Source organism: Streptomyces sp. NPDC005898, assembly GCF_040629635.1.
GTDB lineage: Bacteria > Actinomycetota > Actinomycetes > Streptomycetales > Streptomycetaceae > Streptomyces.
This window is the reverse complement of the sequence record NZ_JBEXWC010000009.1, coordinates 57,375-172,717: the sequence shown is the minus strand read 5'-3', so window position 1 is coordinate 172,717 and position 115,343 is coordinate 57,375. Positions and strand designations below refer to the sequence as shown.

Annotated in this window: 95 protein-coding genes, 2 pseudogenes and 1 riboswitch (2 of these 98 cut by a window edge); of the genes and pseudogenes, 51 read left to right on the top strand and 46 right to left on the bottom strand. The window is 72.6% G+C overall.

What is annotated here, in order from left to right; genetic code table 11:
- On the top strand, nt 1-51 hold the 3' end of the coding sequence (locus ABZ385_RS15390) for an alpha/beta fold hydrolase (RefSeq protein WP_358911681.1). 711 nt of this gene lie to the left of the window's left edge; the window shows 51 of its 762 coding nt (coding positions 712-762); the start codon falls outside the window, past its left edge; its stop codon occupies nt 49-51.
- 18 nt (nt 52-69) lie between these two features.
- Here the strand turns inward: ABZ385_RS15390 and ABZ385_RS15385 are convergent, their stop codons facing one another.
- From ABZ385_RS15385 to ABZ385_RS15345, 9 genes are all read right to left on the bottom strand, one after another.
- A complete protein-coding gene (locus ABZ385_RS15385; protein WP_358911679.1) occupies nt 70-2,346 on the bottom strand; it encodes a beta-ketoacyl synthase N-terminal-like domain-containing protein in 2,277 nt (758 codons plus the stop codon).
- Entirely contained in the window at nt 2,343-6,035 is a 3,693-nt protein-coding gene (locus ABZ385_RS15380) for an amino acid adenylation domain-containing protein (protein ID WP_358911678.1), read from the bottom strand. Before ABZ385_RS15380 ends, ABZ385_RS15385 begins: the two co-directional genes overlap by 4 nt.
- A 5-nt stretch (nt 6,036-6,040) precedes the next feature.
- Nucleotides 6,041-10,495: an AMP-binding protein gene (locus ABZ385_RS15375; protein ID WP_358911676.1), complete on the bottom strand. Its 4,455-nt coding sequence runs from the start codon at nt 10,493-10,495 to the stop codon at nt 6,041-6,043.
- Nucleotides 10,492-15,264 carry an amino acid adenylation domain-containing protein gene (locus ABZ385_RS15370; protein ID WP_358911675.1) on the bottom strand — a complete coding sequence of 1,591 codons (4,773 nt, stop codon included), beginning with the start codon at nt 15,262-15,264 and terminating at the stop codon, nt 10,492-10,494. The genes ABZ385_RS15375 and ABZ385_RS15370 overlap by 4 nt, the downstream gene beginning before the upstream one ends.
- Nucleotides 15,265-15,281: 17 nt before the next feature.
- Nucleotides 15,282-16,427, bottom strand: coding sequence for a MupA/Atu3671 family FMN-dependent luciferase-like monooxygenase (locus tag ABZ385_RS15365; protein WP_358911673.1), 1,146 nt, complete (start codon nt 16,425-16,427; stop codon nt 15,282-15,284).
- Nucleotides 16,412-20,440 carry an AMP-binding protein gene (locus ABZ385_RS15360; protein WP_358911671.1) on the bottom strand — a complete coding sequence of 1,343 codons (4,029 nt, stop codon included), beginning with the start codon at nt 20,438-20,440 and terminating at the stop codon, nt 16,412-16,414. Before ABZ385_RS15360 ends, ABZ385_RS15365 begins: the two co-directional genes overlap by 16 nt.
- Nucleotides 20,433-21,827 carry an MFS transporter gene (locus ABZ385_RS15355; RefSeq protein ID WP_358911669.1) on the bottom strand — a complete coding sequence of 465 codons (1,395 nt, stop codon included), beginning with the start codon at nt 21,825-21,827 and terminating at the stop codon, nt 20,433-20,435. The genes ABZ385_RS15360 and ABZ385_RS15355 overlap by 8 nt, the downstream gene beginning before the upstream one ends.
- 31 nt (nt 21,828-21,858) lie before the next feature.
- Nucleotides 21,859-22,065, bottom strand: coding sequence for an MbtH family NRPS accessory protein (locus ABZ385_RS15350; RefSeq protein ID WP_358590007.1), 207 nt, complete (start codon nt 22,063-22,065; stop codon nt 21,859-21,861).
- Nucleotides 22,066-22,429: 364 nt separating this feature from the next.
- Complete coding sequence (locus ABZ385_RS15345) at nt 22,430-23,611, bottom strand: Ku protein (RefSeq protein WP_358911667.1); 1,182 nt, start codon at nt 23,609-23,611, stop codon at nt 22,430-22,432.
- Nucleotides 23,612-23,716: 105 nt separating this feature from the next.
- Between ABZ385_RS15345 and ligD the strand changes: the two genes are divergently transcribed.
- From ligD to ABZ385_RS15330, 3 genes are all read left to right on the top strand, one after another.
- The gene (ligD, locus tag ABZ385_RS15340) at nt 23,717-24,613 is read left to right on the top strand and encodes a non-homologous end-joining DNA ligase (RefSeq protein ID WP_358590003.1); all 897 of its coding nucleotides are present in this window, start codon (nt 23,717-23,719) and stop codon (nt 24,611-24,613) included.
- Nucleotides 24,610-25,497, top strand: a complete 888-nt coding sequence (locus ABZ385_RS15335; RefSeq protein ID WP_358911665.1) for an ATP-dependent DNA ligase — start codon at nt 24,610-24,612, stop codon at nt 25,495-25,497. The genes ligD and ABZ385_RS15335 overlap by 4 nt, the downstream gene beginning before the upstream one ends.
- 123 nt (nt 25,498-25,620) lie before the next feature.
- Nucleotides 25,621-26,049, top strand: a complete 429-nt coding sequence (locus ABZ385_RS15330; protein ID WP_358911663.1) for a nuclear transport factor 2 family protein — start codon at nt 25,621-25,623, stop codon at nt 26,047-26,049.
- 33 nt (nt 26,050-26,082) lie between these two features.
- On the opposite strand, the gene ABZ385_RS15325 is transcribed toward ABZ385_RS15330, so the two are convergent.
- Nucleotides 26,083-26,889 carry a nuclease-related domain-containing protein gene (locus ABZ385_RS15325; protein ID WP_358911661.1) on the bottom strand — a complete coding sequence of 269 codons (807 nt, stop codon included), beginning with the start codon at nt 26,887-26,889 and terminating at the stop codon, nt 26,083-26,085.
- 247 nt (nt 26,890-27,136) lie between these two features.
- Between ABZ385_RS15325 and ABZ385_RS15320 the strand changes: the two genes are divergently transcribed.
- The 7 genes from ABZ385_RS15320 to ABZ385_RS15290 all read left to right on the top strand — a co-directional run bounded on the left by ABZ385_RS15320 (nt 27,137) and on the right by ABZ385_RS15290 (nt 33,983).
- Complete coding sequence (locus tag ABZ385_RS15320) at nt 27,137-27,619, top strand: hypothetical protein (protein ID WP_358911659.1); 483 nt, start codon at nt 27,137-27,139, stop codon at nt 27,617-27,619.
- 35 nt (nt 27,620-27,654) lie between these two features.
- The gene (locus ABZ385_RS15315; RefSeq protein WP_358911657.1) at nt 27,655-28,290 is read left to right on the top strand and encodes a class F sortase; all 636 of its coding nucleotides are present in this window, start codon (nt 27,655-27,657) and stop codon (nt 28,288-28,290) included.
- 53 nt (nt 28,291-28,343) lie between these two features.
- Nucleotides 28,344-29,087 (top strand): hypothetical protein, encoded by a 744-nt coding sequence (locus ABZ385_RS15310; protein ID WP_358588300.1) that lies wholly within the window; start codon nt 28,344-28,346, stop codon nt 29,085-29,087.
- Nucleotides 29,084-30,388 (top strand): HAMP domain-containing sensor histidine kinase, encoded by a 1,305-nt coding sequence (locus ABZ385_RS15305; protein WP_358588298.1) that lies wholly within the window; start codon nt 29,084-29,086, stop codon nt 30,386-30,388. The genes ABZ385_RS15310 and ABZ385_RS15305 overlap by 4 nt, the downstream gene beginning before the upstream one ends.
- A 329-nt stretch (nt 30,389-30,717) precedes the next feature.
- Nucleotides 30,718-31,068, top strand: a complete 351-nt coding sequence (locus tag ABZ385_RS15300; RefSeq protein ID WP_358588296.1) for an SH3 domain-containing protein — start codon at nt 30,718-30,720, stop codon at nt 31,066-31,068.
- 75 nt (nt 31,069-31,143) lie between these two features.
- The gene (locus tag ABZ385_RS15295; RefSeq protein WP_358588294.1) at nt 31,144-32,508 is read left to right on the top strand and encodes an FtsW/RodA/SpoVE family cell cycle protein; all 1,365 of its coding nucleotides are present in this window, start codon (nt 31,144-31,146) and stop codon (nt 32,506-32,508) included.
- Nucleotides 32,505-33,983: a penicillin-binding transpeptidase domain-containing protein gene (locus ABZ385_RS15290; protein ID WP_358588292.1), complete on the top strand. Its 1,479-nt coding sequence runs from the start codon at nt 32,505-32,507 to the stop codon at nt 33,981-33,983. Before ABZ385_RS15295 ends, ABZ385_RS15290 begins: the two co-directional genes overlap by 4 nt.
- Nucleotides 33,984-34,028: 45 nt before the next feature.
- On the opposite strand, the gene ABZ385_RS15285 is transcribed toward ABZ385_RS15290, so the two are convergent.
- Complete coding sequence (locus tag ABZ385_RS15285) at nt 34,029-35,135, bottom strand: ferritin-like domain-containing protein (RefSeq protein WP_358911655.1); 1,107 nt, start codon at nt 35,133-35,135, stop codon at nt 34,029-34,031.
- Between the two features lie 123 nt (nt 35,136-35,258).
- Here ABZ385_RS15285 and ABZ385_RS15280 point away from each other — a divergent pair, with 123 nt between their 5' ends.
- The 4 genes from ABZ385_RS15280 (at nt 35,259) to ABZ385_RS15265 (ending at nt 38,665) form a co-directional block, all read left to right on the top strand.
- A complete protein-coding gene (locus ABZ385_RS15280) occupies nt 35,259-36,197 on the top strand; it encodes a diiron oxygenase (RefSeq protein WP_358588287.1) in 939 nt (312 codons plus the stop codon).
- Nucleotides 36,198-36,259: 62 nt separating this feature from the next.
- Nucleotides 36,260-36,982, top strand: coding sequence for a TetR/AcrR family transcriptional regulator (locus tag ABZ385_RS15275; RefSeq protein WP_358588285.1), 723 nt, complete (start codon nt 36,260-36,262; stop codon nt 36,980-36,982).
- 69 nt (nt 36,983-37,051) lie between these two features.
- A complete protein-coding gene (locus ABZ385_RS15270) occupies nt 37,052-37,324 on the top strand; it encodes a hypothetical protein (RefSeq protein WP_358698008.1) in 273 nt (90 codons plus the stop codon).
- Between the two features lie 231 nt (nt 37,325-37,555).
- On the top strand, nt 37,556-38,665 hold the full coding sequence (locus ABZ385_RS15265) for a C40 family peptidase (RefSeq protein WP_358911742.1): 1,110 nt from the start codon (nt 37,556-37,558) through the stop codon (nt 38,663-38,665).
- On the opposite strand, the gene ABZ385_RS15260 is transcribed toward ABZ385_RS15265, so the two are convergent.
- From ABZ385_RS15260 to ABZ385_RS15240, 5 genes are read right to left on the bottom strand one after another with little or no spacing between them, the layout of a single operon-like run.
- Entirely contained in the window at nt 38,635-39,873 is a 1,239-nt protein-coding gene (locus ABZ385_RS15260) for a styrene monooxygenase/indole monooxygenase family protein (RefSeq protein WP_358911653.1), read from the bottom strand. The two genes, ABZ385_RS15265 and ABZ385_RS15260, sit on opposite strands and share 31 nt — an antisense overlap.
- A 30-nt stretch (nt 39,874-39,903) precedes the next feature.
- Nucleotides 39,904-40,521, bottom strand: a complete 618-nt coding sequence (locus tag ABZ385_RS15255; protein WP_358911651.1) for an ATP/GTP-binding protein — start codon at nt 40,519-40,521, stop codon at nt 39,904-39,906.
- Nucleotides 40,502-40,930: a DUF742 domain-containing protein gene (locus ABZ385_RS15250; RefSeq protein ID WP_358698005.1), complete on the bottom strand. Its 429-nt coding sequence runs from the start codon at nt 40,928-40,930 to the stop codon at nt 40,502-40,504. Before ABZ385_RS15250 ends, ABZ385_RS15255 begins: the two co-directional genes overlap by 20 nt.
- Complete coding sequence (locus ABZ385_RS15245) at nt 40,927-41,469, bottom strand: roadblock/LC7 domain-containing protein (protein ID WP_358698003.1); 543 nt, start codon at nt 41,467-41,469, stop codon at nt 40,927-40,929. Before ABZ385_RS15245 ends, ABZ385_RS15250 begins: the two co-directional genes overlap by 4 nt.
- A gap of 8 nt (nt 41,470-41,477) precedes the next feature.
- Nucleotides 41,478-44,369, bottom strand: a complete 2,892-nt coding sequence (locus tag ABZ385_RS15240; protein WP_358911649.1) for a nitrate- and nitrite sensing domain-containing protein — start codon at nt 44,367-44,369, stop codon at nt 41,478-41,480.
- 575 nt (nt 44,370-44,944) lie between these two features.
- On the opposite strand from ABZ385_RS15240, the gene ABZ385_RS15235 reads away from it, so the two are divergent.
- Nucleotides 44,945-45,790, top strand: coding sequence for a hypothetical protein (locus tag ABZ385_RS15235; protein ID WP_358911647.1), 846 nt, complete (start codon nt 44,945-44,947; stop codon nt 45,788-45,790).
- A 9-nt stretch (nt 45,791-45,799) separates the two neighbouring features.
- On the opposite strand, the gene ABZ385_RS15230 is transcribed toward ABZ385_RS15235, so the two are convergent.
- Complete coding sequence (locus tag ABZ385_RS15230) at nt 45,800-46,285, bottom strand: MarR family transcriptional regulator (RefSeq protein WP_358589377.1); 486 nt, start codon at nt 46,283-46,285, stop codon at nt 45,800-45,802.
- Between the two features lie 257 nt (nt 46,286-46,542).
- On the opposite strand from ABZ385_RS15230, the gene ABZ385_RS15225 reads away from it, so the two are divergent.
- Nucleotides 46,543-47,376 carry a lysozyme gene (locus tag ABZ385_RS15225; RefSeq protein WP_358699192.1) on the top strand — a complete coding sequence of 278 codons (834 nt, stop codon included), beginning with the start codon at nt 46,543-46,545 and terminating at the stop codon, nt 47,374-47,376.
- 63 nt (nt 47,377-47,439) lie between these two features.
- Here ABZ385_RS15225 and lon read toward each other — a convergent pair whose 3' ends face one another.
- Both lon and ABZ385_RS15215 read right to left on the bottom strand, forming a co-directional pair.
- Nucleotides 47,440-49,860, bottom strand: coding sequence for an endopeptidase La (lon, locus tag ABZ385_RS15220; protein WP_358911645.1), 2,421 nt, complete (start codon nt 49,858-49,860; stop codon nt 47,440-47,442).
- A 114-nt stretch (nt 49,861-49,974) separates the two neighbouring features.
- Nucleotides 49,975-50,907: a rhomboid-like protein gene (locus ABZ385_RS15215; RefSeq protein WP_358911643.1), complete on the bottom strand. Its 933-nt coding sequence runs from the start codon at nt 50,905-50,907 to the stop codon at nt 49,975-49,977.
- Between the two features lie 271 nt (nt 50,908-51,178).
- Here ABZ385_RS15215 and ABZ385_RS15210 point away from each other — a divergent pair, with 271 nt between their 5' ends.
- The 5 genes from ABZ385_RS15210 (at nt 51,179) to ABZ385_RS15190 (ending at nt 58,207) form a co-directional block, all read left to right on the top strand.
- On the top strand, nt 51,179-51,877 hold the full coding sequence (locus ABZ385_RS15210; protein WP_358911641.1) for a spermidine synthase: 699 nt from the start codon (nt 51,179-51,181) through the stop codon (nt 51,875-51,877).
- A 65-nt stretch (nt 51,878-51,942) separates the two neighbouring features.
- Entirely contained in the window at nt 51,943-52,683 is a 741-nt protein-coding gene (locus ABZ385_RS15205; protein WP_358698283.1) for a response regulator transcription factor, read from the top strand.
- A gap of 13 nt (nt 52,684-52,696) precedes the next feature.
- Nucleotides 52,697-53,794, top strand: a complete 1,098-nt coding sequence (locus tag ABZ385_RS15200) for an ATP-binding protein (protein ID WP_358589389.1) — start codon at nt 52,697-52,699, stop codon at nt 53,792-53,794.
- Between the two features lie 275 nt (nt 53,795-54,069).
- Nucleotides 54,070-57,894, top strand: a complete 3,825-nt coding sequence (locus ABZ385_RS15195; RefSeq protein ID WP_358911639.1) for a multifunctional oxoglutarate decarboxylase/oxoglutarate dehydrogenase thiamine pyrophosphate-binding subunit/dihydrolipoyllysine-residue succinyltransferase subunit — start codon at nt 54,070-54,072, stop codon at nt 57,892-57,894.
- Nucleotides 57,895-58,024: 130 nt separating this feature from the next.
- The gene (locus tag ABZ385_RS15190; protein WP_358911637.1) at nt 58,025-58,207 is read left to right on the top strand and encodes a DUF6104 family protein; all 183 of its coding nucleotides are present in this window, start codon (nt 58,025-58,027) and stop codon (nt 58,205-58,207) included.
- Between the two features lie 128 nt (nt 58,208-58,335).
- Here the strand turns inward: ABZ385_RS15190 and ABZ385_RS15185 are convergent, their stop codons facing one another.
- The gene (locus tag ABZ385_RS15185) at nt 58,336-59,160 is read right to left on the bottom strand and encodes a hypothetical protein (protein WP_358587776.1); all 825 of its coding nucleotides are present in this window, start codon (nt 59,158-59,160) and stop codon (nt 58,336-58,338) included.
- Nucleotides 59,161-59,342: 182 nt separating this feature from the next.
- Here ABZ385_RS15185 and ABZ385_RS15180 point away from each other — a divergent pair, with 182 nt between their 5' ends.
- The 3 genes and pseudogenes from ABZ385_RS15180 to ABZ385_RS15170 all read left to right on the top strand — a co-directional run.
- Nucleotides 59,343-60,314, top strand: coding sequence for a DUF4097 family beta strand repeat-containing protein (locus tag ABZ385_RS15180; protein ID WP_358700748.1), 972 nt, complete (start codon nt 59,343-59,345; stop codon nt 60,312-60,314).
- A 1-nt stretch (nt 60,315) separates the two neighbouring features.
- Nucleotides 60,316-61,080: pseudogene (locus ABZ385_RS15175) on the top strand (helix-turn-helix transcriptional regulator); the annotation flags it as partial.
- A 642-nt stretch (nt 61,081-61,722) separates the two neighbouring features.
- A pseudogene (locus ABZ385_RS15170) lies at nt 61,723-61,917 on the top strand (PadR family transcriptional regulator); the annotation flags it as partial.
- Between the two features lie 24 nt (nt 61,918-61,941).
- Here ABZ385_RS15170 and ABZ385_RS15165 read toward each other — a convergent pair.
- From ABZ385_RS15165 to ABZ385_RS15150, 4 genes are all read right to left on the bottom strand, one after another.
- A complete protein-coding gene (locus ABZ385_RS15165; RefSeq protein WP_358911636.1) occupies nt 61,942-62,562 on the bottom strand; it encodes a Clp protease N-terminal domain-containing protein in 621 nt (206 codons plus the stop codon).
- Nucleotides 62,562-62,771, bottom strand: a complete 210-nt coding sequence (locus ABZ385_RS15160; protein WP_358587786.1) for a helix-turn-helix domain-containing protein — start codon at nt 62,769-62,771, stop codon at nt 62,562-62,564. The genes ABZ385_RS15165 and ABZ385_RS15160 overlap by 1 nt, the downstream gene beginning before the upstream one ends.
- Nucleotides 62,772-62,832: 61 nt before the next feature.
- Nucleotides 62,833-63,795, bottom strand: a complete 963-nt coding sequence (locus ABZ385_RS15155; protein WP_358587788.1) for a zinc-binding dehydrogenase — start codon at nt 63,793-63,795, stop codon at nt 62,833-62,835.
- A gap of 156 nt (nt 63,796-63,951) precedes the next feature.
- Nucleotides 63,952-65,166, bottom strand: a complete 1,215-nt coding sequence (locus ABZ385_RS15150; protein ID WP_358698292.1) for an NADP-dependent malic enzyme — start codon at nt 65,164-65,166, stop codon at nt 63,952-63,954.
- 466 nt (nt 65,167-65,632) lie between these two features.
- On the opposite strand from ABZ385_RS15150, the gene ABZ385_RS15145 reads away from it, so the two are divergent.
- Genes ABZ385_RS15145 through ABZ385_RS15135 form a run of 3 tightly spaced genes read left to right on the top strand, consistent with a single transcriptional unit; the run spans nt 65,633 to nt 68,335 of the window.
- A complete protein-coding gene (locus ABZ385_RS15145; RefSeq protein ID WP_358587793.1) occupies nt 65,633-66,589 on the top strand; it encodes an ABC transporter substrate-binding protein in 957 nt (318 codons plus the stop codon).
- A gap of 40 nt (nt 66,590-66,629) precedes the next feature.
- The gene (locus ABZ385_RS15140; RefSeq protein ID WP_358587795.1) at nt 66,630-67,574 is read left to right on the top strand and encodes an amino acid ABC transporter permease; all 945 of its coding nucleotides are present in this window, start codon (nt 66,630-66,632) and stop codon (nt 67,572-67,574) included.
- A complete protein-coding gene (locus ABZ385_RS15135) occupies nt 67,574-68,335 on the top strand; it encodes an amino acid ABC transporter ATP-binding protein (protein WP_358587797.1) in 762 nt (253 codons plus the stop codon). Before ABZ385_RS15140 ends, ABZ385_RS15135 begins: the two co-directional genes overlap by 1 nt.
- Before the next feature lie 84 nt (nt 68,336-68,419).
- Here the strand turns inward: ABZ385_RS15135 and ABZ385_RS15130 are convergent, their stop codons facing one another.
- Nucleotides 68,420-69,205 carry a methyltransferase domain-containing protein gene (locus ABZ385_RS15130; RefSeq protein WP_358587798.1) on the bottom strand — a complete coding sequence of 262 codons (786 nt, stop codon included), beginning with the start codon at nt 69,203-69,205 and terminating at the stop codon, nt 68,420-68,422.
- Between the two features lie 91 nt (nt 69,206-69,296).
- Between ABZ385_RS15130 and ABZ385_RS15125 the strand changes: the two genes are divergently transcribed.
- Nucleotides 69,297-69,947, top strand: a complete 651-nt coding sequence (locus ABZ385_RS15125) for a CGNR zinc finger domain-containing protein (RefSeq protein ID WP_358587801.1) — start codon at nt 69,297-69,299, stop codon at nt 69,945-69,947.
- On the opposite strand, the gene sodX is transcribed toward ABZ385_RS15125, so the two are convergent.
- Nucleotides 69,830-70,264, bottom strand: a complete 435-nt coding sequence (sodX, locus tag ABZ385_RS15120; RefSeq protein ID WP_358911634.1) for a nickel-type superoxide dismutase maturation protease — start codon at nt 70,262-70,264, stop codon at nt 69,830-69,832. The two genes, ABZ385_RS15125 and sodX, sit on opposite strands and share 118 nt — an antisense overlap.
- Nucleotides 70,265-70,407: 143 nt before the next feature.
- Between sodX and sodN the strand changes: the two genes are divergently transcribed.
- Nucleotides 70,408-70,803: a superoxide dismutase, Ni gene (gene sodN / locus ABZ385_RS15115; protein ID WP_230902718.1), complete on the top strand. Its 396-nt coding sequence runs from the start codon at nt 70,408-70,410 to the stop codon at nt 70,801-70,803.
- Between the two features lie 65 nt (nt 70,804-70,868).
- Here the strand turns inward: sodN and ABZ385_RS15110 are convergent, their stop codons facing one another.
- Together ABZ385_RS15110 and ABZ385_RS15105 are read right to left on the bottom strand one after the other, a co-directional pair.
- The gene (locus ABZ385_RS15110; protein ID WP_358911740.1) at nt 70,869-71,675 is read right to left on the bottom strand and encodes a response regulator transcription factor; all 807 of its coding nucleotides are present in this window, start codon (nt 71,673-71,675) and stop codon (nt 70,869-70,871) included.
- Nucleotides 71,676-71,725: 50 nt separating this feature from the next.
- The gene (locus ABZ385_RS15105) at nt 71,726-73,837 is read right to left on the bottom strand and encodes a histidine kinase (RefSeq protein ID WP_358911632.1); all 2,112 of its coding nucleotides are present in this window, start codon (nt 73,835-73,837) and stop codon (nt 71,726-71,728) included.
- A 184-nt stretch (nt 73,838-74,021) separates the two neighbouring features.
- On the opposite strand from ABZ385_RS15105, the gene ABZ385_RS15100 reads away from it, so the two are divergent.
- On the top strand, nt 74,022-75,263 hold the full coding sequence (locus tag ABZ385_RS15100; RefSeq protein WP_358911630.1) for a CPBP family intramembrane glutamic endopeptidase: 1,242 nt from the start codon (nt 74,022-74,024) through the stop codon (nt 75,261-75,263).
- Between the two features lie 152 nt (nt 75,264-75,415).
- On the opposite strand, the gene ABZ385_RS15095 is transcribed toward ABZ385_RS15100, so the two are convergent.
- Nucleotides 75,416-75,703, bottom strand: coding sequence for a hypothetical protein (locus ABZ385_RS15095; RefSeq protein ID WP_358911628.1), 288 nt, complete (start codon nt 75,701-75,703; stop codon nt 75,416-75,418).
- Between the two features lie 325 nt (nt 75,704-76,028).
- Here ABZ385_RS15095 and ABZ385_RS15090 point away from each other — a divergent pair, with 325 nt between their 5' ends.
- On the top strand, nt 76,029-78,140 hold the full coding sequence (locus tag ABZ385_RS15090; protein ID WP_358911626.1) for a translation factor GTPase family protein: 2,112 nt from the start codon (nt 76,029-76,031) through the stop codon (nt 78,138-78,140).
- 39 nt (nt 78,141-78,179) lie between these two features.
- Here the strand turns inward: ABZ385_RS15090 and ABZ385_RS15085 are convergent, their stop codons facing one another.
- The 4 genes from ABZ385_RS15085 to ABZ385_RS15070 form a co-directional block, all read right to left on the bottom strand.
- The gene (locus ABZ385_RS15085; protein WP_358911624.1) at nt 78,180-79,283 is read right to left on the bottom strand and encodes a sigma factor; all 1,104 of its coding nucleotides are present in this window, start codon (nt 79,281-79,283) and stop codon (nt 78,180-78,182) included.
- A gap of 123 nt (nt 79,284-79,406) precedes the next feature.
- The gene (locus ABZ385_RS15080) at nt 79,407-80,036 is read right to left on the bottom strand and encodes an HAD family phosphatase (protein WP_358911622.1); all 630 of its coding nucleotides are present in this window, start codon (nt 80,034-80,036) and stop codon (nt 79,407-79,409) included.
- A 117-nt stretch (nt 80,037-80,153) separates the two neighbouring features.
- Nucleotides 80,154-81,149 (bottom strand): hypothetical protein, encoded by a 996-nt coding sequence (locus ABZ385_RS15075; protein ID WP_358911620.1) that lies wholly within the window; start codon nt 81,147-81,149, stop codon nt 80,154-80,156.
- A gap of 123 nt (nt 81,150-81,272) precedes the next feature.
- Nucleotides 81,273-81,902 carry a class I SAM-dependent methyltransferase gene (locus ABZ385_RS15070; RefSeq protein WP_358911618.1) on the bottom strand — a complete coding sequence of 210 codons (630 nt, stop codon included), beginning with the start codon at nt 81,900-81,902 and terminating at the stop codon, nt 81,273-81,275.
- Nucleotides 81,903-81,938: 36 nt separating this feature from the next.
- Between ABZ385_RS15070 and ABZ385_RS15065 the strand changes: the two genes are divergently transcribed.
- Nucleotides 81,939-82,821, top strand: a protein-coding gene (locus tag ABZ385_RS15065) for an IS5 family transposase (RefSeq protein ID WP_358697546.1) whose coding sequence is annotated in 2 segments (ribosomal slippage) — nt 81,939-82,282 and nt 82,281-82,821 — 885 coding nt in all. Because the reading frame shifts where the segments join, the coding sequence is not laid out codon by codon here.
- 341 nt (nt 82,822-83,162) lie between these two features.
- Here the strand turns inward: ABZ385_RS15065 and ABZ385_RS15060 are convergent.
- From ABZ385_RS15060 to ABZ385_RS15050, 3 genes are all read right to left on the bottom strand, one after another.
- Entirely contained in the window at nt 83,163-83,801 is a 639-nt protein-coding gene (locus ABZ385_RS15060) for a GNAT family N-acetyltransferase (protein ID WP_358911616.1), read from the bottom strand.
- Nucleotides 83,802-84,105: 304 nt separating this feature from the next.
- Nucleotides 84,106-85,182 carry a family 2 encapsulin nanocompartment cargo protein polyprenyl transferase gene (locus ABZ385_RS15055; protein WP_358911738.1) on the bottom strand — a complete coding sequence of 359 codons (1,077 nt, stop codon included), beginning with the start codon at nt 85,180-85,182 and terminating at the stop codon, nt 84,106-84,108.
- Nucleotides 85,183-85,293: 111 nt separating this feature from the next.
- Complete coding sequence (locus ABZ385_RS15050) at nt 85,294-86,700, bottom strand: family 2B encapsulin nanocompartment shell protein (protein WP_358911614.1); 1,407 nt, start codon at nt 86,698-86,700, stop codon at nt 85,294-85,296.
- Nucleotides 86,701-86,949: 249 nt separating this feature from the next.
- Here ABZ385_RS15050 and ABZ385_RS15045 point away from each other — a divergent pair, with 249 nt between their 5' ends.
- The 3 genes from ABZ385_RS15045 (at nt 86,950) to ABZ385_RS15035 (ending at nt 88,942) form a co-directional block, all read left to right on the top strand.
- Nucleotides 86,950-87,186: a hypothetical protein gene (locus tag ABZ385_RS15045; protein ID WP_358582550.1), complete on the top strand. Its 237-nt coding sequence runs from the start codon at nt 86,950-86,952 to the stop codon at nt 87,184-87,186.
- Between the two features lie 140 nt (nt 87,187-87,326).
- Nucleotides 87,327-87,917 carry an N-acetylmuramoyl-L-alanine amidase gene (locus ABZ385_RS15040; protein WP_358696980.1) on the top strand — a complete coding sequence of 197 codons (591 nt, stop codon included), beginning with the start codon at nt 87,327-87,329 and terminating at the stop codon, nt 87,915-87,917.
- 80 nt (nt 87,918-87,997) lie between these two features.
- Nucleotides 87,998-88,942, top strand: a complete 945-nt coding sequence (locus ABZ385_RS15035) for a pyridoxal-phosphate dependent enzyme (protein WP_358911613.1) — start codon at nt 87,998-88,000, stop codon at nt 88,940-88,942.
- On the opposite strand, the gene ABZ385_RS15030 is transcribed toward ABZ385_RS15035, so the two are convergent.
- Complete coding sequence (locus ABZ385_RS15030; protein ID WP_358582559.1) at nt 88,921-90,519, bottom strand: Na+/H+ antiporter; 1,599 nt, start codon at nt 90,517-90,519, stop codon at nt 88,921-88,923. The genes ABZ385_RS15035 and ABZ385_RS15030 overlap by 22 nt on opposite strands.
- A gap of 46 nt (nt 90,520-90,565) precedes the next feature.
- Here ABZ385_RS15030 and ABZ385_RS15025 point away from each other — a divergent pair, with 46 nt between their 5' ends.
- From ABZ385_RS15025 to ABZ385_RS15015, 3 genes are all read left to right on the top strand, one after another.
- Nucleotides 90,566-90,826: a UBP-type zinc finger domain-containing protein gene (locus ABZ385_RS15025; RefSeq protein ID WP_358582562.1), complete on the top strand. Its 261-nt coding sequence runs from the start codon at nt 90,566-90,568 to the stop codon at nt 90,824-90,826.
- A gap of 247 nt (nt 90,827-91,073) precedes the next feature.
- Entirely contained in the window at nt 91,074-91,487 is a 414-nt protein-coding gene (locus ABZ385_RS15020) for an anti-sigma regulatory factor (RefSeq protein WP_030780840.1), read from the top strand.
- Complete coding sequence (locus ABZ385_RS15015; RefSeq protein WP_358582565.1) at nt 91,484-92,512, top strand: RNA polymerase sigma factor SigF; 1,029 nt, start codon at nt 91,484-91,486, stop codon at nt 92,510-92,512. The genes ABZ385_RS15020 and ABZ385_RS15015 overlap by 4 nt, the downstream gene beginning before the upstream one ends.
- 3 nt (nt 92,513-92,515) lie before the next feature.
- Here the strand turns inward: ABZ385_RS15015 and ABZ385_RS15010 are convergent, their stop codons facing one another.
- On the bottom strand, nt 92,516-92,974 hold the full coding sequence (locus tag ABZ385_RS15010; RefSeq protein WP_358911611.1) for a hypothetical protein: 459 nt from the start codon (nt 92,972-92,974) through the stop codon (nt 92,516-92,518).
- Between the two features lie 80 nt (nt 92,975-93,054).
- Here ABZ385_RS15010 and ABZ385_RS15005 point away from each other — a divergent pair, with 80 nt between their 5' ends.
- On the top strand, nt 93,055-94,023 hold the full coding sequence (locus ABZ385_RS15005; protein ID WP_358696983.1) for a diacylglycerol kinase family protein: 969 nt from the start codon (nt 93,055-93,057) through the stop codon (nt 94,021-94,023).
- A gap of 315 nt (nt 94,024-94,338) precedes the next feature.
- Complete coding sequence (locus ABZ385_RS15000; protein ID WP_016639615.1) at nt 94,339-94,596, top strand: WhiB family transcriptional regulator; 258 nt, start codon at nt 94,339-94,341, stop codon at nt 94,594-94,596.
- Nucleotides 94,597-94,821: 225 nt separating this feature from the next.
- Here the strand turns inward: ABZ385_RS15000 and ABZ385_RS14995 are convergent, their stop codons facing one another.
- Both ABZ385_RS14995 and ABZ385_RS14990 read right to left on the bottom strand, forming a co-directional pair.
- Entirely contained in the window at nt 94,822-96,288 is a 1,467-nt protein-coding gene (locus ABZ385_RS14995) for a PAS domain-containing sensor histidine kinase (RefSeq protein WP_358696987.1), read from the bottom strand.
- Between the two features lie 331 nt (nt 96,289-96,619).
- On the bottom strand, nt 96,620-97,237 hold the full coding sequence (locus tag ABZ385_RS14990; RefSeq protein ID WP_358911609.1) for a TetR/AcrR family transcriptional regulator: 618 nt from the start codon (nt 97,235-97,237) through the stop codon (nt 96,620-96,622).
- A 94-nt stretch (nt 97,238-97,331) separates the two neighbouring features.
- Here ABZ385_RS14990 and ABZ385_RS14985 point away from each other — a divergent pair, with 94 nt between their 5' ends.
- On the top strand, nt 97,332-98,090 hold the full coding sequence (locus ABZ385_RS14985; protein ID WP_358911607.1) for an SDR family oxidoreductase: 759 nt from the start codon (nt 97,332-97,334) through the stop codon (nt 98,088-98,090).
- A 191-nt stretch (nt 98,091-98,281) separates the two neighbouring features.
- The gene (gene nagB / locus ABZ385_RS14980) at nt 98,282-99,067 is read left to right on the top strand and encodes a glucosamine-6-phosphate deaminase (RefSeq protein WP_358582580.1); all 786 of its coding nucleotides are present in this window, start codon (nt 98,282-98,284) and stop codon (nt 99,065-99,067) included.
- 149 nt (nt 99,068-99,216) lie between these two features.
- Here the strand turns inward: nagB and ABZ385_RS14975 are convergent, their stop codons facing one another.
- From ABZ385_RS14975 to ABZ385_RS14960, 4 genes are all read right to left on the bottom strand, one after another.
- Entirely contained in the window at nt 99,217-100,710 is a 1,494-nt protein-coding gene (locus ABZ385_RS14975) for a glycoside hydrolase family 3 protein (protein ID WP_358911605.1), read from the bottom strand.
- Nucleotides 100,711-100,716: 6 nt separating this feature from the next.
- On the bottom strand, nt 100,717-101,547 hold the full coding sequence (locus tag ABZ385_RS14970; RefSeq protein WP_358582586.1) for a carbohydrate ABC transporter permease: 831 nt from the start codon (nt 101,545-101,547) through the stop codon (nt 100,717-100,719).
- A complete protein-coding gene (locus ABZ385_RS14965) occupies nt 101,544-102,533 on the bottom strand; it encodes a sugar ABC transporter permease (protein WP_358582589.1) in 990 nt (329 codons plus the stop codon). The genes ABZ385_RS14970 and ABZ385_RS14965 overlap by 4 nt, the downstream gene beginning before the upstream one ends.
- Nucleotides 102,534-102,625: 92 nt before the next feature.
- The gene (locus ABZ385_RS14960) at nt 102,626-103,900 is read right to left on the bottom strand and encodes an extracellular solute-binding protein (RefSeq protein WP_358911603.1); all 1,275 of its coding nucleotides are present in this window, start codon (nt 103,898-103,900) and stop codon (nt 102,626-102,628) included.
- 326 nt (nt 103,901-104,226) lie between these two features.
- Between ABZ385_RS14960 and ABZ385_RS14955 the strand changes: the two genes are divergently transcribed.
- The 8 genes from ABZ385_RS14955 to ABZ385_RS14920 all read left to right on the top strand — a co-directional run bounded on the left by ABZ385_RS14955 (nt 104,227) and on the right by ABZ385_RS14920 (nt 113,875).
- Nucleotides 104,227-105,009, top strand: a complete 783-nt coding sequence (locus ABZ385_RS14955; RefSeq protein ID WP_358582630.1) for a GntR family transcriptional regulator — start codon at nt 104,227-104,229, stop codon at nt 105,007-105,009.
- Nucleotides 105,010-105,205: 196 nt separating this feature from the next.
- Nucleotides 105,206-107,272 carry a carbon starvation CstA family protein gene (locus tag ABZ385_RS14950; RefSeq protein ID WP_358582595.1) on the top strand — a complete coding sequence of 689 codons (2,067 nt, stop codon included), beginning with the start codon at nt 105,206-105,208 and terminating at the stop codon, nt 107,270-107,272.
- Nucleotides 107,273-107,319: 47 nt separating this feature from the next.
- Entirely contained in the window at nt 107,320-107,517 is a 198-nt protein-coding gene (locus tag ABZ385_RS14945) for a YbdD/YjiX family protein (RefSeq protein ID WP_358697738.1), read from the top strand.
- A gap of 110 nt (nt 107,518-107,627) precedes the next feature.
- Complete coding sequence (locus ABZ385_RS14940) at nt 107,628-107,882, top strand: DUF3311 domain-containing protein (protein ID WP_358582598.1); 255 nt, start codon at nt 107,628-107,630, stop codon at nt 107,880-107,882.
- Nucleotides 107,879-109,504: a monocarboxylate uptake permease MctP gene (gene mctP / locus ABZ385_RS14935; RefSeq protein ID WP_358582601.1), complete on the top strand. Its 1,626-nt coding sequence runs from the start codon at nt 107,879-107,881 to the stop codon at nt 109,502-109,504. Before ABZ385_RS14940 ends, mctP begins: the two co-directional genes overlap by 4 nt.
- A 103-nt stretch (nt 109,505-109,607) precedes the next feature.
- On the top strand, nt 109,608-110,111 hold the full coding sequence (locus ABZ385_RS14930; RefSeq protein ID WP_358911602.1) for a GNAT family N-acetyltransferase: 504 nt from the start codon (nt 109,608-109,610) through the stop codon (nt 110,109-110,111).
- A 49-nt stretch (nt 110,112-110,160) separates the two neighbouring features.
- Nucleotides 110,161-110,297: riboswitch (cobalamin riboswitch) on the top strand.
- A gap of 132 nt (nt 110,298-110,429) precedes the next feature.
- On the top strand, nt 110,430-112,853 hold the full coding sequence (locus tag ABZ385_RS14925) for a ribonucleoside-diphosphate reductase subunit alpha (protein ID WP_358911600.1): 2,424 nt from the start codon (nt 110,430-110,432) through the stop codon (nt 112,851-112,853).
- The gene (locus ABZ385_RS14920) at nt 112,853-113,875 is read left to right on the top strand and encodes a ribonucleotide-diphosphate reductase subunit beta (RefSeq protein ID WP_358582609.1); all 1,023 of its coding nucleotides are present in this window, start codon (nt 112,853-112,855) and stop codon (nt 113,873-113,875) included. The genes ABZ385_RS14925 and ABZ385_RS14920 overlap by 1 nt, the downstream gene beginning before the upstream one ends.
- A gap of 65 nt (nt 113,876-113,940) precedes the next feature.
- Here ABZ385_RS14920 and ABZ385_RS14915 read toward each other — a convergent pair whose 3' ends face one another.
- Nucleotides 113,941-115,317: a cytochrome P450 gene (locus tag ABZ385_RS14915; RefSeq protein ID WP_358911598.1), complete on the bottom strand. Its 1,377-nt coding sequence runs from the start codon at nt 115,315-115,317 to the stop codon at nt 113,941-113,943.
- Nucleotides 115,314-115,343, bottom strand: partial view of an epi-isozizaene synthase gene (cyc1, locus tag ABZ385_RS14910; protein WP_358582615.1) — the final stretch only. 1,083 nt of this gene lie beyond the right edge of the window; 30 of the gene's 1,113 nt are visible here — the last part of the coding sequence; the start codon falls outside the window, past its right edge; the stop codon is at nt 115,314-115,316. Before cyc1 ends, ABZ385_RS14915 begins: the two co-directional genes overlap by 4 nt.

Here is a 115,343-nt window from a genome sequence, read left to right as displayed (position 1 = left end):
AGCGTCATCGCCTCCTCGCTGCCCGATCGGAAGGCGATGACGACCCCGTAGGTGCGGGCGGGTGTGCGGCTACTTGGGGGGTTCCTCCGCCTCGAACTCCGCGAGGAGCGCGTCCAGCGAGTCGTCCGCCCCGTCCGGCTCCTTCGCCTCGACGATGCGTACCGCCAGTTCCTGGAGGGTCAGTTCCTCCAGGAACAGGGTGATCGGTACGTCGATGCCGAGCTCGTCCCGGAGCCGGCCGACCAGGTGGACGGCGGTCAGCGAGTCGCCGCCCGCCGCGAAGTAGGTCGTCCCCGGGGCGAAGCCCGCCGCCCCCTCAGCGGTGGCGCCGGGCATGTCCAGGCCCAGGGCCTCCGCCAGGATGGCGTGGACCGCCCGCAGCAACTCCGCACCCGGGGCGGGGGCCGCGGCGGACACGGCGGATTCGGGTTCCGGGGTCCTGGGCGCCGTCTTCAGCGTCAGCGCGCCGTACCTCTCCCCCGCGAAGGGGTACGTCGGCAGGCTCACCCTGCGGGCACCCTCCGCCGCCTCCGGCCACGCGACCGTCCCGCCCTTGAGCCACAGCTCCCCGAGTTCGCGCAGGCCGGCCGCGTCCGGGCCGTCCTCCTGCTCCGGCCACGGGCGGCCCTCCGCCAGCGCCAGCAGCCGCTGGGCCGCCTCCGCCGCGTCCGCCGCCAGGACGTACGCGCGTACGTCCATGGGGGTACGGGCCGTGCGCAGCGTGTGCGCCGCGTCGGCGAGGGAAGGGGCGTCGGGGGAGCGCAGGGCCGCGGCGAGCCGGGCCGCGAGCGCGGTGAGGGCGGTCTCCGTGCGGGCCGACAGGGGGAGGATCTCGGTCGTGCGGTGCCGGGGGCGCGGGGCCGGGCGGGGGCGCTCCGGGGCCTGTTCCAGGACGACGTGGACGTTCGTACCGCCGATTCCCAGTGAGCTGACTCCCGCGCGGCGCGGGCCGTCGGCGGGGCGGGGCCACGGGGTGGCGCGGTCCACGACGTGGAACGGCGCCTCGGGCAGGTTCAGTTCGGGGTGCGGGCGGGTCAGATTGACCGTGGGGGCCAGCGTCGCGTGCTCCAGCATGAGCGTCGCCTTGATGAGCGAGGCCACGCCCGCGGCCGCGTCCAGGTGGCCTATGTTCGACTTCACCGAGCCGATGCCGATGCCGGTGCCGGTGGCTACTTCTCCGGCTGTGCCGGTGCCTGTGTCTGTTCCCGTCTCCGGTACGGGGGCGAACGCCGCCTTTGCCGCCGCCAGTTCCACGCGGTCGCCCAGTTCCGTCGCCGTGCCGTGTGTCTCCACGTACTGGGCCGCCGACGGGGTGAGGCCCGCCGCCGCCCAGGCCTCGACGATCGCCGCCGTCTGCTGTTCCACGCCGGGGGCGGTGAAGCCGAGCTTCGTGGCGCCGTCGTTGGTCAGGGCGCTGCCGCGCAGGACCGCGCGGATCGGGTCGCCGTCGGCGAGCGCGTCGGACAGGCGGCGCAGGACGACGACGCCCACGCCGCTGCCCGGCACCGTGCCGGCCGCCCGTTCGTCGAAGGGGCGGCAGCGGCCGTCGGGCGAGAAGATGCCGCCCTCGTAGTGGACGTACCCCTGTCTGCGGACGGTGTCGACGCTGACGCCGCCCGCGAGCGCGGTGTCGCACTCGCCGAGGAGCAGCGCCTGGGCGGCGAGGTGCACGGCGCTCAGGGAGGTCGAGCAGGCCGTCTGCACGGTCAGGCTCGGGCCTTCGAGGCCGAGGCGGTAGGAGATCCAGGGGGCGAGGAACTCGCGGTCGGTCAGGATGCGGATCTGCATCGCGCCGATGGACGCGGCCAGTTCGCGGTCGGTATGGGCGGCCAGCATGTGCTCGGTCGGGCTGCCGCCGACGTACACCCCCGTGCGGTCCGGGGCGGCGAGCGGGTCGCGCCCGGCGTCCTCCAGGGCGGCCCAGGCGGTCTCCAGGAGGAGCCGGTGCTGGGGGTCCAGGGCGGTGGCCTCGGTGCGGTTGAAGCCGAACAGCTCGGCCTCGAAGCGGTCGGCGTCGGCCAAGTACCCCTTGGTGGGCACGTGTTCGGGGCGGCGCAGTTCGGCCGGGTCCGCGCCGTCGGCCAGCAGCTCCGCCTCCGTGAAGTCGGTGAGGGAGCAGACGCCGTCGCGCAGGTTCGCCCAGTACGTGTCCAGGTCGGGGGCGCCGGGGAAGCGGCCGCTCATGCCGACGATCGCGATCGCCGAGTCGGAGACGTCGGTGACGTCGGGGGCGTCAGTGGAGTCAGTGGCGTCGGGGGCGGAATCCGTGCCGGTGGTGGTCTCGGGTGCTGCCGTGCGGTCGGCTTCGGGCACCCGGGTGGAGGCCTGGGGTGTTGGCTCGGTCATCGTGGCGTGCCCTTTCTGGAGCGGAGCCGTTGTGCGGCGGCGTTCTGGCGTGCGCGGCGGTCGCCGCCCCTGCGTTCCGCCGCCGTGACGGTGGGGGCCTCGGTCGCCCTGGTGGGTGCTTCGTCCGGGGCGCCTCGGTGGCGCCGGTCGAGGTGTGCGGCGAGCGCGGCGACGGTGGGGTGGCGGAACAGGTCGACCAGGGTGAGGTCGGCGGTGCCGTCCGATTCCCCGGCCGACGACAGCGCGCGCAGGGCGTCCAGCACGCTCAGGAGCCGCACGGAGTTGCCGCCGAGGTCGAAGAAGTTGTCGTGGACGCCGACCCGTTCGAGGGTCAGCACGCGGGACCACACCTGTGCCACGCGCCGCTCGGTGTCCGTGCGGGCGGCGACGTACGTACGGCTGGACTCGGGCCCCCGCGGCGTCGGATCGGGCAGCTGGGCCCGGTCGATCTTGCCGGAGCGGTTGAGCGGCAGTTCGTCGAGGTGGACGTAGACCTCGGGGAGCATGAAGCCGGGGAGGCGTTCGGCGAGGTGGGCGCGGAGGTCGTCGTCGGCGGGGGTGGCGCCCTCGCGGTGCACGACGTAGGCCACCAGCCGCTGGTAGGGGGCGGGCCCCGGGGTGGCGGGAGCGGGTTCCGGGGTGGGGGTGGGGGTGGCGGTGGCGCGTACGGCGGCCGCCGCTACCGCGACGTCCGGGTGGCCCGCCAACAGGGCCTCGATCTCGCCGAGTTCGATGCGGATGCCGCGGAGTTTGACCTGGGAGTCGGAGCGGCCGAGGTAGTGGAGCCGGCCGTGCGCGTCCACGCGGGCGAGGTCCCCGGTGCGGTACATGCGGGAGCCCGGGGGGCCGTACGGGTCGGCGACGAAGCGTTCGGCGGTCGGGCCGGGGCGGCCGATGTAGCCGCGGGCCAGCGAGGCGCCCGCGATGTAGACCTCGCCGCTCACGCCGGTGGGCACCGTGCGCAGGTGGGCGTCCAGGACGTGGACGCGGGCGCCCGGGACGGGGTGGCCGATCACCACGGGCTCGCCCGGTTCGAGGTCGGCGGTGGTCGCGTAGACGGTGGCCTCGCTCGGGCCGTACGCGTTGACGATCCGGCGGCCGGGTTCACTGAGCCGCTCGACCAGCTCGGCGGGGCAGGCCTCGCCGCCGACGGCGAGCGTCCGCAGGTGCGGCAGGCGCCCCTTGATGTCGGGCAGCAGCATCGCGGCGGACGGCGGCAGGAAGACGTACGTGATGCGGGAGTCCCGCAGTCTGGCGAAGAGCGCGTCGCCGAGGCGTTCGTCGTCGCGCGCGATGTGCAGCTCGGCGCCGGCGACCCAGGGGAAGAACAGGTCGGACACGGCGACGTCGAACCCGAACGACACGAACTGCAGCACGCGGTCATCGGCGGTGACGGGGAACGCGGGGCGCACGGCTCGGGTGAGGTTGAGCAGCGCCCGGTGCTCGACGGCGACACCCTTCGGAACCCCCGTGGAGCCGGAGGTGAACAGGACGTAGGCCAGATCGTCGGCGGTGGGAGCGGGCGCCGGCGGGAGCGCGGGGGCGGGCCCGTTGGCGGCGGGTCGGGGTGCGGGGGCGGGCCCGTTGGCGGCGGGTCGGGGCGCGGGGGCGGCCTCGTCGGCGGGCGGCAGCGACGCGGGGGCGGGCTCGTCAGCGGGAGGCGGGGGCGCGAGTGCGGGCTCGTCGGCAGTCGGCGACAGCGCGGGGGCGGGCTCGTCGGCAGTCGGCGGGGTGTCCGTGCGCAGGCACGGGACCCCGAGCCGCTGCGCGGCGGCCTCCGTCGGGGCCGCCGTCAGGAGCAGGCCCGTGCCGGACGCCGCGACCATGTGCGCGAGGCGGGCGTGCGGGTGCGCCTGGTCAAGGGGGACGTACGCGCCGCCCGCGCGCAGCACCGCGAGCGCCGCGACGCCCATCTCGGGCGAGCGGGGCAGCAGCAGGCCGACCCGGAAGCCGGGGCGCACGCCGGCCGCGCGCAGCCGGGCGGCCAACGCGTCGGCTTCGGCGAGCAGTTCACGGTAGGTCAGCCTGGTGTCGCCGCAGACGAGGGCGGTGGCGTCGGGCCTCGCGGCCGCGACGTCCGCGATCAGGTCGGGCACCAGGCGGTCGGTGGGTGCCGCCTCGGCGGTCCGGTCGGCGGCCGCGAGGGCCGCGCGGCGCTCGTCGGCCGGGACGGCGTCGAGTGCGGGGAGGGGCAGGTCGGGGCGGGCGAGGGCGGCGTCGAGCAGCGTACGGAAGTTGCGCGCCCAGGCGCGGACGGTGGCGGCCTCGAAGAGGTCGCGGCGGTAGATGAAGTGGGCGGCGAGGGCGGGAGCGGCAGCGGCGGGGGTGGCTGTCGGGTCCTCGGGGGGTTCCGCCGCATGGTCGCCCCCCGGGGTCTCCGCAGGCTCCTGCCAGCGTTCGACGTGCAGGTGGAAGTCGAACTTGGCCGTGCGCAGGGCCAGGGGGAGGCGTCCGACCCGGGCGCCCGTCAGCGCGAGGGACAGGTCGGTGTCGTCGTCGTAGGCGAAGACCAGTTGCACGACCGGGTCGTGGCTCGTGTCGCGGGTCGGGGCGAGGGTGTCCACGACGGCCTCGAAGGGCGCGTCCTGATAGGGGCCGCCCGCCAGGAGTTCCGCGCGGATCCGGCCGATCAGCTCGCCGTACGTGGGGTCGCCGGACAGGTCGACGCGCAGCGCCAGGGTGTTGGTCAGCATGCCGACCATCTCCTGGAGTTCGGGCCGGTCGCGCCCCGACACGGGGAAGCCGATGACCAGGTCGTCGCGGCCCGTCAGCCGCCCCAGGAGCGCGGCGTACGCGGCGAACAGCGCCATGAAGGGCGTGGCGCCCCGGGCCCGGGCCACCTCCGCCAGGCGCTCGCGCACCCCGGCGCCGAGCAGGAACCGCTCGCTGCCGCCCGCCGCGGAGCGCACCGCCGGGCGGGGCCGGTCCAGGGGCGGCGAGACCACCTCGGGGGCGCCGCGCAGCCGCCCGGCCCAGTGCGCGACGGCCTCGGCGTAGGCGCCCTCGGCCTGGCGGTCGCGCTGCCAGGCGGCGAAGTCCGGGTACTGGAGCGGGAGTTCGGGGAGGGCGGGACGTACGGGGTGGGCCGGGTGCGCGCCGCGCTCGTTCTCGTACGCCGTCGACAGGTCCCGCAGGATGACGCCCAGGGACCAGCCGTCGCAGACCAGGTGATGGGCCACGAGCAGCACGCGGTGGCTGCCGTCGTCGACGGCGTACACCGTGCAGCGCAGCAGCGGTCCGGTCGCCGGGTCGAAGGGGCGGGCGGCCTCCGCCCGCATCCGGTCGTCCGCCTCGGCCGCCGGTACGTCCCGCACGAGCGTGACGTGCGCGCGGCCCGCGGCGGAGACGATCTGCGCCTGCGTGCCGTCGGCGGCCGTGCGGAAGACGGTGCGCAGGGCCTCGTGCCGGGCCACGACGGCGTCCAGCGCGCGGGCGAGCGCGTCGGCGTCGAAGTCGCCGTGCACGGCGAAGGCGGCGGGGACGTTGTACTGGGGGGTGCCGGGGTCCAGCCGGTCCAGGACCAGGAGGCGGGCCTGGGCGTCGGAGACGGGGAACTCGTACTCCTCCGGGGCGGCCGCCGGGGGTGTCTGGGTCGGGGGGTGCGGCTTATTCGGGGGGTGCGGCTGGGTCGCCGGGTGCGGGGCGTCCTCCTGGTCGTGCGGGGTGTCCGCCGGGTGCGGTGCGTCCACTGGGTTCACTCTCCCTGGAAGGGGGTCTGGAGGCCGGCGAGGATCTCTTCGAGCGCCGCGGCGATCCGCGCGGCCGGTTCCGCGTCGAGCACCTCGACGTGGGAGCAGGCCAGTTCGCGCACGTCGACCGAGGCGGCGGCACGGCGCCAGGCCGCGGCCTTCTCCTCGGTGGGGATGGCCTCGGGGTCGCGGGTGGCGGCGAAGAGGGTGACGGGGCCGTCGTACCGGGACGGGACCCAACTCCTGCCGAGCGTCACGTGGTGGGCGATGGCCTCGGTCAGCGCGGCCAGGCGGTGCTCGCCGATGCCGCCCAGCACGGCCTTGCGCTCCCGGACGATGCGCCGGGCCTCCTCGGCCACGACCGCCGGCGCGAGGGGGGTGCGGGCGATCTCGGGGGGCTTGGGCATGGCGTCCACCACGGCGAGCAGCGCGACCTCCTCGCCGTCCGCGCGCAGCCGTACGGCCATCTCGTGGGCGACGGGTCCGCCGAAGGACCTGCCGATCAGGAGGTAGGGGCCGTGCGGCCGGACGGCCCGGACGCGGTCGACGTACTCTCCCGCCAACTCGCGCACACTGGGGGGCATTTGATAGTCCGCGCCCTGGGACAGCGCCGGTGTCTGGAGCGCGTACACCGGGCGGTCCGGGGCGAGGTGGGGCAGCAGGGCCGCGTAGGCCCAGGCCACGCCGAGACCGGGATGCACGCAGAAGAGTGGGAGCCGGTCGCCGCCGCCCGCGCGGAGGGTGAGGAGCGGGTCCAGGCTCCCGGGATCGGCGGGGCCGGGATCGAGGTCGGTGCGGCCGGGGGCGGTGCGGCCGGGGGCGGGGGCCCCGCCTTCGGAGCCGGCGGACGTACGGTCACCGGGTGCGCGCCCGTCGGACGTACGGTCACCGGACACGCGCCCGTCGGACGTACGGTCACCGAACCCACGCCCGTCCGACTCACGGTCACCGGACGACGTACGGTCACCGGAGGCCCACCCGTCGGACGTACCGTCGCCGGACGTACCGTCGCCGGACGCAAGGCCACCCGACACACTCCCGCCGGCCGCACCCCCGTCCAACGCGCCTCCGTCCGACGCACCCCCGCCCAACCCGGCACCGTCCAACCCGGCACCGTCCAGGCGGGCCAGGAGCCGGGCGGGTGTCGGCGCCGCGAAGAGGGTCGCCACGGGGACCCGTGCCCCCCAGGCCTCCTCGATCCGTCCGGCGAGCCGCAGCGCGCTCAGCGAGTGGCCGCCGGACGCGAAGAAGTCGGTGTCCGGGCCGGCCTCGCCGCCCAGCACCTCGCCGAACAGCGCGCACAGCTCCTTCTCGCGGGGCGTACGAGGCACACGAGGCGTACGAGGCACACCTGCCGCCGCTCCCTCCGGAGCCCCGGGCTCGGGCAGCGCGGCACGGTCGGTCTTGCCGTGCGGGGTGAGCGGCACCGCGTCCACGCGGGCCCAGGCGGTGGGCAGCAGGTGCGCGGGGAGCACGCGGGCGGCGTGGGCCCGTACCCGCGTCAGGAGGTCGGCGCCGCCGTCGGGCGCCGGGCCGGGACGGCCGTCCTGGTCCGGCACCACCCACGCCACGAGCCGCTTGCCGCCGCCCGGCGCGGGCCGCGCGGCGACCACCGCGCGGGTCACGCCGGGGCACGTCGCCAGCGCCGCCTCCACCTCCGCCGGTTCGACGCGGAAGCCGCGGATCTTGAGCTGGTCGTCGGCGCGGCCGGCGAACATGAGGGTGCCGTCGGAGTGTCGGCGGGCCAGGTCGCCGGTGCGGTACATGCGGGTGCCCGGGTCACCGTGCGGGTCGGGGACGAAGCGTTCGGCGGTGGCGGCGGGGCGGCCCAGGTATCCGTGGGCGAGACCGGCCCCGGCGATGTACACCTCCCCCACGCAGCCGGTCGGCACGGGGCGCAGAGCGGCGTCGAGGACGTGGACGCGGGTGCCGTCGAGCGGCCGGCCGATCGGCAGCGGGGCGCCCGGGGGGCGGTGGGCCGCGACGGCGGGGCCCGCCACGGGGTGGGCCGTCGCGAAGACCGTCGTCTCCGTGGGGCCGTAGGCGTTGACGACGGTCACCTCGGGGCAGTGTTCCGCGACGCGGCGCACCGCTTCGGGGTCCACGACGTCGCCGCCGGTCCACACCTCGCGCAGCCCGCGCAGCGCGCCCGGCGCGAGCTCCGCGACCGCGCGGAAGAGTTCGGCCGTCAGGAACAGCGCGCTCACGCGCCGCTCGGGCAGCACCCTGGCCAGCAGGGCGGGCGTGGCGGGCTCGTCGGGGCAGACCACGACGGTGCCGCCGTTCAGGAGGGGGACCCACACCTCGTAGGTGGCGGCGTCGAAGGTGTGCGGGCTGTGCAGCAGCACGCGGCGGTGCGGGGCCGCCGGGCCGAACGAACCGACGCCCTCGCCCTCCCCTTCGACGCCGTCCCCGGCCCCATGCCTGTTCCCGTCCCCATGCCTGTGCCCGTCCCCATGCCTGTTCCCGTCCCCGGGCCCGGACCCGTTCCGGAAGGACCCGTCGGCGGCCAGTTCGGTGAGGGCCCGCTGGGGGATCACGACACCCTTGGGCTCGCCGCTCGACCCGGACGTGTACATCACGCACGCGGCCGCGTCGGGGCGCGCCGCCGGGAGGCTCCCTTCGGACTCCGGTGTCTGCCCGTGTACGTCCATCCGGCGCACCTGCGCGGGCAGCTCGACGGACGGCTCCCCCGCCGTCAGCACCAGCCCGGCCGACGCCGCGGCCAGCAGCCGCGCGAGCCTCTCGGCGGGCTGCGCCGGGTCCAGGGGCAGCCAGCACGCCCCCGCCTTGAGCACGGCGAGCTGCGCCACGATCAGGGCCGGCGAGCGGCGCAGGAGCAGGGCCACCGTGGCGCCGGGCGTCACGCCCGCCGCGACGAGGCGGCGGGCCAGGCGGTCCGATTCCGTGGCGAGGCGCCCGTAGGTGAGGACGTCGTCGCCGCTCTCCACGGCGGGCGCGTCCGGCGTACGGGCCGCTTGCGCGGCGAACCGGTCCGGCACGGTCGCGGGCCCGGCCGCCACTGCCGCCCGCGCTCCGGCGGACGCGGCGAGCAGCCGGGCGCGCTCCTCGTCGGGGAGTACGTCGATCCGGTCCACCGGCGTGGCGGGGTCGCCCGCGAGCTGCTCGAAGGCGCGTGCGAGGCGGGCCGCGACGGCCGCCGCGGAGATGCCGTGCCGGCAGGTCACGGCGAGGAGCATCCGCTCCCCCGCGACGACGGCGAGGGTCACGGGGTAGTGCGTGGCGTCCCGTACGTCCGTCACGCGGACCGTGTCCGGGCCCTCGTCGTCTTCGGCCCGATCGGCCCCGCGCGGGAAGTTCTCGAAGGCGAGGACGGAGTCGAACAGCTCCCCCGGCCGGGCCTCATGCCCGCCACTCCCGCCCCCGCCCCCGTTCTCAGCCTGGGTCTGTGCTTGGGCCTGTGCCTGGGCCTCGGTCGCCAGCCGTTGTACGTCCATGAGCCGCACGTGGTGGTACGGGGCGAGGCGCCACTGCTCGTCCTGGACGCGGGTGAGCAGCTGTCCGACGGTCTCGCCGTCGCACAGCCGCACCCTGACGGGGAGCGTGTTGATGAACAGGCCCACCATCTCCCCGGCCCCGGGAAGGTCGTGCGGGCGGCCCGAGACGACGCCGCCGAAGACCAGGTCGCGGCCGCCGGTCATCCGGGCGAGCACCAGGGCCCAGGCGGCCTGGGTCAGGGTGTTGAGGGTGACGCCCGTCTCGGCGGCGCGCCGGGTGAGGGCGGCGGTCAGCTCCGCGGTGAGGTGCAGGCGCACCGCGTCGGGCTCGGCCGGTTCGCCGCCGGGGGTGACGGCGCACGTCTCCCCCTCCGGGTCCGGGGGCAGGAGCGGCGCGGGCCGTTCCAGGCCGGCCAGCGCCTCGCGCCAGGCTGCCTCGGCGCGGCCCTTGTCCTGGCGGCTGAGCCACAGCGCGTACTGCCGGTAGGGCACGGGGGGCGGCAGGGCCCGGCCGGTGACCAGGGCCGCGAGGTCGCGTTCGAGGACCGGGACCGACCAGCCGTCGAGCAGGATGTGGTGGAAGGAGAGGACGAGTTCGCTTCCGGTGTCGTGCCGCACGAGCAGGGCGCGCAGGGCGGGCGGGCGCGCCAGGTCGAAGCGGCGGGCGCGGTCCCGCGCCAGCAACTCGGCTGTCTCCGCTGCCACTTCGGCTTCTGCCCGGCCCGTCAGGTCGATCTCCCGCCACGGGACCGCGACCGCGTGCGGGATCACCTGCACGGGGCGTTCGAGGCGTTCGTGGCGGAAGCAGGCGCGCAGGTTGGGGTGGCGTTCCAGGAGGGCGGTGAGCGCGTTCCGTACGGTGTCCGGGGCGATCGCGGGACCGATGCGGAAGCGGGCCTGCACCACGTAGGGGTCGGGGCCCTCGGTGTCCCGTACGGCGTGGAACAGCAGCCCTTCCTGGACCGGGGTGAGCGGCAGTACGTCCGCGATGCGCCCGCTCATCGCCGGTCCTCCGGGTCCGTCGCGGGGCCGGGGCCGGGGCCGGGGAGGTCCGTCGCCCCCGGCAGCTCGCCCGGCACGCCCGAATCACTCGGATCACCCGGATCGCCGAAGTCCTCCGAGTCGCCGAGGTCCCCTAGATCCCCCAGGTCCCCCAGATCCCCTAGATCCCCCAGATCCCCCAGATCCCCCTCCAGCATGGCCAGTTGGTCCATGGAGAGGTCCACCAGCGGGAAGTCCGACGGAGTGGCGCCGATGGGGGCGCCCTCCGCCGTCTCCCTCGTGAACGCGGCGATGCCCTCGCGCCACAGGCGGGCCAGCTCCCGTACGTCCGCCTCCGCGAGGACCTCTTCCGCGTACGAGAACGTCGCTTCGAGGCGCAGTCCGTCGGCGCCCTCCACGGCGAGGGCGTCGATCTCGACCGCGTGGCCGAGCGGCACGGCGTCGGGGGCGCCGTCGAGGAGTGCGCCGCCGGCCGCGTCCCCGGCGGTGAGCCGCCCGAGGTAGTTGAACCGCACGTCGGGGACGGGGAGTTCAGCGAGGACGGGGGCCGTGTCGGGGTTGAGGTGGCGCAGGAGGCCCCAGCCGATGCCGCCGTTCGGCACGGACCGCAGCCGCTCCTTGACGGCCTTGAGCGCCTCGACCGCCGTGCGCGGCCCGGCGTCCGTCCCGACGTCGAGCAGCACCGGGTACTGGGTGGTGAACCAGCCGACCGTCCGGGACACGTCGGCGGGCGCGGACAGGACCTCCCTGCCGTGCCCCTCCAGGTGGACGAGCAGGCCGCTCCCCTCGCCCCGGTGGCGTACGGCGGCCATGGCGAGGGCGGTGAGGAGCACGGCGTCGGGGCCGCAGTTGAAGGCGGCGGGCAAGGTGGTGAGTGCGGCTTCGGTGAGGTCGGCGGGCAGCTCGACGGTGAGGGTCGCGCGGCGGTTCCCGCGTCCGCGCCCCGCGCAGAGGAGGGAGTCCTCCGCCGCCGTCAACTGCTCGACCCACCAGGCCTGTTCGTCGGCGGATCCGGCGCTCACCGCTTCCTCGGCGAGCAGTCCGGCCCACCGGGTGAAGGAGGTGCCGGGGGCCGGCGTCCGGGCGGGGTCCCCGGCGAGCGCGGCGGCCAGTTCGGGGCCAATGATCCGCCACGAGACGCCGTCGACCGCCAGGTGGTGCACGGTCAGGAGCAGGACGCCCCGGTGCTCCGGCCCGGCGTCGAGCCAGACGGCGCGGAGCATCTCGCCGTCCTCGGGGGCGAGGCGGATCTTGCGGGCCAGCTCCCGGGCCTTCGCGAGGGCCTGCGCCGTGTCGGCGACGGCGACGCGTTCGGGGCGGGCCCCCGGCGGGGCCTGTTCGGCGACCTCGATCTCCCGTTCCGGCGCCAGCAGCCGCATCCGCAGCGCCGCGTGCCGCCGGGTGAGGGAGCGCACCGTGGCCTCGACGCGCGCCTGGTCCGTGCCGGGCGGCACGGGGAACGCCATCGACTGGGTGAACGCCCAGGTGTCGCCGCCCTGTTCGAGCCACCAACGCATGACGGGCGTGAGGGGGAAGCGGCCCGTGCCGGTGTCGCCGTCGTCCGGTCCTCCGGCGGCCGAGGCCCGTACGTGGACGGCCAGTTGGGCGGGCGTACGCAGGGTGAAGACGTCGCGGGGGGCGAGGGCGAGGCCGGCCGCCGACGCCTGTCCGGCGAGCTGGATGGCCATGATGCTGTCGCCGCCGAGCCGGAAGAAGTCGTCGTCGGCGCCGATGTCCGCGACGCCGAGGACGCCCGCGAAGAGGTCGCACAGCTCCTTCTCGCGGGCGGAGGCGGGTGCGCGCGTGGCGGTGGTGGCCCGGGGGGCGGGCAGGGCGGCCCGGTCGAGCTTGCCGCTGCGGGTCAGGGGCAGTTCGGGCAGCTGGACGACGTCGGCGGGCACCATGTGCGCGGGCAGCAGGCCGGCGGCGTGCGCGAGGAGTGCGTTCGGGTCCAGGGTGTGGCCGGGGGCGGGGACCGCGTAGCCGACGAGCTGCGGTCCGCCGCGGCCGTCCTCGCGTACGACCGCGACCGCGCGCGCCACCGAGGGGTGCCCGGTGAGGGCGGCGGCGACCTCGCCCGGCTCGATGCGCAGACCGCGCAGCTTGACCTGTTCGTCGGTGCGGCCGAGGTAGTGCAGGGTGCCGTCGTCGGCGCGGAACGCGAGGTCGCCGGTGCGGTACATGCGGGACCCGGGGGCGCCGTAGGGGTCGGCGACGAAGCGCTCGGCGGTGGCCGCGGGCCGGTTCAGGTAGCCGCGGGCCAGTCCCGCCGAGGAGAGGTACAGCTCCCCCGCGACGCCGACGGGCACCGGCCGCAGCCGGTCGTCCAGGACGTACGCGGCGGTGCCCGCGACCGGGGTGCCGATGGGCGGGGCGGTGCCGTCGCCCGCCAGGGGGCCGGTCAGGGTGGCGGCGACGGTGGCCTCGGTGGGGCCGTACGCGTTGTGGAAGCGGCTCCCGGCGACGGCCCAGCGGGCCACGAGCGAGGGCGGGCAGGCCTCGGCGCCGACGGCGAGGGAGCGCAGCGCCGGGTAGGGGCCCTCGGGGACGGTCGCGAGGACGGACGGCGGGATCATCGCGCAGGAGATCCGCCGCTCGGCGAGGACCCGGCCGAGGCGGTCCCCGGCGAGGGGTCCCGGCGGCGGCACGACGAGGGTGGCGCCGGGCCCGAAGGCCATGCACATCTCGGCGACGGAGATGTCGAACGCCGGTGAGCCGAGCTGGAGGACGCGGGCGCCGGCGTCCAGCGCGAAGCGGTCCACGAGGCTGTGGGCGAGCGCGGCGAGGCCGGCGTGCGGGACGACGACGCCCTTGGGGGTGCCGGTGGAGCCGGAGGTGTGGATGACGTAGGCGGCGTGGGCCGGGTCCAGGGGCGCGGGCGGCAGGGGCGCGCCCGTGTACGCGTCGTCGTCCAGGACGATCCGGGGCAGGCCGGTGTCCGGCAGGACCCCGGCGGCGGCGGTGCGCGCGTCGGTGACCAGGAGCGCGGGCGCGGCGTCGGCGAGGGCGGCCCGGACGCGCTCGGGCGGGTAGTCGGGGTCGACCGGCAGATGGGCGGCGCCGGCCCGCTGCACGGCGAGTGCGGCGACCGGGAAGTCCGCGCCGCGGCCCAGAGCGAGCGCGACGACGCGTCCCGGGCCCGCTCCGTGCCGGGCGATCAGGCCCGCCAACCGGTCGACGCGGTCGGCCAGTTCGGCGTAGGTCAGGCGCAGTCCGTCGGCTTCGAGGGCGGGCGCGTCGGGGGTGCGGGCGGCGTGCCGGGCGACGGTGTCCGGCAGCGGTTCGGGGGCGGGCGCGGCCGGGCCCCGCGCCAGGGCGAGCAGGCGGTCGCGCTCGGCGCCGGGGACCACGTCGAGGTCGCGCAGGAGCGCGGTCGGGTCGGCGGTGACCTGCTTCAGGAGGGTGAGGTAGCTGTCCGCCCAGCGGGTGACGGCCGCGGGCGAGAACAGGTCGGTGCGGACCTCGAAGCTGCCGTCCATGCCGTCGCCGTTGTCCCGCACGACGCCCACGAGGTCGTGTTCGCCGCCGGTGTGGATGCGCTCGGGCTCGGCGAACTCCCGTACGGCGGAGACGCTCGGCTGCTCCGTCAGGTGCATGAACACCCACTGGAACAGCGGGGAGCGGCCCGCGCTGCGCTCGGGGGCGGCGGCCGAGACGATGCGGCCCACCGGCAGGTCGGCGCCCGCCATGAGGGCCGGGAAGTCGGTGCCGAAGCGGGCGAGGACGTCGGTGAAGGAGTCGTCGTCGCCGATGCGCCAGCGGGTCGGCACGGCGTTCATCACGTATCCGATGACCTGCTCCAGGCCCTTGGCCGAGCGGTTGGCGACCGGGGTGCCGATGACCAGGTCGCCGGCGCCGGACACGCGGTGCGCGAGGACCGCGAAGGCCGTCATGAGGACGACGTACACGGACGCGCCGCGCTCGCGGGCCAGCGCGCGGACGGCACGGGTGGTGGGCGCGTCCACGCGGAAGCGGATCTGAACGATGCCGTCCTCGCCGGCGTCCGGTTCCCCGTGGCCCGGCACGGTCAGCGGGCCCGGCGGGTCGGCCAGGTAGCGGCGCCAGAAGTCCAGGCGCGCGTCGAAGACCCCGGCGGCCTCCAGCTCGCCCTGCCAGGAGGCGAAGTCGGCGTACTGGACGGCGGGGCGGGTCAGCTTCGGTTCGGTGCCCTCGCGCACGGCGCGGTACGCCTCGGCGAACTCGCTCTGGAGCACGTCGAAGGACCACCAGTCGGTGATGATGTGGTGCAGGCTCAGCATCAGCGTCGTACGCGTGTCGTCGACGCGCACGAAGCGGCCCCGTATGAGGCGCTCCGCCGTGAGGTCGAAGGGGCGGCGGCGGAAGGCGCGGAAGGCCTCCTCGATGGTGGTGCCCGTGCCACGCAGGTCCTCGCGCTCCAGGACGAAGGGACCCTCGTCGGGGAAGTCGACGCGCGGGGCGTCCGCCGTGCCGAAGATCCGGGTGCGCAGGATGTCGTGGTGGGCCTGGACGAGGGTGAGCGCGGCCTCCAGGTGGGCCGGGTCGACGGGCTCGGCGCCGTCGGCCGGGTCGGTGAAGTGGTAGGCGCAGCAGAGGTTGAGGGCGGGGGTGCCGGGATACAGCGACTCGTACACCCACAGGTCCCGCTGGGCGGGGCTGAGCGGGACGGTCCCGTCGGCGTCGCGGGGCGGCACGACCGAGGGGATCTCCCGGGCGCGGCCGGCCTCGACGAGGCGGCGCATCAGCCGCACGCGCTGCTCGCCGCTGAGCGCGCTGAAGCGGTCGGCCATGGAAGGCTGGTGGGGGGTCACAGTGCGGCCTCTCTCAGCTCGGCGAGGCGGTGCAGCCCCGCGAGTACCTCGTCGTGTCCGATGCCGAAGTCGATGAAGCAGGCCACCTCGTCGCAGCCCAGGTCGCGCAGGTCGGCGAGCATCTTGGCGCAGTGGCCGGGCGAGCCGAGGAGGCTGCCCCAGGTCAGATAGCGCCGGAAGGCGAACTCCGCGAGCATGGCCCTCTGTTCGGCGGTCAGCTCGGCGTCGCCGCGCGCTTCGGCGGCGCGGTTGGCGGCGGTCTGGCGCAGGTACGAGGCGAGGTAGGCCTTGAGGGGCGCGGCGGCCAGGCGCCGCACCTCGGCGTCGTCGGCGCCGACGTAGGTGTGCGCCATCAGCGTCACCCGGCCGTGCGCGTCGGTGCCCGCCTGGTCGGGGGCGGCGGCGCAGGCCGCGCGGTAGCGGGCGACCTTCTCGGCCAGCTCCTCCCGGCTCTGCCCGACGGTCGCGCCGAGCACCCCGGCGCGCAGCCGGCCCGCGCTCTCCCACGTCTCGGGGTTGCCGGAGGTGGTGAGCCACAACGGCAGCCGCTCCTGGACGGGCCGGGGCTGCGGGACGACGCTCACCGGCGTGCCGGTGCCGTCGGGGTAGGCGGCCGCCTCGCCCGCCCACAGCCGCCGCAGTTCCGGGATGGTGCGCAGGGCGCGCTCCCTGCGGTCGGCGTAGTGGTCCGGGGCGAGGGTGAAGTCGGTGGAGTGCCAGCCGGTGGCGACGGAGATCCCGGCGCGGCCGTGCGAGAGGTTGTCGACGACCGCCCAGTCCTCGGCGACCTTCAGCGGGTGGTGCAGGGGCAGTACGACGCTGCCCGCGCGGATGTTGATGCGCTCGGTGGCGACGGCGAGGGCCGCGCTGAGCACGGGCGGGCTGGGAAAGACCTGGCCCACCTGCTGGAAGTGGCGCTCGGGGGTCCAGATGGCGTGGAAGCCGAGGCGGTCGGCGGTGCGGGCGACGGTGAGGATGTCGTCGTACGTCCGCGAATGCGAGGTGGCGGTGGCGGCGCCACCGGCCCGGGCCTCGGTGGCGCGGCCGGACGGGGCCTCGGTGGCGCGGCCGGCGTCGGCGGCACCACCCGCTTCGGCGGCCGTGCCGCTGTCCGCGCCGAAGAACATCACGCTGAGGTCCACGGCCTCTTCTCCTGTTCCCTGCTGAGGTGGCTCTGCTGGTCCTGCTGGCGGGGCACGCGCGGGCGCCGCGGGATGGGGGCGGCGGCGGGACCCGGGGACAGGGGCGCCCGCGCCAGTTCGGCGGCGAGGGCGGCGACGGTGGGCGCGGCGAAGAGCTGCGCGGCCGTCACGGTCCGCGTGTCGGTGGTGAGGCGGGCCGCGACCCGCACGGCGCGCAGCGAGTTGCCGCCGAGGGCGAAGAAGTCGGCGTCCCGCCCGACGTCCGGCACGCCGAGGACGTCGCTCCAGACGGCGGCGACGTCCCGCTCCAACGGAGTACGGGGGCCCGTGTCGCAGGTGCCGGGGCCGGCCGTCGGGGCCGGGGTCACCGCCGTCCTGTCGCTGTCGTCGGCCCGGCGCGGCGGCGCGGCGGCGACGAGTGCCGACAGGCGGGTGTCCGGCGCGGCGGCGGCCGCCTCCAGGGCCTGGGGCAGCGCGTCCGCGAGCCAGGCCACGAAGGGCTCCTCCAGGCAGTCCGCGCGGTACTCGAAGGTGAGGGTCAGCCCCTCGGGCGCCCCGTCGGGCCCGGTGGCGTCGGTGACGTCGACGAGCAGCTCGAAGCGGGCCGCACCGGTGCCCACCACCTCGACGCCCGCGTCGGCGCCGGGCAGGGCCACCTCGGCGCGCGCGTTGTTCTGCAGGGCGAGGACGACGTCGGTGAAGGGCTGGCGGCCCGGCGGGCGCGGCGGGTTGAGCGCTCCCACGACGTGTTCGAACGGCACGTCCTGGTGGGCGAAGGCGGCCAGGTCGGCGTCCCGGACGCGGGCGAGGAACTGCCGTGCGGTGGGGTCGCCGGACACGTCGGTGCGCAGCACGAGCATGTTCACGAAGAACCCGACGGCGTCCTCGACGCCGCCGTCCCCGGCGCGGCCCGCCACGGGCGCCCCGATCGCGAGGTCCTCGCCCGCGCCGGCCCGGGTGAGGACGGCGGCGAGCGCGGCGTGCAGCGCCATGAAGAGGGTGGCGCCCTCGGCGCGGGCGGCGGCGACGAGGCGGGCGTGGGCGGCGGCGTCGAGGCGGCGCACCACGGTCGCGGCGGCGGGCCCCGGCACGGCGGGCCGGTCCGCGCGCCGGGGAAGCAGCGGCCCCTCGACGCCGATACCGCGCAACGCCTGCCGCCAGTAGGCCAGTTGGCGGGCCGAGACGGACGCCGGGTCGGTGGTCCGGCCGAGGCGTTCGGTCCGGCGGCGGGCGTGTTCGGCGTAGGGGACGGGCAGGGGCGGCAGCGTGGTGTCGACGGCTCCCGCGGTTCTCGCGGCGTACGCGCGGGAGAGGTCGCGGAAGAGGGGCGCGAGGGACCAGCCGTCCCCGGCGATGTGGTGGACCAGGACGAGCAGGGCGTGCTCGCCGGGCCGCTCCCGGACGCCGAACAGCGTGGCGCGCACCGGCAGTTCGGCACTGAGGTCGAAGCGGTGGCGGGCGGCCGTCTCGATCGCCCGCGTCAGCTCCGCCTCGGGGACGGTGGCGTGGCGGAACGGCGGCCGGGCCGCGACGCCGTCCAACACGCGCCGCACGGGAGCGCCGTCCACCTCGTCGAAGAGGGTGCGGAGCACGTCGTGCCGGGTGACGACGTCCCCGAGGGCAGCCGCCAGGGCGTCCGGGTCGACCGGGCCGCGCAGCCGCACCAGCATCGGCAGGTTGTACGCGACGCCCGCGCCGAGCCGGTCGAGGAACCACAGCCGGTGCTGGGCGTCGGAGACGGGCAGCGGTGCGCCGCCACCGGTCGGCGAAGGGGCTTGCGGTGGGCGGGACTTGGCGGCGGCGTCGACGTGCGGTGCCAGGGCCGCCGGGGTGGGCGAGCGGAAGAGCGTACGCAGGTCGAGTTCGGCGCCGAGCCGCGCGTGGACGCGGCCGAGCAGCCGCGCGGCCAGCAGGGAGTGGCCGCCCCGGCCGAAGAAGTCCTCGTCCGGCCCGATGGCGGCGACGCCGAGGACGCCGGCGAAGAGGCCGCACAGCGTACGTACGGTCTCGCTCGGGGCGTCACCGGCGCCGCGGCCCACCCCGGGCTCCCGACCACCCGGGCCGCCGGCACCTGTCCCGATCCCGGCGTCACCGACGCCCGGTCCGCTTCCAGTGCCCTCGGGCGCCTCCCCGCCAGCGCCCGCCTTCTGCGGCGCGGGGGCCGGGGTGCGGGGCGGCTGGGGCAGCGCCGCGCGGTCCAGTTTGCCGTTGGGCGTCAGCGGCAGCGCGGCCAGCGGGACGAAGAGCGCGGGCACCAGGAAGTCGGCCAGCTCGCGCTCGGCGTACGCGCGCAACTCGGCCTCGGTGGGCGCCTCTTCGGTCCGGCCGCTCGCCACGACGTACGCGACGAGCTGCCGCTCGCCGTCCGCCGGCGCGGGGGCGGCGACCACGGCGGCACGGTCGACCCCGGGGTGGCGGGCCAGGGCGGCCTCGACCTCGCCGGGCTCCACCCGGAAGCCGCGGATCTTCACCTGGCCGTCGGCCCGGCCCCGGTACTCGAAGGTTCCGTCGGGCCGCCGGCACGCCAGGTCGCCGGTGCGGTACATCCGCTCGCCCCCGGCGCCGGCCGCGGGCGGCGCGGCGACGAACCGCTCCGCCGTCGGCGCCGGGTCGCAGTAGCCGCGCGCGAGCCCCGCCCCGGCGGCGTACAGCTCGCCGGTGACGCCGTCGGCGACCGGCCGCAGCCGCTCGTCGAGGACGTACAGGCGCTTGCCGGCCAGCGGTGCGCCGATCGGCACCGGGCGGCCCTCGCGCACGTCGTGCGGGGCGATGCGGTGGACGGTGAGGAAGACCATGCACTCGACGGGGCCGTAGCCGTTGCTGATCCGCAGACCGGGCGCGCGCTCCAGGGCGCGGGCGACGTGCGGGGGCGACAACGCCTCGCCGCCGACGATCAGTTCGCGCAGCCCGGCGAGCGCGCGGGGGTACTCGTCGACGATCACGTTGAACAGCGACGCGGACAGATACAGCGAGGTGACGCCGTGCTCGGCGGCGAGCCGGGCGATCACCACCGGGTCGGGGCGGCGCCCCGGGTGCAGTACGCACGTCCCGCCGCCCAGCAGCGGCCCCCACAGCTCCAGCACACACGCGTCCCACGACACGGGCGCGCTCTGCAGCCAGACCGCGCCGGGGCCGAAGGACGCGAAGTCCTGGCCGGTCAGCGTGGCGGTGACGGCACGGTGCGGGGCGACGATGCCCTTGGGCCGGCCGGTCGATCCGGAGGTGAACATCACGCAGGCCACGTCGTCGGGCGCCACCCGCACCGCCCCGCGCGCCAGGGGCGTGGCGTGCGCGGCATCCTCCAGACACAGCACGGGCACGTCCGTGAAGCCCGACACGGGCACGCCCTCGGCGCCCGGCATCGGCAGCGTGTCGGAGACCTCCGGCACCGGCACTCCCCCGGCGCCCACCCCGGGCAACACGCCCTCTACGCCCGACACGGGCACGTCACCGGCGCCCGGCACCGGCAGCACGTCGGATACCTCCGGCACCGGCACGCCCCCGGCGCCCACCCCGGGCAACACGCCCTCCACGCCCGACACGGGCACGTCACCGGTGCCCGGCACCGGCAGCACGTCGGATACCTCCGGCACCGGCACGCCCTCGGCGCCCATGTCCGCCGCGGGCACCGGCACTCCCCCGGCGCCCGGCACGGGCGGCGCATCGGAGATGTCCGGCGCAGGCGTGGCCCACGTCGACCCGCGGCGCGCCAGTACCGCCGTGACGGCCGCGTCCGTCGCCATGGCGCGCAGCCGCGCGGCCGGGAAGCCGGGGTCGAGCATCACGTATCCCGCGCCGGCCTTCAGCGTGCCGAGGACCGCCACGGCCATCTCGGTGGAGCGCTCCAGGTACACCCCGACGGTGTCGCCGCGCACCACTCCGCGCGCCGCGAGCAGGCCCGCCAACCGGTCGGCGCGGGCGTCGAGTTCGGCGTACGTCAGCCGCTCGTCCCCGTGCACGAGCGCGGTCGCGCCCGGCGTCCGCGCCGCCCGCTCCTCGAAGATCTCATGCACGCACCGCGTCATCCTTCTCACCGCCCTGGGCCTCGGTGCCGTCGTCGATGTCCGGCAGCAGTACGTCGATGTCCCTGATCGAGCGGCTCGCCAGCCCCCAGAGCGCGACCGCGAGCCCCGCGACGCCGGCGAGGAAGAGCATCCCGGCCATGCCGCTGCCGGGTGCGTCGCCGAACAGCGGGCCGAGGAGGACGAAGACGCCGCTCCCGTCACCGGCCTGCGGTTCGAAGAGGTGGTCGGCGAGCGGCCCGGAGACCGCCGTGGCGAGCGGGACGGAGATCTGCGACAGGAACATCACGGCGCCGAAGACCCGGCCCTGCCACTCGCGGGGCACCTTGGTCTGCACGATGGCCTGCATGGAGGCGTTGACCAGTGTCATGAGCAGCGCGCCGAGCAGGATGGCCGCGCACCAGCCGGCGACCCCGCCGGCCAGCGCCATGGCGATCTGGGCGGTCAGGCACATGCCGACGATGCCGAGCATCATGCCCCGGCCGCGGTTCTTCGGGCCGCCCCAGGCCGCCATCAGCAGTCCGCCGACGACTCCGCCGACGCCGATCGCGCTGTTCACGGCGGCCAGCGCGCCGTTGCCCGACTTGAGCAGGACCATGGGCTGGATGACGGCGAAGCCGAAGACCATGACGAGGTTGACCGTGCAGAAGTTCACGGTCATGTCGCGCAGGCTCGGCTGCCGGAAGAGGTAGCGCAGGCCCTCCACGGCCTCCGCGACGATCTTCGAGCGGGGCGCTCCGGCGCCCTCGGGGACCTTGTCGTCCCTCATCCGAACGATGCGTACGCCGATGAGGGCGAAGGCGTAGCTCGCGAGGTCGATGACGAGGACGGCGCCGATCCCGGAGACGGCCACCATGATCCCGCCGAGGGCAGGGCCGCAGATCCCGGCGGCACTCTTGGCCCCGGCCAACAGGCCGTTGGCGCGCCCCAATTGGTCCTTGCGCACCAGGAGGGGGACGGCGGCGGTGAGCGCGGGCAGCTGGAAGGCGGAGCTGATGCCGAGAAACACGGTGGCGGGGTAGACCTGCCAGGCCTCCAGGCCGCCGCCGAAGAAGTGCACGAGGGAGAGCAGGCCGACGGTGAGGAATCCGCCCACGTCCGCGATCTGGAGGGCGGAGCGTTTGCGGATGCGGTCGATTATCGCGCCCGCGAACGGGCTGAACAGGGCCTGGGGAAGCAGGGCGCACAGGGACAGCGCGGTGACGGCGGTGGCCTGCTCGCCGGTGGACCAGACCTCGATGATGAAGGCGAATCTGAGAACGGCGCTTCCGACCAGTGAGACGGCCTGTCCCGACCAGACGAGCATCAAGGGGCCGATGCCGCTGAAGCGGCCCGGCCGCCGTATTTCCCCGGCCCCCGCGGCGGGCTTTACCGTCACCTTTTCCGCTGCTTTTTCGCGGCCGGACACGTCAGGAGCCGGATATCAGGCTCGCCGGACGCATGTCCGTCCAGTTCGCCTCCACGTAGGCCAGGCAATCGGCCCGTGAACTCGCCTCTTTCACGAGGGTCCAGCCGGCCGGGATTTCCGTGCCGACGGGCCAAAGAGTGTGCTGGTTCTCGTGGTTCACGAGCACCAGATATTCCGCACCCTCATCCTCAAATGGATTGGTGGCCATATACCTTAAACCCCCCGGAAATCCCAAAGAATCCCATTGTGTCCGCAGGGATCATTGCGCGGAGGATCTAATTCCATCAAGCCATTGTGACATGGATCACAGGTCACAAAAGGCCGGGAGGGTGCGGTTTGCCCGTATTCCGTTGGTGACGTGACGCGGTTCGCACGCGAGGGCGGCGCGCGCGGGCCGCACCGACCGGCGGCCCAGCTTTGCAATTTGCCCTTTCGCGTCAAGTGCGCGGGCGGGCACGCGGCGGGGCCGAATCGACAACCGGAATGCCGGCCGGCCCCCTTTCGCGCCGATTTCGCGCCGCTTCGGCACCGGGTTCAGGCCGAGACTCCGGGTTCAGGCCGAGGCTCCGGGTTCAGGCCGAGGCGCGGCGCTTCGCCGTGGTCTTCTTGGCCGCGGCGGTCTTCTTCTGCGTGGTCTTCTGGGCCGTCTTGCGGGCCGTCGTCTTCTGGGCCGAGGTCTTGGCCGCCGCCCCGCTTCCGGCCGCCTTGCCCTGCGCCTTGCCGTCCGCCTTGCCGGCCGCCGTCTTGGCCGCGGTCGTTTTGCCCGCCGCCGACTTGCCCGCCGTCGACGTGGACTTCGTCGCCCTCTTCTTGGCGGGCGCCTCCTTCTTCTTCGCCGAGGCCGACGTCGACTTCTTGCCGCCGACCTCCTTGGGGGACGCGGCGGACGCGGCGGACGCCGACGACGAGGCCCGCGCCGCGCGGGTGGGCAGCCGGGTGACCTCCGCCTCCGTGTCCTGCTCGGCGGATTCGCCCCGCGCCGTGCGGGCCGCCCGGACGCTGTTCTCCAGGGCCGCCATCAGGTCGATGACCTTGCCGCCGCCCCCGTCGGCGGGGGACGCCTGCTCGGCGGGCACGCCACCCTCGACCTTCGCGGCGATCAGCTCCTCCACCGCCGAGCGGTAGTCGTCGTGGAGGGTGGACATGTCGACCTCGCCGAGCGTGTCCATCAGGGCGTCCGCCAGGTCCAGTTCGGCGTCGCGGACGGTGACCTCGGCCTCGGGCGCCACTCCCTCGGGCTCGCGGATCTCGTCCGGCCACAGCAGCCCGTGCATGGCGATGACGTCGTCGACCACGCGCAGCATGCCGAGCCGCTCCCGCCCCCGCAGCGCGTACTTCGCGATGGCCACCTTCTGGCTCCGCTTGAGCGCCTCGCGCAGCAGCGTGTAGGGCTTGGCGGCGGGGACGCCGTTGGCCGAGAGGTAGTACGCCGCGTCGATCTGGAGCGGGTCGATGCGGTCCTCGGGGACGAACGCGACGATCTCGATCGTCTTCGCCGTCGGAATGGGCAGCGCGGCCAGGTCCTGGTCGGTGATCGGGATGATCGAGCCGTCCGCGTCCTCGTAGCCCTTGCCGATCTCCGCCGAGGTCACCTCGCGGTCCTCCAGCTCGCACACCTTGCGGTAGCGGATGCGCCCGCCGTCCTCCGTGTGGATCTGGCGGAAGGAGATGGAGTGGTTCTCGGTGGCGTTCACGAGCTTGATCGGGATGCTGACCAGGCCGAAGGAGATCGCACCGTTCCAGATGGATCGCACGTCCGGGGCCTCCTCGTTGCCTGCGACCGGCTACCACCGGCGACGACGTCACCTGCGCAATGCCTGCCTCACGGCATTTCAGATGATTTATGGGACTCTCATCGTATGACGCCGATCACAGAGGTGGAGGGGCGAAGGATCTCGCTCAGCAACCTGGACAAGGTCATCTATCCGGCGAGCGGCTTCACCAAGGGCGAGGTGCTGCACTACTACGCGGGCACCGCCGACGTCCTCCTCCCGCACCTCGCGGACCGGCCGCTGTCCTTCCTGCGCTATCCGGACGGGCCGGACGGCCAGCGCTTCTTCACCAAGAACGTGCTGCCGGGCACCCCCGAATGGGTGCGCACCGCCGAGGTGCCCCGCTCCGAGGGGCCCACCCGCCAGATCCTCGTGCAGGACCTGGCCTCGCTGATGTGGGCGGCGAACCTGGTCACGGAGTTCCACACCCCGCAGTGGCGGGCCGACGCCCCGGCCTGCGCCGACCGGCTGGTGCTCGACCTGGACCCCGGTCCGCCCGCCACCGTCGTCGAGTGCTGCCGGGCCGCGCTGTGGCTGCGCGAGCGGCTGACGGCCGACGGTTTCCACGTGTACGCGAAGACGTCCGGGAGCAAGGGGCTGCATCTGCTCGTCCCGCTGGAGCCGACCCCCTCCGAACGGGTGAGCGCGTACGCGAGATCGCTGGCCGTCCGGGCCGAACAGGAGCTGCCCGGCCTGATCGTGCACCGCATGACGCGCAGCCTGCGGCCGGGCAAGGTCTTCGTCGACTTCAGCCAGAACGCGGCCGCGAAGACCACCGCCGCCCCCTACACCCTGCGGGCCCGCGCCGAACCGACCGTCTCCGCCCCCGTGACCTGGGAGGAGATCGAGGAGTGCGAGGAGCCGGGCCAGTTGGTCTTCCTGGCCGGCGACATCGCGCCCCGGCTGCGCGCGCACGGTGATCTGCTCGGGCCGCTCATGGACCCCGGCCGGGCCGCGCCCCTGCCCGGCCGGGCCGCGCGATGAACCTGCCGCAGCCCGTCCGCGTGGCCCTCGCCGAGGCCGTGACCGCTCTGCCGGAGGGCGGCGGCTGGGCGTACGAGCCGAAGTTCGACGGCCACCGCATGGTCGTCCTGCGGGAGGCCGGGGGCCGGGTGATCCTCCAGGCCCGCTCGGGCCGGAACGTCACCGGCGCCTTCCCCGACCTCGCCGAGGCGGCGCTCCGGCTGCCCGAGGGCACCGCGCTCGACGGCGAGGTCGTGGTGTGGACCGGCGGGCGCATCGACTTCGCCGCCGTGCAGCGGCGGGCGGCGGCCACCCGCGCGCGTGCCGCCGTCCTCGCGCGCACGCTGCCCGCCTCGTACGCGGCCTTCGACGTGCTCGCGCAGGGCGGCGCGGACTGCCGCCTCCTGCCGTACGAGGAGCGGCGCGCCCGTCTCGTACGCCTGCTCGCGCCATGGGGCCCGCCGCTCCAGGCGGTGCCGTCGACGACCGACCGCGACCTCGCCCTGACCTGGTACGAGACCCTGCCCGCCACCGGTGTCGAGGGCCTGGTGGTCAAGCGGCTCGACGGGGCGTACCGGGGCGGGTCGCGCGCGTGGCTGAAGCTGCGGCACAGCGACACGCGGGACGCGGTGGTGGTCGGCTGCACCGGGAACCCGGCCCGGCCCCAGGCCCTGGTCCTCGCGCTGCCGGGGGACGGCACGCCGGTCGTGTCCTCGCCGCTGTCCCCGGCGGTGCGCTCGGCGGCGGCGCGGTCGCTGCCGGCCCCCGTGGGCGAGGGGGTGGCGACCGCGATCGGCATCGGCGACGTCACGTACGCGGCGCTGCCTGCGGAGCCGGTGGTGCTCGTCGAGGTGCGGCAGAACACCACGCGGCACGCGACGGCGGTCGTGGTCCGCTTCCGCTGAGCAGAGAGAGACATAGCTAATCAAGTTTGACCAGTGCCCTCGGGTGGCATACCTTCCGTGTAGTCAAAATTGATTAATGGCGCGGGTGGCGGCCCGCCGCCCTGTTCCCGACGAGGAGACCGTGTGACCTTCCTGCCCGAGACCGGATACGCCCCGACCGACGAGGACCGCGCGAGCCTGGACGCCTGGTTCGCCGCGTACGACGCGCACAGCGCGCGGCGCGACGTGGAGCGCATGGCCGACCTGGCCGTCTTCCCGCTCAACCTGGTCAGCGACGACGCCGCGGGTGAGGGGCGGGCCGCCCAGTGGGACCGGGAGCGGTTCGTCGCGACGATGACGCGGGTGATGGGCGACGGCGGCGAGGACATCGCCTTCGAGTCCACGCGCACGCCCGTCTTCCTCTCCCCCGCGATGGCCGTGGTCTTCACCGACTCGGTGATGACGGCGGGCGGCCACACGCAGCGGCTGCGCTACGCCGACGTCCTGATCAGGCGCGGCGGCTCCTGGGCCTTCCAGACCATGATCCAGGGCGGCTGGGGGGACAATCTGTGACCGCCGCCCGCCCCTGAGGCGCACGCCCCCGGCTCAGACCCGCAGCCAGGTCCGGCGGTCCCTGGCCAGGGCGTGCAGGGACTCCACGTCGGCCGGTTTCAGTACCCCGCCCGGGCGGGCCAGCGCCGGCAGGTCCGCCTCGCCCAGCACCCGCACGTCGCGCGCCGGCGCGGGGGCCGGGCCGGCCGTCCCCGACCCGGCCAGCACCAGGACGGGGCGGACCTCGGCCGCCAGCGCGAAGGAGGCCCGCCCCGCGTCGGAGCGCAGCGTCCGCAGCACGGGGACGGGCCCGGCCCTGCCGACCGTGACCATCGGGTCCGAGATCCGCACCCGCTGTCTGCGGACCGCGAGCGTGCCCACGCAGAACAGGCCGCCGGGGCCGATCAGCAGATGGTGGATGCGGGCGCCGCCGGGCAGCGGGAGCGAGTGCAGCACCCGCCAGCCCGCCCCTTCGAAACCGTCCAGGACGGTGCCGACCGCCTGCTCGGCGGCGAGCGCGCGCCGCCGGGGGTCGGCGCGCAGCCCGCGCCCGGCCGGCCGCTCGCGCTCCAGGGCGATGTGGAGGGCCTCGCCGGGCCGGTTCGGGGCGAGGTCGTCGTCGGGGTGCAGGGCGAGGCGGGCCAGCTCGGCGCGGGTGGGGACCGGCGGCGGGCCCACCGTGACGTCGCCGGTCAGGAAGGGCGCGAGGACGCGCAGCACGTCCTCCTCGCGGTCCTCGCTGAGCAGGTTGACCCGGGACGCGTCCCGGTCGTACCAGGCCACGCTCCCCCCGTCGGCGAGGCAGACGTACAGCCGCTCCTGTCCGTGCCGCCAGGCCGGTACGACGCGCAGTGCGCTCATGCCGCATCACCCCCCGACCATGGGAACAGCCCGCCCGCCGCCGGGGCAAGGAGCCGGACGCCGACGCGGTCCTGTAACAGCACCGCCCGGACAGCTACGGCACGCTGTTACACGGCCGCCGGGGCGCCGCAATGCCGGCCGTCTACCGTCGGAGCCGTTCAACCGCCCCGCCGTCCGTCGCGGCCGCGCCCGAAGGGGCCGGCCGGGCCGGCCGGGCGCCCCGGCCGACCACCGTGAGGAACGTCCCGTGAGCACCCGCCGCCCCGCCGTCCTGCGCACCGCCGCCGCCTCCGCGCTCCTCGGCGGGGCGCTGCTCGTGCCGGCCGCCGGGGCCTTCGCGGACACGCCGGAGCCGGGGCCGGCGGCCGAGGTCCACCACGTCGCCCTCGGCAACGGCACGACGGCCGAGGTGCGCGGCCGCGGCGGCGCGTACACCGCGACGGTCTCGGTCGGGGACCGGCAGCTCGCCACGCTCTCGGCCCGGCACCCCACCGTCACCCAGAGCGGCGTGCGGTACGAGCTGTACGCCTCGAACGGGCACATCGGCGTCACGCGCCTGAAGGGCGGGGACGGCGCGGCCGCCGTGCCGAAGGGCGGGGTCGCGGCGGGCGCCGAGGGGGTGCGGGCCACGGGCGACCCGGCGCTCCTCGCCGCCGGCGGCGGCATGGCGGCGGCCGGCGCGGCGGGCCTCGGCTACGCGATGCTGCGCCGCGGCCGCACCACCGCATGATCCCCTCATCCCACCGCCCCGTCCGAGGAGCCCCCATGAGCACTCCCCCCGCGCGGGCACGGGAGCGGTGGCGGACCGGACGTGTCGCCGTGCTCGCGGGACTGGCCGCCGCGTCCGGTGCCGGGCTGATCGCCTGCGGGTGGGGCGGCGGTGCCCCGGCCCCCGATGTGCGGGTGCACGCCGCCGCCGCGCCGTGGGCGGGGCGGGCCCCCGCCCCGCTGACGGCGTCCCGGCCGACCGGCCTGCGGATCCCGGCGGCGGGCGTCGACGCGCGGTCGATGCTCGGCCTCGGTGTCGGCGCGGACCGCGAGCTGGACGTGCCGCCGGTGGACAAGGCGGACGAGCCCGGCTGGTGGACCGGCGGGGTCACCCCGGGCGAGCGGGGTCCCGCCGTGCTCGTCGCGCACTACGACACCGTGCGCGGGCCCGCGCTGATGAGGAACGTCGGGCGGGTACGCGTCGGCGACGCGATCCAGGTGCCGCGCGCGGACGGCCGGACGGCGCGATTCCGGGTGCGGGAGATCCAGCAGGTCGACAAGAGGGACTTCCCCACCCATAAGGTGTACGGGGCGACCGGGCGCCCCGAGCTGCGCCTGCTGACCTGCGGCGGGCCCCTCGTCGGCGGCCACCGGTCTGACAACATCATCCTCTACGCCGACCTGGTGCCCTGAAACGGCAGGCCGGACCCCACGACAGGCCGCGCCAGGCGGCAGGCAGGAGCGCAGTGAACCGCAGCCGGCTCGCCCTCACCGCCGTGTTCGCCGCTCTCGCCGGGGCGCTGGCCGGCGGCTGCGGCGACCCCGGCGGGCTGCGCGGCGCCGGCGCGACACCCACCGCCCAGGGCCCCACCCGCCTCTGGCCGGACCTGCCGTCCCCGTCCGCGCCCGCCGAGGACTACGGTGCCATAGAGAGCGTGCGCGTCACCGGCGTGAAGGTGCCCGGCGGCGATCTGCGCAAGGTGAATCCGGCCGACGTGGTCCGCGCGGACTTCGAACAGAACCCGGGGACGTACGACACCTCGGACGCCGTGTACGAGGAGACCGTCGCGCGCCTCGACGACTGCGCGGCCGAGGACTCCGGCGCCCAGGAGCGGTGCCCGGTGCTCAAGGCGTACTACCGCGATCTGACCCGCGACGGCAAGGACGACCTGATCGTCGGCGTCTCCACGCCCGACGAGAACCTCGACATCCGCGTCTACGCCGAGGAACGCGGCAGGCTGACGCAGATCATGGAGATGAGCGACGCCGTGCTCGGCGTGGAGCTGGCCGGACGCGACCTGATCATCCGGGCCGTCTCCAGCCTGCCGGGATACGAGTACCACACCGTCTGGTCCTGGGACTCCCACCAGAAGACGATGCTGCCGAAGCGGGACGAGATCGTGCGCTCCGCGAACGCGCCCCGGCCCAAGTCGCCCCGCACCGCGCACGCCCGGCCCTCGCAGAGCTCCTCCCCGGGCGGCGGCCGATGAGCCCCCGGCGCCCGCGCGTGCCGCGGCTGCCCGCGTGGACGGCGACGCTCACCTGGAAGGCCGCCGTCTTCATCACCGTCATGTGCTGCGCGCTCGCCGCGCTGCTCGGCGCGCTCGTGCACGTCTCGGTGACCGACCAGACCGTCGGCCAGGCGCGGGAGCGGGCCCTGGCCCGCCTGACGGAGGCCACCGAGCACTACGAGGCCGGCGACCGCCTCGGGACCGGCGCGGCCGTCGACCCGCCCGGCCTGCCGGACCGGCTGCGCGACCTCGCGCTGGACGGGGAGCGCGGCACGATGGTCGCCGACCACGGGTCCCGGCCGACGATGTGGGCGGCGGGGCCCGCCGACGGGCGCCGCGCCATCGCCGTCCAGGTCGACTACTCCCAGGGCGCCCGCACCATCGACGGCGTCGACCGGGCGATCCTCGGCTCCTCCGTCCTCGCGATCGGCGCGACGCTGCTGGTCGGCGCGTTCGCGGTGACCCGCGTGACCCGGCGGCTCCAGCTGACGGCGCAGGTCGCCCGGAAGATCAGCGCGGGCGACCTGGACGCGCGCGTCAACGACCCACGCACCAAGGGCCCCACCGGCCGCCGGGACGAGGTCGCCGCCGTCGCCGGGGCGCTGGACACCATGGCCTCCACGCTCCAGGGCAAGCTGCTGAGCGAGCAGCGGTTCACCGCCGACGTGGCGCACGAGCTGCGCACCCCGCTGACCGGGCTGCACGCGGCGGCCGAACTGCTCGAGCCGGGGCGCCCCACGGAGCTGGTGCGGGACCGGGTGGCCGCGCTGCGCACCCTGACCGAGGACCTGCTGGAGATCTCCCGGCTGGACGCGAAGCGCGAGCGGGTCGACCTGGACGCCCATCACCTCGCCCCGTTGGCGGAGCGCGTGGTGCGGGCCTCGGGCGGGGGCACGGAGCTGGTCGTGGTCCGCGACGTCTGCGTCGAGACCGACCGGCGGCGCCTGGAGCGGGTGCTCGGCAACCTCGTCGCCAACGCCCTCAAGCACGGCCGGGCGCCGGTGGTGGTGAGCGTCGACGGGCCGGTCGTCACCGTGCGGGACCACGGCGACGGCTACCCCGACTACCTGGTGGAGCACGGCCCGCAGCGCTTCCGCACCGAGGGCACCAGCAAGGGGCACGGCCTCGGCCTGACGATCGCGCTGGGCCAGGCGGCGGTGCTCGGGGCCCGGCTCGTCTTCGCCAACGCCCCGGACGGCGGGGCCGTGGCGACCCTGCGGCTCCCCTTCGACGAGTGCTCCCCCGAGGGACGGACGGACGCCCCCTCCGAGGGCCGGTGACCTCTGACGCCCGGTGAATGCTGACGCCCGGCGAGCCCCGACGGCCGGTGAACTCTGACGCCCGGTGAGCCCTGAGGCCCCGGTGAATTCTGACGCCCGGCGCCCCCTGGCACCGGGTGAACTCCGGCGCCCGGTGAGCCCAGGGACACCGGCGACCCCTGACGGCCGGTGAACTCCGGCCCCCGGCCAGCCCTGGCACCGGGTGAACTCCGGCGTCCGGTGAGCCCAGGGGCGCCGGTGAGCGTTTGCGCACGCGGTATGCCGTTTTTACGGTGAGTCGCGGCCTTCGCGCACCGTCGGGGCCGCCCGCCCTTCCCCCAGGAGGCCCCATGTCCCCGCGGACCACCGCCGTCCGGCTCGGAGTGATCGCCGCCGGCGGCGCCCTCGCCGCGCTCGCCGCCACCGGCCCCGCCGCCGCGCTGGACGGCACCGACCACCACCCGCCCGTCTACAAGGGCCGGGTGACCGCCAAGTCCGGGCTGCTCGTGCGGGACGCCCCGAACCGGGGCGGCCGGGTGGTCCGCAGCGAGCCGTACGGCAAGGTCGTCACCATCTTCTGCAAGACGAAGGGCAGCCAAGTGGGCCGCACCGCCCTTTGGTACCAGCTCACCGACGGCACCTGGGCCTGGGGCTCCGCCCACTACATCGCCACCCTCGGCAAGACCCCGCGCTGGTGCTGACGCCCCCGCGCCCAGCCGGGCCGACATAGACGACATAAGCGGACTTGAAGGCATGTTGCTTGCTACGTTCCGGGCATGACCGGAACGAGAGCGGGCTCCGCACCCCCCGCGGTGCCCGCCGTCCGTGTCCCCCGGCGCCGCGGCACCGAACTGGTCCTGCTCGTCGTCGCCGTACTGCTGTCCGTCCACGGCTACTGCGCCGTCGGCCTCGCCAAGAACGGCACCGTCCCGCCCGGCGCCGCCGGCTACGGCGCCGGGCTCGGCGTGCTCGCCCTCCTCGCGCACCTCGCGGTCCGCTTCCGCGCGCCGTACGCCGATCCGCTGCTGCTGCCGATCGCGGTCCTGCTCAACGGTCTCGGCCTGGTGCTCATCTACCGCCTCGACCTGGAGACGCCGCACGACGAGGCCGCGCCCGCCCAGCTGATCTGGTCGACCGTCGGTGTCGGGCTCTTCACCGCCGCCGTGCTCCTCCTGCGCGACCACCGCGTGCTCCAGCGCTACGCCTATCTCTCCGTGGTCGCCGCGCTGATCCTGATGATCGTGCCGATCTTCTTCCCCGCCGTGAACGGCGCCCGGATCTGGATCAGGATCGGCGGGTTCTCCATCCAGCCCGGCGAGTTCGCCAAGATCCTGCTCGCCGTCTTCTTCGCCAGCCATCTCGCCGCCAACCGCAACGCGCTGGCCTACACCGGCCGCACCCTGTGGCGCTTCAAGCGCCTCCAACTGCCCACCGGACGCGTCCTCGGCCCGATCGTCGCGATCTGGCTGCTCAGCGTCGGCGTCCTGGTCCTGGAGCGCGACCTCGGCACCTCACTGCTCTTCTTCGGACTCTTCGTGATCCTGCTGTACGTCGCCACGGGCCGCACCGGCTGGATCGCGGTCGGCCTGCTGCTGGCCGCGCTCGGCGCGTTCGCCGTCGGCTCCCTCGAACCGCACGTGCACAGCCGCGTCGAGGACTGGCTGCGCCCCTTCGCCTCCATCGAAGCGGGCCAGGGACCCAACCAACTCGCCCAGTCCCTCTTCGCGTTCGCGGCCGGCGGGACGCTCGGCACCGGGCTCGGGCTCGGCCACTCCATCCTCATCGGCTTCGCCGCGAAGTCCGACTTCATCCTGGCGACGGCGGGCGAGGAGCTCGGCCTGGCCGGCCTCTGCGCCATCTTCCTGCTCTACGCCCTGCTCGTGGAGCGCGGCTACCGCGCCGGACTCGCGCTGCGCGACCCCTTCGGGCGGCTGCTCGCGGTCGGCCTCTCCTCGATCATCGCGCTCCAGGTCTTCGTGATCGCCGGGGGCGTGATGGGGCTCATCCCGCTGACCGGCATGGCGATGCCCTTCCTCGCCCAGGGCGGTTCGTCGGTCGTCACCAACTGGATCATCGTGGCCCTGCTCATCCGGCTCAGCCATTCGGCGCGCAGCCAGCCCGTCGGCGAGGTGACGCCGTGACCCGGTACATCAGGCACGCCGCCGCCTTCTGCGCGCTGCTGCTCGTCGCCCTGCTCGTCAACGCCACCCGCGTCCAGGTCGTCGACTCCGACTCCCTCGACCACAACCCCGCCAACCGGCGCCGGGCCATCGTCCGCTTCGAGCAGCCGCGCGGCGACATCCTGGTCGACGGGCGGCCCGTCACCGGCTCCAAGGACACCGGCGAGCAGCTGCGCCACGAACGCACGTACAAGAACGGGCCGTTGTACGCGCCGGTGACCGGCTTCGCCTCGCAGGTGTACGGCACGACGTTCCTGGAGAACGCACAGGACGACCTCCTCTCCGGCACCGATCCGATGCTCGCCCCGCTGCCGCTGTGGAACGACCTCACGCGGGCGCACAGCCCCGGCGGCCGGGTCGAGACGACGATCCGGGCGGCGGTGCAGCAGGCCGCGTACGCCGGGCTCGGCGGCAAGAGGGGCGCCGTCGCGGCGGTCGAGCCGGCCACCGGCCGGATCCTCGCGCTGGTCAGCACGCCGTCGTACGACCCCGAGCGGCTCTCCGGGACGGGGCGGGCGGTGACGGACGCCTGGGCCGAGCTGAACGGCAGTCGCGCCAAGCCGATGCTGAACCGGGCGATCCGCCGGACCTATCCGCCCGGTTCGACGTTCAAGGTGGTCACGGCCGCCGCCGCGCTGGAGGCGGGCGCCGTGCGGGACGTGGACGCGCCGACCAGGTCCCCGAGCCCGTACACCCTGCCGGGCACCAGCACACGGCTGACCAACGAGGTGGACGGCTGCGCCAACGCCTCCCTGCGGTACGCCTTCCAGTGGTCCTGCAACACGGTGTTCGCCAAGCTCGGGGTCGACACCGGCCTGAGCGCGATGCGGGAGACCGCGGAGAACTTCGGGTTCAACGACCCGGGGCTGCGGATCCCCTTCTCCGTCTCGCCGGGCAACTTCGACACCTCCCCGGACCGGGCCCAGCTCGCGCTCTCCTCCATCGGCCAGTACGACACCCGGGCGACGCCGCTGCAGATGGCGATGGTCTCGGCGGCCGTCGCGGGCGGCGGCTCCGTCAAGGCGCCCTACCTCGTGGAGCGGACGACCACGGAGGACGGCGACGTCATCAGCACCGCGGGCACCAGGACGCTGCGCCAGGCGATGAACCCGGCGACGGCCGCGCTGCTGCGGGAGATGATGACGGAGGTCGTGGAGAAGGGCACCGGCGCGAACGCCGCGATCCCGGGGGCGACGGTGGGCGGCAAGACGGGCACCGCCCAGCACGGCCTCGACAACGCCGGCACGCCCTACGCCTGGTTCGTCTCCTGGGCGCAGGGCGCGCAGGACCCGGAGCCCTCGGTGGCGGTCGCCGTGGTCGTGGAGGACGCGGCGGCGGACCGCGACGACATCAGCGGCGGGGGCAGCGCGGCGCCGATCGCGAGGGCGGTGATGGAGGCGGCCCTGGACACCGGCCGCGGGGCGCACGGCCCCTGAGCCGAACGCCCCCTGCCACGGCCGCGCCCCCGAGGACCACCGGGGTCAGTCGTCCGCCCCCGAGGCGATGACGGACCGTACCTCCTGCGCCCGCTCGCGCTCCTCGGCGGCGAAGCGTTCGGCGTCCAGTTGCTCGGCGATCTCCTCGTCCTGCGCCATGAGCTGGTCGAGATTGGCGTCGCCCAACTCGAAGACGCCCATGTCCACATAGGCCTGCTGAAGGCGCTTGCCCCACAGGCCGATGTCCTTGACGCACGGGACGATGCGGCTGAACAGCAGCCGGCGGAACAGGGCGAGGAACTCGGACTGCTCGCTGTACTCCTCGGCCTGCGCGGTCGGGATGCCGAAGTTCTCCAGGACCTCGACCCCGCGCAGCCGGTCGCGCATCAGGTGACAGCCCTCGATGACGAATTCCTCGCGCTCGCGCAGCTCGGCGTCGGTCAGCTGCTTGTAGTAGTCGCGCAGCGCCATCCGTCCGAACGCCACGTGCCGGGCCTCGTCCTGCATGACGTACGCGAGGATCTGCCGGGGCAGCGGCCTGTCCGTGGTGTCGCGGATCATGCCGAACGCGGCGAGGGCGAGGCCCTCGACGAGGACCTGCATGCCGAGGTAGGGCATGTCCCAGCGGGAGTCGCGCAGGGTGTCGCCGAGGAGCGACTGGAGGTTGTCGTTGATCGGGTAGAGCATCCCGATCTTCTCGTGCAGGAAGCGGCCGTAGATCTCGGCGTGCCGCGCCTCGTCCATGGTCTGGGTCGCGGAGTAGAACTTGGCGTCCAGGTCGGGTGCGGACTCCACGATGCGCGCCGCGCACACCATCGCGCCCTGCTCGCCGTGCAGGAACTGGCTGAACTGCCAGGACGCGTAGCTCCGGCGCAGCTCGCCCTTGTCCTTCTCGGTCAGCTTGGCCCAGTGGGGCGTGCCGTACAGCGACATCGACTCGTCGGGGGTGCCGAGGGGGTCGAGCGGGTCGACCTCCAGGTCCCAGTCGATGCGCGTGGCGCCGTCCCACTGCTTGTCCTTGCCCTTTTGGTACAGGGCGAGGAGGCGGTCCCGTCCTTCGTCGTACTCCCAGCTGAACCGGGCCGAACCGGCCGACGGCACCTGCCAGCCGGGCTCACCAGGGGGCCTGGTGTAAAGCTCATGCGTCGACATAGGGGCAGGCTCACAGCTCCTGGACGCAGCGTCAACAAGTCGTGCGCGAGGGATTGACGCCCTTGCTGACAGGCAGTCTCATAAGAGGTGACCGCCGGTAACCACGACAAGTCAGGGACAGTCATGACGACCGTGACGGAAGACGTTTCGCCGGCCGGGCCGCGGGACGCGCTCGGCCTGCTCAAGGACCGCGAGCAGGTGGCCGTCCGGCTCCTCGAATCCTCCGCCAGGCACTCCTTCGACCCCGACCGGGAACTCGACTGGGACGCCCCCGTCGAGGAGGGCAAGTGGTTCTGGCCGCCGGAGCTGGTCTCGCTCTACGGCACACCGCTGTGGAAGCGGATGTCCGAGGAGCAGCGGATGGACCTGGCCCGGCACGAGGCCGCCTCGCTCGCCTCGCTCGGCATCTGGTTCGAGATCATCCTCATGCAGCTGCTCGTACGGCACATCTACGACAAGTCGGTGACCAGCGCGCACGTGCGGTACGCGCTGACCGAGATAGCCGACGAGTGCCGGCACTCCATGATGTTCGCGCGCATGATCGAGAAGGGCGGCGCGCCGACGTACCCCGTCACGCGCCTCAACCACAATCTCGCGCGCGTCCTGAAGACCGTCTCCACCACCCCCGGCTCCTTCGCCTGCACGCTGCTCGGCGAGGAGATCCTCGACTGGATGCAGCGGCTCACCTTCCCCGACGAGCGCGTCCAGACGATCGTGCGCGGGGTGACCCGCATCCACGTGGTGGAGGAGGCGCGCCATGTCCGGTACGCCCGCGAGGAGCTGCGGCGCCAGATGGTGACCGCGCCGCGCTGGGAGCAGGAGCTGACCCGCCTCAGCTGCGGGGAGGCCGCGCGGGTCTTCTCCCTCGCGTTCGTGAACCCGAAGGTCTACGCGGACGTCGGGCTCGACCGCGCGGAGGCGGTCGCGCAGGTGCGGGCGAGCGGGCACCGCAGGGAGGTCATGCAGTCCGGGGCGAAGCGGCTCACGGACTTCCTGGACGACATAGGCGTCCTGCGGGGGGTGGGCCGACGCCTGTGGCGCAGCTCGGGGCTGCTCGCCTGAGCGCCGGGCACGTACGGCCGCCCGCATCCCCGAGCGGGGCACCGCCGGTTACGCTGCGGGGCATGACGTCGCCGGCCACACCCGCCTACCGCCGCCTCAGCGTCGAAGCGAGGCGGCGCCAGCTCCTGGAGTCCGCGCTCACCCTCTTCGCGCACCGCGCGCCCGAGGAGGTCAACCTCGACGACGTCGCGGAGGCGGCCGGCGTCTCGCGCCCGCTCGTCTACCGCTACTTCCCGGGCGGCAAGCAGCAGTTGTACGAGGCCGCGCTGCGCTCGGCGGCCCAGGAGCTGGAGCAGTGCTTCGCCGAGCCGCCCGAGGGGCCGCTGACCCGGCGGCTGTCCCGGGCACTCGACCGGTATCTGGCCTTCGTGGACGGGCACGACACCGGGTTCAGCGCGCTGCTCCAGGGCGGCAGCGTGGTGGAGACCTCCCGGACCACCTCGATAGTGGACGGTGTGCGCCGGGCCGCCGCCGAGCACATCCTCGCCCACCTGGACGTGGCCGAGCCGGGCCCCCGGCTCCGGATGACCGTACGCATGTGGATCACCGCCGTGGAGGCGGCCTCCCTGATCTGGCTCGACGAGGGGAAGCAGCCGCCGCTCGACGACCTGCGGGACATGCTCGTCGAGCAGTTCATGGCGGTCCTCGTGGCGACGGCGGGCCGCGACCCGCAGACGGCCCGGGTCGTGCGGTGGGCGCTGGCCCTGGAGAGGACCGAGGGCCCGGTCGGCTCCCTCGCCCGTCGCGTGCTGCCCGTGCTCACCGACGCGGCCCACCTGCTGTGACGGCCCGTGGCGTGCGCCCCCGTGGCGTGCGCCCCGTGGTGTGACGGCCCGTGGTGTGACACTGGTGGCGTGAAGAGCGAAGAGACACCGTTCGTGGGTGGCCCCCTGGACGGCCGCGTCCTGCCCGTCCTGCTCGGCCCGACCGGCCACCCGCCGAAGGTCTACCGCGTCCCGGTGCCGGACGACGCGGGCGGCCCCCCGACGGTCCTGGTCTACCGCCGGGTGCCCGCCGGGACCGGTGGCCGGCTCCCGCTCACCGCGAAGTGGCGCTACGAGTACGACGCCGGGGGCGACACGGACAGCGGCCCGAAGTGGCCGTGGTCGAAGCCGCCCAAGCCCTGACCGCCGCCCCGCGCGGGCGCGAGCGGACACGGAGCACCCGCGGCCGTGCGACGCAACGTCCCACGCCGTCCGCCCCTGGACGAGCGGCCCGGTTCCCCCGACCGCCCCCGCCGGGAGGCGGCCTCGGCGGGCGGGCCGGATGCTCGGGGTGCGCGAAGGAAATCCCTTCCGCACACCGGAGGTGATGACGTGTCAGCACGCCTGCCGCGCTGGGTCTGCACCGGGGCCGCCCTGGGCGCCCTGTGCACCACCGCTCTGCCCGCCCACGCGGCCCCGGAGCCGCAGGATCGTTCCGTCGCGGCCCTGCTGACGGACCTTCAGCGGCTGTACCGCTCCACCGAAGAGGCGACGGAGACCTACAACGCCACCGAGGAGAAGCTGCGGAAGCAGCGCGCCAAGGCCGAGGAGCTCGGCAGGCGGCTGGCGAAGGCGCGCGCCTCGGTGCACGACGGCAGGGGCGACGCGGGCCGCTTCGCCCGGCAGCAGTACCAGGGCGCCACCGGCCTCTCCCCCTACGTACGCCTGCTCCTGGCCCGCGACCCGCAGCACGCCCTCGACCAGGGCCACGTCATCGGACGGCTGGCCGCCGAACGGGCCGCCGCCGTCGAACGCCTGGTCGGCGGCGAGAAGAAGGCCCACGAGCTGGCGGGCGCGGCGAGGAAGGCACTGGCCGCCCAGAGCGCCCTGGCCGCACGGCAGAAGAAGCAGCGGGACGAGATCGGCGGGCGGCTCAAGAAGGTCGAGGAACTGCTCGCGGCCCTCACCCCGGACCAGCTCGACGCGCTGCGGGCCGCCGAGGACGCCGGGACGGCCAGGGCCCAGCGGGCGTTCATGGCGTCCGGCGCGCTCAGTGGCGGCCCGGCCACGCGGGCGCCCTCACGGCAGGGCGGGAAGGCCCTCGACTTCGCGGTGCGCCAGATCGGCAGACCCTACGCGTGGGGGGCCAGGGGCCCGAAGGCGTACGACTGCTCGGGCCTGACCTCGCGGGCCTGGGCGCACGCGGGCCGCGAGATCCCCCGGACCAGCCAGGCGCAGTGGGCCGAGCTGCCGCGTGTCCCCGTGTCGAAGCTGCGCCCGGGCGACCTCGTCGTGTACTACCCGAAGGCCACGCATGTGGCGCTGTACCTGGGCGACGGGAAGGTCGTCCAGGCGCCGCGCCCCGGCGCCCGGGTCAAGGTGTCGCCGATCGCGGCGAACCCCGTCCTCGGCGCGGTACGGCCCGACCCGGGGCGCCGGCCCGTGCGCGGCTACACCCCGCCCGAGCTGCCCGAGGGGGCGACCTCGGGCAGCGACCTGGGCCACGGCGGCGATCAGGCGCCGGCGGCGACCGACTCCAGGTAGGCGGCGGCCTTGGCCGGGTCGTAGAAGTAGTTCTCGAAGTCGGCCGGGTCGTTGAAGCCGTTCGCGAACCGGTCGGCGACCGGCTGGAGCTGCCCCGCCGCGCCGAGGATGTTCAGGACATGCTCCGGCGGGGCGCCCAGCATGGCGTTGGTCCACTTGGTGACCCACTGCGCGGTGTCCCAGTAGCGGTCGAAGGCCGACTGCATCCACTCCTCGTCGAACGGCCTGTCGCCGTGCTCGACGATGGAGGAGAGGTAGGAGGCGGCGCACTTGGACGCCGAGTTGGAGCCCTGCCCGGTGATCGGGTCGTTGGCGACGACCACGTCCGCGACGCCGAGGACCGCGCCGCCGCCGGGCAGCCGCCCGATCGGCTTGCGCACGGTCGGGGCGTAGCGCCCGGCCAGCGTGCCGCCCGCGTCGGTCAGCTCGACCTTGGTGGCGCGCGCGTACTCCCAGGGCAGGTACTTCTCCAGGAGTTCCAGGGTGAGCGCCAGGTGCTGGCTGGGGTCCTTGACGCCCTGGAAGACGTCGAGGGGGCCGCCCGGGACGCCCTCCCAGAACAGGATGTCCGCGCGGCCGGACGTGGTGAGGGTCGGCATCACGAACAGCTCGCCCACACCGGGCACGAGGTTGCAGCGCACCGCGTCGAACTCGGGGTGCTCGGGGCGCGGGCCGAGACCGTGGACGTAGGCGACCGCAAGGGCGCGCTGCGGCTCGGTGAAGGGGGAACGGGAGGCGTCGCGCTCGAACATCGACACCAGCTCGCCCTTGCCCGCCGAGACGAGCACCAGGTCGTAGGCGCGGGAGAAGTAGTCGAGGTCGGAGACCGCCGCGCCGTGGATGACCAGCTGGCCGCCGCGCTGCGCGAACGTCTCCATCCAGCCCGCCATCTTCACGCGCTGGTCGACGGACTGGGCGTACCCGTCCAGCTTGCCGACCCAGTCGATGACGCGGGAGCCGTCGGGGCCGGCGACCGAGACGCCGACGCCCTCTATCCTCGGCGCCTGCGACTCCCAGAAGTTCGCCTGGATGTCGCGCTCGTGCTGGAGCGCCGTGTCGAACATGCACTGGGTGGACATGACCCGCCCGGAGCGGATCTCGTCCGCCGTGCGGTTGGACATCAGGGTGACCTCGTACCCCCGCGCCTGGAGCCCGAGGGCGATCTGGAGCCCGGACTGACCGGCTCCCACGACAAGTATCTTCCGCATGTGGGTCCTTCTCTTGAACTCAGGGTGACGCTACTCGGGGGTGACGTCCAGCGCGTGGCCGACCAGGGCGAGCAGTGACTCGATCACCGAGATCCGCTGCCGGGCGTCCATGATCAGCACGGGTATGTGCGGCGGCACCGTCAGCGCCTCGCGCACATCGGCCGGCTCGAACCGCTCGCTGCCGTCGAAGTGGTTGACGGCCACGATGTACGGCAGGCCGCAGCTCTCGAAGTAGTCGAGCGCCGGGAAGCAGTCCGACAGGCGGCGGGTGTCGGCGAGCACGACGGCGCCGATCGCGCCGCGCACCAGGTCGTCCCACATGAACCAGAAGCGCTGCTGACCGGGCGTGCCGAAGAGGTAGAGCACCAGGTCGTCGTCGAGCGTGATGCGGCCGAAGTCCATGGCGACCGTGGTGGTCGTCTTGTCGGGGGTGCCGCTCAGGTCGTCGGTGTCGGCGCTCGCCTGGGTCATCAGCGCCTCCGTCTGGAGGGGCGTGATCTCGGAGACGGCGGTCACGAGCGTCGTCTTGCCGACGCCGAAGCCGCCCGCCACCACGATCTTCGTGGCGATCGGGGCGCGCGACCGGTCGGTCTGCCAGGCCTGCAACTGACCCTCTTCGGCGAGGAGTTCAGAGACGGCGGAGTCCACTCAGCACCCTTTCCAGCAGTGCGCGGTCGGGCTGTCCTGGGCCGTGGCCCGTTCCGTACACGCGGATCTTTCCTTGGTCGGCGAGGTCGCTGATCAGTACGCGGACCACGCCGAGCGGCATCTTCAGCAGGGCGGCGATCTCCGCCACGGTGCGCATGCGGCGGCAGATCTCGACGATCGCCCGCATCTCGGGCATCACCCTGGCGAGCGTGCCCTTGGGCAGTTCGCGGCGCTCCTCGGCGGCCTCCAGCTCCGGGTGGCTCGCCACGAACGTCTCGACGAGCAGGACGTGACCGAACCTGGTCCGTCCGCCGGTCAGCGAGTAGGGGCGGACGCGGGCGGGCTTGCGGTCGCCGCCGCGCTGGGGGAGCTTCGGCGCCCTGCGGCCGGTGCCGCCGCCGGCGCTCATCGGGCGCTCTCCATCGACTGGCGCAGCTCGCTGCGGACCTCGGGGGTCAGGACGTGGCCGGCGCGGCCGACGAAGAGCGCCATGTGGTACGCGACGACGCTCATGTCGCAGTCCGGGGTGGCGTGCACGCCGAGCAGCGAGCCGTCGCTGATCGACATGACGAAGAGGCTGCCCTCCTCCATCGCGACCACGGTCTGCTTGACTCCCCCGCCGTCCATCAGCTTGGCGGCGCCGATGGTCAGCGAGCAGAGCCCGGAGACGATGGTGGCGAGGTCGGCGCTGGAGCCCTTGGGGCCCTTGGGGTGCGCGGCGGGCCGCTCGGCGCCCTGCCCGGGGTCGGAGGAGAGCAGCAGCAGCCCGTCGGAGGAGACCACCGCGACGGACAGGATGCCGGGCACCTCCTCCACGAGGTTCGTCAGCAGCCAGTGCAGGTTGCGGGCCTCACTGCTCAGAGCCGTTGCCGCGGCTCCGGTCGCGGTGGGTCCGGCTGTGGTGGCTCCGGCTGTGGTGGGTCCGGCGGAAGAACTGGGCGTGCGCATGGGCGCAGTCAACTGCTTGCCTCCTCGACTGAGTCCCCCATTACGTCTGCGGCTTTCGCGTTCTTGTCGTTACGTTCCGACCGGGCCGGCGGCTCCGGTGCCTGCGCGGGGTCCTCCCCGGCGGCCAGTTCGGCCTCCACGTCCCGCCGGCCGCTCTGCGCGCCCTGGTGGAACCCCCCGAGGCGGCGGCGGAGCGCTTCGGCGTCCACGGAGCCGCCGCGCTGCCTGGGCGCGGCGGGCGTGGGCGAGGTGATCTTCGGGGTGCGCTTGGGCAGCCCCTTGTCGGTGACGCGCTCCCACTTGGGCGACGCGGCCCCGGGCCCCGTCTCGGGCGAGGTACGGGTCTCGGGCTCGGGCTCCGCCTCCGGGGCCGGTGGCGCGAACAGCTCCATGGTGGTCTCGGCGGAGGGCGAGGCAGCGGCGGCCGACGCGCTCGACTCCTCGGCGTCCGACGAGGGCGCGGGGTCGGTCCCGGACTCGGGGTGGCTCCCGGACTCGGGGTCGGGCGCGGGGTCGGGGTCCTGCGTCCGCTTCGGGAGGGCCGTCTCCAGCGTCCGTTCGGCCGCCGCGATCAGCGGGTCCTCGCCGGGGGTCCCGGTGGCCCGCCCCGGCAGGACGTTGGAATTGGCCTCCGCCTCCGAGCCCGGCAGGTGCGTGACGGGCTCGCCGCCCCGCGGCGGGGTGACCACCGCGGCCGAGGAGGGCGCCTCGGCCAGGATCGGCTTGGGCAGCACCACGACCGCCGCGACGCCGCCCTGCTTCTGTTCCCGCAGCCGCACCCGCGCGCCGTGCCGGGCGGCGAGGCGCGCCACGACGTAGAGCCCGAGGCCGAGGCCCTCACCGCTCTCCTGGTCGTACGCGTCGTCGGGGTCGAAGTCGCTCAGGCGCGCGTTGAGTTCGCGCATGCGGTCCTGGGGGACGCCGATGCCCTCGTCCTGCACGGAGAGCATGACCTCGCCGCTCTCCAGGAGCCAGCCGGACACCTCGACGGCCGCGTCCGGCGGCGAGAACGAGGTGGCGTTCTCCAGGAGTTCGGCGGTCAGGTGGCTGATGTCGTCCGCGGCGAACCCCGCGATGTGCGCGTGCGGCGGCAGCGTGGCGATGCGCACCCGCTCGTACCGCTCGATCTCGGAGACGGCGGCGCGCATGACGTCGACCAGCGGGACCGGGCCGGGGTGCTGGTGGCCGTGCTCGGCGCCCGCGAGGACCAGGAGGTTCTCGCTGTGCCGGCGCATGACCGTGGCGAAGTGGTCGAGCTTGAAGAGCGTGGCGAGCCGGTCGGGGTCCTGCTCGCGGTCCTCCAGGTTCTCGATGACGGCCAGCTGCCGCTCGACCAGGCCGAGGGTGCGCAGGGCGAGGTTGACGAAGGTGCCGTGGATGGAGCGGCGTACGCGCTCCAGGTGGGCGGAGGCCTCGGCCAGCTCGGCGCGCAGGGCCTCGCGCTCGTCGGCCATGGCCTGGCGCTTGCCGATGAGGTGCTTGCGGTCGGTCTCCAGGGTGCCCAGGCGCTCGGTGAGGGCCGCCGCGTGGGCGTGCAGGGCGTTGACGGAGCGGACGACCTGGGCGAACTCGTCGTCGCGGCCCGTGAAGCGGATCGGCTCCTGCGGCTCGGGCTCGGCGGCCAGCCGGGCGGAGCCGAGCCGCAGGACGGCCAGGGGCCGGGTCAGCGAGCGGGCCATCGCCATGGAGACGCCGACGGCGACGAGCAGGAGGACGCCGACGAGCGCGACGCGGATCTCCAGGGCCGTCACGTCGTCGTCGCGCAGCTGGGCGAGACGCTTGGTGCGCTCCACGCCGAGCGCGGACTCGGCGCCGCGCATCGTCTCGATGCGGGCGGAGAGCGCGGCGTCCAGCTTCTTGCGGTCGTAGCGCTGTTCGGCGGCGGAGAGCGTGGGCCGGTCGGTGAGCTCGGCGAGGTACTTCTCGGCGGCGCCGACCTCGGGTCCCGTGACCGTCGAGTCGTACGCGGACCGCGCGGGGTCGTCGGCGGCGTCGCGGAAGTCGGCGAGCGCGGCCAGCTCGCGGACGTGGGCGCGCTGGGCGGCGGCGCTGAGGCCGTCGCGGCGCTCGGCGTCCGCCGAGGAGTCCTCGCCGTCGGTGACGGGCAGGCCCGTGACCGGGTCCAGCTCGGGGGCGCCGGTGCCGCCGGGGACGGCCAGGGCCGCCAGGAGGAGCCCCCGGGCGGCGGCGGCCTGCTCGACCGCGTGGTCGAGGTCGGCGAGGGCGAAGCCACCCTTGTTGACCTCGGCGGGCAGCTGCTCGGCCAGGTCGCGGGTGAGGCCGTGGAGTTCGGCGATGACCTTGGAGTACGCCTCGTGCGCTTCGAGGGCGGTGCTCTTGCCGGTGAGGGCGGCCCGGCGGACGGCGGCGACGTCGGCCAGCTCGGCGCGGAGCCCGGCGGGCGCGTCGGCGGCGCGCAGCTCGTCGATCTGCCGGTCCACGCGGGCGCTGCGGCTCTCGGAGAGGCCCTTGCCCTCGGGGCGTCCCGCGGCGACGAAGGAGGTGACCTCGTCGCGCTCGTCGGCCAGCGAGTGGCCGAGGGAGACCGCCTGCTGGGTGTGCTCGGCGAGGGTCACCAGGTTCTGGGTGTCGTTGAGCCGTTCGGAGGCGGCGATGACGGCGGGCGCGCCCGCGCCGACGATCGCGGCGGCCACCACGGCCACGGCGATGACCAGCCGGTTGCGGACCCGGGCGGTGGGCTTCTTGCCGACGCCGGCGGCGGCCGCCGCGGCCGCCTTGGCGGCGGGCGAGGCCGGGCCGGCGTCCCCGGCGGAGGCCGGCGCGGCGGAACCGGCGGGCGCGCCCGCCGAGGCTCCCTCGGGTGTTGCCGCGGGCGTTCCGGCCGCTGCCCCGGGGGGTGTCCCTGTCGCTGCCCCGGCCGATACCCCTGACGGTGTCATGTCAGGTCCGGTGGGACGGGCTCCGGTGGCGGGAGGGGGCGGGGCAGCCGCTCCCGAGGGCCGGGCCGCGTCCACTCCTGCCGCTGCCGTCACGGGGTCCGCGGCCGTGCGCTCCGGCGCACGCTCCGTCGGTGTGGTCGCGCCCGGCGTGGCCCCTTCGGGGGCCGTCTGCTTGCCTTTGCGCCGAGGCCGCATCTTCTGCACCGGTGCTCGCATTCCTGTTTTTCGTCTGCCCTTGGGCCCGGGTGACGATTCGTCAACACGAGCGCGCCCCCGGTTACGGCACCTGACCCTTCCAGTGCCGGTGGGTGGCGGTCGCGCATCGCCTGCCTGGCCACCCGAAGGAGTGAACATCGGCGGGGAGTTGGCGGGCAAGTCCCGGGGTGAGGAACAGCGGGCATATGCGGGGCGCCGGTTGGACGTGCTCGGCGGGCTTTGGCAGGATGCGCCGCCACACCCCGGCGGAGTCGATCATTCCGGTCCAATTCCGGCGCGGAGCCCGCCGGTACGGGCCGGCGCGGGGCCCTTCGCCCGCTTCCGGCGACCCCCGCGCGGGCCTCGGGCAGACTGGCCGAATGCGCATCGAACTCGCCACCGAGCCCGGAGACCCCGCACGCCCCAACGAGGACTACGCCTCGGTCGCGCTTCCCGCGTCCGGACACGGCGGATCCCTCGTCCTGCTGGACGGTGTGACGCCGCCCGAGGGAGCGGTGGGGTGTCTGCATTCCGTTCCCTGGTTCACCGCGCGCCTCGGCGGCGCACTGGGGGAACTGTCCGTTTCGCGACGGGATATGACGCTCCCTGAGATCTTGGCGGCCGGTATCTCGCGTACCGCCGACGCACATGGTTCAACCTGTGACCTTTCTCACCCTCGCACGCCTCAGGCAACCGTCGTGCTGGTGCGGTGGGACGCCGAGCGCGTCGAACATCTGGTCCTGTCCGACTCGGCGCTCCTGCTCGCGGGCCCCGGCGGCGAGGTGACCGCCGTGCTCGACCGGCGCCTCGCCGAGATGTCGCCCCCCGTGCAAGCCCTGCGCGACCAGGTGCGCGCCCTGCCGCGCGGCTCCGCCGAGCGGGAGGTGGCGGGCCGCGCGTACGGAGCGGCGGTCGAGGCCCTGCGCAACGCGGAGGACGGCTTCTTCACGGCCGCGGCGGACCCCTCGGCCGCCCTGCGCGCGGTCACCGGTGAGATGGCGCGGGCGGACGTGACGGCGGTGGCGGCGCTCACCGACGGGGTGACGCGGTGGGTGGAGACGTTCCGCGAGGGCGACTGGCGCGAGTGCTTCGCGCTGCTGCACAAGGAGGGCCCGCAGCACCTCATCGACCGGGTCCGCGAACTGGAACACGCCGACCCCGACCGCCTCGCCTTCCCCCGCGGCAAGCGACACGACGACGCGGCGGCGGTCTACGTGGAACTGTGACGCCCGAGGTTAATCCGCGCTCGCGTTCAGGCGGCCGAGCAGCCGGGCCAGTTCGGCGACCTCCGCCCGGTCCCAGCCCTGGAGCCGGCGCACGTACTGGGCGCGGCGGGCGGCGCGCACCGTGCGGAAGCGGGTGCGGCCCTCGGGGGTGAGCCGGATGAGCCAGGCGCGCCCGTCGGCCGGGTCGGGCTCGCGGGCGAGAAGGCCCAGCTCCTCCATGGCCCGCAGCTGACGGCTCATCGTCGCCTTGCCTACCCCGATGTACGCGGCGAGGTCGGTGGCCCGCTGCGGCCCCGAGTCGTCCAGGCACACGAGCAGGCCGTACGCGGCGGGCTCCAGATCGGGGTGGACCTGGCGCGCCATCTCACCCGACGAGGCCCGCGCGCGGCGCATCAGCAGGGACAACTCGCGCTCCAGGGAGAGGAACTCGCGGTCCGCCCCCGGCTCGGCGTCCTCGTGCGCCCCGCCCCGCACGCCCTCTTCTGCAGCACCCATGTCCCGCTTTCCCGATTCTGAAAGTCATCGCCCGAGGCCTCGCGCGCCACGGCTCCGCCGCCGGCGGCCTGACCAGTATTTCGCAAGGTCGCGGCGGCGGAGTGCCCAAGGCACCGCCACAGGAGTGGACCAACGGCGGGACGGTGCGCCTCTTCCCACCCCCGGTCTACGTGCGTAGCTTTTCAAGTGACATGTTCACACCATTCGACATGTCACAAGGTCCCCCCAGAGCACCACCGAGGCCTTCGGAGGCACGCATGCCCGTGCACAGACCCGGATCGGCCCGCCGCCCGCGCTTGTCGCCGGCGGGGGTTCTCCTCGCAGCACTGACCGCCCTCTCCCTCCTCCTGTCGCTCCCCACGGCGGCCGGGGCGGACGACATCCCCCCGCGCGGCTCCGCCCGGCTCGGGCAGGGCGTCATCGCACACGACGGCCAGGGCGGTCTGCCCAGCGGCGGCGGCGCCACCCAGACCGAGGGCGTCGACGTCAGCAGCCACCAGGGCAACGTCGCCTGGTCGACGCTGTGGAACAGCGGAGTGAAGTGGGCCTACACCAAGGCCACCGAGGGCACCTACTACGTGAACCCCTACTTCGCCCAGCAGTACAACGGCTCGTACAACGTCGGCATGATCCGCGGCTCCTACCACTTCGCGACGCCCGACACCTCCAGCGGCGCCACCCAGGCCAACTACTTCGCGAGCAACGGCGGCGGCTGGTCGCGCGACGGCAGGACGCTGCCGGGCGCGCTGGACATCGAGTGGAACCCCTACGGGGCGGCCTGCTTCGGCAAGTCGCAGTCCGAGATGGTCGGCTGGATCCGCGACTTCCTGAACACCTACAAGGCGCGCACCGGCCGCGACGCCGTGATCTACACCGCCACCAGCTGGTGGAAGCAGTGCACCGGCAACTACAGCGGCTTCGGCGCCAGCAACCCGCTGTGGATCGCCCGTTACGACACCGGCCCGGGCGAGCTGCCGGCCGGCTGGGGCTTCCACACCATGTGGCAGTACACCTCGTCCGGGCCCACGGTCGGGGACCACGACAAGTTCAACGGCGCCTACGACCGCGTCCAGGCGCTCGCCTACGGCTGACCCGCGCACAGGGCGGTGGCCGGCCCCTCGCAGGACCGGCCACCGCTCACGGACACCGCTCGCTCACGCGGCGACCGCGACCCGCACCTGCGCCTCCGTGAGGGCCAGTTCGAGCACCTGGCGCACATCGGAGACCGGGTGCACCTCCAGCTTGTCCAGGACCTCGGCCGGGACGTCGTCGAGGTCCGCCTCGTTCCGCTTGGGGATGATCACCGTGGTGATCCCGGCGCGGTGCGCGGCCAGCAGCTTCTGCTTGACGCCGCCGATCGGCAGCACCCGGCCGGTCAGCGAGATCTCCCCGGTCATCGCCACGTCCGTACGGACCTGGCGCCCGCTGAGCAGCGAGGCGAGGGCGGTGGTCAGCGTGACACCCGCGCTCGGCCCGTCCTTGGGGACGGCGCCGGCCGGGAAGTGGACGTGCACGCCCCGCTCCTTCAGGTCGCCGACGGGCAGTTCCAGCTCGGCCCCGTGCGAGCGCAGGAACGACAGGGCGATCTGCGCCGACTCCTTCATCACGTCACCCAGCTGCCCGGTGAGCGTGAGCCCGGAGGCCCCCGTCTCCGGGTCGGCGAGCGACGCCTCCACGAACAGGACGTCGCCGCCCGCCCCGGTCACCGCGAGCCCGGTGGCCACACCCGGCACGGCGGTGCGCCGCTCGGCCGGGTCCTGGGCGGCCTCGGGGACGTGGTGCGGCCGCCCGATGAGGTCCCGCAGGTCCTCGTCGGTGACGGTGAACGGCAGCTCCCGCTCTCCCAGTTCGTGCTGCGCCGCCACCTTGCGCAGCAGCCGCGCGACGGACCGCTCCAGGTTCCGTACGCCCGCCTCCCGCGTGTACTCGCCGGCGAGCTTGCGCAGGGCGCTCTCGTCCAGGGTGACCTCGTCCTTCTCCAGGCCCGCCCGGTCCAGCTGGCGCGGGAGCAGGTGGTCGCGGGCGATGACGACCTTCTCGTCCTCGGTGTAGCCGTCGAGCCGGACCAGCTCCATGCGGTCGCGCAGCGCCTCCGGGATCGCTTCGAGGACGTTCGCCGTCGCCAGGAAGACGACGTCGCTGAGGTCCAGCTCCACCTCCAGGTAGTGGTCCCGGAAGGTGTGGTTCTGCGCCGGGTCGAGGACTTCGAGCAGGGCGGCGGCCGGGTCGCCCCGGAAGTCCGAGCCCACCTTGTCGATCTCGTCCAGGAGCACGACCGGGTTCATCGACCCGGCCTCCTTGACGGCGCGCACGATCCGCCCGGGCAGCGCCCCGACGTACGTACGCCGGTGTCCGCGGATCTCCGCCTCGTCCCGTACGCCGCCGAGGGCGACCCGCACGAACTTGCGGCCCATGGCGTGCGCGACGGACTCCCCCAGCGAGGTCTTGCCGACGCCGGGCGGGCCGACGAGGGCCAGCACGGCGCCGCCCCGGCGGCCGCCGACGACGCCGAGGCCGCGGTCGGTGCGGCGCTTGCGCACCGCGAGGTACTCGGTGATGCGCTCCTTCACGTCCCGCAGCCCGGCGTGCTCGGCGTCGAGGATCGCCCGGGCGCCCTTGATGTCGTACTCGTCCTCCGTGCGTTCGTTCCACGGCAGTTCGAGGACGGTGTCCAGCCAGGTCCTGATCCAGGAGCCCTCGGGCGACTGGTCGCTGGCGCGCTCCAGCTTGTCGACCTCCTTCAGGGCGGCCTCGCGCACCTTCTCGGGCAGGTCGGCGGCCTCGACGCGGGCACGGTAGTCGTCGGACTCCTCGGCGGCGTCCTTGCTGTCACCGTTGAGTTCCCGCAGCTCCTTGCGCACGGCGTCCAGCTGGCGCCGCAGCAGGAACTCGCGCTGCTGCTTGTCGACGCCCTCCTGGACGTCCTTGGCGATGGTCTCGGCGACCTCCTGCTCGGCCAGGTGCTCGCGCAGCTGGGCGGTGGCCAGCTTGAGGCGGGCGACCGGGTCCTCGGTCTCCAGGAGTTCGATCTTCTGCTGGGTGGTGAGGAAGGGGGAGTAACCGGAGTTGTCGGCGAGCGCGGAGACGTCGTCGATCTGCGTCACGCGGTCGACCACCTGCCAGGCGCCGCGCTTCTTCAGCCAGCTGGTGGCGAGCGCCTTGTACTCCTTGACCAGCTCGGTCACGGCGCCGGGCAGGGGCTCGGGGACGGCGTCGTCCAGCTGCTGCCCCTCCACCCACAGGGCGCCGCCGGGCCCGGTCGTACCGGCGCCGATGCGTACGCGGCCCCGGCCGCGGATGAGGGCGCCCGGGTCGCCGTCGGAGAGCCGCCCGACCTGCTCGACGGTGCCGAGGACGCCGGTGGCGGCGTACGTCCCGTCGATGCGCGGAACAAGCAGCACCTTCGGCTTGCTGTCGCCCTCGGCACGGGCGGCGGCCTGCGCGGCCTCCACGGCGGCGCGCACCTCGGCGTCGGACAGGTCGAACGGGACCACCATGCCGGGCAGGACCACCTCGTCGTCGAGCGGCAGCACAGGCAGAGTGAGCGAGGTGTACGAGGTGGACTCAGTAGCCATGATCTCCCTTTCGGCATCCAAGTTGAGCTGTACCGACTCAATGCTTGTGAGTGCCGCAATGTTCCCCCGGGGGTGTTCGCTCTCAGCGATCACCCGCTGGGGGGACGGGGAGGATCAGGCGCCGCGCGCCTGGGACCGGCGCCCGCGCCCGAGCAGCGGCCAGGTGGAGATGCCGATCAGGAGCGCCAGGAGATGGCCCCAGTTGGTCATCGGATCGGCGAACTCGATCAGGTCGTCGACCAGCATCCAGCCGAAGCCGGCCAGCACGGCCCACCGCGGCCAGGGGGTGAGCAGCCCGGCGAGCGCGCCGACGCTGGCCGCGACACCGAAGCTGATGCCGTAGTCGAGGCGGTGCAGCGAACTGTCCGGCAGATGCCCCGCGAGCACCGAAAGCCCCACCGGCACCTCCGTCGCCAAGGTGGCGACGGAGTGCCCGAGCAGGAAGACCCCGGCGGTGCGCCAGCCGCCGATCCGGCGCTCCAGCGCGGTCAGGACCAGCAGGAAGCCGATCGCGTACGGCGATGTGATGCCGCCCGCGATCCACAGCGCGCTGGCGACGAGGACGAGGACGGGGTTGTGCGCGAGGTGCGCGACGTCGGTGCTGGAGCCCCGGAGCAGCGCGTCGACCGTGTCCGGGTCGGCGTACCGGCTCAGCAGGGAGGTGGCGGCGAGGACGAGCCCGTAGCCGAAGGTGAAGGGGGTGGCCCGGGGATCGGGGAGCAGCCGCCAGGGTCTGGCCCGGACGCGCCGGGACCGGGCGCCACCGCTCTCGGCCCGCCCGGGATCAGCGGCGGGCGCGCGGGGTCCGGACGGCGCGGGACGGCGACCCGGCTGACACGGGAGCGCGTTCAGGGTGGGCGGCTCGGCACGGGTGGGCGACTCGGCCCGGGCGGGCGACTCGACCCGGGCGGGCGACTCGACCCGGGCGGGCGACTCGACGCGGGCGGGCGGCTCGGGGCGGGAGAGCGGCTCCGCGCGGGTGGGCGGCTCACGGTCCCCGGGCCCGGGGGCGATGAGGGTGTCCGAGGACTCGACGCTCTGGTTCACGGGTGAGGCGCTCCTTCCGTCCCGCCCTACCCTTTGCCCACTTTTCGAGCACTGTCTATGACCGGGGCCACGTGGGACGCGATTCACAGCAACCTCCAAGGCGACTTCCGCGTTGCCCACGTCTCTTCTGCGCCGCCGGCACCTTCAGCGTTACCCGCGAACGCCCACCTCACCGGAGTTCCGCGGCAGGACTCCCCCGTCCCGCGCACCGCCCGGGGAGGACTTGCGCGTTCACCGGAGAACCACCGGCCCCCGCGCCTACGCTGACGCCATGCGCACCCCCACCACCGCCCCCGTCGTCCTCGACCGGCGCGAGGGTCCGTACGGCGAGGTCGTCCTGCGGCGCCACGGTGAGCTGCTCCAGATCATCGCCAACGGCTGCTTCCTGATGGACACCTCCGACGGCCGCTCCGAGCGGCTGCTCGTCGACGCGGCACGCGACGCCCTCGACGACCGCCCGGAGCCCTCCGTGCTGATCGGCGGGCTCGGCGTCGGGTTCTCCCTCGCGCACGCCGCCGCCGACCCCCGCTGGGGGCGCATCACCGTGGTCGAGCGCGAGGACGCCGTCATCGACTGGCATCGGGCCGGACCGCTCGCCGAACTGTCCGCGGCGGCGCTCGCCGACTCACGTACGCAAATTCTTCACACGGACCTCGTCAGCCACCTTCAGGGGGCTCCCGGCACCCCGTCCGGCCCCTCGGACACGTACGACGCACTCTGTCTGGACATCGACAACGGCCCGGACTGGACGGTGACGGCGGGCAACAACTCCCTTTACTCGCCCGCCGGTCTGGACGCCTGCAAAGCCCGGCTCACCCCGGGCGGAGTGCTCGCCGTGTGGTCCGCGAAGCCCTCGTCCGCTTTCGACGACGCTCTACGGAATGCCGGATTCCAGAGGGTACGAACCGAAGAGATCCCCGTTGCCCGAGGCGTCCCGGACGTGGTGCACCTCGGCGTCAGGGCTGCGTAGCCGAGGTGCCTTCGCGACCCGTACCCTGCTGACCGAACACAAGCGATCAGTGTCAGGGGCGGGCGATGGAGCAGACACACACCTCCCACAACGGCGCCACGGCGGCGACACCCGGCGCCCAGCGCCGGGTCCTGGTGGTCGAGGACGACCCGACGATCGTCGACGCCATCGCCGCCCGGCTGCGGGCCGAGGGTTTTGTTGTGCAAACGGCCACGGACGGTCCCTCGGCGGTCGACACCGCCCAGGCCTGGCAGCCCGACCTGCTGATCCTGGACATCATGCTGCCGGGCTTCGACGGCCTCGAGGTGTGCCGCCGGGTCCAGGCCCAGCGGCCCGTCCCGGTCCTCATGCTCACCGCGCGTGACGACGAGACGGACATGCTGGTCGGGCTCGGGGTCGGCGCGGACGACTACATGACCAAGCCGTTCTCGATGCGCGAGCTCGCGGCCCGGGTGCACGTCCTGCTGCGCCGCGTCGAGCGGGCCGCGCTCGCCGCGACCACGCCCCGCAGCGGCATCCTGCGCCTGGGCGAACTGGAGATCGACCACGCCCAGCGGCGTGTGCGGGTGCGCAGCGAGGACGTCCACCTGACGCCCACCGAGTTCGATCTGCTGGTCTGCCTGGCCAACACCCCGCGCGCCGTCCTCTCCCGCGAGCAGCTCCTCGCGGAGGTCTGGGACTGGGCCGACGCGTCCGGCACCCGGACCGTCGACAGCCACATCAAGGCGCTGCGCCGCAAGATCGGCGCCGAGCGCATCCGCACCGTGCACGGCGTCGGCTACGCCCTTGAGACCCCGGCGCCGTGAGGCCGGCCCTGCCGTGAGCGGGCCCTTCGGGCCCTTCGGGCCGTTCCAGGGGCTGCGGCCGTTCTCCATCAAGACCAAGCTCGGCGCCCTCGTGGTCGTCTCGGTGTTCATCACCACGGGACTGCTCCTGGTGGCCATGAAGACGGAGACCGAGCTGCGGTTCATCACCGTCTTCTCGGTGATCGCCACCCTGCTCATCACGCAGTTCGTGGCGCACAGCCTCACCGCGCCGCTGGACGAGATGAACGCGGTGGCCCGCGCGGTGAGCCACGGCGACTACACGCGCCGGGTGCGCGGCGCCGACCGGCGCGACGAGCTGGGCGACGTGGCGACCACGATCAACGCCATGGCCGACGACCTGGAGGCCCAGGACACCCAGCGCAAGGAGCTGGTCGCCAACGTCAGCCATGAGCTGCGCACCCCCATCGCCGCCCTGCGCGCCGTCCTGGAGAACGTCGTGGACGGTGTCTCCGCCGCCGACCCGGAGACGATGCGCACGGCCCTGAAGCAGACCGAGCGCTTGGGACGGCTCGTGGAGACCCTCCTCGACCTCTCCCGCCTCGACAACGGCGTCGTACCGCTGCGCGCCCGCCGCTTCGAGGTCTGGCCGTATCTGTCGGGCGTCCTGAAGGAGGCCAACATGGTGGCCTCCGCGCGCGCGGGCATCGCCTCCGGCTCCGGCAGCCACACCCGCGCGGACGTCCATCTGCACCTGGACGTCTCGCCCCCGGAGCTGACGGCCCACGCCGACGCGGAGCGGCTGCACCAGGTGGTGGCGAACCTCATCGACAACGCGGTCAAGCACAGCCCGCCGCACGGCCGCGTGACGGTGCGGGCCAGGCGCGGGCCCTATCCCGAGTCCCTGGACCTGGAGGTGCTCGACGAGGGACCCGGAATCCCCCAGTCCGAGTGGCACCGGGTCTTCGAGCGGTTCAACCGGGGCAGCCACGCGGGCGCCCCCGCCAAGAACTCCGCCAACGACGGCGGCACGGGCCTCGGCCTCGCCATCGCGCGCTGGGCGGTCGATCTGCACGGCGGCCACATCGGGGTGGCCGAATCCCCACGCGGCTGCCGGATCCAGGTCACCCTTCCGGGCCTGCCCGAAGAGTGAAGTTGACGTAGGGTTCGAAACGGAAGCGATTCACCGGCCGCCCCCTGGGCACCCGGGAGCCGCCGCCGCGCGTAGACGTCCTTCGGACGTACCCGCGCGGCCATCCTGCGTTGCGGAACCTCGCTTGTTTCCCGCCATTTACAGCCCCGAAACCACTCGCCCAGTGTGACTTACGCGACGGATGGCGGGCCCGGTCTGCACCCAGCGCCGATGGAGGCGTAGCCTTTATTTCCGCTGTCCATCACCTTGTGAAGCGGAAGAGGGCGGTTACCGCCGTGTCGCCACAGTCCCCCAGTAACTCGAGCACTTCGACCGACCAAGACGCGCAGGGCAAGGACCCTGCCGCTGCCTTCGGTCCCAATGAGTGGCTCGTCGACGAGATCTATCAGCAGTACCTCCAGGACCCGAATTCGGTCGACCGAGCCTGGTGGGACTTCTTCGCCGACTACAAGCCAGGGGCGAGCGCTTCCACAGCCGCCGCCCCGGCGCAGCCGGCGGGTGACGCGGCCGCGGGGGTCGCGTCCCCCACTGCTCCCGCCGCGCCCGCCACCCCGGCCGAGCCCGCAGCGGCTCCGGCGGCCCCGGCCCAGGCTGCTCCGGCGGCCGAGAAGCCCGCCGCGCCCGCGGCGAAGCCCGCTGCCGCCGCCCCGGCGCCCGCCGCCAAGCCCGCCGCCAAGCCGGCCGCCGCGAAGCCCGCCGCCAAGGCGGAGCAGGCGACCGAGGCCCCGGCCGGGCCCGAGTACGTGACGCTGCGCGGCCCCTCCGCGGCCGTGGCGAAGAACATGAACGCCTCGATCGAGGTCCCGACGGCCACGTCGGTCCGCGCGGTCCCGGTGAAGCTGCTCTTCGACAACCGCATCGTCATCAACAACCACCTCAAGCGCGCCCGCGGCGGGAAGATCTCCTTCACGCACCTGATCGGGTACGCGATGGTGCAGGCCATCAAGGCCATGCCGTCGATGAACTACTCCTTCGTGGAGAAGGACGGCAAGCCCACCCTGGTCAAGCCGGAGCACATCAACTTCGGCCTCGCCATCGACCTGGTGAAGCCCAACGGCGACCGCCAGCTGGTCGTCGCGGGCATCAAGAAGGCCGAGACCCTGAACTTCTTCGAGTTCTGGCAGGCCTACGAGGACATCGTCCGCCGGGCCCGCGACGGCAAGCTCGGCATGGACGACTTCACCGGCGTCACGGTCTCCCTGACCAACCCCGGCGGCCTCGGCACCGTCCACTCGGTCCCGCGTCTGATGCCCGGTCAGTCGGTCATCATGGGCGTCGGCTCCATGGACTACCCCGCGGAGTTCCAGGGCACCTCCCAGGACACCCTGAACAAGCTCGGCATCTCCAAGGTCATGACGCTCACGTCGACCTACGACCACCGGGTCATCCAGGGCGCCGCCTCCGGCGAGTTCCTGCGGATCGTCGCCAACCTCCTCCTCGGCGAGAACGACTTCTACGACGAGATCTTCGAGGCGCTGCGCATCCCCTACGAGCCGGTCCGCTGGTTCAAGGACATCGACGCCTCGCACGACGACGACGTCACGAAGGCCGCCCGCGTCTTCGAGCTGATCCACTCCTACCGGGTGCGCGGCCACGTCATGGCCGACACCGACCCGCTGGAGTACAAGCAGCGCAAGCACCCCGACCTGGACATCACCGAGCACGGCCTCACCCTGTGGGACCTGGAGCGGGAGTTCGCGGTCGGCGGCTTCGCCGGCAAGTCGATGATGAAGCTGCGCGACGTCCTCGGCGTGCTGCGCGACTCGTACTGCCGCACCACCGGCGTCGAGTTCATGCACATCCAGGACCCCAAGCAGCGCAGGTGGCTCCAGGACCGCATCGAGGGCCAGCACGCCACCAAGCCCGAGCGCGAGGAGCAGCTGCGCATCCTGCGCCGGCTGAACGCCGCCGAGGCGTTCGAGACGTTCCTGCAGACCAAGTACGTCGGCCAGAAGCGCTTCTCCCTGGAGGGCGGCGAGTCCGTCATCCCGCTGCTCGACGCGGTCATCGACTCCGCCGCCGAGTCGCGCCTGGACGAGGTCGTCATCGGCATGGCCCACCGCGGCCGGCTGAACGTCCTCGCCAACATCGTCGGCAAGTCGTACGCGCAGATCTTCCGCGAGTTCGAGGGCAACCTCGACCCGAAGTCGATGCACGGCTCCGGCGACGTGAAGTACCACCTGGGCGCCGAGGGCACCTTCACCGGCCTGGACGGCGAGCAGATCAAGGTCTCGCTGGCCGCCAACCCCTCCCACCTGGAGGCGGTCGACCCGGTCCTGGAAGGCATCGTCCGCGCCAAGCAGGACATCATCAACAAGGGCGGCACGGACTTCACGGTCCTGCCCGTCGCCCTGCACGGTGACGCGGCCTTCGCGGGCCAGGGCGTGGTCGCCGAGACCCTGAACATGTCGCAGCTGCGCGGCTACCGCACGGGCGGCACGGTCCACGTCGTCATCAACAACCAGGTCGGCTTCACCGCCGCCCCCGAGTCGTCCCGCTCGTCGATGTACTCGACGGACGTGGCGCGCATGATCGAGGCGCCGATCTTCCACGTGAACGGCGACGACCCGGAGGCCGTGGTCCGCGTGGCCCGCCTGGCCTTCGAGTTCCGTCAGGCGTTCAACAAGGACGTCGTGATCGACCTCATCTGCTACCGCCGCCGCGGTCACAACGAGTCGGACAACCCGGCGTTCACCCAGCCGCTGATGTACGACCTGATCGACAAGAAGCGCTCGGTGCGCAAGCTCTACACCGAGTCCCTCATCGGTCGCGGCGACATCACCCTGGAAGAGGCCGAGCAGGCCCTGCAGGACTACCAGGGGCAGCTGGAGAAGGTCTTCACCGAGGTCCGCGAGGCCACCTCGCAGCCCTCGCCGATGGACGTCTCCGGTCCGGAGGCCGAGTTCCCCGTCACGGTGAACACCGCGATCTCCCAGGAGGTCGTCAAGCGCATCGCCGAGTCCCAGGTCAACATCCCCGACCACATCACCGTGCACCCGCGCCTGCTCCCGCAGCTCCAGCGCCGCGCGGCCATGGTCGAGGACGGCACGATCGACTGGGGCATGGGCGAGACCCTCGCCATCGGCTCGCTGCTCATGGAGGGCACCCCGGTGCGCCTGGCGGGCCAGGACTCGCGCCGCGGCACGTTCGGCCAGCGCCACGCGGTCCTCATCGACCGCGAGACGGGCGACGACTACACGCCGCTGCTCTACCTCTCCGAGGACCAGGCCCGCTTCAACGCCTACGACTCGCTGCTCTCGGAGTACGCGGCGATGGGCTTCGAGTACGGCTACTCCCTGGCGCGTCCCGAGTCCCTCGTGATGTGGGAGGCCCAGTTCGGTGACTTCGTCAACGGCGCGCAGACCGTCGTCGACGAGTTCATCTCCTCGGCCGAGCAGAAGTGGGGCCAGACCTCCGGCGTCACCCTGCTCCTGCCGCACGGCTACGAGGGCCAGGGCCCGGACCACTCGTCCGCCCGCCCGGAGCGCTTCCTCCAGCTCTGCGCGCAGAACAACATGACGGTCGCGATGCCGACCCTGCCGTCGAACTACTTCCACCTCCTGCGGTGGCAGGTGCACAACCCGCACCACAAGCCGCTGGTGGTCTTCACCCCGAAGTGGATGCTGCGCCTGAAGGCCGCCGCGTCCAAGACGGAGGAGTTCACCTCGGGCAGCTTCCGGCCGGTCATCGGGGACGCCTCCGTGGACCCGAAGGCGGTCCGCAAGGTCGTCTTCTGCGCGGGCAAGCTCTACTACGAGCTGGAGGCCGAGCGGCAGAAGCGGGGCGTCACGGACACGGCGATCATCCGCATCGAGCGCCTGTACCCGCTGCCGGGTGCGGAGCTCCAGGAGGAGATCTCCAAGTACCCGAACGCCGAGAAGTACCTGTGGGCGCAGGAGGAGCCGGCGAACCAGGGCGCGTGGCCCTTCATCGCCCTCAACCTCATCGACCACCTGGACCTGGCGGTCGGCGCCGACATCCCGCACGGCGAGCGGCTGCGGCGCATCTCGCGCCCGCACGGCTCGTCGCCGGCGGTCGGCTCGAAGAAGCGCCACGAGCAGGAGCAGCAGCAGCTCCTGAGCGAGGTCTTCGAGGCCTAGGCCTCAGCGGTCCCCGTCCGGTGGGCCCGGCCCCGAGTGCGTGTCGCTCGGGGCCGGGCCCACCGGCGTGTGCGCGGGTCCCGGCCGCCTACCATGAGGGGCAAGAGACCGTCCGCATCAGGAGCATGAGTTGTACTTCACCGACCGTGGCATCGAGGAGCTGGAGAAGCGGCGCGGCGAGGAAGAGGTCACCTTGGAGTGGCTCGCCGAGCAGCTCCGCACCTTCGTGGACCTCAACCCGGACTTCGAGGTCCCGGTCGAGCGCCTGGCCACGTGGCTGGCCCGGCTGGACGACGAGGACGACGAGGAGTAGGCGGCCTGGCTGTCGCCGGGCACCGTTTCGGCCTCGCGCCGGGCCAAGGCCTGTCGAGGGCGGCGCGTGCCTGCCCGGGGCGCGGGCGTCCGAGGGGGTTGCCGGGCATCGAGCAGCTGCTCGGCCCGTCAGCTCCGGGCCCTCAGCCGGTCGTACGTGAGTCCCAGCGCGCCCTGCGCCAGCAGCACCGCGGCCGCCGCGGCCCAGCCCCCGCTGTGGCGCCGTACCGCCCAGGCGGCGAGCGGCAGCCCGGCCGCCACCTGGGCCGCGGCCAGCGCCCGCGCCCTGGGGCCCCGCACCCACGTACCGAGCGGCCCGCTCTCGACCACGTCGAACTCCGCCCGCACCGCCTCGCGCCACCCGGACCACTCGACCCTGCGCGAGCCGCGCTGGTCCCGCGCCACCTCCCGCAGCCGGCCGGCCGGTTCACCGGGGGCGAGGCCCGCCGGCAGGGCGAGCCCCGTGCGGGTGAGGACGGCGACCAGGCCGAGCATCCTGGCGCGCGCGTCGGCCTGCGGATCGGGGCGGGCCAGCACCTCCAGGGCCTGCACGTCCAGAACGGGGTCGAGGCCGAGCCGCGCGGCGAACGTCCGCATCGCCTCGTCCTCGCCGACGGGCGTGCCGCCGGCCAGCCATTCGTAGCCGACGGTGCGCCGGAAGCCCGCCGCGAGGGTGTAGCCGGAACGGTCGGTGTCCCACCACAGGGCGAGCACGGGCCGGCCCGACCCCACCGCGAGCGCCGTCGCCCAGCCGGTGAGCACCCGGTCGACCGGCTCCTCGCCGTGCGACCACGGAGCGCCCTCGGGCACCAGCACGCTCCACCCGTCACCGGCGGGCACGAGCAGCATTCCCTCACGCAGCAGGTGCGCCGCGGGCTCGATGGTGTCGGGGTCCGCCCGGCACAGCAGCAGGGCGCCGACGCGCCGGGCACGCTCGGAGGCTTCTGACGACATGCCCCCACGCTAGGACAGATCGCGACAATCGGCGCACAGGCGACCGCGGAGCCCGGTTCACCCTCGACATGTCTTGACATCCCGTATCCGCGATATATCGTGAATATGAGAGACGCGATATGGCGCGTCGTGCCATGCCCGGCCGGGACCGCCCTCGCCGACCACCGCCAAGGAGGCCGCACATGCCCGAGTGGTCCATCGCCGAGCCGCGGGAAGTCACGTTCGGCACCCCGGTGACGACCCTCCAGGTCCGCATCGTCAACGGAACGGTGAACGTGGTGGGTACGGCCGAAGGTTCCGCCCGCCTGGAGGTCTCCGAGATCGAGGGCCGCCCCTTGACCATCACCCACACGGACGACACCCTCTCCGTCGCCTACGACGACCTGCCCTGGCAGGGCCTGCTCAAGTGGCTGAACGGCACGGACAGACACCGCAAGGCGGTGGTCTCGCTGACCGTGCCCCCGGGCACCCGCGTGGAGGTCGGCGTGATCGGCGCCGGCGCCACGGTCTCCGGCATCGCGGGGCGCACGGAGGTCAAGGGCGTCTCCGGGGACACGACCCTCGTCGGCCTCTCGGGGCCGGTCCACGCGCACACGGTCTCCGGGAGCGTCGAAGCGCAGGGCCTCACGGGCGACCTGCGGTTCCGCTCGGTGGCCGGTGACCTCACCCTCGTGGAGGCGGCGGGCCCCTCCGTCCGGGCGGACTCGGTGAGCGGCTCGATGATCGTCGACCTCACCCCGGCGGACATGCCCACGGACGTCGCCCTGACGAGCGTCTCGGGCGAGATCGCCATCCGTCTGCCGCACCCGGCGGACGCGGAAGTGGAGGTGGGCACGGCGAGCGGCTCGGTCTCGAACGCCTTCGCGGACCTGCGGGTGAGCACCGATCGGACCATCCCCGCCCCGCCTCCCGACGCTTTCCGCACCCCGGAGGGGCCGGGTGACGCGCGGACCTGGGGATGGGGCGCCAAACGGATCACGGGACGGCTCGGTCCGGGCAACGGCCGGCTGAAGGCGACGACGGTCTCCGGGGCGATCGCGCTCCTGCGCAGACCGCCCATGGACGAAGATCTCCCCGAGGACGCCGTGTCCCCCGCCCCCGCGGCGGACGCCACCGCGACCGACGACGTCCCGACCGACAAGAAGGTGCTCTGAGATGCCCCCGGTGTTCGCCCACGGCCGCCTGCGCCTGTACCTGCTCAAGCTGCTGGACGAGGCTCCCCGCCACGGTTACGAGGTGATCCGCCTCCTCGAAGAGCGCTTCCAGGGCCTGTACGCCCCCTCGGCGGGCACGGTCTACCCGCGCCTCGCGAAGCTGGAGGCCGAGGGCCTGGTCACGCACACCACCGAGGGCGGCAGGAAGGTCTACGCCATCACGGACGCCGGCCGCGCCGAACTGGCCGACCGCGGCGGCGAGCTGGCCGACCTGGAGCTGGAGATCCGCGAGTCGGTCGCCGAACTGGCCGCCGAGATCCGCGACGGCGTCCAGGGCGCCGCGGGCGAGCTGCGCCGCGAGATGCGGGCGGCCGCCAAGGAGGCCCGCGCCTCCGGCGGCGCGGGCACGGGCAAGGGCTTTCCCGACCCGGCCGGCCTCTTCGAGGGCGCCTGGGGCGACAAGGAAGGCTGGCACCAGGCGAAGGAGGAGTTCAAGCGCGCCAAGCAGGAGTGGAAGGAGCAGGCGCGCCGCGCCAAGGACGAGAGCCGCCGGGCCCGCGAGGAGGCCCAGCGGGCCCGCCGTCAGGCCAAGGACGCCCAGGAGAAGGCGCGGGCCATGGCGCAGGAAGAGGCCCAGCGCATCGCGCGGCGCGTCCAGGAGCAGGTCCAGGACCACTTCACGCGGGGCGACTGGCCCACCGGCCTCCGGGAGGGCCTGACGGAACTGGCCAAGGAGTTCGGCGAGTTCGGCCTGGACTTCGGCAAACACTTCCCCCACCCACCCGGCCGCCGCCCATCCCCCGACACGGGCCCCGGACCCACCTCCGGGACCGCCCCCGGCACGGGCCACGCCGCCCCCGCCGGAACCGCCCCCGGGTCCACCTCCGAGGCAGCGCCCAGCACAGGCCACACGCACACCCCCGGCTCCAGCACTGGCACAGGTCCCGGGTCCACCTCCGGGTCAGCGCCCGGCACGGGCCACACAACCACCCCCGGGGCAGCGCCCGGCACGGGCCACACAACCACCCCCGGGTCAGCGCCCGGCACGGGCCACACAACCACCCCCGGGGCAGCGCCCGGCACGGGCCACGCAGCCACCACCGGAACCGCCCCCGACACAGGCCCCGGGCCCACCGGGGCAGCGCCCGGCACAGGCCACACGCCCACCCCCACCCCCGGCACCGGCACCGGCACCGGCACCGGACCCACCTTCACCAAGCCTGGAGCCACCCCCGACGCGGGCCCCGCACCCACCCCCGGCACGGACCCCGCACCCACCCCCGGCACGGATCCCGGACATACCCCCGGAACCGCCCCCGGCACGGGCCACGCGGCCGGCGCCGAAACCGCCCCGGGGACCGGCCCCCGCTTCGCCGATGCCGGCGAGGGGCTGACCGTCGAATACCTCCCGGACTGGGCCCAAGAGGACTCGACCGGCAACCCGGCCCGCGACCTCGACCGCCTGCTCGACCGTTTCCGCGACGACATCCGTGACGCGGCCCGGGACAACGGCGTCAGCGAGACCCAACTCCGCGACGTGCGCCGCCACTTGTCCACAGCGGCCGCCCATATCGCGTCGACCCTGCGACCCCGGGAGGACTGAGCCCCCTCCGGATCACCGTCGGCCTCAGCCCACGCCGCGACCCGTGCTACCCGCACCCCCCGCGCCACCCGCGCCGGCGACCCCGCCGTGCAGGACGCGGTCCACCGACGCATGGGTCACGCCGTGGTCCGCGAGGACCTCCGCCGTGACGCCCGGGCGGACGGTGAGGGCGAGCAGGATGTGCTCGTCGCCGATGCGGCGGTCGTGGCGAGCGGTGGCGATGCGCAAGGACTGCACCAACGCGTCCTTGGCCTCGCGGGAGAACGGGATGCGGCCGAACCAGGCCCTTCCGGTCCGTCGCCCCCGCCTCTCCTTGCCGGCGCCCGCCGCCAGCGCGCCCTCGCCGTGGCTCTCCTCGACCCGCGAGACGATCTCGGCCAGGTCGATGCCGAGCCCGGCCAGCGCGTCCGTGTCGGCCCGTGACAGACCCCCGCGGCGCCGAGCACCGCTCAGCGCCGCCTCGATGGAGTCCCTGCGCCGCGCGGCACCGAGCGAGGCGAGGGCGAAGGACGCCCGGCTCGCCTCGCGGTCGAGCAGGGCGAGCAGCATGTGCCCGTCGTCGACCGCCTCGGCACGCTCCCGCTCGGCGCACTCGACCGCGCCCAGCACCACCGCGCGGGCATCCTTGGTGAACCGCTCGAACATCACTGCCTCCCGTACTTCTTGTGCACGGCCTGCCTGCTCACTCCGAGCTCCGCGGCGATCTCCTGCCACGACCAGCCCTGCCGGCGCGCACTGCGCACCTGCACGGCCTCCAGCCGCTCCACCAGCTTCCGCAGCGCGGAAACGGCACGCAGCCCGACCCGTGGATCCTGATCACCCGCCCGCTCGGCGAGATCCGTGGCTTCGCTCATGCATGTCAACCTACGTTGACGGGAGGACGCTGTCAACCATCGTTGACAGCGTCGGGCGCGGTCAGACCTCCAGGACGATCTTGCCGAACAGTTCTCCGGACGCCAGCCGCTCGAAGCCCTCCCGGGCGCGGTCCAGCGGCAGCACCTCGTCGATGACGGGACGGACACCGGTGAGGGCGCAGAAGGAGAGCAGGTCCTCCAGTTCGTCCTTGGTGCCCATCGTCGAGCCGACGATCTTCAGCTCCAGGAAGAAGATCCGGGTGAGTTCCGCGTGCGAGGGCCGGTCGCCGCTGGTCGCCCCCGAGATCACCAGCGTGCCGCCCGGCTTCAGCGACTTGACCGAGTGCGACCAGGTCGCCGCGCCGACCGTCTCGATGACCGCGTCGACCCGCTGCGGCAGCCGGGCACCGGACTCGACCGCCTCCACCGCGCCCAGCTCCAGCGCCCGCTTGCGCTTGGCCTCATCACGGCTGGTGGCGAAGACCCGCAGGCCCGCCGCCTTGCCCAGCACGATCGCGGCCGTGGCGACACCGCCGCCGGCGCCCTGCACGAGGACCGAGTCGCCGGGGCGCACGCCGGCGTTGGTGAACAGCATGCGGTACGCGGTCAGCCACGCCGTCGGCAGGCAGGCGGCCTCGGCGAAGGACAGGCCCTTCGGCTTGGGCAGCACGTTCCAGGTGGGCACGGCGACGCGCTCGGCGAAGGTCCCCTGGTACTTCTCGGTCAGGATGGACCGGCCCTCGCGGGGTCCGACGCCGTGGCCGGACTGGCCGATGACGGAGTGCAGGACGACCTCGTTGCCGTCCTCGTCGATCCCGGCCGCGTCACAGCCGAGGATCATCGGCAGCTTGTCCTCGGCGAGGCCGACCCCGCGCAGCGACCACAGGTCGTGGTGGTTCAGGGAGGCGGCCTTGACGTTCACGGTCGACCAGCCGGGGCGCGCCTCGGGGGCGGGCCGCTCCCCCAACTCGAGGCCGTCGAGCGGCTGGTCACGGTCGATACGGGCAGCGTAGGCAGCGAACATGCCGCCGACCTTAGGCCGCCCCCGGGCCGCGACGGAACCACGTACGACTGTGACACGCGCCGCGCCGCCGGGTGCCGCGTCCCCCGCCGGCACGCGCCGCGCCCCCCGCCGCGAGGTGCACGGCGGGGGGCGCGGTCACATGATCGCGGCGGACGCTCAGCTGCGGGCGACGCCCTCCGCCCGCGCGGCGGCGGCGACCGCGGCCGTCACGGCCGGGGCGACCCGCTCGTCGAACGGCGACGGGATCACGTAGGCGGCGGACAGCTCGTCCCCGACGACCCCCGCGAGGGCGTCGGCGGCGGCGATCTTCATGCCCTCGGTGATCCGCGAGGCCCGCACCTGGAGCGCCCCGGCGAAGATGCCCGGGAAGGCCAGGACGTTGTTGATCTGGTTCGGGTAGTCCGAGCGGCCGGTCGCCACCACGGCCGCGTACTTGTGCGCGATGTCCGGGTGGACCTCCGGGTTGGGGTTGGCCATGGCGAACACGAAGGAGTCGGGCGCCATGGAGGCGACCGCCGGCTCCGGCACGGTGCCGCCCGAGACCCCGATGAACACATCGGCGCCTGCCAGCGCGGCCTCCAGCGAGCCGCTCAGCCCCGCCTTGTTGGTCAGCTCGGCGAGCTCCCGCTTGACCGGGGTGAGGTCGTCCCGGTCCCGGCTCACGATGCCCTTGCGGTCCGCGACCGCCACGTCACCGAGCCCCGCCTCCAGCAGGAACTTGGCGATGGCGATCCCCGCCGCACCGGCGCCGGAGATGACGGCGCGCAGCTCACCGAGGGTGCGCCCGGTCAGCTTCGCCGCGTTGCGCAGCGCCGCCAGCGTGACGACGGCGGTGCCGTGCTGGTCGTCGTGGAAGACCGGGATGTCGAGCCGCTCCTGGAGCTTGCGCTCGATCTCGAAGCACCGGGGCGCCGAGATGTCCTCCAGGTTCACGCCGCCGAACGAGGGGGCGAGCCGCACCACGGTCTCGACGATCTCGTCGGCGTCGGTCGTCGCGAGCGCGATCGGCACCGCGTCCACGCCGCCGAACTGCTTGAAGAGAATGGCCTTGCCCTCCATGACGGGGAGGGAGGCCTCGGGACCGATGTCGCCGAGACCGAGCACCGCGGTCCCGTCGGTCACGACGGCGACGACGTTCGACTTCCACGTGTAGTCGTTCACCAGCTCGGGCCGCTCGGCGATCGCGCTGCACACTTTCGCGACGCCGGGCGTGTACGCCAGGGACAGGTCGTCCTTGTCGCGGACCGGCACGGTGGCCTGCACGGCCATCTTGCCGCCGCGGTGCAGCGCAAACGCCGGATCGAAGGGCTCGTCGGCGCCCTCGTGATCCGTACTGCTGTCGCTGCGAGGATTGACGATCTCCGCTGCCACTTGTCTGACCCCTTAAGTCTTAATCATTCGTTGAGGGTGTCCACTCCCGGTTGAGAAGTGGGCGGGCACCGTGTCCGTTCCCCGTCTGTCGACGGAGGAGAGGTACGGACACGCGGGCGCGCCGCACACGCGCCCTGGGCCCCGGATGAGGGGTGTAGCCAACCTTTGTACCCGAAGGCGGCGGGCGTGGGCGAGTGACATTGCTTGCCATGGCCACGACCGCCGGTCCATATGGCGAGATGGGCGGGATATCGCCCGGTTGGCGATGGTTGGCGTCCAGCCTCGTACGCCCCGGGCTGTACCGGGGTGCGGGGATTCGCCACCATCCCGTTATCCGATTTTGACATCTCAGGCACCCAGAATCGGACGGTCCGAATGGCAAGATGCGCTCATCACACGAGGTCGCGACACCCGAAGGTGTGTGCCCGACCCATCGGCAACTCCCTCATCCGCCGGAGGACCCACCATGTCCGCAAGCTCCATTTGTCGTCAGACCGCAGCGAAGTCCGCGAAGTCCCGGATCGCCGCGGTCGGTGCGGTCGCGGTCGCCGGTGCGCTGCTGCTCTCCGGCTGCGGCGACCAGACGAACGACAAGGCGAGCGACTCGGTCAGCAACGCGCCGCTCGCCGACAAGCTGCCCAAGGACATCCGTGACAAGGGCGTCATCAAGGTCGGCTCCGACATCGCCTACCCGCCGGTCGAGTTCAAGGACAAGTCCGGCGCCACCGTCGGCATCGACCCGGACCTCGGCGAGGCGCTCGGCAAGCAGCTCGGCGTGAAGTTCGAGTTCGAGAACGGCACCTTCGACACCCTCCTCGGCGGTCTGCGCTCCAAGCGGTACCAGGTCGCCATGTCGGCCATGACGGACACCAAGAACCGTCAGGAGGGCATCGACGAGGAGACGGGCAAGAAGGTCGGCAGCGGCGTCGACTTCGTCGACTACTTCACCGCCGGCGTGTCGATCTACACCAAGAAGGGCGACGACCAGGGCATCAAGACCTGGTCCGACCTCTGCGGCAAGAAGATCGTCGTCCAGCGGGGCACCGTCTCGCACGACCTGGCCAAGGCCGAGTCGAAGAAGTGCAAGGGCGGCAAGAAGATCTCCATCGAGCAGTACGACAACGACCAGCAGGCCCAGACCCGGCTGCGCTCCGGCGGCGCGGACGCCGGTTCGTCCGACTTCCCGGTGGCCGCGTACGCGGTGAAGACCTCCGGCGGCGGCAAGGACTTCCAGCTCGTCGGCGAGCAGGTCGAGGCGGCTCCGTACGGCATCGCGGTCTCCAAGAAGAACCCCGAGCTGCGGGACGCCATCAAGGCCGCGCTCGACGCGATCATCAAGAACGGCGACTACGCGAAGATCATCAAGAAGTGGGGCGTCGAGGACGGCGCGGTCACCGAGGCCAAGGTCAACGGCGGCAAGTGAGCGCGCCCCTCTCCCCCCTAGTCGCTGAAAGGCCACCCACGTGAGCTCCGACATCTCCAAGAAGGGCCCCGAGGACGACGTCCCGAAGGCGCGGCAGGCGGAGGCCATCAAGGCCATCCCCGTGCGGCACTTCGGCCGGTACGTCGCCGCGGTCCTCGCGATCGGCGCCCTCGCCGCGATCGTCTACGCCTTCGCGCAGGGCGACATCAACTGGGGTGCGATCCCCGACAACTTCTTCGACGAACGCATCCTCAAGGGCGTCCGCGAGACGCTGATCCTGACGTTCCTGTCGATGCTCATCGGCGTCGTCGGCGGCGTGATCCTGTCCGTGATGCGCCTGTCGAAGAACCCGGTGACCTCCTCGATCGCCTGGTTCTACATCTGGTTCTTCCGGGGTACGCCGGTCCTGGTCCAGCTCTTCGTCTGGTTCAACCTCGGCTTCGTCTTCGACTACGTGAACCTCGGCCCCGTCTACAAGGACGAGTGGTCGGACTTCATGACGCCGTTCCTGACGGCGCTGCTCGGTCTCGGCCTGAACGAGGCGGCGTACATGGCGGAGATCTGCCGCGCCGGCCTGCTCTCGGTCGACGAGGGCCAGACGGAGGCCGCGCACGCGCTCGGCATGAGCCACGGCAAGACGCTGCGCCGCGTGGTCCTGCCGCAGGCGATGCGGGTGGTCGTGCCGCCGACGGGCAACGAGTTCATCAACATGCTGAAGACGACCTCGCTGGTCGCGGCCGTCCAGTACTACGAGCTGCTGAAGTACGCCCAGGACATCGGCACCTCGTCCGGCGCGACCGTGGAGACGCTGCTGCTCGCCGCCTGCTGGTACCTGATCATGACGTCGATCCTCAGCGTCGGTCAGTTCTACCTGGAGCGCTACTACGCCCGCGGCTCGTCCCGCTCCCTGCCGGACACCCCCTTCCAGAAGATCAAGGCCAACATGTTGTCGCTGAGCAACCGCGGCGCCGGAGGTGTCCGCTGATGACCGCCATGGTGAAGGCCGAGGGCGTCCACAAGTCGTTCGGTCACGTAGAGGTCCTGAAGGGCATCGACCTGGAGGTCAAGTCGGGTGAGGTCTTCTGCCTCATCGGCCCCTCCGGCTCCGGGAAGTCGACGTTCCTGCGCTGCATCAACCACCTGGAGAAGATCAACGCCGGTCGGCTGTACGTCGACGGGGACCTGGTCGGCTACCGGCAGAAGGGGGACAAGCTGTACGAGCTGAAGGACAGCGAGGTCGCCCTCAAGCGCCGCGACATCGGCATGGTCTTCCAGCGCTTCAACCTCTTCCCGCACATGACGGCGCTGGAGAACGTCATGGAGGCGCCCGTCCAGGTCAAGGGCATCCCCAAGAGCCAGGCGCGCGAGCGTGCCGGTCAGCTGCTGGAGCGGGTGGGCCTCGCCGACAAGGCGAAGAACTACCCCTCGCAGCTCTCCGGTGGCCAGCAGCAGCGCGTGGCGATCGCCCGCGCGCTGGCGATGGACCCGAAGCTGATGCTCTTCGACGAGCCGACCTCGGCGCTCGACCCGGAGCTGGTCGGCGACGTCCTCGACGTCATGCGCGACCTCGCGGAGTCCGGCATGACGATGGTCGTCGTCACGCACGAGATGGGCTTCGCCCGCGAGGTGGGCGACAGTCTCGTCTTCATGGACGGCGGCGTGGTGGTCGAGTCGGGCAGCCCGCGTGACGTGCTGACGAACCCGCAGCAGGAGCGGACGCAGTCCTTCCTGTCCAAGGTGCTGTAACAGGCGCTCTGGGGAGCGCCTTGCAAGGAGTACGGGAAGGGGCGGTACGGATCACTGATCCGTACCGCCCCTTCCGCGCTCCGGCTACTTGAGCGCCAGGACCACCGCGTCCGAGGGCGAGGCCCACACCGCACGGGCCTCGGCGAACCCCGCCTCGCGGAGCGTACGGGCGTGCCAGTCGACGGAGGGCATGTCGCCGTCCGCGTGCTCGCCGTAGATCTCGAACCGCTTGGCGGTGGGCGCGGCGAGGACCGGGTCCTGCGCGGCGAGCTGCCACCACTCCTTCCAGTCCAGGACGCCCTCGGCCTTGGCGCCGTCCATCCGGCGGTGGCGGTAGGCGCTCTCGGCGGCGTTCAGCCGCGGGGTGGCGGGGTCCGGCATGTGGTCGGCGTTCATGAAGACGCCGCCGTCCCGCACGAGCCCGGCGACCTGGCCGTAGAGCGTGGCGAGCGGGTCGCTGTGGAGCCAGTGCAGGGCGGTGGCGGTGAGGACGGCGTCGTAACTGTCGTGCGGCAGCGCGGCGGTCCACTCGGGGTCCGTCAGGTCGGCCGTGACGAAGGTGACGCGGTCGTCGTCGGCGAAGGTGCCCTCGGCGATGGTGAGCAGCGCGGGGTCGAGGTCGACGCCGACGCTCGTCGCGTCCGGGAACCTCTTGAGCAGCCGGTCCGTAATACTTCCCGTACCGCACGCCAGATCCAGCACGCGCGGCGCGGGGCCGACGACGGCCTCGACCATGTCGAGCATGATCTGGAACCGCTCCTCGCGGTCGGGCAGGTACCACTGCTGCTGCCGGTCCCAGCTGTCCTGCCAGGCCCGCCAGTCGGTGCCGGCCCCGGCCGCGGTCTTGGCCCCGGTCCCCGTTCCCGTCATCAGAACCCCTTCACTCCGTAATACCCTGGTACCGCAATCGGCTATTACGTGCCGACGTGATGACCATAGCCCGCCCCCGTAAGGACTACAAGTGGAACTGGCCTATTACTCGGACTACGCCGTACGCCTGGTCAACAGCGAGGAGCCGGGCCGCGACAAGGACACGCTGACCTCGGTCGAGGCGATCCGGGACCTGTTCGGCCCGAGCACGCAGATGGCGCGCCGCGCGACGGAATCCGACCTCACCCGCTTCCGGTCGGTACGGGGCAGGCTGCGGGCGGTGTTCGAGGCGGCGGACGGCGGCGACGAGACGCTCGCGGTCGACCTGCTGAACTCCCTGCTCCTGGAGTTCCCGGTGAGCCCGCAGATCTCCGGCCACGACCTCCGGGACGACGACGGGCGCCCGCTGTGGCACATGCACCTGGCGGACCACCCCTCGAACGCCACCGCCGGGTACGCCGCGATCGCCGCGATGGGCCTCGCCTTCCACCTCACCGAGCACGGCGTGGACCGCCTCGGCCTGTGCGAGGCGGCGCCCTGCCGCAACGCCTACCTGGACACCTCGACGAACCGCTCCCGGCGCTACTGCTCGGACCGCTGCGCGACCCGCGCCAACGTCGCCGCCTACCGCGCCCGCAAGCGCCTGGAGACGGAGCGCTCGGCGAGCACCGGCCGCACGGCGGAGACCGCCCAGCGCAGCAGCGCGGCCGGCGAGCGCCGCCCGGGGGCCGGCGGGCGGTAGCGCAGGCGCACGGCGCCGAGGACGAGGTCCGCAGGGACGACGCCGTAGTCCGTGCTGTCCCCGCCCGCGAACGCGTTGTCGCCGAGCACCCACCAGCCGCCCTCGCGGCGCTCCTTGGCGCGCTTGACGACCAGCAGGTCCTGCTGGAAGGGATGGCGCAGGACCACCACGTCACCCGGACGGACCCGCGCGCCCCACCGCACGAGCAGCCGGTCGCCGTGGTACAGCGTGGGCACCATCGAGGGGCCCGTCACCTCGGCCGCCCCCCACGGCAGGACCGCCCTCCCGCGTTCGCTCTCCTGCGACACCTCCGGCATCACGCCACCTCCCCGGTCCATCCTCCACCAGTCCCACTCCGAGCCTGGACTTTTGTCCTAAGCCCATGGGGGCACTCGCGAAAAGCCGCCTCTCACGGAGTAATGTCCCACCTGAGAAGACGATCACGAGGAAGGACAGCTTCATGCTTTCCCGCCTGTTTGCCCCCAAGGTAAAGGTCAGCGCCCACTGCGACCTGCCCTGCGGCGTGTACGACCCGGCCCAGGCCCGCATCGAGGCGGAGTCCGTCAAGGCCGTCCAGGAAAAGATGGCCGCCAACGACGACGCCCACTTCCAGGCGCGTGCCACGGTCATCAAGGAGCAGCGCGCCGAGCTCGCCAAGCACCACGTGTCGGTGCTCTGGAGCGACTACTTCAAGCCCCCGCACTTCGAGAAGTACCCGGAGCTGCACCAGCTGGTCAACGACACCCTGAAGGCCCTCTCGGCCGCCAAGGCGTCGACGGACCCGGCCACGGGCCAGAAGGCGCTCGACTACATCGCCCAGATCGACAAGATCTTCTGGGAGACGAAGAAGGCCTGACCTTCACAGCTGTCCCGCAAGGGCCCGTCCGGAGCATCGGGCGGGCCCTTGCGGTGTCTTCGGCGTCATCCGCTCCGGCGGGGGCGGGTCAGGCCCAGGTCGTAGGCGAGGATCGTCGCCTGGACGCGGTCGCGCAGGCCCAACTTGCCGAGCAGGGCGTTGACGTGGGACTTCACCGTGCCGGTGGTCACGCCCAGGGTGTCGGCTATCTCCGCGTTGGTGTGGCCCGCCGCCACCAGTGTCAGGACCTCGCGTTCGCGGGGCGTGAGGGAGGCCGGCAGCCGGGGGTCCGGTGCGGGGGCCGTGCCGGCGAAGGCGTCGATCAGGCGGCGCGTGACCGTGGGCGCCAGCATCGCCTCCCCCGAGGCCACGACGCGGATGCCCGCCAGGAGTTCCTCGGGCAGCGCGTCCTTGAGCAGGAAGCCGGACGCCCCGGCGCGCAGGGCGTCATGGACGTACGCGTCCTGATCGAAGGTGGTCAGGACCAGGACGCGGAGGGTCCCCTTCCCGGCGGTCCCGGCGGTCCCGGCGGTTCCGGCGGTTCCGGCGGTTCCGGCGGTTCCGGCGGTTCCGGCGGTTCCGGCGGTTCCGGCGGTTCCGGCGGTTCCGGCGGCATCCGTGTGCCCGGGGTTTTCGGCGTCCACGCCAGCCGCGCCCGGTCCGACGAGCAGTCGCGTGGCCGTCAGGCCGTCCATGCCCGGCATGCGGATGTCCATCAGGACGACGTCCGGCCGGACCTCCGGTGCCAGCCGCACCGCCTCGGCGCCGTCCCGCGCCTCCGCCACCACGTGCAGGTCCGGCTCCGCGTCGATGATCGCCGCGAATCCGGCACGTACGACGGCCTGGTCGTCGACGACCATCACGCGGATCATTCCGGCGCCGGGCGCCTCGGCGGGGCCGGAGTCCGGCTCGGTGCCCGTGTTCACGGTGCTGATGGGGTTACCTCCTTCGGGGCCCCGGGGGCCGTACGGGATCCCGGTGGCGGATGGTCGGGGCGGTGTGGTTCTCGTACGTCGCCGGGGGCCGCCGCCGCTCTCAGCGTGCCCAGCAGTTCCCGCATCGCCGACAGTCCCGCCCGTGCCTCCTGCGCCACGCCCTTGAGGTCACCGGCCTCCGCCCGCGCGATCACCCCGCCCGCGTGCCGCGCCACTTCACCGCGCAGCTCCACCGCGATGCGGCGGCGCTCCTCGTACGCCGCGAGGACCGCCGCACGGACCGTCGCCGCGAGCGCGTGGTCCTCGTGGGCCCTGACGCGTTCGCGGCGGGCGCCGACCACCGCGCCGATGCCCCAGGGCACGGCCAGGAGGAGGAAGAAGGCCACACCGAGCAGCACGGCCAGGAAGGCGATCAGGCCGAAGCCGCCGTCCTTCTCCACGTCCGCGATGCCGTCGGCCGCCGCGAGCGCGAGCGCCGTCAGGGACAGGCCGGCCGCCCCGGCCGCCATGGCGGGCCAGGTGACGCGCGCCGGGCCCGCGAACGCGCCGACCGCGTGCACGGCCACGCACTCCGCGAGGGCACCCGCCGTCACCAGGCACAGGGCCACCGCCGGCGACAGCAGCCCGAAGGCGAGCCCGAGCGGCGCCGACCAGGCCGTGGCCAGGACCGCGACGAGGACCGCCCAGGGCGCCCGGCGCCGCCACAGCAGCGGCAACGCGTGCGCGACGGCGGGCCCGCAGGCCAGGGCGGTGTCCGCGGGACTCTCCGCGAGGACCGCGAAGAGCGGGAGCGCGGCGACGGCGAGGGTCGCCGCCCCGTCGGCCGGGTCCAGGCCGCGCAGGACCCGCCGACGTGAGGAGTGGTGCAGCACGGTGAAGCGGTGCGGCACGGCGAAGTTGTGCGGCACGGCGAAGTTGTGCGGCACGGCGAAGTGGTGCGGCAGCCGGGCGCGCACGGACCAGCCGGGCGCGTCCGGGCGGGGCCCGGCCGCCAGGGTGCCGCCGAGCGCGGCCGCACGCTCCCGCATGCCCGCGGTGCCCCGGCCGGAGCCGAGCCCCTGCCGCGCGCCCGCCGACGCCCCCGAGTAGGCCGAGGCTCCTTCGTCGGTCGCCGGCCCGTCGTCGATCACCGTCAGTTCGACCGCGCCGTCTCGTTCCAGGACGCGGATCCGTACGCGCACGGCGGCACCGGGGGCGTAGCGCAGCGCGTTGGTGAGGGCTTCGCGGACGATGCCGAAGGCCGCCTCGGCGACCGGGCCCGTCAGGGCCGCGAGGTCCGGTGCCACGTCCACGGCCGGGCGCAGGCCGAGACGCGCGAAACCGGCGGCGAGTTCGCCCACTCGCTCCTCGATGCCGCTCTCCTCGTCCGCCGCCGACGTCCGCATCATCGCCACCAGGCGGTCCAGCGCCGTCAGCGTCTCGCGTCCGCTGTCCGCCGCGAACCCCAAGGCCTGTGGCGTCAGTTCGGGCCTGCGGTCGGCGAGCCGCAGCGCGGTCTCGGCGGTGACGACGACGGAGGTGAGGTGGTGGGCGCCGACGTCGTGGAGTTCGCGGGCGAGGCGTTGGCGTTCGGTGGTCGCGGCGCGGCCCCGCTCGGCCTCCGCCCGCGCGAGTTCCCGCGCTGCGGCCTCGCGCCCCGCGAGCCAGTGGCGGCGGCTGCGGCCGAGGCCCGCGACGGCCAGGAGGACCGCGCAGTTCACCAGGACCTCGCCGCCGATCTCGACCGCGGAATCGAGCCGCACCGCCCCTCGGACGCTCGCGGAGACGGTCAGGGCGGCCCCGGCCGCGACGGCCGTACGCGGCGCACAGCGCACCATCACGGAGTACAGCGCGACCAGCGCGCCCACCTCGTGCAGCAGCGTCGCGTCCTCGGGGAGGAGCGACCCGGCGGCCAGCACCGCCTCCACGGCCAGCGCGGCGGCGACCGGCCGGCGACGGCGCAGGGCCAGCGCCACGGTGATCGCCACAGCGGCGGCCGACGCCCCGACGAGCTGTGCGCCCCCGACGTGACCGCCGTCGCGCAGCACGCGGCCGGGCCAGTAGGCCAACTGCTGGACCGCCAGCAGAACGGGCAGCAGCCAGTTGCGTATCCCCTCCATATTGGCCTCGATGATACGGAGAAGCGGGACTGAGCAGGGGCTTCGCCTTGACGGGGGCACGGGTGCGGGTGGCGCATCTACGGGGGGCACGGGTGCGGGGACGTGTCTACGGGCGCTACGAGTGCGGGTGGCGGTGGCGTGTCCACGGGGGGCACGGGTGCGAGCTGGTGCCTCAGGGGGACCGGTGCGTAGTGCCCACCTCACCTCGGGCGGCGCCCGGCCCACCACGGACGGCGCCCGGCTCTATCCCTGGTTGGAGACCGCGATCGTACGGGCGGACGACGAAAGCGCGCCGTACGGCCGGGATGCTGGGGACATGACCAAGCCGCCCCCGGCCGCCTCCTCACCGGCCTCACCCTCTCCCCCACCCCCCGCACCCGCCACGCCCCCGCACGCCAACCCGTACGGCCACGGCCTCGGCCACAACTACAACCCCGGCTACGGCTACCCCCCATACCCCCCGCAAGCGCCACCCCCGCCCCCGCCGCCCCTCCCCTATCACCGCCTCGCCCTGATCACCGGACGGCACCGCTGGTGGCGCCCCCTCGCGGGGACCGCGCTGGTGCTGGGCGGCGCGATGGGCGCGCTCATGCTGGTGTTGCTCTGCGCGGAGATCGTGGGCGCGCTGCTGCACCGGCCGGTCGACGCCGACGGGTTCCGCGTCTGGGGCGGCATCGCGGAGACGGGCCTGGCGCTGCTCTCCCTCGCCGTGCTGACACCCGTGGCGTTCCTCGCCGCCCGCTGGGCCCAACGGCGCCCGGCCGGGACGCTGTCGTCGGTCGCCGGGCGGCTGCGGTGGGGCTGGCTCGGGCGGTGCCTGGCGATGGGGCTGCCCCTGGTCGCGGGGGCCTTCGGCGTCATGATGCTGCTGCCCACGCCTTCCGGCGGCGGCACGGACGACGTGGAGTGGGTCGGCCTCCCGGACTTCCTGCTGGGCCTCGCTATGGTCTGCGTCCTGGTGCCGTTCCAGGCGGCGGCCGAGGAGTACGTGTTCCGGGGCTGGCTCACTCAGGCGGTCGGCGCCTGGTTCCGCTCGCCGTGGATGGCGATCCTGCCGCAGGCGCCGCTGTTCGCCGCCGCGCACGGCTGGGGCACGCCGTGGGGCTTCGCGGACTTGGTGGTGTTCGGCCTGGTCGCGGGCGCGCTGACGATACGTACGGGCGGCCTTGAGGCGGCCATCGGCCTGCACGCGCTCAACAACCTGCTCGCGATGGGGGTTTCGGCGGGCATCGTCGGCGCCCTCGCCTCCGACGAGACGGCCGCCGACATGGACTGGATGTCGGTCGCCGTCGATGTCGTGATGCTCTGCGGATACGCGGCACTGGTGCTGAGGATGGCGGGCCGCAGCGGGATCGAGACGCTGAGCGCGGGAACGCCCGTGGACGGTTCTAGGACCGTCCCACCGGCGGCGGGGGCGACTGCCTGAACGGCCGACCCCGCACAGACGACCCCGCACACGACCCCGCGTGGGATGCACAGGCCGCCCCCACCGGCCCCCGCCGCCGACCACGAGGAGCAGGCCACCTCACGGTGGCCATGACAGCCGCCGCCCCACCCGACGGCCGGGGCGGCCGCCCCTCACTTCAGGAGGTACTCGCAGAGCGACTTCTTCGCCTTGCCGCCCTTGTTGTCCGCGACCTTCTCGCCGTCGTCGACCTTGATGACACACGGCGCCGCGCTCAGCATCCCGTCGCTGCACTTCGTCGAGCCCGGTACGACGGACACCGTGTGGCCGACCTCGGACTCCGCGCCCCGCAGGGTGACGTTCACCGTCTTCTTCCACGGCAGGTCCACCTGCTCCATGTGGTTGGTGTCGGAGACGTGCATGATCTGCGTCGAGCCGGTGCCACCCACCTCGAAGGTCACCTCGTACGTGGCCTTCTTGCCCTGGCCGCCCCTGCCCGAACCGCCACCCGAACCCGAGTCCGACCCCGACCCCGACCCCGACCCCGACCCCGAGTCCGAGTCCGATTTCGCCGGTGCCTCGGCCGCGGTCCCACCCGCCGCACGACGGCGCTTAACCAGTTGCCGTGCTCCGCGGCCGCCTGCTGCACTGGTGGCAGCCGGCGAGAGGCCGGCGCGGTCGAGCCAGTCAAGCAAGTCAAGCAAGTCGAGCAAGGAGAAGAAATGCGCCGTTCGTTCATGTCCCGCCCCGAAGGAACTCACCTCTCCTCGAAGGACATGACGGTACGTGCACTCATCTGCTCCGCGCACACTGAACCTGGGCATCCTGGCCCACATCGACGCCGGTAAGACCAGCCTGACCGAGCGGCTCCTGCACGCCGCCGGTGTCATCGACGAGGTGGGCCGCGTCGACGACGGAAACACTCAGACCGATTCGCTCGCCCTGGAGCGGCAACGCGGCATCACGATCAAGTCCGCGGTCGTCTCCTTCACCGTCGCCGCCCCCGAAGGGGCCACGCCGGACGACGGTGTCACCGTCAACCTCATCGACACCCCCGGGCACCCGGACTTCATCGCCGAGGTGGAACGGGTCCTGAGCGTGCTCGACGGCGCCGTACTCGTGATCTCCGCCGTGGAGGGCGTCCAGGCGCAGACCCGCGTACTGCTGCGCACCCTGCGGCGGCTGCGCATCCCCACGCTGATCTTCGTGAACAAGACGGACCGCGCCGGCGCCCGGTACGACGGTGTCCTGCGGCACATCGCCGAGCGGCTCACCCCCGACATCGTCCCGATGGGCTCGGTGTCCGCCCTCGGCACGCGCGCGGCCCGCTGCACGCCGTTCACGGCCGAGAACGCCGAGGCCCACGGCTTCACCGCCCGCCTGGCCGAGCTGCTCGCCGGGCACGACGACGCCCTGCTCTCCGCGTACGTCGAGGGCGCGGCGCCCCTCTCGTACGACCGCCTGCGCCGGGAACTGGCACGTCAGACGGGCCGCGCCCTCGTGCACCCCGTCTTCTTCGGCTCGGCCGCCACGGGCACCGGGGTACGCGAACTGACGGACGGCATCCGTGAGTTGCTGCCCGCGTCCGTCGGGGACGCCGAAGGGCCGCTCTCGGGGCGCGTGTTCAAGGTCGAGCGCGGCGCCGCCGGGGAGAAGATCGCGTACGTACGCCTCTTCTCGGGGACCGTCCGCACGCGCGACCTCCTCGACATCCGCGACGGCACGGCGCACCAGGCCGACACGGCAGGCGCGGCGGAGTCGGCGGACGGGGCGGATCCCGGTCGCAGGGAGGGCAAGGTCACCGCCGTCACCGTCTTCGACCAGGGCACGCACGTGCGCCGCACAGAGGTCCGCGCGGGGCAGATCGGCAGGCTCTGGGGGCTCGGCGACGTCCGGATCGGCGACGTGATCGGCGTACCGCCCGAGCGAACCGAGCCGGCGGGTCGCTTCTTCGCGCCGCCCACCCTGGAGACGGTCGTCAGCCCGCTGCGCCCCGCCGACCGGGCCGCCCTGCACCTCGCGCTGACCCAGCTCGCCGAGCAGGACCCGCTGATCGACCTGCGCCAGGACCCCGTCCGCCAGGAGGTGTCGGTCTCGCTCTACGGCGAGGTGCAGAAGGAGGTCATCCAGGCGACGCTCGCGGCCGACTTCGGGCTGGACGTCTCCTTCCGCGAGACCACGACGATCTGCGTGGAGCGGGTCGTCGGCACGGGCGCCGCGTTCGAGATCATCGACAAGGAGCCCAACCCGTTCCTCGCCACCGTCGGACTGCGCGTCGAGCCGGCGCCGGTCGGCGCCGGGGTCGCGTTCAGGCTGGGGGTCGAGCTGGGCTCGATGCCGTACGCGTTCTTCCGGGCCGTCGAGGAGACGGTCAGGCGGACCCTGCACCAGGGGCTGCACGGCTGGCGCGTCCCCGACTGCGTGGTCACGATGACGCACGCCGGTTACTGGCCCCGGCAGAGCCACGCGCACGGCACCTTCGACAAGAGCATGTCGAGCACCGCCGGGGACTTCCGGAACCTGACGCCGCTGGTCCTGATGGACGCGCTGCGCGAGGCGGGCACGGTGGTCCACGAGCCGATGCACCGGTTCCGGCTCGACGTGCCCGCCGACACGGTCGGGGCGGTGCTGCCCGCCCTCGCCCGGCTGCGGGCCGTGCCGCACACACCGACGGCGAGCGGAGCCTCGTACCGTCTGGAAGGAGACATTCCCGCGCAGCAGGTGCACGCGCTGGAGCAACTGCTGCCCGGACTCACGCGAGGCGAGGGCGAGTGGGAGTCCGCCTTCCACCACTACGAGCCGGTGCGCGGCGCCCCTCCCGCGCGGGAGCGGACGGACCACGACCCGCTCCACCGGAAGGAGTACCTGCTGCGCGTGGTGCGCAGGACGCCCGCCTGAGGAGCCCCCCCCGGGGGGTGCCCCCCCTGGGGCGGCGGGTCAGTCCCCGAGCGGCGGGATCCGCAGGTTCCGCAGCCGCTCGGGGTCCGCGATGATGTCGATCTCCACGATCCTGCCGTCCACGACCGTGAACGACCCGATCGAGAACACCTCGCCGCCCGGAGTGGCGACCAGGCCCGGCAGACCGTTGACGAGCACGAGGTGCTGGTGGACGGCGAGGCGGGCGAACATCGCCGCCTGCCCGGCCACCGTCGCCGCGCCCCGGACGAGCTTCGACAGGCCCGAGGACAGTTCCCCGCTGTCGGCGCGCAGCACGACGTCCGGGTCGAGGAGTGCGAGCAGCGCGTCGAAGTCACCGGCCTTCGTCGCCGCCATCCACGCCTCGACGACCTCGCGCTGCTTGGCGACGTCCGTCTCCTGGGCGGGGGTCGAGCCCTGCACGCGACGGCGGGCCCGGCTGGCCAACTGCCGGGTCGCGGCGGTCGAGCGCCCGACGATGGGCGCGATCTCCTCGAAGGGCACGGCGAACATGTCGTGCAGGACGAACGCGAGCCGTTCGGCCGGCGCGAGCGTGTCCAGCACGATGAGCAGGGCGAGGCCCACGGAGTCGGCGAGCAGCACCTCCTGCTCGGGGTCGACCACGTCGACGCGGCTCACGACCGGGTCCGGCACGTGCGTCTCCAGGGAGACGTCGAGGGAGTCCTCGCGCCGGGACTGCCGGGAGCGCAGCAGGTCCAGGCAGACCCTGCCGACGACGGTCGTCAGCCAGCCGCCGAGGTTCCGCACCTCACCGGCGACGCCGGCCTCGTCACCCGCGCCGACGCCTGCGTGCTCGCCGGTGCCTGCGTGCTCGCCGGTGCTGCCCGCCTTTCCGGCTGTCGCCTTGCCGACGGCCGCCTTCTCCGTGCGGCTGAGCCGGAACCACGCCTCCTGCACGGCGTCCTCGGACTCGCTCAGCGAACCGAGCATGCGGTACGCGACCGCGTTCAGCCGGGGCCGGTGCTCCTCGAAGCGGGCGGCAAGGCTGTCCTCGGCCGCTTGGCCCGCCTGAGCGGTGTGGCCTGCCTGAGCCGCGTGGCCCGCCTGGGCCACCTGAGCCGCCTGAGCCGCCTTGGCTGATGCGTCCTCGATCATCTCTGTCACATTCTTCCGTCGCGATCCGTCATAGCTGTGACGGAAGTTCCCCACCCCGACGCCACACCCGAGAAGAACAGTAATGAACGTCCGTACGCGGCCACGGGCGGCCCCGACGGCCGTCCGAGGCGCTCAGAGCAGAGGGTCCAACGCCGCGCGCAGATCGGCGGGTTCGCGGAACAGGACGGCGGGCATACCCAACGCCTCTGCCGCCGCCACGTTCTCCTGGCGGTCGTCCACGAAGAGGCAGCGGCCCGCGGCGACCCCGGCCCGTTCGACCGCGGCGCGGTAGATACGGGGGTCCGGCTTGGTCACGCCGAGGTCGGCACTGCTGATGACGTCGTCGAAGAGGCCGGCCGGACCGGTGAGGCCGAGCAGAGCCAGGTCGTCGGCCAGCCACGGCGTCGCGTTCGTCACCAGGAGCACCGGCAGCCCCGCCGCGCGGACCTTCCGGAGCATCCCCACCACCGCCTCGTCGGCGTGGAACCCGGTGGCGGCCAGCGTCGTCCCGAGCCGGTGCCCGCGCTCCCACGGCACCCGGTCGGCGAGACCTCGGGCGATCGAGTCGATCCACTGCTCCCTGGTGATCTCCCCGCGCATCAGCGGCAGGTCGGTCGCGGGCGCGAACGCGATCTCCGCGGTGCTGCCCCGCGGTAGCCCGAACGCGTCCTCCAGTCGCTCCACTTCCCCCATGTCGTAGAAGCGGATCACACCGTCGAGGTCGCTCAACACGGCGTCGAACGCCCGGCCACAGATCGTCACCGCACGAGTCCGTCAGTCAGCCGTCGCTCGTGTCCAACAAGCGCGGGGGCAGGCCTACGTCCAGAAGTCCCGGCACGGAGTCCGCCCGCGCCGCACCTCTTACCGCTCTTACCGCACTTACCGTGACTTCGCACCGAGCACCTCGCGCACAGTGTCCCGGACCCGCTGCTGGTCCCTGCGTACGACCGCGTACCGGGACTTGTTGCGGCGCAGATCCGCGCGCTGCACCTCTTCGCTGACGGCCCACCACACCCCGGCGGTGTTCAGCTCCCGCTTGCAGGTGACATCGGCGACGGCGGTCCCCAACTCACGGCTCGTCCGGCCCGTGTTGCCGTCGTCGCGGCCCCTGCGCCACTCCTTGTCACGAAAGGCGGCCATCGGAGTCTCGTACGTCCTGAAGCCCTTGCCCGCGACGCAGCGCGACCAGTCACGGAAGGCCCGGCGCACCCGCTCGTCCTCGGCGACAACCTTGTCGAGTTTCTCCTGGCGCCCGGCCACGTACGTCCACATGCGGTCCACGTCCGTCACGCCCCTGACGAGCCGCCGTGCGCCCTCGGCGGAACAGCCGCCCGCGGGGACCTCGCGGCCGTTGACCACGCGCTCGCTCGCCGTGCCGTGCAGTACGCCGTCCTCACGTTCCGTCGGCGCACGTCCCGTCGGCAGGATCCTCTTCAGCTCGGCCTCGGTGCGTTCCGGGTCGAAGCCATAGCCCGAGCGGCGCGCCTGGCGCAGGTCGAGCATCCCGTACGAGGGCATCGCGACCATCGTCATGGTGGCGGAGTAGGACTCGGCCATCAGGGGCCCCAGGCCGGGTTCGAGCGGAAAGTCGTCAAACCCGAACGAGCGCATGCACCGCCGCACCTCATACGACTGGGCCCGCGCGATACGCCCCCTGTCCCGCGCGCTGAACTCCTCCTTCTCCAGAGGAAGCTCGCGATGATCCCGCTCGGTCTTCACCCGGGGCACGCCGGGCTCCCGAGCGTACGCGGGCACGGAGCCACCGGAGCCCGTACCCAGGCCGGCACCGCTTCCGTACCCCACCAACACCAGCACCACTGCCGCCGCCGCTGTCGCCACCAGGGCGACCGCCCCGGGCCCCCACCGCACCGTCATCGCTCCCCTTCCCCGTGACCACCGCTAGGACCTGTCTGACAATTCTTGTCGAATCAGCGAGCGCCCGTTGAGTAGGCGGTCCGGAGGCACGCCGACCAGCTCGCACCTTTTGCCGGGCAGAACCTATGGGCGGCGGGCCAGCAGGTGTGCGTCGAGAAAGCCCCGTTCGGAGGCCGGGTCGTGGAGCAGCCGAGCGAAAGGAACGAGCCCGGCATCGGTCAGCAGTTCGGCGAGGTGGTCCGCCGGCCAGCTGTAGGCAGGTGCGACCTTGTGGTCGAACTGGACCGGCTCCGGTCCGTCGGTCCCGAAGAAGGAGACCAGGAGCACGCCACCCGGCGCCAGGACGCGGACCTGCTCGGCGAGCAGCTCTGGCAGTTCGTCCGGTGGGGTGTGGATCATCGAGTAGTGGGCCAGTACGCCGCCGAGCACGCCGTCCTCGATCGGCAAGGACTCCATCCGCGCCTCCTGGAAGCGCAGCGCCGGGTTGGCCCGTCGAGCCTGGTCGACCATGCCGTGGGACAGGTCGAGTCCGAAGGCGTCCAGGCCCAATTCGTGCAGCATGGCCGTCAGATGTCCGGGCCCGCATCCAACGTCCGCTGCCCGCAGGTTGCCCGTCGCGCGCACCAGTTCGGCGAAAGTGCTGATCATGGCCCGGGCGAACGGCTGCGTCTCCAGCCGGCCTGCGAACAGCGATGCGTACAGCTCAACGACTCCGTCGTAGGCCGCCCTGGTCTCGTCCTGATGATTCGCCACAGGGAGGACCTTATAGCCGGTCCGATAAGCAATCTTGTGGCAGCTCGAGGCGAGGTGACAGACGCGGCGTGGGAGCGGATAGAGCCCCTGCTGCCGCAGGCGGACGGACGTGGCCGTCCATGGCGTGATCACCGGCAGGTGGTCAATGGTGTGTTGTGGCGGCTGCGGACTGGGGCTCCTTGGCGCGACCTGCCCCAGCGGTACGGGCCGTGGCAGACCGTTTACGAGCGGTTCGCCCGCTGGGAGGCGCACAGCACCTGGGCAAGACTGTTGGAGCACGTCCAGGTCCGCGACGACGCGATGGACCGGGTGGAATGGACAGTCGCCGTCGATTCCACGATCAACCGGGCCCATCAGCACGCCGCCGGCGCACGCAAAAGCAGGCCGGGACAATCTGGAAGATCCGGGCCGCTCACAGGCACGCCAGGCCCTTGGTCGCTCCCGAGGCGGGCTGACCACCAAGGTCCACCTCGCCGTCGACGGCCGGGGCCTGCCATTGTCGATCGTGCTCACGCCCGGCAATGTCAACGACGCCACCGCGTTCACCCAGGTCCTTGACGAGATCTGCATCCCAGGCATCGTCACGGGCCGCCCGCGCACGACGCCGACGCGGGTGCTGGGCGACAAGGCCTATTCCAGCCGGGCGATCCGCCACCTGCTGCGGTGTCGGGGCATCACTGCCACGACTCCCGAACGCCGCGACCAGATCGCCAACCGCCGTCGACGCGGCAACCTCGGCGGCCGCCCACCCGTCTTCGATAAAGAGGTCTACCGCGACCGCAACGTGGTCGAGCGATGCTTCTCCCGCCTCAAGCAGTTCCGTGCGATCGCCACCAGGTTCGACAAGCTCGCCACTCGCTACCGCGCCGGAGTCATCCTGGTCTCGCTGATTCTCTGGCTTCGTGAATCGACCAGGTGATCATTTGTCAGACACGCCCTAGCTGCTGAGCCGCCCTCCGGCCGCCCGGAACCCCCAGCTACCGGAACCCCCTGCCGCCGCGACCCACCCGTCGTCAACGCACCCGACATCACCTGCCCGAGCCCCGGCTGCCCGAGCCGGACGGAACTCCTCGGAGCACGAACCCCCGAACGCCCTGCGCCGCCACACGACCGTACCGACCGGCTCATGGCGGGCCCCGACCGCAGAACCGGGCCCCCGCCCGTACCTACGGGTCATTGCCGCTCGGTCCCGCGAAGCAGCCCCACAGCGCCCGGAACCTCCCCGTAGCCGCATGCCGTCCCGCCCGCATCCTCACGACGTCAGCCCGCCGCCCCCGGCTCCCGCCACATGGGCCACATCCGCGGCCCCTCCGGCAGATCGAGCGGCGCCCCGGTGAAGGCGAACCCCAGCCGTTCGTACAGGTCGCGGCTCCGCGCGTTGCTCGCCTCCAGATAGGCGTGCAGGCCCTCCCGATCACACCGTTCGAGAACGGCGGTGATCAGCGCCGTGCCGAGCCCCTCCCCCTGTCGCCCCGGCCGCACGGCGATCATGTGCAGGTACTCATGCGCCCGCTCGGTGGGATGTGCCGCGTCCGTCATCCGCCCGATCAACTCGACCCGCTCGTTCTCCGGATCGACCGCCTGCCGCAACAACGCGGGCCCATCCATCTCGCCCGGCACGGCTCCCTCCGCGACGCCCTCCGACCCCGCCCCCTGTGAAGCGGTCGCCGGGACGGACCACCACAGTGCCGCCGCGTCACCGTCCTCGGTGACCTCTATGCACCCCTCTTGGAACGCGAGGTCGAAGAAGGCGCCCATCAACGCGCTGTGCCTGCGCCGCCGATGCTCCTCGCCGGGGAAGACCCATCTGCTCACCGGATCCCCCATGAACGCCTCGTCGAGCAACCGCACCACATCGGCCCGGTCCCCCTCCCCCGCTCTACGGATCGCCACGCCCACAGCCAGCCCCGCCCCTCACCACTCGTCCGCATCCGACGACGCGCCGCCTACCCCCGCACGCCTCAACTGCGCGTGTCGGCTCGCCGGTTGCAGCCTAGGTGATCGCCTCCTGGCCCACAGCAGTCCCTCCGCACCCCGCCCGCCCCTACGCGGCGCGCAGCGCCCTCGCCCCCCTCCCCCTCATCCAGAACGCCCCCTCAACCACCTCCCATTCGTCGCAACCCAGCCCAGCCCTCCCTCCCCCCTTCAGACCCCGTACCTCAGGCCCGTCCCATCCACCCCCGCCCCGCCCGCCCCAGGCGCCTCACTGCGTACGCCGCGTCACGAACTCGGCGAGTGCCAGCAACCCGCCCGCCGCCTCGGGGTCCGGCACCGCCCTCGCGAGCTGGCCTATCGCCCTCGACATCCGGTCGGCCGCGTGCACGGTGGCCCAGTCGCGTCCGCCCGCGCGCTCCACCGCGCGGGCCGCCCGCTCCAGTTCGTCCCCGCTCTCGCCGAGCGGGCCGCTGTAGAGCCCGGCAAGCTCCACCGCGGCCGGCGTACCGGAGGCGAGCGCGGCGACCACCGGCAGGGATTTCTTGCGGGCCACGAGATCGGCGCCGGCGGGCTTGCCCGTGTGGCCGGGGTCGCCCCAGATGCCGATGACGTCGTCGATGAGCTGGAAGGCGAGCCCGGCCTCCCTGCCGAAGCCGTCGAGCGCGTCGACCACCTCCGGCCCGGCGCCCGCGTACAGCGCCCCGAGCGCGCACGCGCACCCCAGCAGCGCCCCGGTCTTGGCCTCGGCCGTGGCAAGGCACTCCGCCAGCGTAACCTCGTCGGGCCCGCGCCGCTCCATCGCGCAATCCGCGTGCTGCCCGGCACACAGCTCCACGACACAACGGGCGAGGCGGGCGGCCGCCGCCGGGGCCCCCGGGTGGGGGTCCTCGGCGAGCAGCCGGTGTGCCAGGGCCTGCAGGGCGTCCCCGACGAGGATCGCGTCGGCGTCGCCGAAGACGGTCCACGCGGTGGGCCGGTGCCTGCGCGTCGTGTCGCGGTCCATCACGTCGTCGTGCAGGAGCGTGAAGTTGTGGGTCAACTCCACGGCCGCCGCGGCCCGGACGGCCCCGGCGGGGTCCCCGCCGAGCGCCCGCACCGCGGCGAGCACGAGCGCCGGCCGGATGGCCTTGCCCGCGTTTCCCTCGGCCGGCGTGCCGTCCGCGTGCTCCCAGCCGAAGTGGTAGCGCGCGACGCGGCGCAGGGACCGGGGCAGCGAATCGACCGCCCCGCGCAGCTCCGGATCGACGTACGCGCGCGCTGCCGCGAGGATCTCCGCGGCCTCCTGCCCGTCACCGGACCCTGGTGGCCCCGCCGCCCGCACCGGGCCTGCCGTGTCCGTTGTCATGTCCGTCATGGACTCACCCCGGAAAGGAAGGGGACGGTGGCGGTTCCTCGGCCCGTGGGCGCGTACGCAGGGGGTGTACCCGGCGCGGTGGCCACGGACACGGTCGGGGGGTCAACTCCAGCGGCTGATCTCTACGTTCTCCAGGACACCGAGCGCGTCGGGCACGAGCACGGCGGCGGAGTAGTAGGTCGAGACCAGGTACGAGATGATCGCCTGCTCGCTGATGCCCATGAACCGCACGGACAGGCTCGGCTCGATCTCGTCGGGGATGCCGCTCTGCCGCAGGCCGACGACGCCCTGCTCCTCCTCGCCCGTACGCATACAGATGATGGACGTCGTGCGGGCCTCGGTCACCGGGATCTTGTTGCACGGGAAGATCGGCACCCCGCGCCAGGTGGGGATCCTGTTGCCGGCCATGTCGATGGTCTCGGGGACCAGGCCCCGCTTGTTCAGCTCGCGGCCGAACGCGGAGATGGCGCGCGGGTGGGCGAGGAAGAGCTTGGATCCGCGCCTGCGGCTGAGCAGTTCGTCCAGATCGTCCGGGCCGGGCACACCGTCGTGCGGCTGGATCCGCTGGTCGTACTCGCAGTTGTTCAGGAGTCCGAACTCGCGGTTGTTGATCAGCTCGTGTTCCTGGCGCTCCTTGAGCGCCTCGACGGTGAGCCGCAACTGCTGCTCGGTCTGGTTCATGGGCTGGTTGTAGAGGTCGGCCACGCGCGTGTGGATGCGCAGCACCGTCTGGGCGACGCTCAACTCGTACTCACGCGGTGACGTCTCGTAGTCCACGAAGGTGCCCGGCAGCACCGCCTCGCCGACGTGCCCGGCCGAGAGGTCGATGGCCGCCTCGCCGTGCCTGTTGGTCCGCTGGGCGGGGATGGACCGCAGCCGCTGAAGGTGGTCGCGCAGTGATTCGCTGCGCTCGGCGACCTGCTCGAGATCCTGCCTCGGCAGTGTGAGCACGGTGCACGGCGTCACCGCGCGCGCCGTGTACTCCCAGATGGCCTCCGAGTCGAGGAGGGCCGACTCCCCGAAGTACGAGCCGTCGGCCAGGGTCCCCAGCACGGCGTCGTTCCCGTACGGGCCCGAGCCGACCTTCTCCACCCGCCCGTGCGCGAGCAGGAAGACCTCGTCCGCCTGGCTCCCGAAGGAGGTCAGCATCTCGCCCGCGGCGAACTCCCGCTGCCGGCAGCGCCGCGCCAGCTCGCCCAGCACCTCCTGGTCGTCGAAGTCCCGGAGCACCGGCAGCTCGCGCAGCTCCGCCGGAATGACCTCCACCTGGTCGCCCGTCTTCACAAAGGTCACGCGGCCGTCACCGACCGAGTAGCTCAGCCTTCGGTTCACCCGGTACGTGCCGCCCTGCACCTGCACCCACGGCAGCATCCGCAGCAACCAGCGCGAGCTGATCTCCTGCATCTGCGGCACCGACTTGGTGGTGGTGGCCAGATTCCGCGCGGCCGATGTGCCGAGACTCTTCTGCGGCTGCTCCGACTGCTCGCGGATCTCTTCGCCTACCGACATTGGTGTGCCCTCCCGAGTACCTGCGGTGATATGCGCACACCAGCCTTCCAGCACCGAACGTGTCGGCGCCATTACACAAACGAGCGGGAATGGATCACGGCCGAACGGGGCAGGGGGCACGTTTCCACTCGTTCGGCGTACCCGCCTCGCCCGCACGGCGCCGGGGAACTGCAAGATCCCGGCCGCCGTTGAACACTTTGCGGGGCGTCCACCGCCCGCACCCTTCACCTCGACCCGCAGGAGACAGCAATGGCAGGCTTCCTGGACCGCGCCAAAGAGCAGGCGCAGCGCGGCCTCACCCAAGGCAAGCAGAAGCTCGACGAGGTGCAGGAGAAGCGTGCGGGGGACGCTCTCCTGAAGAAGCTCGGCGCGGCGTACTACGCGGAGCGCCGGGGGACCGGTTCCCCCCAGGCCACCCAGCAGGCGCTGGAGGCCGTGGAATCCCACATCGCGACCCACGGGGACGCCTTCTTGCACGGCACCTGACCGGATCGGCTCGCACGCCGCCCGAACAGCCCCCCGGAGGGATTCCGAACAGCTGGTCCGATCTCGGGTCCTCCGGTACAAGCAGGGCATACGAGGCGGCCCGCGGCAGGCGGCCGTCGCGCCCCGCAAAGGAGGCGGCCATGGCCTCACCCATGTCCGCGGGACGCTTCTTGGAGGCCCTGCGAGACGAAGGCGTGACCGTCGTCGAGGTCGGCGACTGGGAACACCACAACCGCGATCACAAGGGCCCCTGGGGCCCTGTGCACGGCGTGATGATCCACCACACCGTCACGTCGGGCAGTGAGCGCACAGTGGAGATCTGCCGCGACGGGCACCCGTCGCTGCCCGGGCCGCTCTGTCACGGCGTGATCACCAAGGACGGCTCCGTGCACCTCGTCGGCTACGGCCGCGCCAACCACGCCGGGCTCGGCGACGACGAGGTGCTGCGCGCGGTCATCGCCGAGAAACGGCTCCCTGTGGACAACGAGGCCAACACCGACGGCAACCGCCACTTCTACGGCTTCGAGTGCGAGAACCTCGGCGACGGCGAGGACCCCTGGCCCGAGGCCCAGCTGGACGCCGTCGAGAGGGTCTCGGCCGCCATCTGCCGGGTTCACGGCTGGACGGAGCGCTCGGTGATCGGCCACCTGGAGTGGCAGCCCGGCAAGGTGGATCCGCGCGGTTTCACCATGGACGAGATGCGTCGGCGCGTCGAGGAACGCCTCAAGTAGCCATCGGGGAGCCCGCGCGCCGTGCACCTGTCGCCTGACCACCCCCTGCCGGGCGGCGTGCCGCGGGGGACAATGGTGGGGTGCACCCCACCCCGCCCGCCGGTCCGAGTCCCCGGCTCCCGTCGCCGCTGCAGCGCGTACGGGACGAGCGTTTCGACCGGCACGGCGTGCGTCTGCTGCTCAAGCGCGACGACCTGATCCACCCGGAGCTGCCGGGCAACAAGTACCGCAAGCTCGTCCTGAACCTCCGTGCCGCCGCTGACGCGGGCCACGACACCCTGCTCACCTTCGGCGGGGCCTACTCCAACCATCTGCGCGCCACCGCGGCCGCGGGCCGCCTCCTCGGCTTCGCCACGATCGGTGTCGTACGCGGTGACGAACTCGCCGGACGTCCTCTCAACCCGTCCCTGGCCCGGTGCCGTGCCGACGGCATGCGGCTGCGTTTCGTCGACAGGGCGACGTACCGCGCCAAGCGTGAGCCCGAAACACTCGCCGCGATCCTGCGCGAGGCGGGCGCGCGGTCCCCGTACGTGATTCCGGAGGGCGGCAGCAACGCCCTGGCCGTACAGGGCTGTACGGCGCTCGGAGAGGAACTGCGCGAGCACACCGATGTGGCGGCCGTGGCCTGCGGTACCGGCGGCACCCTTGCGGGCCTGGCCGCCGGCCTGGGCCCGGACCGGCGGGCGCTCGGCATACCGGTCCTCAAGGGCGGCTTCCTGGACGCCGACATAAAGGCGCTGCAACAGGAGACGTTCGGTGCCCCGACCTGCAACTGGCGCCTGGACGAGCGCTTCCACTGCGGCGGCTACGCCCGGACGCCTCCCGAGCTGCTCGCTTTCGCCGAGGACTTCGAACGCCGCCACGGCCGGGAAACGGGCCTCTCCGTAGAGCGCCTCTACGTCGCCAAGCTCCTCTACGCGCTGACCGCCCTCTCCGAAGAGGGCGCCTTCCCGCCCGGCACGCGGGTCACCGCGGTCATCACCGGCGCCGGCGACACCCCGGCTCAGTCCTCGACCTCCCGGTAGGCCGCCGCCTCCTCCAGGTCCAGTTTGCGCAGCAGCGTCCGCATCATCTCGTCGTCGATGCGCCGCTCGTCCCGCATCCTCACGAACACCTCGCGCTCCGCGGCGATCGCCTCGCGCGCCAGCCGCCGGTAGGTGTCGTCGGCCGACTCGCCCGTCACGGGATTGGGTTGGCCGAGCCGCTCCCACACGGAGTTGCGGCGGCGCTCCAGAACGGTGCGCAGACGGTCCTGGAGCGGCTGCGGGAGGCAGTTGCGCTCGTCCCGCATGAGGTCCTCGACGCGGGCCTCCGCGGCCTGCGAGGCGGCGTTCTGCGCCTGCGCCTCGGCGAGCGTCTGCGCCTGCGCGTCACGGCCCGGCAGCTTCAGGACACGGATCAGCCACGGCAGTGAGAGCCCCTGCACGACGAGCGTGCCGATGACGGTGGTGAAGGTCAGAAACAAGACAAGGTTGCGCGCGGGGAAGGGCTCCCCGTTCTCCATGACGAGAGGGATCGAGAAGGCGATGGCCAGGGAGACCACACCGCGCATCCCCGCCCAGCTGACGATCAGCGGCCTGCGCCAGTCCATGTCGTCCTCGCGCTCCCGGATCCGTGCCGACAGGGCCCGTGGCAGGTAGGTGGCCGGGTAGGACCACACGAACCGCGCCGCGACGACGAGGAGGAACACCCCTGCCGCGTACCAGGCCGCCTGTCCGACGCCGTACTCTCCGAGCCCCTTGAGCACGATCGGCAGTTGCAGGCCGATGAGCGCGAAGACCGACGACTCCAGGATGAACGCGACGACCTTCCACACCGCGGCCTCCTGCAACCGCGTCTCGAAGTCGACCTGCCAGGACCGGTGCCCCAAGTAGAGGGCCACGACCACCACGGCGAGCACTCCGGAGGCGTGCACCTGTTCCGCGGCGGCGTACGCGACGAAGGGGATGAGCAGGGAGAGGGTGTTCTGCAGCATCGCCTCCTTGAGGTGGGTGCGCAGCCAGTGGATCGGCACCATCAAGAGCAGGCCCACGCCGATCCCGCCGACCGCGGCGACCAGGAACTCCCGCACCCCGCCCGACCAGCTCGCGCCCTCCCCGACCGCCGCCGCGAGGGCCACCTTGTAGGCGGTGATCGCGGTCGCGTCGTTCACCAGGGACTCGCCCTGGAGGATGGTGGTGATCCGTGCGGGCAGCCCCACCCTGCGGGCGACGGCGGTCGCGGCGACCGCGTCGGGCGGCGCGATCACGGCGCCGAGCACCAGGGCCGCCGTCAGCGGCAGATCGGGGATCAGCAGGTAGGCGAGCCAGCCGACGGCGAGCGTCGCGAACAGGACGTAGCCGACCGAGAGCAGCGCCACGGGCCTGATGTTGGCCCGCAGGTCCAGGTAGGAGCTCTCCAGTGCCGCCGTGTGCAGCAAGGGGGGCAGGAGCAGCGGCAGCACGATGTGCGGGTCGAGGTGGTAGTCGGGCACTCCGGGGACGTACGAGGCGATGAGCCCGACGCCGACCAGGAGCAGCGGCGCCGGCAGGGGGGTCCTGCGTGCGGCCCCCGCCACCGCGGCGCTCGCCGCGATCAATGCCACCAGGGGCAGTACGTCCATCGGCAGACCCCTCCGCCTTCCGCGTTCTCGTCGTAACCTGGCAATCATGAACGAGTGCCAGCACGTCGCGGCGCTGCCCCACCCCGAGGTGGCCCCGCTGAGCGAGACCTGCCTCGAGTGCCTGGCGGCCGGCAGTCACCCCGTCCAGCTGCGGCTGTGTCTGGAGTGCGGCCATGTGGGCTGCTGCGACTCCTCGCCGTTCCGGCACGCGACCGCGCACTTCGAGGAGACCTCACACGCAGTGATGAGGACCTTCGAGCCGGGAGAGAGCTGGCGCTGGTGCTTCGTGGACGGTTCGATCGTCTGACGCCTGGGTACGTCAACCCGACGCCTCTTCTTTCCAATTGGGCCTGCGAGACCCCTAGCCACTGTGCGTACCCATATGCTTACTATGAGTGACAGCAACGGGGCGGGGTCCCCGGGACACGGAGCTGGGGAGCGCGGTAGCGTCACCGCATAACTACGTGGTGCGTTACCCGTGTGACGCAGTCCGGACCGCCGCTGGGCGGCGGTACTGGAACCCCGAAAGTGCTTGTACCACCTTGGAGGTGAGGGTGTCCCAGATCGCAGGCGAGCCCGGGAATCAGGACTTCGTGGAGGTCCGCCTTCCGGCTGCGGGTGCCTACCTGTCGGTGCTGCGGACGGCGACGGCCGGCCTCGCGGCGCGTTTGGACTTCACTCTCGACGAGATCGAGGACCTCCGCATCGCGGTCGACGAGGCCTGCGCGATCCTGCTCCAGCAGGCCGTGCCGGGCTCCGTGCTCAGCTGTGTCTTCCGGCTCGTCGACGACTCGTTGGAGGTGACGGTCTCGGCGCCCACGACCGACGGCCGGGCCCCGGAGCGGGACACCTTCGCCTGGACTGTGCTGTCGGCCCTCGCGGGCCAGGTGGACTCCACCGTCGCCGAGGACAACACCGTCTCGATCAGCCTCTACAAGAAGCGCGGCGCGGGACCCGGGCCGGCGTGAGGAACGGGGACGGTCCGGTGCGTGACGAAGAGCGCGGCACACAGAGTCTGCCCGCCGACGGCAGGGAGGGGGTACGCCCTATGGCCACCGGGATCCCCGAACAGCAGGCCAAACCTCACCCGGAGGACCCGGGAAGCCCCGGGCCCGTGACGGTGGCCGATGTGTCGGAGCAGGCAGAGCCGACCGCCAAGGAGGAGCCGAAGCAGCTCTCCGGCCGGGGCGGCGGGCGACGGGCGGGAAACATGAGCGAGCAGCACAGCCGGCACGATCCACAGGACCGAAGCGGCGCACGCGCGATGTTCATCGAGCTGCGCGGCCTGCCGACCGGCAGCGTGGAGTACGCGGAACTGCGCAATCAGCTGGTCCGCATGCACCTGCCGCTCGTCGAGCACCTGGCCCGCCGCTTCCGCAACCGCGGCGAGCCCCTCGACGACCTCACCCAGGTCGCCACGATCGGCCTGATCAAGTCGGTGGACCGCTTCGACCCGGAGCGCGGCGTGGAGTTCTCCACGTACGCGACGCCGACGGTCGTCGGTGAGATCAAGCGCCACTTCCGCGACAAGGGGTGGGCGGTCCGGGTCCCCAGACGCCTCCAGGAGCTGCGGCTGTCGCTGACGTCGGCCACGGCCGAGCTGTCCCAGCTGCACGGCCGCTCACCCACGGTGCACGAGCTCGCCGAGAAACTGGCCATCTCCGAGGAGGAGGTCCTGGAGGGCCTGGAGTCGGCCAATGCCTACTCCACCCTGTCGCTGGACGTCCCGGACACCGACGACGAGTCCCCGGCCGTGGCGGACACCCTGGGCGCCGAGGATGAGGCCCTGGAAGGTGTCGAGTACCGCGAATCCCTCAAGCCACTCCTGGAAGACCTTCCCCCGCGCGAGAAGCGCATCCTGCTCCTGCGTTTCTTCGGCAACATGACCCAGTCGCAGATCGCGCAGGAGGTCGGCATCTCGCAGATGCACGTCTCGCGTCTGCTCGCGCGCACGCTCGCGCAGCTGCGCGAGAGGCTTCTGGTGGAGGAGTAGCGGTTATTTCTCGCCCGGTACGCCGCCGGGGCCCCGGATGCCCAGGGCCTCGGTCGTCGCGGGGTGGACCAGGAGCACCAGCGAGGCGACCGCCAGGACGGCGAGGGCGATCCCGGCCGGGATCGCCGCGCTGTCGGCCTGGAGCAGCTGCCAGGCCACCGGCAGGGCCATGATCTGGGTGATGATCGCGGGGCCGCGGCTCCACCGGCGCAGCCTCAGCAGACCGCGGGCCGCCAGCAGCGGCAGCAGTGCGAGGACGATCAGAGTGACACCACCGGTCTCGGCCTGCCGCGGATTGTCGGGCGACCCGGCGAGACCCATCACGAGCATGTAGACGCCCCCGGCGAGCAGGGCGAGGCCCTCCAGCGCGGTCAGGGCGGCAGCGGCGGTCAGCCGCGCGGGACGCGGGCCCGACTCGGCCGGTTCCGGGGCTTGAGGGGTGGATTTCCGCTGAGTGCTCACCCCAGCAGGGTAGCTCCGCGTAGCCGCGCACCGGCACCTCGGTCTGGGTCGGGTAAAGGCCGCTGGGTAGGCTTCTGGGCATGCGTGCACTCCTCGTGGTCAACCCGGCGGCAACCACCACCAGTGCGCGTACGCGTGACGTGCTGGTCCACGCGCTGGCGAGCGAGATGAAGCTGGAGGCGGTCACCACGGAGTACCGCGGGCACGCCCGGGACCTGGGCCGGCAGGCCGCGGAGAGCAAGGACATCGAGCTGGTCGTCGCCCTGGGTGGCGACGGCACGGTCAACGAAGTCGTCAACGGCCTGCTGCACCACGGTCCCGACCCGGACCACCTTCCGCGTCTCGCGGTCGTCCCCGGCGGCTCCACCAACGTCTTCGCACGCGCCCTGGGGCTGCCGAACGACGCCGTGGAGGCCACCGGCGCCCTGCTGGACGCCCTGCGCGAGGGCAGCGAGCGCACGGTGGGGCTCGGCATCGCCGGCGGCACGCCGGGCACCGAGGACGAGGCCATTCCCTCGCGCTGGTTCACGTTCTGTGCCGGGCTCGGCTTCGACGGGGGCGTGGTCGGCAGAGTCGAACAGCAGCGCGAGCTGGGCAGACGGTCGACGCACGCCCTCTATGTGCGCCAGGTGCTCCGCCAGTTCCTGGACGAGCCCCACCGGCGGCGCGGGATGATCACGGTGGAGCGCCCCGGCGAGGACCCGGTGACGGACCTGGTGATGTCGATAGTCTGCAACACCTCGCCCTACTCCTACCTGGGCAATCGTCCCCTGTACGCCTCTCCGCGGGCCTCCTTCGACACGGGCCTGGACGTGCTCGGTCTCAAGAAGCTCTCCACGGCCGCGGTGGCCCGTTACGGGACGCAGCTCCTGACCTCCACGCCGGAGCGGGGACCGCACGGTAAGCACGCGGTCACGCTGCACGACCTCACCGACTTCACCTTGCATTCGAAGGTCCCGCTCCCCCTCCAGATGGACGGCGACCACCTGGGACTGCGCACGAGCGTGACGTTCACAGGTGTTCGCCGTGCACTGCGTGTGATTGTGTGAGTGGAAGGGCCCAAAGTCCTTTCACTCGAACGTTTAGGCCAGGGTCCACCCCATAGAAGTACGGCTGTGACCCAGTCGACACTGAGGAATCAAAAAAAACTTTCCTGAAGGGGTTGTATCCGCCGCCGAGGTTTGCGAATCTCTACATGGCGATCGGGACGGCCCGCAACATCGGCCCCACAGAAAGCCAGAACCCCTCCTCCATCACAGGTCCACACCAGGCGACTGGGCGTCGGCCCTTCCCGTGTCGAGGGATTCGTGAAAGCGTTCACATTCACAAGCAACAGCATGTAATACCAAGGAGAGGTAGCAGCCATGGACTGGCGTCACAACGCCGTTTGCCGCGAGGAAGACCCCGAGCTCTTCTTCCCCATCGGCAACACCGGTCCTGCGCTGCTGCAGATCGAGGAAGCCAAGGCCGTCTGCCGCCGCTGCCCCGTCATGGAGCAGTGCCTGCAGTGGGCGCTTGAGTCCGGCCAGGACTCCGGCGTCTGGGGTGGCCTCAGCGAGGACGAGCGCCGTGCAATGAAGCGCCGCGCCGCTCGCAACCGTGCACGCCAGGCCAGCGCCTGACGCCCACGCCCCCTACGAGCCTCAGCTTGGCGGCGCGTACAGCGAGTACGCATCTCCCGCCCCCGAGCCGCAGCCGCGCAGTACCCCCGATGCGCATCGCAACGTGAGCAGTGAGCCCCGGACCGAAGTGGTCCGGGGCTCACTGCTGTGTCCAGCACTTCCCGCCCACCGAGTGCCCGCCGAGTGCCGGGCGCCTGCCTGTCGGCTACTGACGGCTACTGGCGGTTACTTGTCCGCGCGGACCGGGACGTCGAGGAGGACCTTGGTGCCGCGCTCCGGGGCGCGGACCATGTCGAAGGTGCCGCCGAGCTCCCCCTCCACCAGGGTGCGCACGATCTGGAGACCGAGGTTGCCGGAGCGGTGCGGGTCGAAGCCCTCGGGGAGGCCCACCCCGTCGTCCTGCACCGTGATCAGCAGCCGCGTGTCCTTGGTCGTACCGCCGCGCACCGCCGAAACCTCGACCGTGCCGGTCTCCCCTTCCCGGAAGCCGTGCTCCAGGGCGTTCTGCAGGATCTCCGTGAGGACCATCGAGAGGGGGGTCGCCACCTCCGCGTCGAGGATGCCGAAGCGTCCGGTGCGCCGGCCCGTGACCTTCCCGGGCGAGATCTCGGCGACCATCGCGAGGACCCGGTCGGCGATCTCGTCGAACTCGACGCGCTCGTCCAGGTTCTGCGAGAGCGTCTCGTGGACGATGGCGATGGAGCCCACCCGGCGCACCGCCTCCTCCAGTGCCTCCCGGCCCGTGGCCGAGTCGATGCGCCGGGCCTGGAGGCGCAGCAGCGCGGCGACCGTCTGGAGGTTGTTCTTCACCCGGTGGTGGATCTCGCGGATGGTCGCGTCCTTGGTGATCAATTCCCGTTCGCGGCGGCGCAGTTCGGTGACGTCGCGCAGGAGTACGAGAGAGCCGATGCGGGGCCCCTTGGGCTTGAGCGGGATCGCGCGCAGCTGGATCACCCCGTCACCGCCCTCGATCTCGAACTCGCGAGGCGCCCAGCCGCTGGCGAGTTTGGCCAGTGCCTCGTCCACCGGGCCGCGGGACGGGGCGAGTTCGGCCGTGGCCCGGCCCAGGTGGTGACCGACCAGGTCGGAGGCGAGCCCCAGACGGTGGTACGCGGAGAGCGCGTTCGGTGACGCGTACTGGACGATGCCGTCGGCGTCGAGCCTGAGCAGTCCGTCCCCCACACGGGGGGAGGCGTCCATGTCGACCTGTTGTCCCTCGAAGGGGAACGATCCCGCGGCGATCATCTGCGCGAGGTCGGACGCCGACTGGAGGTAGGTCAGCTCCAGGCGCGAAGGGGTACGGACAGTGAGCAGGTTGGTGTTGCGGGCGATCACCCCGAGGACGCGCCCTTCCCTGCGTACGGGGATGGACTCGACGCGCACCGGGACCTCCTCGCGCCACTCCGGGTCGCCCTCGCGCACGATGCGGCCCTCGTCCAGGGCGGCGTCGAGCAGGGGGCGGCGGCCGCGCGGGACGAGGTGGCCGACCATGTCGTCCTGGTAGGAGGTGGGGCCGGTGTTGGGCCGCATCTGCGCCACGGAGACATAGCGGGTGCCGTCGCGCGTGGGGACCCACAGGACGAGGTCGGCGAAGGAGAGGTCGGAGAGCAGCTGCCACTCCGAGACCAGCAGATGCAGCCACTCGAGGTCGGAGTCGCCGAGGGCGGTGTGCTGGCGTACGAGGTCGTTCATGGAGGGCACGTGTGCGAGCGTACCTGCCGTGTGCGGCGGGTCCTGTCGGGGAGATTCCCGACGAGCCGCGGCGCCAGGGCGGGACCCTCAACCCGCCCACGGCACCGCAGCCCTTCAGGTGCACCGGCCGCCAGAATGTGCGGTACTGGCGGGCCGATCGTGAGGATCCGGCGCGGTCAGGGCAGAGAGCGCCGGCTCCTCGGTCCGCTCTCCTGTGCGGGAAGAGCGGAGGCTTTACCCACGCATTGTGGACTAGACCATTCTCCCCTGTCTACGCGTGCGCGGGATCTTTGCATGGCGGCCGCGTCCGTCAGGGGCTCCTCCTCAGCCGTCAGACTCCATTGTGCGCCCGCGGAGCCTGTGGCCACGCCCGCATGGCCAGATCGGCGACCGCTTCCAGCTGTTCCCTGGTGGCACCGTCCCTCGCCTGCTGGGACATGCCCTGGAAAACCGCCCCCGTGTAGCGGGCGAGCGCCGCCGGATCGACGCTCGCCGGCAGTTCCCCCGCCGTGACCGCCGCGCGGATGCGGGACTCGATGCCCGCGATGGTGGCGTTGCGCCGCTCGCGGAGGCCCTCCTCCACCTCGGGCGTAGTGCAGTTGGTGGCCGCGGTGATCACCAGGCAGCCCCGGGGGTGGTCCGGGTCGGTGAACTCGGCGGCGGCCTCGCGCAGCAGCCGCGCCACGGCGCCGCGGGCGGTCGGCTCCTCGGCGAAGGCGCGCCCGCTGAAGGCACCGTGCGTGACCCCGTACCGCACGACGACCTCGTCGAAGAGCGTCCGCTTGTCCCCGAACGCGGCGTAGAGGCTGGGCGCCCCGATGCCCATGACCCGCGTGAGGTCGGAGACGGAGGTGCCCTCGTACCCGTGCTCCCAGAAGGTGCGGAGCGCCTGCTCCAGCGCCGTCTCACGGTCGAAGGAGCGGGGGCGTCCGCGCTGTTTCGTCGCCATGGGGTGAATTGTATAGCGGGCACTAGAAAAACGGTCCGGGGTCGGGTACGGTTTTTTTCTGTAGCGACCACTAGAGAAAGAGGGGGCGTCCGCCATGGGTGCATCCACGGGCAGGCTCGCGGGGAAGACAGCGCTGGTCACGGGCGGTAGCCGGGGTATCGGGCGGGGCATCGCCGAGCGGCTGGGGCGGGACGGGGCGCGGGTCGCCGTGCACTACGGCACCAATGAGACGGCCGCGAAGGAGACGGTGACCGCGATCGAGGCGGCGGGCGGCTCGGCCTTCGCCATCGGCGCGGAGCTGGGCGTGCCCGGTGACGCCGAGGCGCTCTGGGCGGAGTTCGACCGGCACGCGGAGGGACTGGACATCCTGGTGAACAACGCGGGCATCGGGCTGTACGCCCGCGTGGGAGAGGTGCGGGAGGCCGATTACGACCGCGTGTTCGCCGTCAACGCCAAGGCGCCGTTCTTCATCGTGCAGCGGGGACTCGACCGCCTGCGCGACCGCGGACGGATCATCACCATCTCCTCCGGGGTCACCCGGATCGCCTTCCCGATCACGGTGGCGTACTCGATGACGAAGGGCGCGGTGAACGTCATGACCCACACCCTGGCCCAGGAGCTGGGCCCACGCGGCATCACGGTCAACGCGGTGGCGCCGGGGATCATCGAGACGGAAATGATGGACGGCGCGCCCGAGGAGACGCGGGCGGAGATGGCCGGCTATTCGACGTTCGACCGCATAGGCCGGCCCGCCGACGTGGCGGACATCGTCGCCTTCGTCGCGTCGGACGACGCGCGGTGGATCACGGGCCAGTACATCGACGCGACAGGAGGATCGGCGCTGGGGCTGTGAGGGCGGCGGGCCCGGACGCCGGCCGCGACGCGAGCCCGGCAGGGGGGTCTGCGTTCGAGGGGCGCGCGGGTGGCCGAGGGGTGAGCATGGACGGCGGGAAACAAGTGTTCCCGTGACGCGGCTCTGCTAGATTGGTCTATACCACCAGTCCTGGTGAGTCCCCGTCCCCTCTCCAGATCGGCAGGCCCAGCGTGGAAGTTGTCATCGTCCCGGACGCCAAGGCAGGCGGCGAGCTCATCGCGGAGGCCATGGCCGCCCTGGTGCGCCGTAAGCCTGACGCCCTGCTCGGTGTCGCCACCGGCTCCACCCCGCTGCCCATCTACGAGGCGCTGGCCGCCAAGGTCGCCGCCGGTGAGGTGGACGCCTCGCGGGCGCGAATCTGCCAGCTCGACGAGTACGTGGGGCTGCCCGCCGGGCACCCGGAGTCCTACCGTTCGGTCGTGCTGCGCGAGGTCGTCCGGCCGCTCGGGCTGAGCGAGGCCTCGTTCATGGGGCCCGACGGCAGTGCCGAGGACGTGCAGGCGGCGTGCGAGGCGTACGACAGGGCGCTCGGTGAGGCCGGCGGCGTGGACCTCCAGCTGCTGGGGATCGGGACCGACGGGCACATCGGGTTCAACGAGCCCTGCTCGTCGCTCGCCTCGCGTACGCGCATCAAGACGCTGACCGAGCAGACCCGGGTGGACAACGCGCGCTTCTTCGACGGGGACATCGAGCAGGTTCCGCACCACGTCATCACCCAGGGCATCGGGACGATCCTGGAGGCGCGGCACCTCGTGCTGCTGGCCACGGGCGAGGGCAAGGCGGACGCGGTGGCCGCGACGGTGGAGGGGCCGATCGCGTCGATCGTCCCCGCGTCGGCGCTCCAGCTGCACCCCCACGCCACGGTCGTCGTGGACGAGGCGGCGGCGTCCAAGCTGAAGCTCGCGGACTACTTCCGGCACACCTACGCCAACAAGCCGGAGTGGCAGGGCCTGTAGGAGCCTCCACGCCGGGGACCGGCCCGGGGGCGGAACCGGCGCACAGGCGTTCCGATCCCCCGCACGCATGTCGAAGGGGCGTCCCCAGTCGGGGGCGCCCCTTCGGCGTGCGGTCACTGCGGTCAGCGGGCTCAGGGAGACCAGCGAGGTCAGACGCCGGTGATGACCTCGGCTGCCGCCTCGCCGCAGACCCTCGCCGCGCCGCGCGTGGCGATGTGCAGGGCGCCGGTCGGGGCGGACTGGGGGACGCCCATCTCGACCACCACCGTGTCGGGGCGGGCGGCGGTGAGCGTATCCAGGGCCGCGGACATCCAGCCGTGGCGGTGCGCGTCGCGGACCACCGCGACGATGCGCCGCTCCCCCGCGGCCGCGAGGGCCTCGGCGCCCGCGGTGGCGCCGGTGAAGCTGCCCGAGGCCGTGCCGGGAAGCCGGCGTTCGAGTTGGGCGGTGACGCCCCACGGCGTCTCGTCGCCGACCGCGATGTTCGGCAGCGGTGTGAAGGTGGCGACGTAGGGCGGCTCGGTGACCGGGGCCGCGTAGGTCCCGCCGCGGGTGACCGTCAGCGCGCGGCGGGCCGCGACGAGGCCGATTCCGGTGTCGGGCGCGCCCCCCGAACGCTCGGCCGCGCCCGACACCGAAGCCCAGCCCGCCAGCGCCCGCACGCGGTCGGCGGCGTCGGCGAGTCGTTCCTCGGACAGTTCGCCCGAGCGCACCGCGGCCACGAAGGCGTCCCGCAGCCGCAGCACGGTCCCCTCGTCGGAGGGCCCGCCGCCCACGCAGATCGCGTCGGCGCCCGCGGCGACGGCGAGGACGCAGCCGCGCTCGAAGCCGTACCGGCCCGCGATGGCCTGCATGTCCATGCCGTCGGTGACGATGAGGCCGTCGTAGCCGAACTCGCCGCGCAGCAGGTCGGTGAGGATGCGGCGGGAGACCGTGCCGGGGTTGTCCGGGTCCAGGGCGGGAGCGAGGATGTGGGCGCTCATCACGGCCCGGGTGCCCGCGGCGATGGCGGCGCGGAACGGCGCGAGGTCGCGGGAGTTCAGCACGTCCCGGTCGACGTCGATGACCGGCACGGAGTGGTGCGAGTCGATCGCCGTGTCGCCGTGTCCCGGGAAGTGCTTGGCGGAGGTCGCGACGCCGGACGACTGCATGCCCTCGATGTACGCGGCGGTGTGCCGGGCCACGAGGAGCGGGTCCGCGCCGAAGGAACGTACGCCGATGACGGGGTTGTCCGGGTTGGCGTTGACGTCCGCCGACGGCGCCCAGTTGAAGTTGATGCCGCAGGCGGCGAGGCGGCGGCCGAGGTCGGCGGCGACCTCGCGGGTCAGCGCCGTGTCGTCGACGGCGCCGAGCGCGTGGTTGCCCGGGTAGGAGGAGCCGGTGCGCACCTCCAGGCGGGTGACGTCGCCGCTCTCCTCGTCGATCGCGACCAGGAGGTCCTCGCGTCCGGCCCGCAGCTGGGCGGTGAGGGCGGCCACCTGCTCGGCGCTCTCGACGTTGCGCCCGAACAGGCCGACGGAGGCGAGGCCCTCGTCGATCCTGCGGCGCAGCCAGTCCGGGGCGGTGGTGCCGTCGAAGCCGGGCTGCAGGACAGCCAGGGCGTTGCGGGTGAGGGTGTCACCGGCGTGGGCGAGAGTCGTCATGGCGAGTTATCCCTTCACTGCGCCGTCGGTCAGGCCGCTGACGGCCCTGCGCTGCAGGAAGACGAAGAGGATCAGGATGGGCAGGGCGAAGAGCGAGGCCGCGGCCATCGTGGCGCCCCAGTCGTCGCCGAAGGCGGTCTGGAAGCTGGAGAGCCACACCGGCAGGGTCTTGGCGTCGGCTTCCTTGTTGAGCACGAGGACCAGCGGGAACTCGTTCCAGGCGGTGATGAAGCCGAAGAGCGAGGTCGACATCAGGCCCGGGGCGAGCAGCGGCAGGATCACCCGGCGGAAGGCCTGCATGCGCGTGCAGCCGTCGACCATCGCGGACTCCTCCAGCTCCTTGGGCACGGCGGCGACGAAGCCGCGCAGTGTCAGGAGGGTGAAGGGCAGGATCATCACCATGTAGAAGAGGGTGAGCGGGATCAGGCTGTTCAGCATGTCGGCGTCGCGCACGATCATGTAGATCGCGATGACCATGACCTCCCAGGGCGCCATCTGGGCGAGCATGAAGCCGATGATGAAGCCGCGCCGACCCTTGAAGCGCATCCGGGCGAGGGCGAAGGCCGCGGTCACGCCGATGACGAGCGAGAAGACGACCGCGAGGACCGTGACGGTGATGGAGTTGCCGACCATGGTCCAGAAGTGGTCGGCGTCCATGGCCGTCCTGAAGTGTTCGAACGTGGCGTCGGTCGGGAACCAGACCGGGTCCTCGCTGATGATGTCGCCGGTCGGCTTGAACGCCGTGGCGAACATCCAGTAGACGGGGAAGACGAAGACGAGGAAGAGAAGGACGGCGGTCAGGTTGGGCCAGATCCGGCCCAGCGGCGAGCGCTTCACAGCTCGTCCTCCTCTTGCTTGAGCACGATCCGCAGGTAGTACGAGGTGATGGCCAGCAGGATGAGGATGGTGAGCAGCGCGATGGCCGCGCCCATGCCGAAGTGCTGGTTGCCCATGCCCTCGATGTAGGCGTAGACGGGCAGGATCTCGGTGAGCCGGTCCGGGCCGCCCTCGTTGAGGGTGAAGACCTGCACGAACGCCTTGAAGACCCAGATGATCTCCAGGAACGTCGTGGCGTAGAGGAAGGGCCGCAGATACGGCAGCGTCACCTGGGTGAACTGCTTCCAGGCGCCGGCGCCGTCCAGCGCGGCCGCCTCGTACAGCTCCTTGGGGATGGTCGTCGTGGCGGCGTAGAGGTTGATCGCCACGAAGGGGATCGACTGCCAGACGATCAGGAGCAGGACCACGAAGAAGGTGGAGTACTGCGTGGCGAGCCAGTCGTGGTCCGCCATCGACTCGAAGCCGATCTTGGCGAGGATCCAGTTGACGACGCCGAAGCGCTGCGCGAACAGCCACTGGTAGACGGTGGTCGAGGCGACGACGGGCATGGCCCAGGCGAGGACGAGGCCGACCATGAGCAGGGTGCGCATCTTGCGGCCGAGCCGTGCGAGCAGCAGGCCGACCAGCGTCCCGAGGATCATGATCAGTACGACGTTGGCGGCGGTGAAGACGACCGAGCGCCCGGTGACCCGCCAGAAGTCCTCGCCGGTGAGGACCTCCTTGTAGTTGTCGAATCCGTTCCACTCCGTGAGGTGCAGAATGAACTGCCTCATGTTGAGGTTCTGGAACGACAGGATCCCGTTGTTGACCAGCGGCCAGCCGAGCAGCAGCACGGTGGCGACGATCGCGGGGGCAAGGAGCAGATAGGGCGTCAGGCCGGCGAGACGCCCCGGGTCCTTGCGCGGGCCGCGTGGTCGTGGTCCGCCGTCGGGTGTCTGCACCTCCGTCGGGCCGGAGGGCGGCCGTTCGGTCTTCTGCACGGTCATGCTCGCCATCTCTTTCGTGGGCATCGCGGTACGCAGAGGTGTGCCGGGGCGGCGGGGGCAGGTCACCCGCCGCCCCGGCAAGAGGCGCGTCCTTACTGCTTCTGCGACAGGCGCTTGTTCAGCTCGCCCTCGACCTGCTTGGCGGCGTCGGCCGGCGACTTACCGTTGAGCACCGCGGTCATGTAGTTCTTGATCGGGTTCGGCGGGTTCTCGACCGCGCCCCACTCCGGGATCAGCGGGGTGGTGCCACCGCCGACGGCGGCGGGAGCGGCGGCCTCGGCGGCCGGGTTGCCCTTGAGGTTGGACTCCAGCGCCTTCTTGTTCGGGATCTGGCCGCCTTCCTTGGCGAACTGGCCCTCGAACTTGTCGGACAGCGCGATCTTCAGGAACTCCTTGGCCAGCTCCTGCTTCTTGCTGGTCGCCGCGACGGCGAGGTTGGAGCCGCCGAGGAAGACGCCCTCGGGCTTGTCGGCCGTGGGGCCGGGGATCGTGAAGTAACCGATGTCCTGCTCGATCTTCGGGTTGGCCTTGATGGCCGTGGGCGCTTCCCAGCTCATGCCGATGAAGGCGCCGGTCTTGCCCTTGGCGAAGACCTCGGCCTGCTGCGGGGTGGCCTCGTCCTTGTTCTTGGGGGCCTTGGAGAGCTTCTGGAACTCCTGGTACGTCTGCATGGCCTTGGCGACCTTCGGGTCGTCCAGGTTGGAGACGTACTTGTCGCCGTCCTTCTTGACCAGCTGGGCGCCCTCACCGATGGTCAGGCCGACGAAGTGGTACCAGTTCTGGCCGGGCAGGTAGATCGGCTCGGCGTCCGTCTTGGCGCCGATCTGCTTGAGGTCCTTGAGGAACTCGTCGCGCGTCTTCGGGGTCTTCTTGATGCCGGCGTCGGCCCAGATCTTCTTGTTGTAGATCACGACGCGGTTGAGGACGAACCACGGGGCGGCGTACTGCTTGCCGTCCACGACCGAGGACTTGTTCATCGACTCGGTCCAGTCCGCGCCGATCGACTCCTTGAGGTCGCCCAGCTCGGCGAGGCCGCCGGTCTTGGCGTACGCGGGGGTCTGGGTGTTGCCGATCTCGAAGACGTCGGGAGGGTTCTCTTCGGAGAGGGCGGTGGTCAGCTTCTGCTGGATGCCGTTCCAGGTCTGGATCTCGACCTTCAGCTTGGCGCCGGTCTTCTTCTCGAAGGCGGCCTTGACGTCCTTCTGCCACGTGTCCGGCGTCGAGCCGTCCATGGTCCAGAGCGTCAGCGTCTCGCCCTTGAAGCCGTCGGCACCCCCGGCCTTCTTGTCCCCGTCGTCGCCGCCACACGCCGCGACCGAGACCAACATGCCCGCGACACCAATGGCCGCTATGAGCTTGCGCTTCACGTTCACCCTCCTCAAGGGATGCCAGTCAACCCCCCACCCGCAGCGACCGAATGGACCGAGATCTGCCCGTGGGACTGGAACCTGGTCTTTAATGGTGTAGACCAGTACCGGGAGCTTGGCCTAGACCTATAGGGGTGTCAAGGGTGTATAAGAAGGGCAGTCGCGTCCGTTATCGGACCGACACCTGAGCGGGCAAGGCCCTCCCCCGAGCTCTCGACTTCGCTCGACCAGGGGGCGCCCCCGTGGCCCGGTCCGTGCCACGATGTGAGCCGCGACAGACGGAGGAGCCGGTGACGGCAGCAGCACAGGAGCCGGGAAGGCAGGCCATGGGCACCGAAGCGGGCAGCACAGGGACCGAAGTGAGCGCGCCCTCGGAGGCCCCGGCCGTCGGCCGCACCGCGCGCGTGCCCAAGTACTACCGGCTGAAGCGGCACTTGCTCGACATGACGGAGACGCTGCCGCCCGGCACCCCCGTCCCCCCCGAGCGCACGCTCGCCGCCGAGTTCGACACCTCGCGCACGACCGTCCGCCAGGCCCTCCAGGAACTGGTCGTCGAGGGCCGCCTCGAGCGCATCCAGGGCAAGGGCACGTTCGTCGCCAAGCCGAAGGTGTCCCAGGCCCTGCAACTGACCTCCTACACGGAGGACATGCGCGCCCAGGGCCTGGAGCCGACCTCCCAGCTCCTGGACCTGGGCTACATCACCGCCGACGACACCCTCGCCGGGCTGCTCGACATCGGCGCGGGCAGCCGCGTGCTGCGCATCGAGCGGCTGCGCCTGGCCAACGGCGAGGCGATGGCCATCGAGACCACACACCTGTCCGCCAAGCGCTTCCCCGCGCTGCGCCGCTCCCTGGTGAAGTACACCTCGCTCTACACCGCGCTCGCCGAGGTCTACGACGTCCATCTCGCCGAGGCCGAGGAGACCATCGAGACGTCCCTGGCCACCCCGCGCGAGGCGGGCCTGCTCGGCACCGACGTCGGCCTGCCGATGCTGCTGCTGTCCCGGCACTCGCTGGACGCGGCGGGCCGGCCGGTGGAGTGGGTGCGCTCGGTCTACCGCGGCGACCGCTACAAGTTCGTGGCCCGCCTCAAGCGCCCCACGGACTGACCCGGGCCCGCTTCCGGGCCGCCCCCGGACCCCCTGGGCCGACCCGCACCCCCATCGGCCGACCCGCGCGCAGGCGGTCTGGCGCGGGCCACCTCCCTGCTCTACGGTCCTCCCGTCATCGCATGAAGCACGTCATCGCATGAAGCACGTCTTCGCATGAAGCACGTCTTCGCATGATGAACGGGAGGACGACCCGGTGCGCAGAGCAGATCCCCGATCCATCGTCGTCTGGTCCCTCGTCGCGCTGGCCGGCGCCACGGGCTGGACCGTGCTGGCCCTCGCGCGCGAGGAGGAGGTGTCGGCCGCCTGGATGGTGGCGGCGGCCCTCGGCTCGTACGCGATCGCGTACCGCTTCTACTCCAAGTTCGTCGCGCACCGGGTCCTCGAGGTCGACGGGACCCGGGCCACCCCCGCCGAGCGGCTCGACGACGGCATCGACTTCCACCCGACCGACCGCCGCGTCCTGCTCGGCCACCACTTCGCGGCGATCGCGGGCGCGGGCCCACTGGTCGGGCCGGTACTGGCCGCCCAGATGGGGTACCTGCCCGGCACCATCTGGATCATCGTCGGCGTGATCTTCGCGGGCGCCGTGCAGGACATGGTGGTGCTGTTCTTCTCGACGCGGCGGGACGGCAGGTCGCTCGGGCAGATGGCACGGGAAGAGATCGGGCCGTTCGGCGGGGCCGCCGCGCTGCTCGCCGCGTTCGCCATCATGATCATCCTGCTGGGTGTGCTCGCCCTGGTGATCGTCAACGCCCTCGCCGCGTCCCCGTGGGGCACCTTCTCCATCGCGATGACCCTCCCGATCGCCCTGTTCATGGGCTTCTACCTGCGCGTCCTGCGTCCGGGGCGGGTCAGCGAGGTCTCCCTCATCGGCGTCGCGCTGCTGCTGGCCGCGCTGGTCGCCGGGCGCCGGGTCGCCGAGTCCTCGCTCGCGGACACCTTCACGCTCGCCCCGTCGACGCTGGTGATCTGGCTGGTGGCGTACGGCTTCATCGCCTCGATCCTGCCGGTGTGGATGTTGCTCGCGCCGCGTGACTACCTCTCCACGTTCATGAAGGTCGGCACCATCCTGCTGCTCGCCCTCGGTGTCGTGATCACGCTGCCGACGCTGCGGATGGACCCGGTGACCGACTTCGCCTCGCGCGGCGACGGACCGGTCTTCGCGGGGTCGCTCTTCCCGTTCGTCTTCATCACCATCGCCTGCGGGGCCCTGTCCGGCTTCCACGCGCTGATCTCCTCGGGCACGACGCCGAAGATGATCCAGAAGGAGACGCAGGTCCGGATGATCGGGTACGGCTCCATGCTGATGGAGTCGGCCGTGGCGATCATGGCGCTCGTCGCCGCGTCGATCATCGATCCCGGGCTGTACTTCGCGATGAACGCGCCGGCGGGGGTCGTCGGGGACACCGTGCAGGAGGCGTCGAAGGCCGTCGCGGGCTTCGGGTACTCCCTCTCCCCCGCCGACCTCGCGCAGGCCGCCAAGGACGTGGAGGAGTCCTCGCTACTCTCGCGCACGGGCGGCGCGCCCACGCTCGCGGTCGGCGTCTCCGAGATCTTCTCCCAGGTCACGGGGGGCTCACTGCGGGCCTTCTGGTATCACTTCGCCATCATGTTCGAGGCGTTGTTCATCCTGACCGCGCTCGACGCGGGCACGCGCGTGGGCCGCTTCATGCTCCAGGACATGCTCGGCAACGTCTGCGAGCCCTTCAAGAGGGTGAGCTGGAAGCCCGGTCTGGTGCTGACCAGCGCCGCCGTCACCGGTCTCTGGGGGTACTTCCTGTGGGTCGGCGTCCATGAGCCGCTCGGCGGGATCAACCAGCTCTTCCCCGTCTTCGGCATCGCCAACCAGCTCCTCGCCGCCGTCGCCCTGACCGTCTGCACGACCCTGCTGGTGAAGTCGGGGCGCCTCAAGTGGGCCTGGATCACGGGAGTCCCGCTCGCCTGGGACGTGACGGTGACCCTGACGGCGAGCTGGCAGAAGGTGTTCTCCGGCGACCCCCGGGTGGGGTTCTTCACGCAGCGCTCCCGCTACCGGGACGCCATCGAGGAAGGTCGGATCCTGCCGCCCGCGAAGACCATGGACGACATGCACACCGTCGTCACCAACTCCGCGGTGGACGGCGTCCTTTCGGCGGTCCTCGCCCTGCTCGTCGTCGTCGTGATCGTCGACGCGGCGCGGGTGTGCGTACGGCATGTGCGCGACCCCGCCGCCACCGCGCTGCACGAAGCGCCCTACGTGGAATCGAAATTGACGGTATGAGCGTTGACGGCATGAGCGCTGACGGTACGGGCGTGGTGGTGCGCGCCATGACCATGGCCTCGCGCGGGCTGCGCCGACTGCGGTGGTACGTCCGCGAGTTCACCGGGGAGTCGGCGTACGAGCGGTATGTGGCGCACGTACGCGAGGCGCATCCGGCCGCGCCGGTGCCCAGCCGCCGCGCGTTCGAGCGCATGCGGACGGACCGCCAGGAGTCGGACCCCCGGCAGGGGTTCCGCTGCTGCTGAGCAGGCACGTCGACCAGTCCGTTATCCGGACAGGGGTTCCATACAGCGAGACTGTGGCTTAGATTTCCCGCACGTTAAGCATGGGATAAGTGAGGGAACGGAGCCGCGACATGTCAGATGCGCCTGAAGTGAACAGACCGGTGGTCACACCGGTCCGCGTGGTCATCGCAGCCTGCCTTGTCGCGCCCTTCGTGGCAATGCTCTGGGTGAGTTCATACGCGAAGGTCGAACCGACCTTCATCGGCATCCCGTTCTTCTACTGGTACCAGATGCTCTGGGTGATCATCTCCACCCTGCTCACGATGACCGCGTACAAGCTGTGGCAGCGCGACCAGCGCGCCCGCAAGGAAGGTGGGCGGTCATGAAGGACGGGGTCAACGGCGTCGCGCTCGCCGTCTTCATCTTCTTCTTCGTCGCGGTCACGGTCATGGGCTTCCTCGCCGCCCGCTGGCGCAGGGCCGAGAACCAGAGCCTCGACGAATGGGGCCTCGGCGGCCGGTCGTTCGGCACCTGGGTGACGTGGTTCCTGCTCGGCGGCGACCTCTACACCGCGTACACCTTCGTCGCCGTCCCCGCGGCGATCTACGCGGCGGGCGCGGCCGGCTTCTTCGCGGTGCCGTACACGATCCTCGTCTATCCGCTGATCTTCACCTTCCTGCCGCGCCTGTGGTCGGTCTCGCACAAGCACGGCTACGTGACGACCTCCGACTTCGTGCGCGGACGGTTCGGCTCCAAGGGGCTCTCGCTGGCCGTCGCGGTCACCGGCATCCTCGCCACGATGCCCTACATCGCGCTCCAACTGGTCGGCATCCAGGCCGTCCTGGACGTCATGGGCGTCGGCGGCGGGCCGGACACCAACTGGTTCGTCAAGGACCTGCCGCTGCTGATCGCCTTCGCGGTGCTCGCCGCGTACACCTACTCCTCGGGGCTGCGCGCACCCGCGCTGATCGCGTTCGTGAAGGACGGTCTGATCTACCTCGTCATCGTCGTCGCGATCATCTACATCCCGATCAAGCTCGGCGGCTTCGACGACATCTTCGCCAAGGCCGGTGACGCCTTCGCGCAGACCAACCCGGCGACCGGCAAGCCGCGCGGCGCGCTCGCGCCCGCCGAGGCCGGCCAGTGGACGTACGCGACGCTCGCGCTCGGCTCGGCCCTCGCGCTGTTCATGTACCCGCACTCGATCACCGCGACGCTCTCCTCCAAGAGCCGCGACGTGATCCGGCGCAACACCACCATCCTGCCGCTGTACTCGCTGATGCTCGGCCTGCTCGCCCTGCTCGGCTTCATGGCGATCGCGGCCGGGATCAAGGTGGACAACGGCCAGCTGGCGATCCCCCAGCTCTTCGAGACCATGTTCCCCGACTGGTTCACGGGCGTGGCCTTCGCGGCCATCGGCATCGGCGCGCTGGTCCCCGCGGCCATCATGTCGATCGCGGCCGCGAACCTCTTCACCCGCAACATCTACAAGGACTTCCTCAAGCCCGACGCGACGCCCGAGCAGGAGACCAAGGTCTCCAAGCTGGTCTCGCTGCTGGTGAAGGTGGGCGCGCTGGTCTTCGTCCTCACCATGGACAAGACGGTCGCGATCAACTTCCAGCTCCTGGGCGGCATCTGGATCCTCCAGACCATGCCCGCGCTGGTCGGCGGCCTGTTCACCCGCTGGTTCCACCGCTGGGCGCTGCTCGCGGGCTGGGCGGTCGGCATGGTCTACGGCACGCTGGCCGCGTACGGAGTCGCCTCGCCGACGCAGAAGCACTTCGGCGGTTCGTCCGACTCGATCCCGGGCATCGGCGAGATCGGCTACATCGGCCTCACCGCGTTCGTCCTGAACGTGGTCGTGACGGTGGTCCTCACCTTCGCCATGCGGGCGCTGAAGGCCCCCGACGGCATCGACGAGACCTCCCCCGAGGACTACACCGCGGACGCGGGCGACCCCGGCGTCGTCGAGGAGCTGCCGCCGGCGACCGCGGGCGCCGCGCACTGAGCACGACCCCGTGACACAGGGCCGCCGTGACCGACGACCCGTGACGAAGGGCCGCCGGAAAATCGGCGGCCCTTCGCCGTGCCCGTGTTGCACACTGCGCCGCATGGACATCACCGCCCTCACGATCAGACCCGCGCACCCCGACGAGTACGAGGCGCTCGGCGCCCTCACCGCACAGGCCTATCTCGCCGACGGCCACCTGGACTTCGGGGCGGACGACCCCTACCTCGCGGTGCTGCGCGACGTGGCGGCGCGCGCGGCCGCGGCCGAGGTCCTGGTGGCCGCGGCGGACGGCAAGGCGCTCGGCTGCGTCACCTACGTGCCGTCCGGCGGCCCGATGGCCGACATCGCCCGCACCGGCGAGGCCGAGATCCGCATGCTGGCCGTCTCCCCCGAGGCCCGTGGCAGGGGCGTCGGCGAGACGCTCGTACGGGAGTGCGTGCGGCGCTCCCGGGACGCGGGCCGCACCGGGCTCGTCCTGTCCACCCAGACGTCGATGCGCACCGCCCACCGGCTGTACGAGCGCCTGGGCTTCCGGCGCACGCCCGAGCGCGACTGGAGGCCCATCGAGACGGTGCCGCTGCTGGCGTACATGCTGACGCTGTAGGCACCGCACCCCGCGAGCCGACACAAGATGTGGGCCCGCCTCCAGGGCCCGGCACAAGATGTATGCTCGTGCTCGCTGTCGCCGCAGGGGAATCCGGTGCAAGTCCGGAACTGTCCCGCAACGGTGCATGTGTACGCATTCGGCGTACGCGGAGTCCGAGGACCTGCCGGCAGCGCACCCGTACCGTCCGGTCCGGGTGCCGACCGTCCGGGCCTCGTGGAGTGGGCCGGTGGACGCGGTACGCCGCCCTGCCCGGGTGCGCCCGTGTGCGCCCATCCCTCCCCCCTGGCCCAGAGCCGAGCGAGGGAGTGCCCCCACGTGACCATCGCGCCTGCCGAACCCGCGTCAGCGCCGTCGACGCCTTCGACGCCTTCGGTGCCGACCCTTCAGGACGCCGAAGGAACCGACGGGCCGGGGACCGCGCTGCTGCGCACCCTGACCGACCTCACCGCCGACCTGCCCGACGCCGACCCCGGCCGGGTGGCCGCCGCCGCGCTGCGCGGCCGCTCGGCGCGGGCCGACGAGGCCGAGCTGCGGGAGCTGGCCACCGAGGCGGCCGCGGGGCTCATCTCCGAGGACCCGGCGTACTCCAAGCTGGCGGCCCGGCTCCTGTCGATCGGCATCCGCGAGGAGGCGGCGACGCAGGGCGTGCGCTCCTTCACCGACTCCGTCGCGGTCGGCCACCGCGAGGGCCTGATCGCCGACCGCACGGCGTCCTTCGTGACGGCGCACGCGGCCCGGCTCGACGCTTTGGTGGAGGGCGCGCTCGCCGACGGCGCCGACTTCCGCTTCGAGTACTTCGGCCTGCGCACCCTGCACAGCCGCTATCTGCTGCGCCACCCGATCACCCGGCAGGTCATCGAGACCCCGCAGCACTTCATGCTGCGCGTGGCGAGCGGCCTGGCGGAGGACGGCAGCGAGCGGGCGCTGGACGAGGTCGCCGCGCTGTACCGCCTGATGAGCCGCCTGGACTATCTGCCGTCCTCGCCGACGCTCTTCAACTCCGGCACCCGCCACCCGCAGATGTCCTCCTGCTACCTCCTCGACTCCCCGCTGGACGAGCTGGACTCCATCTACGACCGCTACCACCAGGTCGCGCGGCTCTCCAAGCACGCGGGCGGCATCGGACTCTCGTACTCCCGCATCCGTTCCCGGGGTTCGCTGATCCGCGGCACGAACGGGCACTCCAACGGCATCGTGCCGTTCCTGAAGACCCTGGACGCCTCGGTCGCCGCCGTGAACCAGGGCGGCCGGCGCAAGGGGGCCGCCGCGGTCTACCTGGAGACGTGGCACTCCGACATCGAGGAGTTCCTGGAGCTGCGCGACAACACCGGTGAGGACGCGCGCCGCACGCACAACCTCAACCTCGCGCACTGGATCCCGGACGAGTTCATGCGCCGGGTCGCCGCCGACCAGGACTGGTCGCTGTTCTCCCCGGCCGACGTGCCCGAGCTGGTCGACCTGTGGGGCGAGGAGTTCGACGCCGCCTACCGCGAGGCCGAGGCCGCCGGGCTCGCGAAGAAGACCATCCCGGCCCGCGATCTGTACGGCCGCATGATGCGCACCCTCGCGCAGACCGGCAACGGCTGGATGACGTTCAAGGACGCCGCCAACCGCACCGCCAACCAGACGGCGGAGCCCGGCCACACCGTGCACTCCTCCAACCTCTGCACGGAGATCCTGGAGGTCACGGACGACGGCGAGACGGCCGTGTGCAACCTCGGCTCGGTGAACCTCGGCGCCTTCGTGGACGCGGCGAGCGGCGACATCGACTGGGAGCGCCTCGACGAGACCGTCCGCACCGCCGTCACCTTCCTCGACCGCGTCGTGGACATCAACTTCTACCCGACCGAGCAGGCGGGGCGCTCCAACGCCAAGTGGCGCCCGGTGGGTCTCGGCGCGATGGGCCTCCAGGACGTCTTCTTCCGGCTGAAACTGCCCTTCGACTCCCCCGAGGCGCGTGCCCTCTCCACCCGCATCGCCGAGCGGATCATGCTCGCCGCGTACGAGGCCTCCGCCGACCTCGCCGTCCGCAACGGCCCGCTCCCCGCCTGGGAGAAGACCCGCACCGCGCGGGGCGTGCTGCACCCGGACCACTACGGCGTCGAGCTGACCTGGCCGGAGCGGTGGGCGGCGCTGCGGGAACGTATCGCCGAGACCGGCATGCGCAACTCGCTGCTGCTGGCCATCGCGCCGACCGCCACCATCGCCTCCATCGCGGGCGTGTACGAGTGCATCGAGCCGCAGGTCTCCAACCTCTTCAAGCGCGAGACGCTCAGCGGGGAGTTCCTCCAGGTCAACGCCTACCTCGTGCAGGAGCTGAAGCGGCTCGGCGTGTGGGACGCGCAGACCCGCGAGGCGCTGCGCGAGGCCAACGGCTCGGTGCAGGGCTTCGGCTGGATCCCCGAGGACGTCCGCGCGCTGTACCGCACCGCGTGGGAGATCCCGCAGCGCGGTCTGATCGACATGGCCGCCGCGCGCACCCCGTTCCTCGACCAGGCGCAGTCGCTCAACCTCTTCCTGGAGACGCCGACCATCGGCAAGCTCTCCTCGATGTACGCCTACGCCTGGCAGCGGGGTCTGAAGACCACGTACTACCTGCGCTCGCGCCCCGCCACCCGCATCGCCCGCGCGGCCGGCTCCGGCGCCGCCACCACCGCCCCCGTCCCCGCGCAGGTCACGGCCGAGGAGGCCGTCGCCTGCTCCCTGGAAAACCCCGAGTCCTGCGAGGCCTGCCAGTAATGAGCACCACGACGAACAGCGAGAAGAACCTCCTCGACCCGGGCTTCGAGCTGACCCTGCGCCCCATGCGCTACCCGGACTTCTACGAGCGCTACCGGGACGCGATCAAGAACACCTGGACGGTGGAGGAGGTCGACCTGCACTCGGACGTCGCCGACCTGGCGAAGATGACGCCCGAGGAGCAGCACCTGATCGGCCGCCTCGTCGCGTTCTTCGCGACCGGCGACTCGATCGTCTCCAACAACCTCGTGCTGACGCTCTACAAGCACATCAACTCCCCCGAGGCGCGGCTGTACCTGAGCCGTCAGCTGTTCGAGGAGGCCGTGCACGTCCAGTTCTATCTGACGCTGCTCGACACGTACCTGCCCGATCCGCAGGACCGGGCGGCCGCGTTCGACGCGGTCGAGGAGATCCCCTCGATCCGCGAGAAGGCGCAGTTCTGCTTCAAGTGGATGGACTCGGTCGAGAAGCTGGACCGGCTGGAGACGCAGGCCGACCGCCGCCGCTTCCTGCTCAACCTCATCTGCTTCGCCGCGTGCATCGAGGGCCTGTTCTTCTACGGTGCCTTCGCCTACGTCTACTGGTTCCGCAGCCGCGGTCTGCTGCACGGCCTGGCGACCGGCACGAACTGGGTGTTCCGCGACGAGACGATGCACATGAGCTTCGCCTTCGACGTGGTGGACACGGTGCGCAAGGAGGAGCCCGAGCTGTTCGACGACGCGCTCCGGACGCAGGTCACGGACATGCTGAAGGAGGCCGTCGAGGCGGAGCTGCAGTTCGCCCGCGATCTGTGCGGCGAGGGTCTGCCGGGCATGAACACCGACTCGATGCGCGCCTACCTGGAGTGCGTCGCCGACCAGCGCCTCCAGCGCCTCGGCTTCGCGCCGGTCTACGGCTCGCAGAACCCGTTCTCCTTCATGGAGCTGCAAGGCGTGCAGGAGCTGACCAACTTCTTCGAGCGGCGCCCGTCGGCGTACCAGGTCGCGGTCGAGGGTTCGGTCTCCTTCGACGACGAGTTCTAGGGGCGGCTGCCACGCACGTGTGGGCCCGCCCCGTCACGGGGGGCGGGGCGGGCCCACACGGTGGCTCAGCGCGGCTCGGCGCGCAGGACGAGCCGCTTGGGGTGCAGGGTGATGCCGACCCGCGTGCCCGTGTCGGTCTCCGCGACCGGCGCCAGGTGCCACCTCGGCACCACCGTGCCCAGGATCAGGGCCAGTTCGGCCAGGCTGAAGTGGTCCCCGGGGCACTTCCGGTTGCCGACACTGAACGGCATCATCGCGAACTCCGGTACGTCCTGTGCGCGTTCGGGGAGCCAGCGGTCCGGGTCGAACTCCAGGTGCCGCTCGAAGGAACGCGGGTCGCGCTGCATCGCGTACACGCTGTAGACGATGTCCGCGCCGGCGGGAATGCGATAGCCGCCCAGCTCGGCCTCGGTCACGGACCGGCGCGTGAATATCCAGGCGGCCGGGCGTATGCGCATCGCCTCGGTGATGACATTGCGCAGGTGCGGCAGGGATCCCAGATCGGCGAATGTGATCGCGCGATCCCCCGCCACGGAATTTACTTCTTCAACCAACCGCCTTTCCTGCTCCGGGTGTTCGGCGAGCAGATGGAACGTCCACGCCAGTGTGGACGCGACATTCTCCGCTCCGGCGACGACGAGGGAAACCACGTGATCGTGGATCTCCTGATCGGTCAGCGGCTCCCCCGAATCGTCCCTGGCCCGCAGCAATTCCGCGAGCAGGTCCTGCGGGCCGCCGGGGCCGGCCGTGCGGCGCTCCCGGACGATCTCGTCGACCAGCGCGTGCAGATCGGCCAGCGCGTTCTCGAAGCGCCGGTTGGCGGGTGTCGGCACGCGGTAGAGCGGCCCGACGGAGAGCACCATCCGGCGGTAGAGGCCCTGGAAGACGGTGTGCAGCGAGTCGGCGATGCGGTCCGCCTTCTCGCCGATCGAGTCGACCTCCAGGAGCGAGCGCGAGACGATGCGCACGGCCGTGCGGAACATCTCCGCGCTCACGTCGACCGTGGCGCCCGGCCGCCAGCGGGCCGCCGTGGCGCGCGCCTCCTCCTCCATCACCTTGGCGTAGTCGGCGATCCGCTCGGGCCGGAACGCGGGCTGCATCATCCGGCGCTGGCGCCGGTGCAGCTTGCCGTTGCTGGTCGCCACGCCCTTGCCGAGGAGCACTTCGAGGGTGTCCCACAGCGGTCCGCCGACGATGAACTCGGGGCGCTTGAGCATCGCGCCGACGAGTTCTGGGTCGCACACCGCGTAGGCGGTCCTCGGCCCCAGCCGGATCCGTACGAGGTCTCCATGGTCCCGCAGCGCGGACAGGAAGCCGAGCGGGTCGCGCACCAGGTGCCAGGCGTGGCCGAGTACGGGGACGGCGCCGCGGACCAGCGGCGGGGTGCGCAGCGGGCCGGATCCCGGGGCGGCCGGCGCGGGTGTCGCGGATTCGACGCTCATTCCTCACCCACCAGTTCGTTTTCCGC

Bases quoted from the DNA above. Each gene is read 5' to 3' on its own strand.
- ABZ385_RS15245 (WP_358698003.1), bottom strand. From the start codon at position 41,469: ATGCGCACGCCCAGTTCTTCCGCCGGACCCACCACAGCCGGAGCCACC.
- ABZ385_RS14930 (WP_358911602.1), top strand. From the start codon at position 109,608: ATGGACATCACCGCCCTCACGATCAGACCCGCGCACCCCGACGAGTAC.
- ABZ385_RS15275 (WP_358588285.1), top strand. From the start codon at position 36,260: ATGACGTCGCCGGCCACACCCGCCTACCGCCGCCTCAGCGTCGAAGCG.
- ABZ385_RS15325 (WP_358911661.1), bottom strand. From the start codon at position 26,889: ATGAGCGCACTGCGCGTCGTACCGGCCTGGCGGCACGGACAGGAGCGG.
- ABZ385_RS14965 (WP_358582589.1), bottom strand. From the start codon at position 102,533: ATGACCGTGCAGAAGACCGAACGGCCGCCCTCCGGCCCGACGGAGGTG.
- lon (WP_358911645.1), bottom strand. From the start codon at position 49,860: ATGGCTACTGAGTCCACCTCGTACACCTCGCTCACTCTGCCTGTGCTG.
- ABZ385_RS14920 (WP_358582609.1), top strand. From the start codon at position 112,853: ATGAGCACCACGACGAACAGCGAGAAGAACCTCCTCGACCCGGGCTTC.
- ABZ385_RS15145 (WP_358587793.1), top strand. From the start codon at position 65,633: ATGTCCGCAAGCTCCATTTGTCGTCAGACCGCAGCGAAGTCCGCGAAG.
- ABZ385_RS15105 (WP_358911632.1), bottom strand. From the start codon at position 73,837: ATGGAGGGGATACGCAACTGGCTGCTGCCCGTTCTGCTGGCGGTCCAG.
- ABZ385_RS15305 (WP_358588298.1), top strand. From the start codon at position 29,084: ATGAGCCCCCGGCGCCCGCGCGTGCCGCGGCTGCCCGCGTGGACGGCG.
- ABZ385_RS15005 (WP_358696983.1), top strand. From the start codon at position 93,055: ATGCGTGCACTCCTCGTGGTCAACCCGGCGGCAACCACCACCAGTGCG.
- ABZ385_RS15230 (WP_358589377.1), bottom strand. From the start codon at position 46,285: ATGGGTGCTGCAGAAGAGGGCGTGCGGGGCGGGGCGCACGAGGACGCC.
- ABZ385_RS15160 (WP_358587786.1), bottom strand. From the start codon at position 62,771: ATGAGCGAAGCCACGGATCTCGCCGAGCGGGCGGGTGATCAGGATCCA.
- ABZ385_RS15025 (WP_358582562.1), top strand. From the start codon at position 90,566: ATGAACGAGTGCCAGCACGTCGCGGCGCTGCCCCACCCCGAGGTGGCC.
- ABZ385_RS15000 (WP_016639615.1), top strand. From the start codon at position 94,339: ATGGACTGGCGTCACAACGCCGTTTGCCGCGAGGAAGACCCCGAGCTC.
- ABZ385_RS14985 (WP_358911607.1), top strand. From the start codon at position 97,332: ATGGGTGCATCCACGGGCAGGCTCGCGGGGAAGACAGCGCTGGTCACG.
- ABZ385_RS15165 (WP_358911636.1), bottom strand. From the start codon at position 62,562: ATGTTCGAGCGGTTCACCAAGGATGCCCGCGCGGTGGTGCTGGGCGCG.
- ABZ385_RS15375 (WP_358911676.1), bottom strand. From the start codon at position 10,495: ATGAGCGGGCGCATCGCGGACGTACTGCCGCTCACCCCGGTCCAGGAA.
- ABZ385_RS15240 (WP_358911649.1), bottom strand. From the start codon at position 44,369: ATGACACCGTCAGGGGTATCGGCCGGGGCAGCGACAGGGACACCCCCC.
- ABZ385_RS15045 (WP_358582550.1), top strand. From the start codon at position 86,950: ATGGCAGGCTTCCTGGACCGCGCCAAAGAGCAGGCGCAGCGCGGCCTC.
- ABZ385_RS15185 (WP_358587776.1), bottom strand. From the start codon at position 59,160: ATGTCGTCAGAAGCCTCCGAGCGTGCCCGGCGCGTCGGCGCCCTGCTG.
- ABZ385_RS15075 (WP_358911620.1), bottom strand. From the start codon at position 81,149: ATGACGGTGCGGTGGGGGCCCGGGGCGGTCGCCCTGGTGGCGACAGCG.
- ABZ385_RS14975 (WP_358911605.1), bottom strand. From the start codon at position 100,710: ATGACGACTCTCGCCCACGCCGGTGACACCCTCACCCGCAACGCCCTG.
- ABZ385_RS15280 (WP_358588287.1), top strand. From the start codon at position 35,259: ATGACGACCGTGACGGAAGACGTTTCGCCGGCCGGGCCGCGGGACGCG.
- ABZ385_RS14915 (WP_358911598.1), bottom strand. From the start codon at position 115,317: ATGAGCGTCGAATCCGCGACACCCGCGCCGGCCGCCCCGGGATCCGGC.
- ABZ385_RS15155 (WP_358587788.1), bottom strand. From the start codon at position 63,795: ATGTTCGCTGCCTACGCTGCCCGTATCGACCGTGACCAGCCGCTCGAC.
- sodN (WP_230902718.1), top strand. From the start codon at position 70,408: ATGCTTTCCCGCCTGTTTGCCCCCAAGGTAAAGGTCAGCGCCCACTGC.
- ABZ385_RS15130 (WP_358587798.1), bottom strand. From the start codon at position 69,205: ATGACGGGAACGGGGACCGGGGCCAAGACCGCGGCCGGGGCCGGCACC.
- ABZ385_RS14940 (WP_358582598.1), top strand. From the start codon at position 107,628: ATGTCAGATGCGCCTGAAGTGAACAGACCGGTGGTCACACCGGTCCGC.
- ABZ385_RS15205 (WP_358698283.1), top strand. From the start codon at position 51,943: ATGGAGCAGACACACACCTCCCACAACGGCGCCACGGCGGCGACACCC.
- ABZ385_RS15350 (WP_358590007.1), bottom strand. From the start codon at position 22,065: ATGGCCACCAATCCATTTGAGGATGAGGGTGCGGAATATCTGGTGCTC.
- ABZ385_RS15055 (WP_358911738.1), bottom strand. From the start codon at position 85,182: ATGACAACGGACACGGCAGGCCCGGTGCGGGCGGCGGGGCCACCAGGG.
- ABZ385_RS14990 (WP_358911609.1), bottom strand. From the start codon at position 97,237: ATGGCGACGAAACAGCGCGGACGCCCCCGCTCCTTCGACCGTGAGACG.
- ligD (WP_358590003.1), top strand. From the start codon at position 23,717: ATGACGCCGATCACAGAGGTGGAGGGGCGAAGGATCTCGCTCAGCAAC.
- ABZ385_RS15110 (WP_358911740.1), bottom strand. From the start codon at position 71,675: ATGATCCGCGTGATGGTCGTCGACGACCAGGCCGTCGTACGTGCCGGA.
- ABZ385_RS15050 (WP_358911614.1), bottom strand. From the start codon at position 86,700: ATGTCGGTAGGCGAAGAGATCCGCGAGCAGTCGGAGCAGCCGCAGAAG.
- ABZ385_RS15250 (WP_358698005.1), bottom strand. From the start codon at position 40,930: ATGAGCGCCGGCGGCGGCACCGGCCGCAGGGCGCCGAAGCTCCCCCAG.
- ABZ385_RS15385 (WP_358911679.1), bottom strand. From the start codon at position 2,346: ATGACCGAGCCAACACCCCAGGCCTCCACCCGGGTGCCCGAAGCCGAC.
- ABZ385_RS15040 (WP_358696980.1), top strand. From the start codon at position 87,327: ATGGCCTCACCCATGTCCGCGGGACGCTTCTTGGAGGCCCTGCGAGAC.
- ABZ385_RS15235 (WP_358911647.1), top strand. From the start codon at position 44,945: ATGCGCATCGAACTCGCCACCGAGCCCGGAGACCCCGCACGCCCCAAC.
- ABZ385_RS15030 (WP_358582559.1), bottom strand. From the start codon at position 90,519: ATGGACGTACTGCCCCTGGTGGCATTGATCGCGGCGAGCGCCGCGGTG.
- ABZ385_RS15225 (WP_358699192.1), top strand. From the start codon at position 46,543: ATGCCCGTGCACAGACCCGGATCGGCCCGCCGCCCGCGCTTGTCGCCG.
- ABZ385_RS14945 (WP_358697738.1), top strand. From the start codon at position 107,320: ATGACCATGGCCTCGCGCGGGCTGCGCCGACTGCGGTGGTACGTCCGC.
- ABZ385_RS15315 (WP_358911657.1), top strand. From the start codon at position 27,655: ATGAGCACTCCCCCCGCGCGGGCACGGGAGCGGTGGCGGACCGGACGT.
- ABZ385_RS15180 (WP_358700748.1), top strand. From the start codon at position 59,343: ATGCCCGAGTGGTCCATCGCCGAGCCGCGGGAAGTCACGTTCGGCACC.
- ABZ385_RS15370 (WP_358911675.1), bottom strand. From the start codon at position 15,264: ATGGCCGACCGCTTCAGCGCGCTCAGCGGCGAGCAGCGCGTGCGGCTG.
- ABZ385_RS14995 (WP_358696987.1), bottom strand. From the start codon at position 96,288: ATGAACGACCTCGTACGCCAGCACACCGCCCTCGGCGACTCCGACCTC.
- sodX (WP_358911634.1), bottom strand. From the start codon at position 70,264: ATGCCGGAGGTGTCGCAGGAGAGCGAACGCGGGAGGGCGGTCCTGCCG.
- ABZ385_RS15135 (WP_358587797.1), top strand. From the start codon at position 67,574: ATGACCGCCATGGTGAAGGCCGAGGGCGTCCACAAGTCGTTCGGTCAC.
- ABZ385_RS14955 (WP_358582630.1), top strand. From the start codon at position 104,227: ATGGGCACCGAAGCGGGCAGCACAGGGACCGAAGTGAGCGCGCCCTCG.
- ABZ385_RS15335 (WP_358911665.1), top strand. From the start codon at position 24,610: ATGAACCTGCCGCAGCCCGTCCGCGTGGCCCTCGCCGAGGCCGTGACC.
- ABZ385_RS15285 (WP_358911655.1), bottom strand. From the start codon at position 35,135: ATGTCGACGCATGAGCTTTACACCAGGCCCCCTGGTGAGCCCGGCTGG.
- ABZ385_RS15210 (WP_358911641.1), top strand. From the start codon at position 51,179: ATGCGCACCCCCACCACCGCCCCCGTCGTCCTCGACCGGCGCGAGGGT.
- ABZ385_RS15300 (WP_358588296.1), top strand. From the start codon at position 30,718: ATGTCCCCGCGGACCACCGCCGTCCGGCTCGGAGTGATCGCCGCCGGC.
- ABZ385_RS15295 (WP_358588294.1), top strand. From the start codon at position 31,144: ATGACCGGAACGAGAGCGGGCTCCGCACCCCCCGCGGTGCCCGCCGTC.
- ABZ385_RS15260 (WP_358911653.1), bottom strand. From the start codon at position 39,873: ATGCGGAAGATACTTGTCGTGGGAGCCGGTCAGTCCGGGCTCCAGATC.
- mctP (WP_358582601.1), top strand. From the start codon at position 107,879: ATGAAGGACGGGGTCAACGGCGTCGCGCTCGCCGTCTTCATCTTCTTC.